At 62.2% G+C, this 114328-nt stretch carries 102 protein-coding genes, 1 tRNA gene and 11 pseudogenes (2 of these 114 cut by a window edge); 59 read left to right on the top strand and 55 right to left on the bottom strand.

Going from position 1 to position 114328, the window contains the following annotated elements; translation table 11 throughout:
• The 9 genes and pseudogenes from IPG65_RS12645 to IPG65_RS12605 all read right to left on the bottom strand — a co-directional run.
• Positions 1–416 carry the 5' portion of a DUF932 domain-containing protein gene (locus tag IPG65_RS12645; RefSeq protein WP_293189894.1) on the bottom strand. It extends 445 nt beyond the left edge of the window, so only the first 416 of its 861 coding nucleotides appear in the window; it begins with the start codon at positions 414–416; its stop codon lies off the left edge, out of view.
• A 78-nt stretch (positions 417–494) separates the two neighbouring features.
• Positions 495–947, bottom strand: coding sequence for a single-stranded DNA-binding protein (locus IPG65_RS12640; protein WP_251710923.1), 453 nt, complete (start codon positions 945–947; stop codon positions 495–497).
• Between the two features lie 699 nt (positions 948–1646).
• Entirely contained in the window at positions 1647–2183 is a 537-nt protein-coding gene (locus IPG65_RS12635) for a JAB domain-containing protein (RefSeq protein ID WP_293189888.1), read from the bottom strand.
• Positions 2184–2568: 385 nt separating this feature from the next.
• Positions 2569–3873 (bottom strand): hypothetical protein, encoded by a 1305-nt coding sequence (locus tag IPG65_RS12630; RefSeq protein WP_293189886.1) that lies wholly within the window; start codon positions 3871–3873, stop codon positions 2569–2571.
• A 177-nt stretch (positions 3874–4050) separates the two neighbouring features.
• A complete protein-coding gene (locus IPG65_RS12625) occupies positions 4051–5055 on the bottom strand; it encodes a tyrosine-type recombinase/integrase (protein ID WP_293187607.1) in 1005 nt (334 codons plus the stop codon).
• On the bottom strand, positions 5052–5963 hold the full coding sequence (locus tag IPG65_RS12620; protein ID WP_293189884.1) for a tyrosine-type recombinase/integrase: 912 nt from the start codon (positions 5961–5963) through the stop codon (positions 5052–5054). The genes IPG65_RS12625 and IPG65_RS12620 overlap by 4 nt, the downstream gene beginning before the upstream one ends.
• Entirely contained in the window at positions 5957–7504 is a 1548-nt protein-coding gene (locus tag IPG65_RS12615; protein ID WP_293187605.1) for a site-specific integrase, read from the bottom strand. The genes IPG65_RS12620 and IPG65_RS12615 overlap by 7 nt, the downstream gene beginning before the upstream one ends.
• A gap of 145 nt (positions 7505–7649) precedes the next feature.
• Positions 7650–8300, bottom strand: a pseudogene (locus IPG65_RS12610) (ParB/RepB/Spo0J family partition protein); the annotation flags it as partial.
• Between the two features lie 438 nt (positions 8301–8738).
• Complete coding sequence (locus IPG65_RS12605; RefSeq protein WP_293189882.1) at positions 8739–9131, bottom strand: ATPase; 393 nt, start codon at positions 9129–9131, stop codon at positions 8739–8741.
• A gap of 398 nt (positions 9132–9529) precedes the next feature.
• Between IPG65_RS12605 and IPG65_RS12600 the strand changes: the two genes are divergently transcribed.
• Positions 9530–10759, top strand: coding sequence for a hypothetical protein (locus IPG65_RS12600; RefSeq protein ID WP_293189880.1), 1230 nt, complete (start codon positions 9530–9532; stop codon positions 10757–10759).
• 207 nt (positions 10760–10966) lie between these two features.
• Here the strand turns inward: IPG65_RS12600 and IPG65_RS12595 are convergent, their stop codons facing one another.
• Genes IPG65_RS12595 through IPG65_RS12585 form a run of 3 tightly spaced genes read right to left on the bottom strand, consistent with a single transcriptional unit; the run spans position 10967 to position 14221 of the window.
• Complete coding sequence (locus IPG65_RS12595; RefSeq protein WP_293189878.1) at positions 10967–11980, bottom strand: tyrosine-type recombinase/integrase; 1014 nt, start codon at positions 11978–11980, stop codon at positions 10967–10969.
• The gene (locus IPG65_RS12590; RefSeq protein ID WP_293189877.1) at positions 11973–12974 is read right to left on the bottom strand and encodes a tyrosine-type recombinase/integrase; all 1002 of its coding nucleotides are present in this window, start codon (positions 12972–12974) and stop codon (positions 11973–11975) included. Before IPG65_RS12590 ends, IPG65_RS12595 begins: the two co-directional genes overlap by 8 nt.
• Positions 12971–14221: a site-specific integrase gene (locus IPG65_RS12585; RefSeq protein WP_293189876.1), complete on the bottom strand. Its 1251-nt coding sequence runs from the start codon at positions 14219–14221 to the stop codon at positions 12971–12973. Before IPG65_RS12585 ends, IPG65_RS12590 begins: the two co-directional genes overlap by 4 nt.
• Before the next feature lie 518 nt (positions 14222–14739).
• Here IPG65_RS12585 and IPG65_RS12580 point away from each other — a divergent pair.
• Complete coding sequence (locus IPG65_RS12580; protein WP_293189874.1) at positions 14740–15309, top strand: hypothetical protein; 570 nt, start codon at positions 14740–14742, stop codon at positions 15307–15309.
• Positions 15310–15875: 566 nt separating this feature from the next.
• Here IPG65_RS12580 and IPG65_RS12575 read toward each other — a convergent pair.
• On the bottom strand, positions 15876–16979 hold the full coding sequence (locus IPG65_RS12575) for an AraC family transcriptional regulator (protein WP_293189872.1): 1104 nt from the start codon (positions 16977–16979) through the stop codon (positions 15876–15878).
• Between the two features lie 207 nt (positions 16980–17186).
• Between IPG65_RS12575 and IPG65_RS12570 the strand changes: the two genes are divergently transcribed.
• The 13 genes and pseudogenes from IPG65_RS12570 to IPG65_RS12510 all read left to right on the top strand — a co-directional run bounded on the left by IPG65_RS12570 (position 17187) and on the right by IPG65_RS12510 (position 31976).
• Positions 17187–18818 (top strand): AMP-binding protein, encoded by a 1632-nt coding sequence (locus IPG65_RS12570; RefSeq protein ID WP_293189870.1) that lies wholly within the window; start codon positions 17187–17189, stop codon positions 18816–18818.
• Positions 18819–18840: 22 nt separating this feature from the next.
• Positions 18841–19710, top strand: coding sequence for a poly(3-hydroxyalkanoate) depolymerase (gene phaZ, locus IPG65_RS12565; protein ID WP_293189868.1), 870 nt, complete (start codon positions 18841–18843; stop codon positions 19708–19710).
• A 21-nt stretch (positions 19711–19731) separates the two neighbouring features.
• A complete protein-coding gene (locus IPG65_RS12560) occupies positions 19732–20199 on the top strand; it encodes a MaoC family dehydratase (RefSeq protein WP_293189866.1) in 468 nt (155 codons plus the stop codon).
• A 16-nt stretch (positions 20200–20215) separates the two neighbouring features.
• On the top strand, positions 20216–22087 hold the full coding sequence (locus tag IPG65_RS12555; protein WP_293189864.1) for an alpha/beta fold hydrolase: 1872 nt from the start codon (positions 20216–20218) through the stop codon (positions 22085–22087).
• A gap of 36 nt (positions 22088–22123) precedes the next feature.
• Positions 22124–23818, top strand: a pseudogene (locus tag IPG65_RS12550) (acyl-CoA dehydrogenase); the annotation flags it as partial.
• 100 nt (positions 23819–23918) lie between these two features.
• Complete coding sequence (locus IPG65_RS12545) at positions 23919–24668, top strand: electron transfer flavoprotein subunit beta/FixA family protein (protein ID WP_293189862.1); 750 nt, start codon at positions 23919–23921, stop codon at positions 24666–24668.
• A gap of 22 nt (positions 24669–24690) precedes the next feature.
• Positions 24691–26362 (top strand): annotated as a pseudogene (locus IPG65_RS12540) (electron transfer flavoprotein-ubiquinone oxidoreductase).
• A gap of 43 nt (positions 26363–26405) precedes the next feature.
• Positions 26406–27344 carry an FAD-binding protein gene (locus tag IPG65_RS12535; protein ID WP_293189860.1) on the top strand — a complete coding sequence of 313 codons (939 nt, stop codon included), beginning with the start codon at positions 26406–26408 and terminating at the stop codon, positions 27342–27344.
• Between the two features lie 15 nt (positions 27345–27359).
• The gene (locus tag IPG65_RS12530; RefSeq protein ID WP_293189858.1) at positions 27360–28022 is read left to right on the top strand and encodes a helix-turn-helix transcriptional regulator; all 663 of its coding nucleotides are present in this window, start codon (positions 27360–27362) and stop codon (positions 28020–28022) included.
• Positions 27994–28554: a phasin family protein gene (locus IPG65_RS12525; protein WP_293189856.1), complete on the top strand. Its 561-nt coding sequence runs from the start codon at positions 27994–27996 to the stop codon at positions 28552–28554. Before IPG65_RS12530 ends, IPG65_RS12525 begins: the two co-directional genes overlap by 29 nt.
• 284 nt (positions 28555–28838) lie before the next feature.
• Entirely contained in the window at positions 28839–30212 is a 1374-nt protein-coding gene (locus IPG65_RS12520) for an IS1380 family transposase (RefSeq protein WP_293189854.1), read from the top strand.
• Between the two features lie 223 nt (positions 30213–30435).
• Positions 30436–30837, top strand: a complete 402-nt coding sequence (locus tag IPG65_RS12515) for an NAD(P)H-dependent oxidoreductase (RefSeq protein WP_293189852.1) — start codon at positions 30436–30438, stop codon at positions 30835–30837.
• A 327-nt stretch (positions 30838–31164) separates the two neighbouring features.
• Positions 31165–31976 (top strand): IS5 family transposase gene (locus IPG65_RS12510; protein WP_145980487.1). Its coding sequence is split into 2 segments (ribosomal slippage): positions 31165–31498 and positions 31498–31976, totalling 813 coding nucleotides; the frame shifts between segments, so codons are not numbered across the junction.
• 44 nt (positions 31977–32020) lie between these two features.
• Here the strand turns inward: IPG65_RS12510 and argS are convergent.
• The 8 genes from argS to msrB (IPG65_RS12470) all read right to left on the bottom strand — a co-directional run bounded on the left by argS (position 32021) and on the right by msrB (IPG65_RS12470) (position 39114).
• Positions 32021–33706, bottom strand: a complete 1686-nt coding sequence (gene argS / locus IPG65_RS12505; protein WP_060853441.1) for an arginine--tRNA ligase — start codon at positions 33704–33706, stop codon at positions 32021–32023.
• Between the two features lie 214 nt (positions 33707–33920).
• The gene (locus IPG65_RS12500; RefSeq protein WP_145980486.1) at positions 33921–34415 is read right to left on the bottom strand and encodes a peptide-methionine (S)-S-oxide reductase; all 495 of its coding nucleotides are present in this window, start codon (positions 34413–34415) and stop codon (positions 33921–33923) included.
• 212 nt (positions 34416–34627) lie between these two features.
• Complete coding sequence (locus IPG65_RS12495) at positions 34628–35596, bottom strand: magnesium and cobalt transport protein CorA (protein ID WP_293189845.1); 969 nt, start codon at positions 35594–35596, stop codon at positions 34628–34630.
• Positions 35593–36294, bottom strand: coding sequence for a glutathione S-transferase N-terminal domain-containing protein (locus tag IPG65_RS12490; protein WP_060853439.1), 702 nt, complete (start codon positions 36292–36294; stop codon positions 35593–35595). The genes IPG65_RS12495 and IPG65_RS12490 overlap by 4 nt, the downstream gene beginning before the upstream one ends.
• 270 nt (positions 36295–36564) lie before the next feature.
• Entirely contained in the window at positions 36565–37584 is a 1020-nt protein-coding gene (locus tag IPG65_RS12485; protein ID WP_066115006.1) for a zinc-binding alcohol dehydrogenase family protein, read from the bottom strand.
• Between the two features lie 28 nt (positions 37585–37612).
• Positions 37613–38032: a heme-binding protein gene (locus tag IPG65_RS12480; protein ID WP_066115009.1), complete on the bottom strand. Its 420-nt coding sequence runs from the start codon at positions 38030–38032 to the stop codon at positions 37613–37615.
• A 123-nt stretch (positions 38033–38155) separates the two neighbouring features.
• The gene (gene msrA, locus IPG65_RS12475) at positions 38156–38671 is read right to left on the bottom strand and encodes a peptide-methionine (S)-S-oxide reductase MsrA (RefSeq protein ID WP_180883368.1); all 516 of its coding nucleotides are present in this window, start codon (positions 38669–38671) and stop codon (positions 38156–38158) included.
• Positions 38671–39114, bottom strand: coding sequence for a peptide-methionine (R)-S-oxide reductase MsrB (msrB, locus tag IPG65_RS12470; RefSeq protein ID WP_293189836.1), 444 nt, complete (start codon positions 39112–39114; stop codon positions 38671–38673). The genes msrA (IPG65_RS12475) and msrB (IPG65_RS12470) overlap by 1 nt, the downstream gene beginning before the upstream one ends.
• A gap of 540 nt (positions 39115–39654) precedes the next feature.
• Here msrB (IPG65_RS12470) and IPG65_RS12465 point away from each other — a divergent pair.
• Positions 39655–40611 carry a helix-turn-helix domain-containing protein gene (locus IPG65_RS12465; protein ID WP_066122851.1) on the top strand — a complete coding sequence of 319 codons (957 nt, stop codon included), beginning with the start codon at positions 39655–39657 and terminating at the stop codon, positions 40609–40611.
• On the opposite strand, the gene IPG65_RS12460 is transcribed toward IPG65_RS12465, so the two are convergent.
• On the bottom strand, positions 40608–41135 hold the full coding sequence (locus IPG65_RS12460) for an OsmC family protein (RefSeq protein WP_198149467.1): 528 nt from the start codon (positions 41133–41135) through the stop codon (positions 40608–40610). The two genes, IPG65_RS12465 and IPG65_RS12460, sit on opposite strands and share 4 nt — an antisense overlap.
• A 496-nt stretch (positions 41136–41631) precedes the next feature.
• On the opposite strand from IPG65_RS12460, the gene gshB reads away from it, so the two are divergent.
• A complete protein-coding gene (gshB, locus tag IPG65_RS12455) occupies positions 41632–42585 on the top strand; it encodes a glutathione synthase (protein WP_066122852.1) in 954 nt (317 codons plus the stop codon).
• A 70-nt stretch (positions 42586–42655) separates the two neighbouring features.
• Positions 42656–43108 carry a thioredoxin TrxC gene (trxC, locus tag IPG65_RS12450; RefSeq protein ID WP_083955519.1) on the top strand — a complete coding sequence of 151 codons (453 nt, stop codon included), beginning with the start codon at positions 42656–42658 and terminating at the stop codon, positions 43106–43108.
• Positions 43109–43441: 333 nt separating this feature from the next.
• On the opposite strand, the gene IPG65_RS12445 is transcribed toward trxC, so the two are convergent.
• From IPG65_RS12445 to IPG65_RS12430, 4 genes are all read right to left on the bottom strand, one after another.
• Positions 43442–43681: a DUF1840 family protein gene (locus IPG65_RS12445; protein WP_293189829.1), complete on the bottom strand. Its 240-nt coding sequence runs from the start codon at positions 43679–43681 to the stop codon at positions 43442–43444.
• 255 nt (positions 43682–43936) lie between these two features.
• On the bottom strand, positions 43937–45475 hold the full coding sequence (locus tag IPG65_RS12440; protein WP_066122845.1) for a DASS family sodium-coupled anion symporter: 1539 nt from the start codon (positions 45473–45475) through the stop codon (positions 43937–43939).
• Between the two features lie 76 nt (positions 45476–45551).
• Positions 45552–45842 carry a hypothetical protein gene (locus IPG65_RS12435; RefSeq protein WP_066122844.1) on the bottom strand — a complete coding sequence of 97 codons (291 nt, stop codon included), beginning with the start codon at positions 45840–45842 and terminating at the stop codon, positions 45552–45554.
• A 2-nt stretch (positions 45843–45844) separates the two neighbouring features.
• Positions 45845–46789, bottom strand: coding sequence for a DnaJ C-terminal domain-containing protein (locus IPG65_RS12430; protein WP_293189826.1), 945 nt, complete (start codon positions 46787–46789; stop codon positions 45845–45847).
• 988 nt (positions 46790–47777) lie between these two features.
• Between IPG65_RS12430 and IPG65_RS12425 the strand changes: the two genes are divergently transcribed.
• The gene (locus IPG65_RS12425; protein ID WP_066122840.1) at positions 47778–48380 is read left to right on the top strand and encodes a uracil-DNA glycosylase family protein; all 603 of its coding nucleotides are present in this window, start codon (positions 47778–47780) and stop codon (positions 48378–48380) included.
• A gap of 182 nt (positions 48381–48562) precedes the next feature.
• On the opposite strand, the gene egtB is transcribed toward IPG65_RS12425, so the two are convergent.
• Positions 48563–49831 carry an ergothioneine biosynthesis protein EgtB gene (gene egtB, locus IPG65_RS12420; RefSeq protein ID WP_293190094.1) on the bottom strand — a complete coding sequence of 423 codons (1269 nt, stop codon included), beginning with the start codon at positions 49829–49831 and terminating at the stop codon, positions 48563–48565.
• Between the two features lie 232 nt (positions 49832–50063).
• Positions 50064–51065, bottom strand: a complete 1002-nt coding sequence (egtD, locus tag IPG65_RS12415; protein WP_066122838.1) for an L-histidine N(alpha)-methyltransferase — start codon at positions 51063–51065, stop codon at positions 50064–50066.
• Positions 51066–51902: 837 nt separating this feature from the next.
• Here egtD and IPG65_RS12410 point away from each other — a divergent pair.
• The gene (locus tag IPG65_RS12410) at positions 51903–52184 is read left to right on the top strand and encodes a DUF427 domain-containing protein (protein WP_066122837.1); all 282 of its coding nucleotides are present in this window, start codon (positions 51903–51905) and stop codon (positions 52182–52184) included.
• A gap of 400 nt (positions 52185–52584) precedes the next feature.
• Here the strand turns inward: IPG65_RS12410 and IPG65_RS12405 are convergent, their stop codons facing one another.
• The gene (locus IPG65_RS12405) at positions 52585–52992 is read right to left on the bottom strand and encodes a RidA family protein (RefSeq protein WP_066122834.1); all 408 of its coding nucleotides are present in this window, start codon (positions 52990–52992) and stop codon (positions 52585–52587) included.
• 123 nt (positions 52993–53115) lie between these two features.
• Here IPG65_RS12405 and IPG65_RS12400 point away from each other — a divergent pair.
• From IPG65_RS12400 to IPG65_RS12390, 3 genes and pseudogenes are all read left to right on the top strand, one after another.
• Positions 53116–53610 (top strand): annotated as a pseudogene (locus IPG65_RS12400) (LysR family transcriptional regulator); the annotation flags it as partial.
• A gap of 94 nt (positions 53611–53704) precedes the next feature.
• Positions 53705–54655 carry an IS481 family transposase gene (locus IPG65_RS12395; RefSeq protein ID WP_066122833.1) on the top strand — a complete coding sequence of 317 codons (951 nt, stop codon included), beginning with the start codon at positions 53705–53707 and terminating at the stop codon, positions 54653–54655.
• A pseudogene (locus IPG65_RS12390) lies at positions 54652–55167 on the top strand (LysR substrate-binding domain-containing protein); the annotation flags it as partial. The gene IPG65_RS12395 and the pseudogene IPG65_RS12390, both read left to right, overlap by 4 nt.
• Positions 55168–55667: 500 nt before the next feature.
• On the opposite strand, the gene IPG65_RS12385 reads toward IPG65_RS12390, so the two are convergent.
• Positions 55668–56699 carry a helix-turn-helix transcriptional regulator gene (locus tag IPG65_RS12385; RefSeq protein WP_083955516.1) on the bottom strand — a complete coding sequence of 344 codons (1032 nt, stop codon included), beginning with the start codon at positions 56697–56699 and terminating at the stop codon, positions 55668–55670.
• 787 nt (positions 56700–57486) lie between these two features.
• On the opposite strand from IPG65_RS12385, the gene IPG65_RS12380 reads away from it, so the two are divergent.
• Together IPG65_RS12380 and IPG65_RS12375 are read left to right on the top strand one after the other, a co-directional pair.
• Positions 57487–58767: an MFS transporter gene (locus IPG65_RS12380; protein WP_219627210.1), complete on the top strand. Its 1281-nt coding sequence runs from the start codon at positions 57487–57489 to the stop codon at positions 58765–58767.
• A gap of 246 nt (positions 58768–59013) precedes the next feature.
• The gene (locus IPG65_RS12375; protein ID WP_293189817.1) at positions 59014–59775 is read left to right on the top strand and encodes a trypsin-like peptidase domain-containing protein; all 762 of its coding nucleotides are present in this window, start codon (positions 59014–59016) and stop codon (positions 59773–59775) included.
• A 208-nt stretch (positions 59776–59983) separates the two neighbouring features.
• Here the strand turns inward: IPG65_RS12375 and IPG65_RS12370 are convergent, their stop codons facing one another.
• The 6 genes and pseudogenes from IPG65_RS12370 to IPG65_RS12345 all read right to left on the bottom strand — a co-directional run bounded on the left by IPG65_RS12370 (position 59984) and on the right by IPG65_RS12345 (position 64504).
• Complete coding sequence (locus tag IPG65_RS12370) at positions 59984–60433, bottom strand: hypothetical protein (protein WP_083954854.1); 450 nt, start codon at positions 60431–60433, stop codon at positions 59984–59986.
• A gap of 87 nt (positions 60434–60520) precedes the next feature.
• The gene (locus IPG65_RS12365; protein ID WP_293189811.1) at positions 60521–61093 is read right to left on the bottom strand and encodes a hypothetical protein; all 573 of its coding nucleotides are present in this window, start codon (positions 61091–61093) and stop codon (positions 60521–60523) included.
• 94 nt (positions 61094–61187) lie between these two features.
• Positions 61188–62156, bottom strand: a complete 969-nt coding sequence (locus IPG65_RS12360) for a magnesium and cobalt transport protein CorA (protein WP_293189809.1) — start codon at positions 62154–62156, stop codon at positions 61188–61190.
• Positions 62157–62366: 210 nt separating this feature from the next.
• Positions 62367–62882, bottom strand: coding sequence for a peptide-methionine (S)-S-oxide reductase MsrA (gene msrA, locus IPG65_RS12355; RefSeq protein WP_293189807.1), 516 nt, complete (start codon positions 62880–62882; stop codon positions 62367–62369).
• Positions 62882–63035: pseudogene (locus IPG65_RS12350) on the bottom strand (peptide-methionine (R)-S-oxide reductase); the annotation flags it as partial. The gene msrA (IPG65_RS12355) and the pseudogene IPG65_RS12350, both read right to left, overlap by 1 nt.
• A 236-nt stretch (positions 63036–63271) precedes the next feature.
• A complete protein-coding gene (locus IPG65_RS12345) occupies positions 63272–64504 on the bottom strand; it encodes an alpha/beta fold hydrolase (RefSeq protein WP_180883360.1) in 1233 nt (410 codons plus the stop codon).
• A 173-nt stretch (positions 64505–64677) separates the two neighbouring features.
• On the opposite strand from IPG65_RS12345, the gene glnS reads away from it, so the two are divergent.
• Positions 64678–66483, top strand: a complete 1806-nt coding sequence (glnS, locus tag IPG65_RS12340; protein WP_293189803.1) for a glutamine--tRNA ligase — start codon at positions 64678–64680, stop codon at positions 66481–66483.
• A 119-nt stretch (positions 66484–66602) separates the two neighbouring features.
• Here the strand turns inward: glnS and IPG65_RS12335 are convergent, their stop codons facing one another.
• A complete protein-coding gene (locus IPG65_RS12335) occupies positions 66603–67391 on the bottom strand; it encodes an FAD-binding oxidoreductase (protein ID WP_066123064.1) in 789 nt (262 codons plus the stop codon).
• Entirely contained in the window at positions 67391–67999 is a 609-nt protein-coding gene (locus tag IPG65_RS12330; protein WP_066123066.1) for a sulfite oxidase-like oxidoreductase, read from the bottom strand. The genes IPG65_RS12335 and IPG65_RS12330 overlap by 1 nt, the downstream gene beginning before the upstream one ends.
• Before the next feature lie 842 nt (positions 68000–68841).
• On the opposite strand from IPG65_RS12330, the gene IPG65_RS12325 reads away from it, so the two are divergent.
• The 17 genes from IPG65_RS12325 to IPG65_RS12245 all read left to right on the top strand — a co-directional run bounded on the left by IPG65_RS12325 (position 68842) and on the right by IPG65_RS12245 (position 83927).
• Positions 68842–69333 (top strand): thiol-disulfide isomerase, encoded by a 492-nt coding sequence (locus IPG65_RS12325; RefSeq protein WP_066123068.1) that lies wholly within the window; start codon positions 68842–68844, stop codon positions 69331–69333.
• A gap of 38 nt (positions 69334–69371) precedes the next feature.
• Complete coding sequence (locus tag IPG65_RS12320; protein WP_293189798.1) at positions 69372–70904, top strand: YdiU family protein; 1533 nt, start codon at positions 69372–69374, stop codon at positions 70902–70904.
• A 601-nt stretch (positions 70905–71505) separates the two neighbouring features.
• Positions 71506–71925, top strand: coding sequence for a peptide-methionine (R)-S-oxide reductase MsrB (msrB, locus tag IPG65_RS12315; protein WP_232312522.1), 420 nt, complete (start codon positions 71506–71508; stop codon positions 71923–71925).
• Positions 71925–73319: a mercuric reductase gene (locus IPG65_RS12310; RefSeq protein WP_060853413.1), complete on the top strand. Its 1395-nt coding sequence runs from the start codon at positions 71925–71927 to the stop codon at positions 73317–73319. The genes msrB (IPG65_RS12315) and IPG65_RS12310 overlap by 1 nt, the downstream gene beginning before the upstream one ends.
• 15 nt (positions 73320–73334) lie before the next feature.
• Complete coding sequence (locus tag IPG65_RS12305; RefSeq protein WP_026437589.1) at positions 73335–73943, top strand: sulfite oxidase-like oxidoreductase; 609 nt, start codon at positions 73335–73337, stop codon at positions 73941–73943.
• A 247-nt stretch (positions 73944–74190) separates the two neighbouring features.
• On the top strand, positions 74191–74463 hold the full coding sequence (gene grxC / locus IPG65_RS12300) for a glutaredoxin 3 (RefSeq protein WP_079758984.1): 273 nt from the start codon (positions 74191–74193) through the stop codon (positions 74461–74463).
• Between the two features lie 398 nt (positions 74464–74861).
• Positions 74862–75161: a hypothetical protein gene (locus IPG65_RS12295; RefSeq protein WP_060853412.1), complete on the top strand. Its 300-nt coding sequence runs from the start codon at positions 74862–74864 to the stop codon at positions 75159–75161.
• A gap of 221 nt (positions 75162–75382) precedes the next feature.
• On the top strand, positions 75383–75763 hold the full coding sequence (locus IPG65_RS12290; RefSeq protein WP_060853411.1) for an RAQPRD family integrative conjugative element protein: 381 nt from the start codon (positions 75383–75385) through the stop codon (positions 75761–75763).
• The gene (locus IPG65_RS12285) at positions 75760–75993 is read left to right on the top strand and encodes a TIGR03758 family integrating conjugative element protein (protein ID WP_060853410.1); all 234 of its coding nucleotides are present in this window, start codon (positions 75760–75762) and stop codon (positions 75991–75993) included. Before IPG65_RS12290 ends, IPG65_RS12285 begins: the two co-directional genes overlap by 4 nt.
• Before the next feature lie 25 nt (positions 75994–76018).
• Entirely contained in the window at positions 76019–76378 is a 360-nt protein-coding gene (locus IPG65_RS12280) for a TIGR03745 family integrating conjugative element membrane protein (RefSeq protein ID WP_060853409.1), read from the top strand.
• A gap of 11 nt (positions 76379–76389) precedes the next feature.
• A complete protein-coding gene (locus IPG65_RS12275) occupies positions 76390–76788 on the top strand; it encodes a TIGR03750 family conjugal transfer protein (protein WP_060853408.1) in 399 nt (132 codons plus the stop codon).
• Entirely contained in the window at positions 76785–77477 is a 693-nt protein-coding gene (locus tag IPG65_RS12270; RefSeq protein WP_293189790.1) for a PFL_4703 family integrating conjugative element protein, read from the top strand. Before IPG65_RS12275 ends, IPG65_RS12270 begins: the two co-directional genes overlap by 4 nt.
• 5 nt (positions 77478–77482) lie before the next feature.
• Positions 77483–78397 carry a TIGR03749 family integrating conjugative element protein gene (locus tag IPG65_RS12265; RefSeq protein WP_293190089.1) on the top strand — a complete coding sequence of 305 codons (915 nt, stop codon included), beginning with the start codon at positions 77483–77485 and terminating at the stop codon, positions 78395–78397.
• Entirely contained in the window at positions 78387–79808 is a 1422-nt protein-coding gene (locus IPG65_RS12260) for a TIGR03752 family integrating conjugative element protein (protein ID WP_293189788.1), read from the top strand. Before IPG65_RS12265 ends, IPG65_RS12260 begins: the two co-directional genes overlap by 11 nt.
• Positions 79789–80229: a TIGR03751 family conjugal transfer lipoprotein gene (locus tag IPG65_RS12255; RefSeq protein ID WP_293189786.1), complete on the top strand. Its 441-nt coding sequence runs from the start codon at positions 79789–79791 to the stop codon at positions 80227–80229. Before IPG65_RS12260 ends, IPG65_RS12255 begins: the two co-directional genes overlap by 20 nt.
• Positions 80229–83120 (top strand): conjugative transfer ATPase, encoded by a 2892-nt coding sequence (locus IPG65_RS12250; RefSeq protein ID WP_293189784.1) that lies wholly within the window; start codon positions 80229–80231, stop codon positions 83118–83120. The genes IPG65_RS12255 and IPG65_RS12250 overlap by 1 nt, the downstream gene beginning before the upstream one ends.
• Positions 83121–83135: 15 nt before the next feature.
• Complete coding sequence (locus IPG65_RS12245; protein WP_060853403.1) at positions 83136–83927, top strand: thioredoxin domain-containing protein; 792 nt, start codon at positions 83136–83138, stop codon at positions 83925–83927.
• Positions 83928–83956: 29 nt separating this feature from the next.
• Here IPG65_RS12245 and IPG65_RS12240 read toward each other — a convergent pair whose 3' ends face one another.
• Together IPG65_RS12240 and IPG65_RS12235 are read right to left on the bottom strand one after the other, a co-directional pair.
• The gene (locus IPG65_RS12240) at positions 83957–84439 is read right to left on the bottom strand and encodes a helix-turn-helix transcriptional regulator (RefSeq protein ID WP_060853402.1); all 483 of its coding nucleotides are present in this window, start codon (positions 84437–84439) and stop codon (positions 83957–83959) included.
• A 60-nt stretch (positions 84440–84499) separates the two neighbouring features.
• The gene (locus IPG65_RS12235; protein WP_060853401.1) at positions 84500–84811 is read right to left on the bottom strand and encodes an HU family DNA-binding protein; all 312 of its coding nucleotides are present in this window, start codon (positions 84809–84811) and stop codon (positions 84500–84502) included.
• A gap of 212 nt (positions 84812–85023) precedes the next feature.
• On the opposite strand from IPG65_RS12235, the gene IPG65_RS12230 reads away from it, so the two are divergent.
• From IPG65_RS12230 to IPG65_RS12210, 5 genes are read left to right on the top strand one after another with little or no spacing between them, the layout of a single operon-like run.
• A complete protein-coding gene (locus tag IPG65_RS12230; protein WP_060853400.1) occupies positions 85024–85461 on the top strand; it encodes a TIGR03757 family integrating conjugative element protein in 438 nt (145 codons plus the stop codon).
• Positions 85461–86408 carry a TIGR03756 family integrating conjugative element protein gene (locus IPG65_RS12225; RefSeq protein WP_060853399.1) on the top strand — a complete coding sequence of 316 codons (948 nt, stop codon included), beginning with the start codon at positions 85461–85463 and terminating at the stop codon, positions 86406–86408. The genes IPG65_RS12230 and IPG65_RS12225 overlap by 1 nt, the downstream gene beginning before the upstream one ends.
• Before the next feature lie 10 nt (positions 86409–86418).
• Complete coding sequence (locus IPG65_RS12220) at positions 86419–87801, top strand: integrating conjugative element protein (RefSeq protein ID WP_293189781.1); 1383 nt, start codon at positions 86419–86421, stop codon at positions 87799–87801.
• Positions 87798–88166: a hypothetical protein gene (locus tag IPG65_RS12215; RefSeq protein WP_293189779.1), complete on the top strand. Its 369-nt coding sequence runs from the start codon at positions 87798–87800 to the stop codon at positions 88164–88166. The genes IPG65_RS12220 and IPG65_RS12215 overlap by 4 nt, the downstream gene beginning before the upstream one ends.
• Positions 88167–88181: 15 nt before the next feature.
• On the top strand, positions 88182–89702 hold the full coding sequence (locus IPG65_RS12210; protein ID WP_066116405.1) for a conjugal transfer protein TraG N-terminal domain-containing protein: 1521 nt from the start codon (positions 88182–88184) through the stop codon (positions 89700–89702).
• Between the two features lie 17 nt (positions 89703–89719).
• Here IPG65_RS12210 and IPG65_RS12205 read toward each other — a convergent pair whose 3' ends face one another.
• Genes IPG65_RS12205 through IPG65_RS12195 form a run of 3 tightly spaced genes read right to left on the bottom strand, consistent with a single transcriptional unit; the run spans position 89720 to position 90896 of the window.
• Complete coding sequence (locus IPG65_RS12205; RefSeq protein ID WP_060853396.1) at positions 89720–90094, bottom strand: DUF3742 family protein; 375 nt, start codon at positions 90092–90094, stop codon at positions 89720–89722.
• Positions 90095–90120: 26 nt separating this feature from the next.
• On the bottom strand, positions 90121–90579 hold the full coding sequence (locus IPG65_RS12200; RefSeq protein WP_293189775.1) for a type II toxin-antitoxin system YhaV family toxin: 459 nt from the start codon (positions 90577–90579) through the stop codon (positions 90121–90123).
• Entirely contained in the window at positions 90579–90896 is a 318-nt protein-coding gene (locus IPG65_RS12195; RefSeq protein WP_060853394.1) for a type II toxin-antitoxin system PrlF family antitoxin, read from the bottom strand. Before IPG65_RS12195 ends, IPG65_RS12200 begins: the two co-directional genes overlap by 1 nt.
• Positions 90897–91209: 313 nt before the next feature.
• Between IPG65_RS12195 and mobH the strand changes: the two genes are divergently transcribed.
• The gene (gene mobH, locus IPG65_RS12190; RefSeq protein WP_060853393.1) at positions 91210–93078 is read left to right on the top strand and encodes a MobH family relaxase; all 1869 of its coding nucleotides are present in this window, start codon (positions 91210–91212) and stop codon (positions 93076–93078) included.
• Positions 93079–93086: 8 nt separating this feature from the next.
• Here mobH and IPG65_RS12185 read toward each other — a convergent pair.
• Positions 93087–94309, bottom strand: a protein-coding gene (locus tag IPG65_RS12185) for an IS3 family transposase (RefSeq protein WP_219627208.1) whose coding sequence is annotated in 2 segments (ribosomal slippage) — positions 93087–94018 and positions 94018–94309 — 1224 coding nt in all. Because the reading frame shifts where the segments join, the coding sequence is not laid out codon by codon here.
• 489 nt (positions 94310–94798) lie between these two features.
• Here IPG65_RS12185 and IPG65_RS12180 point away from each other — a divergent pair.
• Positions 94799–95689, top strand: coding sequence for a LysR substrate-binding domain-containing protein (locus IPG65_RS12180; RefSeq protein WP_060853390.1), 891 nt, complete (start codon positions 94799–94801; stop codon positions 95687–95689).
• Positions 95690–95712: 23 nt separating this feature from the next.
• Here IPG65_RS12180 and IPG65_RS12175 read toward each other — a convergent pair.
• Positions 95713–95998 (bottom strand): annotated as a pseudogene (locus tag IPG65_RS12175) (helix-turn-helix domain-containing protein).
• A 102-nt stretch (positions 95999–96100) separates the two neighbouring features.
• On the opposite strand from IPG65_RS12175, the pseudogene IPG65_RS12170 reads away from it, so the two are divergent.
• Positions 96101–96738, top strand: a pseudogene (locus IPG65_RS12170) (substrate-binding domain-containing protein).
• 42 nt (positions 96739–96780) lie between these two features.
• Here IPG65_RS12170 and IPG65_RS12165 read toward each other — a convergent pair.
• A pseudogene (locus IPG65_RS12165) lies at positions 96781–98358 on the bottom strand (site-specific integrase); the annotation flags it as partial.
• A 73-nt stretch (positions 98359–98431) separates the two neighbouring features.
• Between IPG65_RS12165 and IPG65_RS12160 the strand changes: the two are divergent.
• On the top strand, positions 98432–99124 hold the full coding sequence (locus IPG65_RS12160) for an IS6 family transposase (protein ID WP_009520510.1): 693 nt from the start codon (positions 98432–98434) through the stop codon (positions 99122–99124).
• Between the two features lie 59 nt (positions 99125–99183).
• On the opposite strand, the gene IPG65_RS12155 is transcribed toward IPG65_RS12160, so the two are convergent.
• A complete protein-coding gene (locus IPG65_RS12155) occupies positions 99184–100152 on the bottom strand; it encodes an IS5 family transposase (RefSeq protein ID WP_293189768.1) in 969 nt (322 codons plus the stop codon).
• Between the two features lie 209 nt (positions 100153–100361).
• On the opposite strand from IPG65_RS12155, the gene pcaH reads away from it, so the two are divergent.
• From pcaH to IPG65_RS12130, 5 genes and pseudogenes are all read left to right on the top strand, one after another.
• Complete coding sequence (gene pcaH / locus IPG65_RS12150; RefSeq protein WP_009516387.1) at positions 100362–101087, top strand: protocatechuate 3,4-dioxygenase subunit beta; 726 nt, start codon at positions 100362–100364, stop codon at positions 101085–101087.
• 1 nt (position 101088) lies between these two features.
• A complete protein-coding gene (pcaG, locus tag IPG65_RS12145) occupies positions 101089–101676 on the top strand; it encodes a protocatechuate 3,4-dioxygenase subunit alpha (protein WP_084462991.1) in 588 nt (195 codons plus the stop codon).
• A gap of 567 nt (positions 101677–102243) precedes the next feature.
• Positions 102244–102363, top strand: a pseudogene (locus tag IPG65_RS12140) (IS6 family transposase); the annotation flags it as partial.
• Positions 102364–102432: 69 nt separating this feature from the next.
• Positions 102433–103125: an IS6 family transposase gene (locus IPG65_RS12135; protein ID WP_009520510.1), complete on the top strand. Its 693-nt coding sequence runs from the start codon at positions 102433–102435 to the stop codon at positions 103123–103125.
• 59 nt (positions 103126–103184) lie between these two features.
• Positions 103185–103541, top strand: a pseudogene (locus IPG65_RS12130) (LysR substrate-binding domain-containing protein); the annotation flags it as partial.
• A gap of 31 nt (positions 103542–103572) precedes the next feature.
• Here the strand turns inward: IPG65_RS12130 and IPG65_RS12125 are convergent.
• Complete coding sequence (locus IPG65_RS12125) at positions 103573–103866, bottom strand: helix-turn-helix transcriptional regulator (protein ID WP_035624306.1); 294 nt, start codon at positions 103864–103866, stop codon at positions 103573–103575.
• A 119-nt stretch (positions 103867–103985) separates the two neighbouring features.
• Here IPG65_RS12125 and IPG65_RS12120 point away from each other — a divergent pair, with 119 nt between their 5' ends.
• Entirely contained in the window at positions 103986–104621 is a 636-nt protein-coding gene (locus tag IPG65_RS12120; protein ID WP_035624309.1) for a LysR substrate-binding domain-containing protein, read from the top strand.
• Between the two features lie 24 nt (positions 104622–104645).
• Here the strand turns inward: IPG65_RS12120 and IPG65_RS12115 are convergent, their stop codons facing one another.
• Complete coding sequence (locus tag IPG65_RS12115) at positions 104646–105635, bottom strand: helix-turn-helix domain-containing protein (RefSeq protein WP_293189750.1); 990 nt, start codon at positions 105633–105635, stop codon at positions 104646–104648.
• 147 nt (positions 105636–105782) lie between these two features.
• Between IPG65_RS12115 and IPG65_RS12110 the strand changes: the two genes are divergently transcribed.
• The gene (locus IPG65_RS12110) at positions 105783–106376 is read left to right on the top strand and encodes a cysteine hydrolase family protein (protein ID WP_293189748.1); all 594 of its coding nucleotides are present in this window, start codon (positions 105783–105785) and stop codon (positions 106374–106376) included.
• A 63-nt stretch (positions 106377–106439) separates the two neighbouring features.
• Here the strand turns inward: IPG65_RS12110 and IPG65_RS12105 are convergent, their stop codons facing one another.
• The 6 genes from IPG65_RS12105 to tig form a co-directional block, all read right to left on the bottom strand.
• Positions 106440–108383, bottom strand: coding sequence for an integrase arm-type DNA-binding domain-containing protein (locus IPG65_RS12105; RefSeq protein WP_293189746.1), 1944 nt, complete (start codon positions 108381–108383; stop codon positions 106440–106442).
• Positions 108384–108611: 228 nt separating this feature from the next.
• Positions 108612–108687 (bottom strand) — tRNA-Gly (locus tag IPG65_RS12100).
• A gap of 88 nt (positions 108688–108775) precedes the next feature.
• Positions 108776–111205 (bottom strand): endopeptidase La, encoded by a 2430-nt coding sequence (gene lon, locus IPG65_RS12095; protein ID WP_293189744.1) that lies wholly within the window; start codon positions 111203–111205, stop codon positions 108776–108778.
• 186 nt (positions 111206–111391) lie between these two features.
• Complete coding sequence (clpX, locus tag IPG65_RS12090; RefSeq protein ID WP_293189742.1) at positions 111392–112657, bottom strand: ATP-dependent Clp protease ATP-binding subunit ClpX; 1266 nt, start codon at positions 112655–112657, stop codon at positions 111392–111394.
• 96 nt (positions 112658–112753) lie between these two features.
• Complete coding sequence (gene clpP, locus IPG65_RS12085; protein ID WP_293189740.1) at positions 112754–113365, bottom strand: ATP-dependent Clp endopeptidase proteolytic subunit ClpP; 612 nt, start codon at positions 113363–113365, stop codon at positions 112754–112756.
• A gap of 169 nt (positions 113366–113534) precedes the next feature.
• Positions 113535–114328, bottom strand: the 3' portion of a protein-coding gene (tig, locus tag IPG65_RS12080; RefSeq protein WP_293189738.1) for a trigger factor. It continues 520 nt past the right edge of the window; only the last 794 of its 1314 coding nucleotides appear in the window; its start codon lies off the right edge, out of view; its stop codon occupies positions 113535–113537.

The following is a 114328-nucleotide window of genomic DNA, read 5'->3' as shown; positions in this document are numbered from 1 at the left end:
CCCACCACCAGACCGTTGCAGCAGACAAAGCGGAACACGCCTGCGAGCATCTGGTAGCTGCTGGCGCCGTCGTGGCTGTTGATCAGGATGATCTCGTTGGCCTCGGGCCGGGTGTTCACCTGACCGGCGTGGCGCATGCGGATCATGTGCTTGGTGAACTCGGTCTTGCCTTCGATGCGGCTCTTGCTCTGGGCCACCATGAAGGGCTCGAACCCTTCATGCCGCAGACCTCTCAGCACGTCGATGGTGGGGATGTAGGTGTAGCGCTCGGAACGGCTGCCGTGTTTGCCCTCAGCAAATATGGACGGCGCGGCCCGGCGCATCTGGTCTTCGGCCAGCGGTGTCTCGCTTCGGATGACGAAGGTGTTCTGGCCAAAGCGGGTGGCCAGGGGGCGGGAAGCTTGGACGGTGTTCATGGTGATGCTCCAGAAATCAGACTTGAAATGGGTTGGGATGGGAAAGCCGGGCGGCTGGACACCGCCCGGTGTGCTGCGTCAGGCGTGCGCCGGTTGGCGCTCGTTGCGGGCCTTGCGGCTGGGGGTGGGTGCGCTAGGAGCGGCTGCGGGTGGATCGCCTGCACCTTCACGCGCGCGGCGGGCCTCGCCTTCGGCCTTGCTGTCGAGGTAGTCGATCTCGTCCACGGTGAACGCCAGCCCGTAGACCTCGGCCCCGTCGCTGTCCTGGTAGTGGTTGTTGCGCACCCGGCCGACGATGTTCACGTGCGAGCCTTTGCCCAGGTACTCGGCCGCGTGTTCGGCCTGCTTGGCCCACAGCGTCCACTGGATCGCGGTGGCTTCTTCGGACCGCTCGTCGCCGCTGCCCCGGCGGCTGTTGCTGATGGCGGTCAGCACCGCCTTGGCGACCTTGCCTTCGCGCCCGTTGACGAATTCGAGCTTGACGGCGGATGCCAGGTGCGCGTGACGCTGGATGACTTGAACGTTGGCCATGGTGGAACTCCTTGCATAAGCGAATCAGCCGGACCCCGACCCGGGTTCCTCAAAGCTGATCCTCTCGCTCGGACTCCCTCGCTCCCGCCCACGGGCGGGCGGGGGGTGGGCAAGGCCCCTTCCCTCGGGAAGGGGTGGGAGATGGGGAAACCTTGCAGCACGAAACAGTGAGCCAGTCACCTGGCCCACCGCTGAAAGATCCCCCCACAAGTCCCCCTCACCTGTGGATGGGGGCGCCGTGGGGGGATTGCGGTGGGCACAATGTCGCACGTGCTGCCCAAACCTCTTCGGGCGACCAGCAAAGCGCAGGCGCCCAGGTGACTTGAGCAGCGGCGACCCTGCGGACGGCGTGACACCAAGCGCAGCGACTGGCGCGGCGTTCGAGCCGATGCGATCACTTCAGGGGTTCGCTGTCTCGGGTATCTCCAGCGGCCCGGCTTCGGGTACGGCGGGTGACCGGGGGGACGATCTGGCGGGCGGGACGGGATCACAGCGCAGCGGCGGGAGCGGACCGAACGTCAGTTCGTCCAGCGGGCTCGTTCCCGCGCAGCGGGAAGGAAACCAGACCGCGATCCCCGGGCACGGGACAGGGCTGCTGCGACCTGTGCTGCCGGTGAACACCGGCCATGCTCCGCCTCCCCTGTGCCCGCGCACAGCGCGCTGATCAACAAAAAAAATTGGGGCCGAAGGCCCCAGGGTTTAGACCATTCCCAATTCGGCCATCGAATTCACGGAGTCGCCCGCCACGATGAAGTGGTCGAGCACCCGCACATCGACCAGCGCCGCCGCCTGCTTGAGCGTCTGCGTCAGGACTTCGTCGGCCCGCGAAGGACGGGCAGCACCGCTGGGATGGTTGTGCACCAGGACCAGAGCACAGCTATTCCTCAGGAGCGCATCGCGCACCACCTCGCGCGGGTACACCGACGTTTGGCTCACCGTGCCCCGGAACATCTCGACGTAGTCCAGCACGCGGTTCTGCGCATCCAGATGCACCACGGCAAAGACCTCATGCGGCAGATGGCCCAGACGCGAGCGCAAGAAGTCCTTGACCACAGCGGGTGAGTCCATCAGGTCGCTGCCACGCACCTGGGCAGCCAGCAGCCGCTGCGCCGCCAGCAGCACCTCGTCGGCCTCAGCCGGACGGTACTGACCGGCCACGTCGCGAATGAGCAAACCGCCCGAACCAGCGGGCACCGACAGGAAGGAATCGAGGGAAGAAAACAGATCGTGCTGCATGACCAACTCCAGTGATCGGGCGGGATTGCCCGAGACCGGAACCGGCACGCCGCAGCGCAGCGGTCACAGGTTCGAAGACGGCCGAACGGCCGCCAGCGCCCACAGGGCGCGCAGACCTTGACAGCGAGAACGGTGTGCAAGGATGAAGGGATCAGCAAGCCAGCCCCACCACACAAGCAGGCGTGAGGATGGCAAGCGCAGCGCGCAGGCCGGGACGGCCGGAGGCGTCAGCGATCGGCGCCCGACAGGGTCGAGACGCCTGGACACCTGTGGCCTAGTGGCTCGATGCGCAGCACCAGAGCGCGGTCCGGCTGTGCCGGAGACGCACAAAAAATCCCGGCCGAAGCCGGGATGAAATGGTGCGGTTCAGACGCTTGTCGCTGTTTCAAGCGGCCTCATGATCTTCCGGCTCATGCTCGTTCAGCGCTTTGCTGGCCTGCACTGACTCGGTCAGCATTGGTGGCAACCAACCCGAACCAGCGGCCAGCCGCTCGGCTTCGCTGGCGATCTGCGCCTTCTTGAGCTTCGCCAGCCTTTGCACCTCACCCGGTGCGAAGACCTGGACGGCCTCCAGCGCCCTCGCCTTGGACACATGGTCGAAGTAACCTACCGCCGTGGGCGTCCACCAGTTGTGCATGTCCAGCCCCACCGCCTGCGCCAACAGCGCGGCAGGGGCCTCGTTTTCGCGCTGAGCGATGGCAGAAACCGTCAGGCCCACACACAAAGCCAGCAGCGACAGCAGTTGTTCATGCTCCAACGCCAGCAGTTCGGCAAACAGGGCTTTCGGGTCCTCCGGCAATCGCGAATCCCAAGCCTCTCGCACAGCTCGCAGACCCTGCGCAGCCGGTGCCTCCGCAACGTCTGGAGCATGCTGTTCCAGGCGGTCTTGCGGTGTGGCGCTGATGTTGACCGGCCCTGCACCGTAGCCACTCAGGATCACCCGCTGTGCCAACTGGTGCACCAGAGCCACCAGGGCGATACGGGGATGGCGAGCCAATTCGGCTTGCAGGGCTGCTGTGCGGTGCGCGCTCAGGCGCCGCACCAGCTTCTCGGAAAGCCCGCCTCGGCTGGTTGGAGTTTCTGCTGGCTGCCCCTCGCCTCCTGCGTGAGCGTCCGGCGTTGGCCGCTCCTGCGCCCGCAGCGCCTTGACCTGTTCCTCTCGCAGCAGCCCACGATGCACCACCACAGCCCCCATGGGGTCCACCGAGACCACCGCCCCGGCCATGGCGACGATGTCGGGGTCGTAGACCACCAGGGTCTGTTCAATGGCGTCCAGTTGATCGCCCAGCCGGTCCAGTTCCTCGTGCAGGGCTTGCGCACCGTCATCGCTCAGATCGTCGTCCTCGTCGTCGAGCTTGTCCTGGAGCCGCGCCTGCTCCGCTTCCAGCTTCTCGATGCGTTTGGCCTCGGCTTTGGTGGGTTCCCGGCGCGAGCGCCGTGCCCGCTGGAAGGTGTGCAATTCCGCCGACGACACGCGCGGCGTGACTTCCACCCAACCCCAACCCTCGGCCCGCACCGATTCGGCCGCATCGGCCAGCCGGTCGCGTGCCAGCTTTTCCAGCAAACCGGCATCGGTGAGGAACACGCCTTTCTGCTCGTCCGCGAACAGGTCGCGCCGGATGCCACCGCCCGCAGCCTCGTAGGCCTCCAAGCCCACGAAGCGCGCCAGCGCGTCGCGGCTGGCGTCCAACTCGTCGCGGGTCAGGTGGTCCCGCAGGGATTCCGGGTGACGCTGCCACTGTGGCACCTCGTAGAACGCGGCTTATGTGGAGCAGAAGATTATGCCGAGCATGGTCTCCAAGACGTTGATCCACGGGGGCAACCTCTGGATCTGCTCGGCATAACCGTGGTGCCGTAATACCTCTGCCTATGTCGCGTTGCGGACCTCGGAAAGCATGGCGATGAGGGTGTCGGATGGTGGCCGGAACTTCCCTGGTTTGACTGACGGGGGCATGTGAGCAGCCAGTACTGCAAGCTTCTCCGCCGGATCGGCGCGCAGGTAGGTTTCGGTTGTCGTGATGTTGGCGTGTCCGAGCCACAACGCGACCTTGCGGATGTCGCCGGTGGCCGCGAGCGTGTGCATGGCGCAGCTATGCCGCAGAACGTGAGGCGTGATGCGCTTGTGCAGCAACGAGGTTTGTTTCTGAGCGGCAACTGAAACGTGCTGGGCGAGTCGATGGGCGAAGCCGTCGCGGGTCATGGGTTCACCGTTGCGGTTGAGGAACAACTCCGGTGCCAGTACTTTGGGGCGAACAGCGAGCCAAGCCCGCAGCGCCATCTGCGTCTCGCGCCACAGCGGCAGGACACGCTCCCGGCGACCCTTGCCAACAATCCGGACCGTCGCCAGTAAGTTGCTAGGAAAGCTGTCCAGGCGCAGCGCCAGCAGTTCGGCCACCCGCAGACCTGCAGCGTAGGTCAGGTGCATCATGGCTCGATCACGCATGCCGTTGGTCGTGTGGGTGCTTGGGGCGGCCAACAGCGCCTGAATCTCCTCGCGCGTCAGGTAGTCGATCAGGGCGGTGTCGGTGCGCTTCTGCGGCAGCGCACGAATGCGAGCGGCCTGGTCAAGGCAAGCCGGAACCTGGTATTCAAGGTAGCGGAAGAAGGCTCGAATAGCCGCAAGCCTGGCATTGCGTGTGCGAGCACAATTGCCGCGGCCAGCTTCTATGTCGTCGAGGAACTTGAGCACCAGGTCCGGACTGAGGTCTTCGACGCAAAGGTCGCAGGGTCTGCGGCTGAGCCTCTTGGCGGCGAACCGGATCAACAGAGAAAAGCAGTGGGCATAGGTCGCGACGGTATGAGGACTGGCGTTGCGGTCGCGCGGCAGATGCTCTCGCAGGAACGCAGTCAGATGCGGGGCAAGATCTGTCATGCCATCTCTCCCCGGAAGAGTTGCTCACCCGCCAGGGCGATGTCGCGCATCAAGACCGGCGTCGCTTCGAGATACCAGTACGTCTTCGTGACGTCTACATGCCCGAGATAGGTGCTGAGCGCCAGCATGTGGTTGGCGACCACTTGCCGATCGTGGGAGCAGGACTCCAGTGAGCGCACAGCGAAGGTGTGCCGCAGGTCGTGCAGCCGCGGGCCTGGTATTGAACCCGACGCACGCAATCCCAGTTGCCGCAGGAGCTGAGTGAATACTTGTTGTGCGCAGCGCTGATTCGGAGCATGGCCAGTGGTCACCACGAACAGGTCATCGCCATGGGAACCAAGCTTCGCGCGGACCGCGAGGTAGCGGTCCAGCGCCTGCCGCGTGGTCGGATGAAGCGGCAAGAGCCGACTCTTGCCGAACTTGGCATTGCGGATGATGAGTCCGTCCTCGGTGAGATCTCCGCGCTTGAGCGCCAAAGCCTCGGATATGCGCAGGCCAGCCGCGGCCAGCAGGCCGAAGAGATGATGGTACGTATGCGGCCTGATCGACCCTTCGGGTCCCAACTTGAGCGCGGCGTCCATGATGGAGCGGACGTGGTGAGGGTCCAGTAGATGCGGCGTCGGCCGTGGCAACTGCCGCCCAAAGGCTCCGGCTGGCGGCAGCTCGTGGCGTACATCCTCCGCATGGAGAAAGACACAGAAGAGTCTGATGGCGTTGTAGAAGGTTCGTGCCCGGTTCGGCGTGGAAGCCTTGCGGCACCACTCGAAGATGCGGTGAGACAGAAGGTGCTGATCTCCACGCTCCTCTGCATAGCGGGCGAACTGCCGCAAGATGCGCTCTGGCGCGTCGAACTGGAGTCCGAAACCACGCCGCATTGCGACATAGCGGATGACGTCGTCGCTCAGCATGGTGCACCTCCCGGCCAGGGCTGGGCGACACGGGCCAGCATGGTCACGTCGACCTTGGCATAGATGGCCGTCGTCTCAGGCGATTGGTGACGAAGGATGGCACCAACGGCTTCCAGGCTGGCACCGGCCCTAACCATCGAGGTCGCCAGCGAATGGCGGAACACATGCGATCCTGTTGGTCCACCCTCAATACCGGCGCGAGCGCGGGCCTTTGCGACGAGGCAAGCGATGGCCGACGACTTCAAAGGTCCCTGCGGTGCCTGAAGGCGCAGAAAGACGTGGTCTTCCCGTACGCTCGGGCGAGCTTGCTCGATATAGGCCAACAACGCATCCCCGGCATCTTGCGGCAATGGCAACTGCATCGCCCTTCGGCTCTTGCCAGCTACGCGCAACCGCGCAGTCGTCCAGTCAATGTCTGACAGCCCAAGCTGGCAGATGTCGCCGGCCCGCATCCCGAGCCGGGCCAGCAGCAGGATGATCGCTCGATCACGCAGTCCTGCTGGTGTACTGGCGTCACATGATGCAATGATCTGCTCGATCGTTGCCGGGCTCAGAAACCGTGGCAAACCGGCGTTGCGAGGACCTCGAGCGAAGGGGACGGCGTGTATGAGTTCGGGACGGCACGCATCGTTGGCCGCGAGATACCTGAGATAGGACCGCAGCACGATCGCGGTCAGTTGCACGGACTTGTGGGATCGGTTCGCGGGCTGGTCCAGCACGACATTGCGAATCGTGATGGCGTCATACGTACCCGGGTCAGCATCCAGCGACGGTAGCCAGCGCGTGGCCTCGGCAAGATAACGCACGACCGTCTGCTTGGTGACTCCGCATCGATGGACAAGCCACGCCCGGAAATCGGTCAGGCGCGGGTCCTCCGCTGTGACACTAAGCGGAGGCACCAGGCCACCGTCACGCAGGAATTGAAGCAATGCGGACGCTCCGCGCCGCCGTTCAGCCACACCCCAAGCGGTCACGGTCCCATGCTTGCGACAAAGAAAGCACCTGCAATCGTGTTGCGCAAAGCGTTCGACATCACGACCATCCACATCCTGCGCTTGAATGCGAGACAAACGAAGCCAGTGGACGAAGTGCTCGGCAGCGGAAGAAAGCATGCTCCGGGTCCCTCTGCTGTATCCCCGCAGGATGAGATGGTTGCCGTAGGCCGGAAGTTGAGCTGCAACTGGCGCATGATCTTCGGGAACAGGTATGGCGCCGCGATCTTCGAGGTAGGCAACGAACCGCCGGACATTGGTGATGTAGCCCGGCCGCTGCGCCTCTTGCGGGCTGTAGCCCTGTCCGTGAAAGCCCTGGCATCGGCATTGATGGCGTGCAAAGCGCTCGACGACAGTGGCCCCTACCTGAGCAATGGAAATGCGCCGCGACCGCAGCCAGTACAGGAAATGACGGGCCGCGCTGGCACGGGTCGCAAAGGAAGGAAAGCCGCGCTGGGTGTCGAGGTACTCGGCAAGCAAGGCGTCGGCCTGGGCTGCCTTGCTATGCCTGGATGACGTATGAAACGTCGGGTTCGGACTGGCGATCATGTTGATCCTTCTTCTGGTTGGGAAGAAAGGATCATGGTTATGCCGAGCGACTCCAGAGGTTGCCCCCGTGGATCAACGTCTTGGAGACCATGCTCGGCATAATCTTCTGCTCCACATAAAGCGCTTTATGTCGTTATCGGGATAACGCGGCCTCCTGCGCACCATGGTCGTCGGTGATCGCCAGGGCCATCAACTGCTCCAGTGACACCGCGCCTTGCTGGTAGTCCGCCAGCAAGCGGGGCGAGACATTCGCCAGCCGCAGCCGCCGCTTGACCACCAGCGGCGTGACGCCGAAGTCGGCGGCAATGTCTTCCAGCGACCGGCCTTCGGCCACCAGCGCCTTCCAGGCGAACAGTTCATCCACCGGGGTCATGGGCTCCCGTTGCACGTTCTCGCTCAGGCTCACGGTGCGGGCCGAGGTATCGGGCACCAGCAGACAAGGCACCAGGTGGTCCTTCGCCAGTTTGTGGCGCTTGACCAGCAGCTTCAAGGCGGCCAGCCGCCGACGCCCGGCCACCACCTCGAACCACTGTTCGTCAGGCGAGGTGATGACGGTCAGGTTCTGCAGCAAACCCACGCGGGCGATGGACGCAGCGAGTTCGGGAATGGCCGTGCCGCCGCTCTGGCGCACGTTGCGGCTGGAAGGCCGCAGCCGCGACAAGGGCATCAGGTGCAGCTCGTAGGGAGCCACTTCCGGCACGGTGACGGAGTCACCGGTCATGGCCGCAGAGCTGACGGCTGCCGCAGCAGCCACGGCGCTCAAGGCCAGGGTTTCGGATTGGGTAACGGTGTTCATGTGAAATCTCCTGTCCCACACGGGACCTTGTTCAAACAATGGAAGACATTGAGAAAAAGTTGAAAAGTCAGTCGTTGCTGTGCATGGGCGCTCTCCTTGGGTGTTGGGCTCCGCAGGGGCCGCGAAGCCCTTCGCGGCCATGGGCAGCAGCTGGGGCCGGCGCGGGTGCGCCGTCAAGGGAGGAAGCGAAGGCGCCGGCGCGGCCCGCAGGCGCAGCCGAGGACACGGGCGCCGCAGCGGCCCTTGACGGGGGGAGCGCCCGCAAAGGCCAGGCAAGCCGGTGAAACCGGCGCGCAGGGGGTGCGAATCGCGCAGCACTGCCGGAGAGAAAGGGGTCGGCCCATTGGGTTGAGGGTCAACCCCAACAGCGCAGCACAGCAACAGAAAAGCGCCGCTCCCGCGATGTACGGGGCGGCGCCACAAGGCCTCAACGCAGCGTCAATCTGTCGCTGGCACCATCGCCTGCAGTTGTTCGATCACGCCGGGCTCGACGAAGACACAGGGCTGCTCAGCCGCGACCGGGACGTTGAACACCCGGGCGAAGGCATCCCGCTTCAGATGCGCCAGCCGCCCGGTCCGGTACGCCTGATCAGGCTTCACCAGGCCCGAACCCGACGGCCTTCCGCTGCGCTGCGGATCGCATTCGACCAAGGCCACGAAGCCCTCCGAAAACAGGCGCTGGTGCTCGGGACACAGCCCCCAGCCCGTCGTCGTGTGGTGCTTCATGCTCGCGCGCAGGCGCCGGTCGAGCAAGATGTTGCCGGTATCAAAAGCAGTGCCGCACACCAGACAAAGCTGCTGCTCCAGCGAAACGTGTGATTTGTCGTCCATGACCGACTCCAGTGATCGGGCGGGATTGCCCGAGACCGGAACCGGCACGCCGCAGCGCAGCGGTCACAGGTTCGAAGACGGCCGAACGGCCGCCAGCGCCCAATGGGCGCGCAGACCTTGACGGCGAGAACGGTGTGCAAGGATGAAGGGATCAGCAAGCCAGCCCCACCACACCTGCAGGCGCGAGACAGGCAAGCGGAGCGCGCAGGCCGGGGGCCTACAGTCGGCCGGAGGCGTCAGGGATCGGAGCCGCATGGCCGCGACCCGGTACGGGGCGCGGGGCGCAGCCCGCAGAGCCCGACGGCGGTACGCCGGGACGCTATATCAAAATCGGCACTCTTCAACTGCGGCACCCGACAGCGCCGAACACGAGTCACCCAGACCTATTTGCATACCCCATGACCACCGCCGCCAGAGCCAACACCACATCTTGGACCTTCCGTACCCGGTTTCGCCGGGGCGCGTTTGGCTGGAAAGGCACTCAGTTGGCCATCGGCCGCATCAACGAAGCCCTGACCGAGATCCGCGCCGTCGCCCGCCACGACCCCGCCCGTGCGGCCGAAGGTGCCGTGCTGCTGCTGGAAAAGCTCTCCCCTGCCCTGTGCCAGATCGACAGTTCGTCGGGCGCCCTGGGCAACGCCACCTTCGCCACGGTCCAGGAGCTGGCGCCCCTGATCAGCCAAGCACCTGTCAGCACCAAGGTGCGCCAGCAATGGCTCGATCGCCTGTTCGAGGCCATCCAGGAAGATGATCCCCCCTACATCGAATCCCTCGGTGATCACTGGGGCGATCTGTGCGCCACAAGGGAACTGGCCTGTGCCTGGGCCGACCAGCTCCTGCCAACCCTGAAGAATGTCTTGCGAGAACGAAAGCGCGGCACCCACGCTTTCTTCTCTGGCACCACCCTCTGCTACAGCGCCCTGTTCAAGGCCGACCGCCACGATCAGATCCTGGAGCTGCTGAACATGGACCCGCACCCGATCTGGCCCTACCTGGTCTGGGGAGCCAAGGTGCTGGCACACCGAGGACAGATCGACGAAGCCATCGCCTACCTTCGCGAACGCGCAGGCAGCACCACCAGCGAAACATCCATCGCTCGCTTCGCTGAAGAAGAACTGCTCAAGGCCGGACGCCGCGCCGAAGCGTTCAACCAGTACGCGCTGCTCGCCAATCAGGCCAACACCCATATCGCCACCTTTCGGGGCCTCGCCAAAAAGTACCCCGAGCTGGCCAAGGACAGGCTCTTGGACCACCTGATCGCATCCACACCCGGTGAACCCGGCAAGTGGTTTGCCACCGCCAAGACGCTGAAACTCTTCGACCAGGCGACCCGCCTGGCTTGGGCCTCCCCGTGCGACCCCAAGACCCTGAACCGCGCCGCACGCGACTATCTCAAGACCCAGCCAGACTTCGCGATGCAATGTGCGCTCGCCTCTTTGCACTGGATGTCGATGGGCCACGGTTTCGAACTGACCGGCCTGGACGTGCTGGAGGCCCACCGATTCGCCATCGAGGCAGCAGCGGTGACTCAGCAAACTCAACAAGCCCGAACGTCCATCGAACAAGTGCTCGCATCCGATGGACCCATGGTTGCCTGGATGCAACGATCGCTGGGTACCGTGCGGTAGCCTGCTCAGCAAGGGACGGTTGGCTTCCCATCAAGTAGCTTTCCAAGCAGGTGAGCGTTTCCATCCGAGCGGGAACACTCGCCATTTCACTACCATTGACCGTTCAAGGCTGTTATGCACAGGTCCCAGTTATGAACAGTTCGGCCCCGCATGGCCGCGACGCTCCCTCGAACGAGAGGAGTCGTCGCGTCCACGGGCTGTACATAGTCACAAGGTCTTGAGGAAGTCCAAGAGCGAGTCATCGGCCCGGAAGCGGCGTGCGACGATGCCGGGGTCCTGCAGCCGGGACAGCGCCTTCTCCTTCATCGCGAGGTCGGCTTCGATGTACTGATGGGTTGTCGTCGGACTCTCGTGGCCGAGCCACAGCGCGATCACGCTGATATCCACGCCGGACTGCAGCAGATGCATTGCCGTCGAGTGACGCAAAGTGTGCGGAGAGATTCGGCGACCGGCCAGGCTGGGCTGTGTGCGCGTGGCTGCCTGCACGGCCAACGCCAGCCGCTGCGTCACGTTGGATCGTGTCATCGCCTCACCTTCCCGGTTTGGCAGCAAGGCCGACGCCGGGCCCAGGTCGGGGTTCAGTCGCAGCCATGCGCGGAGCAACCTCACCGTCGAGCGCCACAGCGGCACGGAGCGCTGTTTGCGCCCCTTGCCGTGCAGGTGCACGCAGGCGGCGGGCGCGAGTACAACATCGGCCACCTTCACGCCGATCACCTCCGACACCCGAGCGCCGGTGTTGTACATGAGGGCCAGCAGCAAGACGTCGCGTTGACTGACCCAGCCCACGCCGGGCGTTCCGATCACCGCCAGCATCTCTTCGCGCGTCAGGAACCCCAGCATGGGCCGCTCGAAGCGTTTCATTGGTACGCCCAGGGCCTGCTCGACGATATGCAGCGACGCCACATCCTTGTGTGCCACGAACTTCAGGAACGTGCGCAGCGCGGCCAACCTCGCATTGCGACTGCGAACCGAGTTGTGCCGGTCGGCCTCCAGATGGTCAAGGAAGGCCATGATGAGAGCGGGCGTCAGGTCCGAGAACTGCATTGCTGTGGGAGCCTTGTGCAGTCGAGTCTGGGCAAACTCCAGGAACAACAAGAACGCATCTCGATAGGCTGCCACGGTACGTGTACTCAGCCCACGCTGCTGGGGAAGATAGTCCGCAAAGAACGATTGCACCAACGCACCGAAGCTCGGTGGCTTGTGTTGATTGGACCTATTCATAGTCGCACGCCCCGAGGTCGGCATAGTGTTCGAACCGGGCACCGACCAAGGCCATCAGCTCCGGCACCCCGCTCAGGTACCAGTACGTGTTGGAGATCTTGACGTGGCCCATGTACGTGGACAGCGCCAACATCCGCTGATCAAGGTCCGCCCCTTGTTCATGCCACAAGATCAAGCGCCTCACGGCAAAGCTGTGGCGAATGTCGTGGATCCGAGGCTGTCCATGCCCGCCGCGATCCACCCAGCCCAGTTGCCTTCGCAACTGCTCAAACATTCGGTGGGCCTGCCTGTCGCCCAGCGGCTCACCCCGATTCACGCCGCGCGAACTGACGAAGAACGTAGTGTTCAGGCTCGAACGTACATGCTGCCGGCGCAACGCCCGGTAGGTCGCCAGCGGTCCGATTGCGCTGGGATGCAGGCTCACTTGGCGAGACTTGCCGAACTTGGTCTGTCGTATGGTCAGGAGCGCGGCGTCCAGGTCCACGTCAGCGTCATGCAGGTTGAGCGCTTCGGAGATCCGCAACCCGGTCGAGGCAAGCAACCCGAACAACGTCGTATAGGTGGCGGCACGAAGGCCATCGGACGGACCGAGCTGGCGGGCAGCGTCGAGCAGCGCGACCATCTCTGCTTCGCAGTAGATGTGCGGGGCAACACGGCCCGGGAGAGCCCCGACGCTGGAGTCATCTGGGACTTCGGTAGCTGGCTCGAATTGTCGTAGCCAGCGCATGAATGGCCGTAGCACCACCAGCCGGCGCGCGACCGTGCCACGGTCGGCTTGACCGTCCACCATGTGCCTGGCATGAACCTGGCTGGCCCATTGCACCATCAGGTCTATCGTCAGAGGTCCGGTGTGATCGGCGTTGGCAACGAAACGCTCAAATGCAGGCAGCATCCGCAATGCTGCCTGCAGCTTGAATCCCAGTCGACGTCGCTCATCAAGGAATTGCTGCACCCTGGAGGCAAGGTTACTGCTGGGGCCTTCCGGGGCATTCATGCTGCGCTCCCGGGCCAAGGCAAGGCCACCTCGGCCAATGCGTGCCTGTCGAGCTTTGCATAGATCAATGAGGTGTTCATAGACCTATGCCGAAGCACGTCGGCAACCTCCTTGATTGAGCTGCCGTGGTTCACCAGGCCGCAAGCTAGGGTGTGGCGCAACGAGTGGCAACTGCGATCAATGCCGGCGTGTCGCAGGGCACGCCTGATGGCGCGGCTCACCGCGTCTACGCCGATGGGCCTGTCGTGCGGTGCCATCCGCCGCACGAACAGGGTTGGCAGCGCGGTCGCCGGCCGCTCATGCATCACGTACGCGGCTAGCGCTTCTCCGGTCGCTGCTGGCAGTGGCAGAACATCCTGACGCAGTGACTTCGTGCCTTTCAAGGTCACGGTTCCAGCCCGCCAGTCGAAGTCGTTCATCTCCAGTCGGGCGATCTCGCCCACGCGCAGACCGAGGTCCAGTGCCAAATGCACCATTGCCAGCATACGCAGCGGTGTCGACCGGGCCTCGGCGCAACTCGCCAGAAGCACCTGAACCTGCTCGTCCGTGAGCGCACGCGGCAGTGATGCCAGGCTCCACCGCGCCGGTGAGGAGATGACGCCTAGCAAGGCATGCAAGGCATCGCCGCAGGTGGCGCGATAGCGGAAGTAGGCTCGCAGTGCAGCAGTCAGCGCGCTGGCGTGCGACACGCTGTTCACTCGCATCAATTCAGTGGCAATGAAGCCGCGAACGTCTTCTGGCTGCAACTCTCCAATCGCGATGGCGGTACCGGCGAATTTGCATTGCAACAGCCTGCCTACGATCGCCAGGCGACCTTTGCGCGTGCCGACACCAAGACCACGGGCGTCGCGCATATGCACGTTGTAGCGGTGCAATTCCTCCGCGATGGGGCCGCTGGGACCGGGGAGCTCCACGATGACATGCTGCTCACGCAGTAGCGCCAACAAGTGTGCGAGGCTGGCACGCAAGTCGTCATGGCTACGCAACGCCGTGGCATGGCAATCGCATCTCGGCACGTGCGAATCCAGGAACAACTCGACGAGCGACTCGTCAATCTGATCGGCAGAAAGCCGACACCGTGTCATCCAATGCGCGAAGTGCGCCAACGCGCGAAGGTCCGTCGACACGGTGCCCTCGGCGTACCGGCCTCGTTCCATCAACGCCTCGAACCTCTCGACATATGGCGACAGCGGGCCATCGAGCAACCAGGCCCTGGCCATCGGGTGCAGCGAACGAATCGAATCCATGGTGATCTCCAGTTGTGAGATCACCAGTCTTGTGTCGGCCCCTGGCTTATGTCCAGATCACGAAGACCGCCGCTGTCAGTGGCATAGGCGAACCCAAGCACTCAGCTCGATCGCCTTCGGCAACTGTTCATAACTGGGACCTGTGCATAACAGCCTTTATGTAGAGCTCTACATAAAGGCTGCCTGCTGTCGTTCCTGTGTGAGGCTTGAACGTCAGCGATGATGCCTCTACCGGTCGATCACAAAGCAAGGTACCTGGCCAGCTGACACACGCCCACGTCAGTCCTTCGGCGGCGACTCATGACTTTGACGGCTTACTTTGTTTCTTGGTTGGAGCTGGCGTTGCCTTTTGGTCGGTCGCCTCACGTTTTTCCACCAGAAAGTCGATCAATGCCCGTACCTTGGCTGGCATCTTGTCCCGTGTCGGCGCGTAGAGGTACAGGCCTGGAAACGGTTTGCACCAGGGCTGCAGTGACCAAGCCACAATTGGGGCAAGAGAAGGATGAGGAGAAAGAACCGTGAGCGATTGGGATTTTCTGTACGAGATGAACGACCGTGGCTACAGCGCCGAGGACATCGCTGGCGCGGCCGCCTGCGGCTATGCCCCTTGGGAAGAGAAGTACATCGACAGGCAGTGGGCCGAAGAGCAACTTGAGGGCGAGCCAGAAGAGGACGCCCGCTCAGTTCAGCCCGTTCGGAGCAGAGAGGGGTTTCCGTTCAGCATCCTGGAGCAGACGGAAATCTTCCAGAACTTGGTCGACTGCGCCGAGCGGCATTTCGAGAATACCGGCCGCTACCTTCAGGTCTGGGGCGAACTGGGAGAAATCTACGCAGAGATCAAGTTTGGTCTGCGCCGCCATGCGACCCACGCGCCTGGCTCGGACGGCACGATTAACGGCAAGCGCGTTGAGGTCAAGACTATCTCGCCCGAAAAGACCAGCGACCAAGTTCTGGTTAAGAGCCAAGGCGACTTCGAAAAGCTGCTGATCGTCCGCATTGATCGGGACTTCCAATTCCAAGGCAAAATCATCGATCGCAGCGAGTTGAGCGGCGGCGCGGGCAAGTACCTCAAAGGTCGGCTTCCCTGACACACACGCTCCTACGACTTTGGGGTTCCATTGGCATCGCGATCCTTGCGGCTGTCGCTAGCCGATTAGGACATCCTACCGCTCGCGAAATCGGCGAGCGCGCGGACGGTCGGAGCCTCGTGAAGTGCAGCGCGGAGTGTATTGCGGTTGCAGGCCGCATTGACCTGCCTTCCAGTTGCCAATGCCTCGTAAAGGCTGGGTGCGGTCATCCGAATTCGACGACTGAGTCCTGCCGCGGCGCCGCAACCGGTCCTTCACCGGCCCTGATCTCAAATGACCGCTCGACCACCTGGACCTGTCGTTCGATGGGGCCACGGGCAGAAGACTCCTCTATGTCCGCTCACACCGTGGACGAACTGGTGCTCTCGACCCGTCAGCGACATCCGATGACCCCGTTTCGTCGCCACAAAGCCGCCGGTCGGACGCCTCACAGCCCATTCGAAACGCAACTCCAGTTGGAGAAACACGGAAGAATCGATTGGTGCCGGCTCGTGTGCCACGGGTAGCTCTCGCTGCATGAACACTCTCGTTGCGACAAGGTCAGTACCGCGAAGTGCCCGTCGGTCTCAGCGTGTGCTTGGGGTTGCTACCGCTTGGCCGGCGCCGGCCCGATACTCGGTGAGGGTGCGGCCTGTCCAGCGCTTGAAGGCGTGCCGAAAGCTCGTCGCGTCGCTGAAACCCAGTGCAGCGGCGATGTCATCCACTGTCAGCAGAGTCGTCGACAAGTAGTCCACGGCCAATGCCTGGCGAACACTTGTCAGCAGATCGATGTAGGAGGTGCCTTCCTCGTCGAGCCGGCGTCGCAGCGTCCTCGCGTCCATGCACAGCGTGCCGGCGACCTCTCGCATGCTGGGAAACCGGCCGGGCGTGCGTGTCAGTTCGGCGTAGACCCTGCGGCTCAGCCCGAGACTCCACTTGTGCTCCTCCAGCAGCTTCGCGCAAGTGGCGGAGACCTGGGTCGCGGTTATCGGGTTCGCGAACTGGGGCGTGCGATCCAGCCATTCGACGGGATAGTGCAGTTCGGTCCGAATCTGATCGAACACGACCGGACACTCAAAGACTTCCTCCAGCACATTCGCATGCTGGGGCCGCTCGAGGGCGAAGGTGACCCTCGCGGGTACGCACCAAGCGCCCATCACATGGCGCGTTAGCGCGACATGGATGCCGATCTGCATCTCGAGCAGCGCCCGGAACAGACGGTCGTCGACATCCGGCAGGTGAGCTTCGTCCAAAGGAGGAAAGGTCCAGCAAGCCGTGGTCTGGTCTTCGAACAGTTCGATGGGCACAACGGGCGTGGCGAGAATGTGGTAGCGCATCGCCAATTCGCATGCGGCCCGCAGGGAGCCCGCGCACGCCAGGACGAAACCGTACATGCCGTAATCGATGAGATGCATCTGCGACCCGACGCGTACGGCCCACTGAGGATCGGGTGACAGCTTGGCCGCGTTCGCGCACACCGTCAGGAACTGGAACACCGATGTCCGGCAGTGCGCACTGGCAACATCGCTCGGCGAGAGCCCGGAGCCCAGCAGCAGCGGCTTCGCCTCGACGCCGAGTCCGGCAAGTGTGCGGACAACGGCGAAGATCTTCAGCGGCGGATGGAGTTTCTCGCGCAGCGCAAACGCCCGACTGGATCGGGGTGTCGTTCTGGATCGGGGTGTCGTTCGCATGACGGTTCGTCGTCGGCCAAGGCCGCATTGTCGCCTGACTTGTCTCGTACGGCACCCCAGGGAATCTCCTCGGTCCGCTGTCCTCGGCGATACGCGCTCTGTCCTTTCGCGTCATTGACATCGCGGCAGCGCGGCCCGACAGTCTAGCTAGCAGCGCTAAGCACCGAGCCGGGAACAGTGCGCTGAGGCCGAAACCAGGAGAAACGCATGGGCACGCGACATTGGCTCAACTCGTATGGCAGTATCCCGTCCGACATCGACGCCGACCGCTACCCGTCGATGCTCGAGCTTCTGAACGCCGCGCTGAAGCGCCATGCCGGCCGACCCGCGTTCAAGGCCTTCGGCCAGACGCTGACCTACGCCGACGTCGATCGGCAGGCGCAGACGTTCGCAGCCTATCTGCAGAACAAGCTGGGCGTCGGACGAGGCGACCGTGTCGCGGTGATGATGCCCAACCTCCTGGCGTTTCCAGTCACGCTGCTGGGGATCATGCGCGCTGGTGCGATCCAGGTAAACGTGAACCCGCTGTACACGGCGCGCGAACTGGAGCACCAGCTCAACGACGCCGGGGTCGAGACGATAGTCATCTTCAACGGCTCGACGCCAACGCTGGCCGAAGTCCGGGCCAACACCCGCTTGAAGACGGTGATCACGGTCGGGGTGGGCGATGCCAGCGGCGCCAACCTGCCGAGTCCGCCGGTGGATGCTCGCCTCGGTGGCTCGGTCTCCTTCGCCGAGGCGCTCGACCAGGGCAGTGGGCTAGCGCTGCGGCCGGTTGCGCTGACCGGCGATGACCTGCTGTTCCTTCAATACACCGGCGGCACTACCGGGCTGTCGAAGGGTGCTGCTCTGTCGCACCGCAACCTCGTGGCCAACACCGAGCAGTTCAAAGCGTTCATGCCCGTTGCGCTGAAAGAGGGCGAAGAAGTGCTGGTGACGGCAATTCCGCTGTACCACATCTTCGCGCTGATGGTGTCGCTCACCTACCTTTCGGTCGGCGCGGAGAACTGGCTCGTCGCCAACCCGCGCGATATGGACGGCTTCGTCGCGGTACTGGCGCAGGCCCGACCGACCGTGTTCATGGGGGTCAATACGCTGTACGGCGGGCTGGTGCAGCACCCGAAGCTCGCCGAGGTGGAGTGGTCGCAGCTGAAGCTCGCGATCGGGGGCGGTGCGGCGGTGGTGGGTGCGGTGTCGGACCGCTGGAAGACGATCACCGGGCACTTCATCCGCGAGGGCTACGGTCTGTCGGAAACCTCGCCGGTGGTCTCGTTCAACCCGGCATACATCAACGAGTTCACCGGAACGACCGGCCTGCCGATGCCGTCGACCGACATCAAGCTGCTCGACGACACGGACCAGGAAGTAGACCCGGGGCAAGCAGGTGAGATCTGCGTCAAGGGGCCGCAGGTGATGCGCGGCTACTGGGAGAAGCCCGACGCCAACGCCACATCGTTCACCGACGACGGCTACTTCCGCACCGGCGACGTCGGTGTCTTCGACGACAAGGGGTTCCTGAAAATCGTCGATCGCAAGAAGGACATGATCATCGTCTCGGGCTTCAACGTCTATCCGAATGAAGTCGAGGCTGTGGTGGCCAACTGCCCCGGCGTGGCCGAGGCGGCATGCGTCGGCGTGCCTCACCCGAAGACGGGCGAGGCTGTGAAGCTGTTCGTCGTCAAGCTGCCGGGTGCGAACCTGACCGAGGCCGAGGTAGTCGTGCATTGCCGTGCCAGCTTGACCGGCTACAAGGTGCCGCACGTCGTGCACTTTGTCGAAGCGTTGCCGAAGTCCAGCGTCGGCAAGATTCTTCGCCGCGAACTGCGCAACGTCGGTTGAGCTGATGGCGAGCAGCGTTGTCATGGAAGCCGCCTCCCGCCGGGGGGTGAGCGAACACCATCCTGCCAAATTCGCGAACCGGCCCGGCGATCCCACATTCGCGATCCAGATGCTGAACGTGCGCGGCCAGTTGTTGCGTGTCGGCCGGCAGCCAGGGTCAGGGAGCGGGGTCCCGTTGCTGATGTTCAACGGTATCGGCGGCAGCATCGAGTTGCTCGAACCACTCGCGCGCAGCATGCCCGCACGCGAGGTCATCGTGTTCGACGTCCCGGGCGTCGGCCATTCGCCGATGCCGCGTCGCCCCTACCGGCTGCGAACGCTGGCGCGCTGGGCCGAGGGTGTTCTCGATCAGTACGGGCATGCCCAGGCGGACGTGCTGGGCGTCTCTTGGGGGGGCGCGGCGGCGCAGGAGTTTGCGCGCAGCGCGAGCGCACGCTGCCGGCGACTGATTCTGTGCGCAACGGCGACGGGAATGCTCATGGTGCCAGGGCATCCGAAGGCGCTTGCGAAGATGGTCACGCCTCGCCGATACATGAGCAAGGACCACGCCATCAAGATCAGCGGCGACATCTATGGCGGCGACTTCCGGCGCCGGCCTGAACTGGCCGCCGACTTCATGAAGCACGTCAAGTGGCAGTCGCGCTGGGGCTACTACCTGCAGATCGCCGCTGCGACGGGGTGGACGAGCGTGCACTGGTTGAGCCGACTCAAACAGCCCACGCTCGTGATGGCGGGTCGCGACGACCCGTTGATCCATACGTTCAACGCCAAGCTGATGCGCTTGCTGATCCCAAACAGCGAGTTGAAGGTGTTTGACTGCGGCCACCTTTTCTTGATGACGCGCCCGGATGAATCGGTGCGTGCCATCAACAAGTTTCTCGACAAGCCCTGAAGACGAACCGGTAGACCCAACATGACCAACTCCGCAACCATGAGCCCCGGCGAGCTGCAAGACAAGGCTGGTCAGGAACTCGGCCTCTCATCGTGGATCGAGGTCGGCCAGACCCGAATCAATGAATTCGCGCACTGCACCGAAGACCGGCAGTGGATCCACGTCGACGTCGAACGCGCGGCCAAGGAGAGTCCGGCCGGCGGCACGATCGCGCACGGCTACCTGACGCTCGCGCTGTTGGCGCCAAGCGGCATGGAGATCCTGGTGCCACGCATCCGTGCCAAGCAGATCCTCAACTACGGGCTCGACAAGGTTCGCTTCCTGGCGCCGGTGCTGGCCGGCAAGCGTGTGCGCAATCGCATCAAGCTCGTGGGGGTCGAGGCCAAGGGCGGCGGCCGATGGTTGTTGTCGCTTGAGAATACGGTCGAGATCGAAGGCGGCGACAAGCCGGCGCTGATTGCCATCACGCTGGCGATGGCGTTCGGCTGAACGTTGAGGGCAGACCATGGTCACCAAGACTTCCAGAGTTCGTACCCGCACGACGGTCGCAGCGAGCGCCAAGCGCGCTGCAGACAAGACCGCGGCCACCGCGACCCAGGTCGCCGGCAAGGCTCGACAGGCGGCCGGTACCGCGGCTTCGCTGACCGACAAGGCGACCCATGCCGGCCTCTCAGCGCTTGGTGCTGCCGGCGACATCACCGGGCTCGTCGCCGAGGCCAGCCGCAACACCTTGGCCGTCAACCCTCTGATCGGGTTGAACCGGCGCGACGTAGCGAGCGCTGCTGCCGCGCTGCTGAAAGCCGTCGCACGAACGCCGCGGCGGGCGACCACGCACGTCGGCCGCTACGTGAAAGAGCTTGGGCAGGTCGTGAAGGGCGGCTCAGCGCTCGCACCCGATCCGAAGGACCGCCGCTTTGCCGATGCGGCGTGGAAGAACAACGCGCTGTACGCCCGCCTGATGCAGGCGTACCTGGCGACGCAGAAGGAGCTGGCGCACTTCATCGACAAGTCCGAGCTGAACAAGATCGAGAAGGGGCGGGCCCATTTCTTCGCCTCGCTGATCACCGACGCGCTGGCGCCGAGCAACTGGGTGCTCGGCAACCCGGCGGCGGTGCGCAAGATCGTCGACACCGGCGGCGACAACCTCGTCAAGGGGCTGAAGAACCTGATCCATGACGTACGGCACAACCACATGATGCCGTCGATGGTCGACGCCACGTCGTTCAAGGTCGGCGAGACCATCGCCACGTCGCCCGGCCAGGTGGTGCTGCGCCACGAGATGTTCGAGTTGCTGCAGTTCACTCCCACGACGCCCCAGGTGCATGCACGGCCGCTGGTCATGTCGCCTCCTCAGGTGAACAAGTACTACGCAGTCGACTTGACGCCGGAGAAAAGCCTCATCAAGTGGGCCACCGACTCGGGCATCCAGTTGTTCGTCGTCAGCTGGCGCAACCCGACAATTGAGCACCGGCATTGGAGTCTGGACGACTACGTCCAGGCTCTCGATGCGGCTGTTGATGTGACGCGCCAGATCACAGGCAGCCCGGACGTCAACATGTGGGGCACGTGTTCTGGCGGCATGACGCTGGCCGCCTATCTGGCGTGGCTCGCCGCCACCGGCAAGCCCAAGGTCGCCAACACCACCTGGGCGGTGTGCGTCCTGAACACCGAGGCCGCGATCGAGGACTCTACGCTGGGGCTGTTCAATTCCCCGGCGACGATCCGTGCTGCCAAGGCCAGGTCGCGCCGCAAGGGCTTTGTTGACGGCGCGGAGATGGCGTCGATGTTCGCTTGGCTGCGCCCGAACGACCTCATCTGGAACTACTGGGTCAACAACTACCTGCTCGGCAACAGCCCGCCCGCCTACGACATACTGGCCTGGAACGCCGACACCACCCGGCTGGCCGGCCAGTTTCACTGTGATCTGCTCGACCTTGTCGAGAAGAACCCGTACGTCAATGCAGGCAGACTCGAGGTGCTTGGCGTGCCGATCGACATGTCGCAGATCAAGCTCGGTGCCTACGTGATCGCCGGCATCACCGACCACATCACGCCGTGGCGCGCCTGCTACGGCACCGCGCGGCTTTTCGGCCCCAAGACCATGTTCGTGCTGGTCAACGCCGGCCACCTGCAAAGCATGATCAATCCTCCGGGTTCGCCGAAGGCCTTCTATTTCGCCAGCCCGGCCGCCACGGACGATCCGATGACCTGGGCGGAGGGGGCTCAGCCGACCCGGCAGGAGGGCAGCTGGTGGCCGCACTGGCGGGAGTGGATCCAGAGCAAGTCGGGTGAGCTGAAGACCGCGCCGACCAAGCTCGGATCGCGCAAGCACCGGCCGCTGGCATCGGCACCCGGCACGTACGTGATGGAGCGCTGAAGGCGGCGACGAAACACCCACTCGAGGAGAACCACCATGACCACCTACACCGCGCCCCTGAAGGACATGCAGTTCGTGCTGCACGAACTCGCGGGCCTGGATGCGATCGCCCGGCTGCCCGGGTACGAGGAGGTATCGCCCGACCTCGTCGACTCGGTGCTCGAAGGCGCTGCCACCTTCGCCAGCGAGATCTGGGGGCCGTTGAATCAGGTTGGCGACCAGGAAGGCTTGAAGCACCACGACGATGGCCGGGTCACGACACCCAAGGGCTTCATCGAGGCCTACGCCAAGTTCGTCGAATCGGGCTGGAACGGCCTGCGCTTCGACCCGGACTTCGGCGGCCAAGGCCTGCCCAAGCTCGTCGACACCGCGGTGATGGAGATGTGGAACGCATCGAACATGGCCTTCTCGATGGCGCCGCTGCTGACGCAGGGTGCGATCGAAGCGCTGTTCCTGCGCGGCAGCGACGACCAGAAGCAGCGCTTCCTGCACAAGATGGTGTCGGGCGAGTGGACCGGCACGATGAACCTCACTGAGCCCCAGGCCGGTTCGGACTTGGGCCTGATCCGCAGCAAGGCCACGCCCCGCGGCGACCACTACCTGATCCAGGGTCAGAAGATCTTTATCAGCTTCGGCGAGCACGATCTCACCGACAACATCGTTCATCTGGTGCTGGCGCGCACGCCCACGGCTCCCGAGGGCGTGAAGGGCATCTCGCTGTTCGTCGTGCCGAAATTCCTCGTCAATGAAGACGGCTCGCTGGGCGAGCGCAACGACGTGCGCTGTGTCTCGATCGAACACAAGATGGGCATCCATGCCAGCCCGACCGCGGTGCTTGCCTTCGGCGATGGCGGTGGCGCCATCGGCTACCTCGTCGGTGAGGAGAACCGCGGCCTCGAGTACATGTTCATCATGATGAACGAGGCCCGCTTCGGCGTCGGCGTGCAGGGTCTGGCCGTGGCCGACCGCGCCTACCAGCTCGCGCTGGCCTGGGCGAAGGATCGCGTGCAGGGCAAGGACGCCACCGCGCCGAAGGGACCGAGCGTGCCGATCATCCGCCACCCTGATGTGCGGCGCATGTTGATGTCGATGAAGTCGCGCGTCGAGGCCATGCGCGCGCTCGCCTATGTCGTGGCCGCCATGATCGACCAGGCGCATCGTGCGCCGGACGAAGCGGCGCGCGCTTCGGCGCACGCGGGCGTCGACCTGCTGATTCCGATCCTGAAGGCTTGGTGCACGGAGACCGGCATCGAGGTCGCGTCGACAGGCATCCAGGTTCACGGCGGCATGGGCTTCATCGAGGAAACGGGCGCTTCGCAGCACCTGCGCGACGCGCGCATCACCTCGATCTACGAGGGCACCACGGGCATCCAGGCGAACGATCTGGTCGGGCGCAAGGTGCTGCGCGACGGCGGGCGCTCCATGGCGGCCTTGATCGGACAGATCGCTGACGTCTGCGATGAGCTCGAGCGCAGCGGCGACGCCCAGTTGAAGGCGATCGGCCAGCGCCTGCGCGATGGTTCCAGGTGCATGGCCGACGCCGTCGAGTGGATCATGGCAACGGGATCTCGCGATCTCAACGTCGTGCTGGCCGGTGCGGTGCCGTTCCTGCACCTGTGCGGCGTCGTGTGCGGCGGCTGGCAGATGGCGCGCGCGGCGCTGACCGCGCAGCGCAAGCTCGCGGCGGGTGACGGGGACCTGCCCTTCTATCGCGCCAAGATCGCGACCGCACGCTTCTTCGCAGACCAGGATCTCACGCGCGCCGCCGGCCTGCGAGATGCAGCCATTCACGCCGCGCCGGCACGATGGCACTCTCCGAGGAGCAGTTCTGATGAAGATCCTCGTCGCCGTCAAACGAGTGGTCGACTACAACGTGAAGGTGCGCGTCAAGGCCGACGGCGCGGGCGTGGACATCGCCAACGTCAAGATGAGCATGAACCCCTTCGACGAAATCGCCGTCGAGGAGGCGGTGCGGCTGAAGGAAAAGGGGATGGCGACCGAGGTGGTGGCCGTCTCGTGTGGCGTCGCGCAGTGCCAGGAGACGCTGCGCACCGCCATGGCCATCGGCGCCGACCGCGGCATCCTGGTCGAGACGAGCGAGGAGCTGCAGCCCCTGGCCGTGGCCAAGCTGCTGCAACGCCTGGTCGAGCGGGAGAAGCCTGACATCGTGATCCTCGGCAAGCAGGCGATCGACGATGACTGCAACCAGACCGGCCAGATGCTCGCCGCGCTGCTGGGTCGGCCGCAGGGGACGTTCGCGAGCAAGGTCGAGGTCGAAGGCGGCCGCGTGCGCGTCACGCGCGAAGTCGATGGAGGACTGGAGACCGTCAGCCTGGCGACGCCGGCTGTGGTGACCACCGACCTGCGGCTGAACGAACCGCGATACGTGACCTTGCCCAACATCATGAAGGCAAAGAAGAAGCCTCTCGAAGTGCTGAAGCCCGCGGAACTGGGCGTCGACGTGGCACCGCGGCTCGAGACGGTCTCGGTGCGCGAGCCATCGACGCGCAAGGCTGGGGTCAAGGTGGCCGACGTCGCAGGGCTGGTTGAGAAGCTGAAGAACGAGGCCAAGGTCATCTGAGCATGCTCAGCGCCGAACGGGCATGAATACACAGGAACTCATAACGACCTACGGGCCACGCGAGTCGATGGCCTACGACGTGGTCGTCGTCGGCGCCGGCCCGGCCGGCCTCGCCACCGCCATCCGGCTCAAGCAGCTGCGACCCGAGGCCGCGGTGGTCGTGCTCGAGAAGGGCAGCGAGCCCGGCGCGCACACTCTGTCCGGCGCGGTGATGGACCCTCGTGCGATGAACGAGCTCTTCCCCGACTGGAAGGAGCGTGGCGCGCCGCTGAACCAGCCGGTGACCGGCGACGATGTGCTGACCCTCACCGAAACCGGCGCCAGGCGCATCCCCGACTGGCTGGTGCCGCGAAACTTCCACAATCACGGCAACTATGTTGTTGCGCTGGGCCATGTGGTGAAGTGGCTGGCGGAACAGGCGGAAGCGCTCGAGTCGAGATCTTTCCCGGCTTCTCCGCCGCCGAAGTGCTGTACGACGAGCAAGGCCGCGTCAAGGGCGTGGCCACCGGCAACCAAGGCATCGGCAAGGACGGCGAGCCGACCGCCGCCTTCCAGCTTGGCATGGAGCTGCACGGCAAGTACACCGTGTTCGCCGAAGGCGCGCGCGGCATCTCGGCAAGCAGCTGCTCGCGAAGTACGCCTTGAGCGAAGGCAAGGATCCGCAGAGCTGGGCCATCGGCGTCAAGGAGTTGTGGGAGGTCGCGCCGGAGAAGGCCAAGCCCGGTCTCGTCGTGCACACAGCCGGCTGGCCGATGGACAGATCCGCCTTCGGCGGCGGCTTCCTCTACCACCTGGAAGGCAACAAGGTCACGCTCGGCTTCGTCGTCGGGCTCGACTATGCGAACCCCTACCTGAGCCCGTTCGAGGAGATGCAGCGCTGGAAGACGCACCCGGCTGTCTCCGCCCACCTCGAAGGCGGCAAGCGCCTCTCCTATGGCGCCCGCGCCATCAACAACGGCAGCCCGCAAGCCTTGCCGAAGACAGTGTTTCCCGGCGGCGCCCTGGTCGGCTGCGACGCCGGTTATATGAACGCGGCGCGCATCAAGGGCAGCCATGCCGCGATCAAGAGCGGCATGTTGTGTGCCGAAGCGCTGGCCGGGGCGCTGGGCAGCGGCCGCGCGCACGACGAACTGACTGCCTACCCGGAAGCGTTCGACAAGAGTTGGCTCGCCGACGAGTTGCAGCAGACACGCAACTTCAAGCTCTGGTTCAAGAAGGGCGCGCTGATGGGCCAGCTGATGACCGGCATCGAGCAGTGGCTGCTGCCCAAGATCGGCATCAAGAGCCCGCCGTGGACCCTGCACCGATCCAAACCCGACCACGAGTACCTGAAGCCCGCCGCCGACTGCCAGCCCATCGTCTACCCCAAGCCCGACGGCCGGCTGACCTTCGACCGCCTGTCGAGTGTTTTCGTCAGCAACACGAATCACGAAGAGAACCAGCCCGCGCACCTGACGCTGAAGGACGCGAGCGTGCCGGTCACCGTGAACCTCGCCACCTACGCCGGCCCGGAGAGCCGCTACTGCCCGGCCGGCGTCTACGAGTTCGTGGACGACGCGGGCGGCGGCCAGCGGCTGCAGATCAACGCCCAGAACTGCGTGCACTGCAAGACCTGCGACATCAAGGACCCGACGCAGAACATCGTCTGGGTCACGCCCGAAGGCGGCGGCGGGCCCAACTACGCCGGCATGTGAGGCGCAGGGCGCCAACCTCAACCAACCCAGGAGAAAGCTTGCCATGGCTGTCCTCGTCATTGCGGAACACGACAACCGGTCCCTGAAGCCGGCAACGCTCAACTCCATCACGGCCGCCGCCGCGTTCGGCGTTTCGGTGGACGTGCTGGTGGCCGGGCACCAGGCCGCTGCGGTGGCCCAGGCGGCTGCCGCCGTGCCGGGCGTGGTGCGCGTGTTGCACGCCGATGCGACGGCGCTCGCCGGCCAGCTGGCCGAGAACGTCGCTGCACAGGTGGTCGCGGTGGCCGGTGAATACGACACCATCGTCTTTCCGGCGACCGCCCACGGCAAGAACGTGGCGCCGCGCGTTGCCGCCCAGCTCGACGTGGCGCAGATCAGCGACGTGACTCGCGTCGTGTCGATGAACACGTTCGAGCGTCCGATCTACGCGGGCAATGCCATCGCCACCGTGCGAAGCAAGGACCGCATCAAGGTCCTCACGGTGCGCACGACCGCCTTCGACGCAGCACCCGCGAGCGGCGGCAATGCGCGCCTTGCGCTGACGGCGGCGGTGGAGGATGCGGGGACGTCGGCCTTCGTGGGCGCCGAGATCGCCAAGCTCGACCGCCCGGAGCTCACCGCCGCCAGGATCATCGTCAGCGGCGGCCGTGGCCTTGGATCTGCGGAGAAGTTCGGCGAGGTGCTCACGCCGCTGGCCGACGCGCTCGGCGCCGCGCTCGGCGCGAGCCGCGCCGCCGTCGACGCAGGCTATGCGCCCAACGACTGGCAGGTCGGCCAGACCGGCAAGATCGTCGCGCCGCAGATGTACGTGGCCTGCGGCATCAGCGGCGCAATCCAGCACCTGGCGGGCATGAAGGACAGCAAAGTCATCGTCGCGATCAACAAGGATCCGGAGGCGCCGATCTTCAGCGTCGCCGACTATGGTCTCGAGGCCGACCTGTTCGCGGCGGTTCCCGAACTGACCGCCGCACTGCGGCACTGAGCTGGAAAGCCCGACATGCCGAGCAAGACCGTCGCTGTGCCTGCAAGCAGGAAACGCGCGAGTGGCGCCAAGTCGGCTGGGTCGCCCGACCTGCCACTGTTTGCGCTGGCGCGTCAGGTGCGGTCATGGGCCGACACCTTGCTGAGCGTGACCGGCAACGCCGCGGATATCGGCCTCAGCCTGGCGCAGGCGCGTGTCAAGGACCCCAAGAAGAAGCAGGCGGTCGCCAAGGCCGGCACCCAGTTGCGGCGCTGGCGCGAGGCGGCCGGGTTGACGGCGCGGGAACTGAGCGAGGCCGTCGGCCTCGGCGACGCGAAGCTGCTCGAGGAGGCCGAGGGCGGCGTGGCGGCGCTGCCGTTCGACGTCGTCTTGCGCCTGGCCGGAGTCCTGGGTCGAAACGATCCGATCCCGGTGGCCATGGCGCTGACACGCCAGTACAACCCCGAACTGTGGACGACCCTGGAGTCGCTGGGCATCGGCAAGCTCGCGGTACAGGGTGCGCGCGAGCGCGAGCTCGCCAACATCTACCGCGGCAACGATGCCGCGCGCAAGCTGCGCGATGAGGAGTTCGAACAGGTGTTGGCGTTCACACGCCAGGCGTTCGACATGGCGGTGGGCTTTCGTGGCGCAAAGCACGAGGGCGGCCCCCATGAGCCGCGGAAAGCCGGTCATCGATGAACCCGCGCGCACCAAGCAGCGCACATCAAGCGGGGCGAAGGCACGCTCATCGAAGCAGGGGGTGCCACGCACCGCCGCCGCGAAGGTCTCGCCCTCAAGAAAACGCAGCCAGCGCGAGCCAGCGCCGAGCGCACCCGCGCCGGAGCCCGGGTCGATGAAGCTCGCGAAGGTTGCCACCGCCGTGGCCACATCGCGGCGCGAGAACGCGCGCGCGATGCTCGAAGCTGGGCGCATGTCCGTCGCCGGCGTGAGGGCGCTGCTCGAACGCCGCGTCGAAACACTGCGCGAAACCCTGGCCGAGCTGCGTCTGGTCGGCAAACTCATGCACCATGCGGGCGCGCGCGAGAGCGTGGCGCATGTCGACGAACTGGCGCGGGGCGTTCTGCAACTGGCACTCTCCGGTGAGCGCGAGCTCAAGGGGATGGCAACATCGACGCAAGGAGAGGCACTCGGCATCCTTGCCCGGCGTCTGCAAGCCGATCTCGCAGAGTTCAGACGACTCAGTCGTACCTCCTTTCGGCAGTACAGATGATGCGAGAAATCGCTGCCGTGAACCATCTCGGCAGCATCCATAGCTGCCGCTCGTAAAGGGTAGGTATTGGCCGGCAGCGCCAGTTCGCGGCCCTCTTCGGCAGCTGACCTTGGTCGGCACTGGCTAGTGCATCGGAAGTCAGCTTCCTGGCAAGCCCTTGTGCTCTCACTGCGTGATACTTCCCCTGAATCCGTGACCTCGCTCCTGGGTTTAGGGTAAATCCCCATAGAAATCAAGCACTTGGGCCACATCTTGAGTTCACCCAGCAGGTGAAGGAAGCGCAAATGGCTGAACCGGTGGAATTTGTTGTCAAGAAGTTGCCCTACGATTTGAGCAGCCATGGCGGTTTGGCCTTGGTTGGGCGCCTGTTCAAGCGCATCAACCTGCCCGCCATGATCGATCCCCAGTACCCCGTGCGCGGCGGCATCGCCAACAGCGACATCATCAAGTGCTACCTGGCCCTGCTCACCCTGGGCAAGAACGACTTCGAGGCTGTTGAGGGCTTTCGCTCCCAGCGCTTTGCCCACCAGGCACTGGGCCTGCGTGCCGTGCCGTCCAGCGCCACACTGCGCCAGCGCTTTGACGCCATGGGCACCCAGTGGAGCGAGCTGGCCGATCAGATCAACCGCGCCGTGCTGGGCCTGCACATCAACGGCGCGCCCATCGACTTCGGCGCCCTGCCCACCGGCCACCTGCCGCTGGACATCGACACCTTCGTCATGGACCAGAGCGACACGGCCAAGGAAGGCGTGTCCTGGACCTACGCCGGGGTCGACGGCTACTGCCCCATCGCGCTGTACCTGGGCACGCGCGGCTACTGCCTGGAGCTGGACTTGCGTGCGGGCAGCCAGCACAGTGCCTGCGAGAGCGAATACAACATCGAGCGCGCGCTGGGCACGGCCTGCGCGGTGAGTAGCGCACCCTTGCTGCTGCGCGCGGACTCGGGCTTTTGCTCGCGGCACTTGATCACGCAGACGCTGGCGCAAGCGGCCCGGCTGGGCCGCCAGGTCGATCTGCTGATCAAGTGGAACCCGCGCAGTGCGCCGGTGGAGGCGATTGCCGCGCAGCGCTGCGCCGACACGAGCACCGCGTGGATGCAGCTTCGAGTGGGCAAGCGCGAATGCCTGTGGAGCGAAGCGCTGGATGGCGGTGAGCTCAAAGCCGGATGCAACCGCGCGCTGCGACGCGTCTACCGCCTCACCGAGCGCACCATCGACAAAAAGGGCAACGCCTTGCTGCTGCCCGAGTACGTGCTCGAGGGCTGGACCACCACGCTGGGCCCAGAGGTCAGCGCAGAACAGGTGATTGCGCTGTACCGCGATCACGCCACACATGAGCAGTTCCATGCTGAGTTCAAGACCGACATGGACTTGAACCGTCTGCCCTCGGGCAAGTTCGCCACCAATCATCTGGTGTGTGCGCTGGCGGCGGTGGCGATGAATCTGCTGCGCATCGTGGGTCAGCACACGCTGCACGAGAGCGACAGCCCGCTCAGAAAGGCGGCGCTGCGCCGTCGCATCAAGACGGTGATGCAGGAGTTGATGTACAAGGCCGCGCGCATCATCAGCCACGCCAGGCGCTGGGTGCTGGGGATATCGGGCAGCGACTCGGGTTTTGCGATGTTCGAGCGCGCCTTTGGGCGTATGAAGGCGGCGTAGCGCCCAAGGCTGGCCAAAGGCGCGCTGGCAAGTTCACGGATCTCACAAAACGCAGGGTGCTGCGGAGGTAGGTGTTGGCCAGTGGTGGCCACTGGGCAACAAAACCCTGAACCTGCGGCTGCGAACGTGTGCTCGCGCACGAGAAATCGCCCATCGGTTACCCCATCAGGTCGAAATCTACAGTGAATCCCTGATTGCCGCTTCAATTGCTGGTGCATTGGGGGTGAACTCAAATCGAGGTCACGGATTCAGGCACCTTGTCATCTCGACACCGGTCTACAACTACAACGTCCCGGCCTCGCTCAAGGCGTGGGTGGATCACATCGTACGCAAGGGCATGACGCTCGGCTTTGACGGGCGGGGCCTTGTCAAAGGCAAGAAGGCGACCTTGTTGATTGCTTCTGGCGGCGTGTATAGCGAGGGATCGCCGATAAAGGATCGCGACATCGCGACGCAATACCTTCGGCTCATCCTCGGGGTTATCGGCATCGATGACGTAAGTGTGGTGGCGGGCGGCGGGGCGAAAGCCGTTGACCTGCGTGAGCAGACGATGGATGGATTCCTTGACGCGCTGCAGCCGCAGATCGATCGCGCTGCAGGAGTTGCAATCACCCGAAAATCTTGAGCCTGGCCTAGTGGCAGGACTTCGCAGGCGTTCTGGGCGTCGCTGCTCTGGTGATCGCGTATGGGCAAGCGACTTGGCCGTCCATCCGATAGCCCACCTCGCGCACCTTGTAGCTTGCATCGCGTTGCAAGGTCCGAAACGACCATCGATGGCGTGCCCAAAGATCAATGCGGTAGCCGTCACCGAGAACGGTGATCCTTCGAAGGCACGGATGGTTGCAACCATGAAAGGGGGGTCGGGCCGGATCACGCGTTTGTGCTCGACGGCACTTAGAGCGGCTAACAATACCGAGTCATCGGCTGACCTGCGTTCTGCGTTTGGCAGCGCATGGGAAGAAACAAGAACAAGGAAATCAGCACGGAGCTGTACAAGAAGCTGGCGCCATTGCTGCCGGTGGTGACGCCGTCGACCAAGGGCGGACGGCCCCGCCTGAGCGACGAGCAGGCGCTCAACGGCATCGTCTTCGTACTGCGTACGGGCATCCCGTGGGAGGATCTGCCGCAAGAGCTGGGCTTTGGCAGCGGCATGACCTGCTGGCGGCGGCTGCGCGATTGGCAAGCGGCAGGTGTGTGGCACGGTCTGCACCTGGCGTTGCTCGGTGAACTGCGCCATGCTGACAAGCTGGACTTCAGTCGATTCATCATGGACGGGGCGAGCGTACCGAACCCCCGGGGGGCTCGTACACAGGCCCCAACCCCACGGACAGGGGCAAGCTGGGCAGCAAACGCCACCTCATCACGGACCGCCAAGGCATCCCGATGATGTTTTGCGTTACCGGTGCCAATCGGCATGATTCGGTGGTGTTCGACGAACTGATCGACGCCTTGCCTGCGGTCGCGGGCAAGCGTGGCAGGCCGCGCCGCTGGCCGGGCAAGATGCATGCGGACAAGGGTTACGACTACGCGCGATGCCGCGCGCATCTCAAGCGCCGTGGCATCAAGGACCGCATCGCCCGCAAAGGCATCGAGAGCAACGACCGACTTGGCCGCCATCGCTGGGTGGTCGAGCGCACGCACGCCTGGTTGGCAGCTTTCGGCAAGCTGCGCACTCGCTTCGAGCGTCGCATCGACATTCATGTCGCCTTGCTCTCGCTGGCCTGTTGCGTCATCTGCCTGCGGTCCATCCCGTCGTTTTGTTAGCCGCTCTTAGGGCGCGCAGCGCTGCGTACGTTTCATGGTTGCACTCACATCTTGCTCGGCGCCCTGACGCCGAGAATCGCGAGACCATTGCGCAGCACATGCGCGGTAGCAGCGATAAGCGCCAAACGTGCCTTCTTGACACTCTCGTCGTCGACAAGAATTCGCTCGGCGTCGTAGTAGCTGTGGTAACTAGCGGCCAGCTCGCGTAAGTAGAACGTGACATCATGCGGCGAGAAATCCTTCGCTGCCGCGCTCAGCATTTCGGGGTATCTGGCGAGTAGCAGCATGAGAGCCTGCGCGGCCGGGCTTTCAAGTGCCAACAGTTCAACATCGTGCAGCGATGCCACGTCGCCGCCCCAACTCGCTAACACCGAGCAGATGCGCGCATGCGCGTACTGCACGTAATACACCGGGTTGTCGTTGTTCTTCGTCACGGCAAGGTCAACGTCGAACGTGTATTCGGTGTCGGGCTTACGGCTCAGCAGAAAGAAGCGGACCGCGTCGGTACTGGTCCATTCGATCAAGTCGCGCAGCGTGACATAGCTGCCTGCGCGCTTGCTTATCTTGACCTCTTCGCCACCCTTCATGACGCGCACCATTGTGTGCAGCACATAGTCCGGGTAATCGGCCGGAATGCTTTCGTCCACGCCCTGCAGGCCGGCGCGAACGCGTGCGATGGTGCCATGGTGGTCGGTACCCTGGATGTTGACGACCGTGTGGAAGCCCCGCTCCCACTTGGCAATGTGGTACGCCACGTCGGGCACGAAGTAGGTGTACGTGCCGTCGCCCTTCTTCATGACGCGGTCCTTATCGTCGCCGTAGTCAGTTGACTTCAGCCAGAGCGCGCCGTCCTGCTCGTACGTCTTGCCGGCGGCCACCAGCTTGACCACCGTCGACTCGACACGTCCGCTGGAGTACAGGCTCGACTCAAGGTAGTAATTGTCGAAGCGCACGCGGAACGCCTGCAGATCGCTGTCTTGCTCCCGCCGCAGGTAAGCAACGGCGAACTCACGGATCGAATCGATGTCATCGACGTCGCCGCTCGCGGTGAACGCGCGGTCGTCCGATTTCACGGTCTTCTTCGCCATGAAGTCCTTGGCGATGTCGGCAATGTAGTCACCGTTGTAAGCCGCTGCCTTTTCGCCACTTGGCCAGGCGGCGTCGCCTGGCTTCAGGCCCCTGGCGCGCATCTGCACGCTGCTGGCGAGCGTCTGAATCTGCACGCCGGCGTCGTTGTAATAGAACTCACGGTACACCGCATCGCCCTGCGAGGCGCGCAGGTTGCAAATGGCATCTCCCAATGCCGCTTGGCGGCCGTGGCCCACGTGCAGCGGGCCGGTCGGGTTGGCCGAGACAAACTCCACCAGCACCTTTTCGCCGGTAGCTGGCTGCCGACCGTACGCATCGCCGGCGGCGAGCACTTCGCGCACGACCTGCTGCTTGGCGGCCGTCCTCAAGTGGATGTTCAAGAAGCCAGGGCCGGCGATCTCGACCGCCTGTACCCACTGCCCGAATGAGGGTGTGGCCAGTAGCATGGCCCTCACTTCTTCAGCGAGTTCGCGAGGCTTGCGGTCAAGCGGCTTGGCGAGTTGCATGGCGGCCGTGCTGACGAAATCGCCGTGCGCCGCCACCTTGGGCGACTCAAACGCGGCTTTGGCTCCAGCGCCGGGCGAGAAGGATTCAAGCGTGTTCGCGAGCGTCGCGAGCAGTTCTTGTTTAACCAATAACATCTGTGAATCTTACCGAGGGAAAATCCTGAACCCGCCGGGCCGGTCGTCCGCCAGAGTGGCCTTCTCACCTCCGAACCCTGCAAGGACGAGTACGCAATGAGATAGCGCTTTCTCTGATCGCGCTCGGCGCATGCGTACAGATTGTCCGACGCGCTTGGCGTGTCGTAAACGACCTAACCCAAGCACAAACTTCCTTGGAGACGAGCCTTCACGTCTAGGTCTGCACTTCAGGGAGCGCGACCTCTGAGAAGTGAAGTCTGATGAGATCAAGCTTAGGATCAATATATCGGCGGCAGAAAGGCCTACTCGGGTTGGTTCGATAGTAGTTCCGGTAACGCTCGTCCGACGCCTTGAAACTTCTAAAGGGAAGAACGACGGTATGCACCGCATCGCCAGACTCGTGGGCGAAGCCTGCTATCGCCAGCTCGGCCTCATGCCGTTGGCGATCTTCGAAAATGTAAATCGCACTGCGGTATTTGCTGCGAGGTGAACGGGCCCTGGTAGCAGAATGAGTTCTGAGATGCACCTCGGAGAGCGTGGCTAACTGAATCACCGAGGGGTCGAAGGTGACGATCACTCCTTCTGCCCACGTATCTGCCGGCGCGTCCGATTGCACAAAGCCCTGGTCGACCTTCTCGACACCACGCAACGCTTGGAATACCCCTTCTGTGCACCAATGGCATCCACCTCCAAAAGCGAGCTTCTCCACATTCACCTCCCGCGCATAAGCGCAATTTCTGACGCAGGCTTGCCCAGTTGAACGCCAGGAATGAAAGGAGCGAATCGCACCGCAACTTGGTCCACGACCTCAGCATCAAGGCAACGACTCGCGCTTTCAACAAACACGGTTTCACCATTCTGGCCCTCTGAGATTATTGGAGGTTGTCGCCTTCACCTCGAAACGATCACGACATGCGGCATTCATAGCCACTTTGCCTTCTTGAAGCGCACGAACAGGAACAGGCAGATCGCCGTCATCACCCCGAGCACGACGAGGTATCCATAGGTTGTCTCCAGCCCCGGCATGTTCTTGAAGTTCATGCCGTAAATTCCAGCGATCGCCGCCGGAACTGTCAGTATTGCCGCCCAAGACGTAAACTGGCGAGTGATCACACCCGTCCTTTGCGCCTCCAGCAGGCTGCTGAATTCAAAGACCGTCCTCAGGACCTGAAGGAGACCATTGACCATGGACTGCACACGATCTACGTGGTCAGCAACATCGTCGAAGTACGGTCTCACTTCAGCACTGATGCAGGGATAATGTCCACGGACCAGCTTTCTGACCAGTTCGGCCATAGCGCCAAGCGTGCGTTGGAAGCGCGTGAGTTCGCCTCTCAGGCTGAATATCCGGGCGACTTCTTCTCGCCCAAGAAAGTCGCCTACCGATCTTCTCTCCATCTCCAGAACGTCATCCTCGATCATTTCAAAGATGGGCAAATACTGGTCCACGATACGGTGCAAGATCGCGTGCAGCACGTAGTCGACACCCTTTCCCAGGAGCGTTGGCGAAGCCTCAAGCTGCCCCCGCAGGTTGCCTAGCGCTCCACCGTTGCCATGCCGCGCGGTGATGAGGTGATTGTGACCGGTGAAGATCGCCGTCTTGCCATAGCTGATCTTGTCGCCGACCAGCTCAGCTGTTTGAGCGACGATGTACAGCTCATCGTTGTAGACCTCGAGCTTTGGCGGGCAAAGCGGGTGCATCGCGTTATCGACTGCCAACGGATGGAGGTGATACGCCGTCTGGAGCGTGTGAAGTTCGTCGGCGCTGGGCTCGCGAAGCGCGATCCAGCAGAAGCCCGAGCGCGCCTCATCCTGCTCGAAGCGCTCGTCGAGCGCAATTTCCCGGATTCGCTTGCCTTTGTTGTAATAGTAGGCGGCGATGACGCTCATGCAGACCTCGCAGGGATGCGCTGGCCACGCTGCACTGCTGGTCGAGCCAGCCGGCGTCCGAGCCATGCTTGGTTGTTTGAGTAATTGCTGAGTCCAAGTATCTCGTCAGCATCATACGATTCAACCAGCGCATTCACCGTGCCGAGCGTAGCAATGCCCGCAATCGAATATTCGTCGATCCAGTTGCGTCCTTCCAGCTGGCGGCCCAAGACTCCCAGAAGGCGCTTGGATCCTTCGGTAAATCGCTTTCGAGGCCGCTTGTCTTCGTAGTCCTTGCCGCCAAATCGCACGAAGAATCCGAGTTGACCGAAAATCGGCCCGATGGCCGACATGTGGAAGAACACCCAGGTCAGAGTTTCGTAACGTTTGGTGGGTGCACTCGGGATTAGCTGGCCCGTCTTGTAGGCTAGGTAGAGAAGGATCGCGCCGGATTCCCATACGGCAATAGGTCTGCCGTCAGGGCCCGCCGGATCGATGATCGCCGGTATGCGGCCGTTTGGGTTCAACGATACGAACGCCGGGTCCTTCGACTCGTTCTTTGAGATGTCAACGAGGTGAGGCTCGTACGCCAAGCCGATTTCCTCCAGCAGGATCGAGACCTTGACTCCATTTGGCGTGGGTGCTGCGTAAAGTTGTAGGCAATCGGGATGAGCTGCTGGCCAGCGCCTCGTGATCGGAAAGGATGAGAGGTCTGACATGGCTTTTATCCTAGGGCTTCGACGGCGACGAACTTGTATTAACCAACCCATCAAGGCCGGGGTTCAGTGACTGCATCGGTAGACCCGCAGTCACGAAGACTGCTAACGGGCCATCGCGACTGCAACGGCAGTGAAGCCTTCTCCGTTGCAGTCTTGGCTGCGTGCTGCGCAGCGCCAATGATCTGACGCTTCGGAAGCACCCAACCTCTACGGGGGAGGTGACAGGTATAGCCGTTCAGTAACTTCGAATATGACCCGCCCTTTTCTCGATCAAGCAAAGCCTTCAAGCACGACCTTACCAATGGTCGTTCCACTTTCGAGTTGCGCATGCGCCTTCTTGAGGTTTTCGGCGTTGATTGAACCGAGGTTCTGCGTGGCAGTTGAGCGGATCTTTCCATCATCGACTGCGCTAGACATCGCATCGAGGATTCGCCCCTGTTCGTCCATATCCGGAGTCTGGAAGATGGACCTCGTAAACATGAGTTCGTGATGGATCGATACCGCCTTGCGCTTGAACTTCATGATGTCGAAGCCCGATGGATCGTCAATCAGGCATAGACGCCCCTGCGGTGCGATCAATTCGGCGATGTCGTCGACATGCTTAGCGGTTTGCGTCGTTGAGAATACAAAGGCGGGGGCGCCGATGCCCAATGCTGCAACCTGGTCAGCGAGCGGCTTCGAGTGATCGACCACGTGGTGCGCACCAAGCGACGCGACGAAATCCCTGGTCTCAGGACGCGAAGCCGTCGCAATAACGGTGAGGCTAGTGAACTGACGTGCGATCTGAACGGCGATTGATCCCACCCCTCCAGCACCGCCGACGATCAGGATGGCGGCAGCGGCGCCGGGAACCGGCTTCTTCACATCCAGGCGGTCAAAGAAGGCCTCCCATGCGGTCAACGATGTCAGCGGGAGCGCCGCGGCGTCGGCCCAGCCGATCTTTGACGGCTTTTTACCAACGATACGCTCATCGACGAGATGGAACTCGGCGTTTGCCCCCGACCGGGTGATGGAGCCTGCATACCAGACCTCTTCTCCCACCTTGAAACCTGTCACATCGGGGCCGACCGCCGCGACGATTCCCGCAACGTCCCAGCCCAGCACCTTCCATTCAGCGCCATCAGCTGGCGGCGTGCTACCACGGACCTTGTAATCGACCGGATTGACCGAAATGGCCTTTACTTCGACGAGAATGTCACGGTCTTTTGGCTGTGGCTTGGGCAACTCGATGTCGACGAAGGCATCCGCGGCCGAGATTGGCGATGGAGTCCTGTATCCGATGGCTTTCATGCGTGTTTCCTTTAGGATTGTGTCGACGTCACTTGGAAAAATTGCGAAGGGCTTCTTCGCCAGCTTCCTGGTCCTGCGCCCAGCTTCCCCCGGAAATGCCGATCCCGCCAATAATCGCGCCGTCCTCCATGATCGGAAACCCGCCAGCGGCGGCCATGACGCGGGGAACGTGGCGTAGGTTCGAAGCGCCGCGATCTTCCAAAAGGTCGACCCACTGGGCTGTCGACAGGCCAAAGGATGCCGCAGTGTAGGCCTTGTCGATGGCAATGTTGACGGCAAGATAGGAACTGCGATCGCTGCGTTCAAACGCCTTCAGGTTGCCAGCCACATCGACGATCGCGACGACCGGTTCGAATCCGATGCGCTGAGCGGCGGTGATGGTCTGGGCGATGAGGCGGGCGGCGGCCTCTCGAGTGACGGAGCGGGAGGTGAAGCTGTTATCGGACATGAGGATCCTTTTCAATGGTCAAGATTCTGAAGGGCCTTGTCGCATCCGGCGGCCCAAACATCATCAGTGGATGACGCAGCAGCACGGCATTGAAGCCTGTTCCGATGCAGTCCCGGCTGCTACCTACTTTTCGTCAGCGTTTTTGCGCTTTGGAAGGATCCAGTCTGCACGTGGGAAGTGGCATGTATAGCCTCCCGGGAGCTTCTCCAGATAGTCTTGGTGCTCCGGCTCGGCCTGCCAGAAATCACCGGCCGGCTCGACCTCGGTGACCACTTTGCCTCCCCACAGTCCGGACGCATCCACATCGGCGATCGTCTCTTCGGCAACGTGCTTCTGCTCCACGCCGAGGTAGTAGATGGCAGACCGGTAGGAGAGCCCACGGTCATTGCCCTGACGGTTCTTCGTCGTCGGGTCGTGAATTTGGAAGAAGAACTCCAGAATTTTCCGGTAACTCGTCAGCTCGGGGTCAAAGATGATCTCGATCCCTTCGGCATGCGTGCCGTGATTGCGATACGTGGCGTTCGGAACATCGCCGCCGGTGTAACCCACGCGAGTCGAGATGATGCCGGGCTGCTTGCGGATGAGATCCTGCATTCCCCAGAAACAACCGCCGGCCAGGATGGCTTTTTCGTGATTCATCAAACGTTCTCCACTTGGTCGAGATAGGCGCCGTAACCCTCGGCAGCCATCTCTTCTCGAGGGATGAAGCGCAAGGACGCCGAGTTGATGCAATAACGCAGGCCGCCACGGTCCTTGGGGCCGTCGGGGAATACGTGGCCAAGGTGGCTGTCGCCATGCGTCGAACGCACTTCGGTTCGCGACATACCATGCGCGGTGTCGCGCAATTCGTTCACGTTCGCCGGAACGATCGGCTTGGTGAAGCTTGGCCAGCCAGTACGCGAATCGAACTTGTCAGCCGAGGCGAACAGCGGCTCTCCCGACACTACGTCGACATAGATGCCAGGCTCCTTGTTGTCGTTGTACTCTCCCGTGAAAGGTCTTTCGGTTCCCGACTTCTGAGTAACCCGGCGTTGCTCGGGGGTCAGGCGGTCAAGTGCTGCCTGTGTCTTTTCAAACTTCATGAAGTTCTCCTGTGCTTACTTAAAGGGCTAGCTAGGCAGATGCGCTCAGCGAGTTCTGCTGGTCATCTGATGTGTCCTCCTCAATGGCCAAACACGGTCAGTGCTCATCTGAAAATAGGCGTAGACTGCCAAAACGGCTAGAAAACAGGGGTTGAGGGGGCCACCAAGGACTACCGCAGTAGAACTTGCCCCTTCGCACTAACCACGAACTTAGGACACTCTGAACAAGTCCAGCGTTCATGCCGTCACTCGTGTTAATTGACGCAACGGAGCTTGCGGGATGAGCCAGATCAGTTTTAAGGGCGCAGAACAAAGTGTGCACTCGCAGTGTCTCCGGATCATTGTTTCTTGGGCACCCTCAAGGGTCAACAGGCCAATGTGTTCCATCGTCCGGCAAAAGAGGCCAGAGAACCTGAAGTGATCTGCCAGCGTGAGACAGGCAGGTCAGTGCGTAACAGCCCGTCGCGGGAGCGCTGACGTTTGCGTACTATCGGGATTTCGAGGCGCCGCTTCGACCTGAATTCACATGGAGACAGCACCTTGAACGACCGACCGCTACTACGCATTTCGCCAGGCGATCTCGAGGGTTTGCTTGGTACTCTCGATGTCAGTTTCGTTGCCCTTTCGGAATGCTTAGTGAGCATGGGATACAGCCTGGAACTGGGCGGTATGAACGCGCCCGGCATCCACTACAACATCGTTGGTACTGGCCGGGCCTTGATTGGCAATCGCGACCCCATACCGTTAATGCCCCACACGTTGATTGTTGTGCCGCCAAATTCGCCGTTTCGAATTGAGGTAGAGGGCAGCACGGGATTCACAGGCCTGCGTTCCGTCAAGAAGCAGCCGCAGATGATCTCGTCGAGCACCATACGCAGATTCTCGGCGGGCGATGGTGAACCTTCTTTGATACTGGTGTGTGGGTACTTTCATGCCACCTACGGCGCCTGCGCCGAACTCTTTGGTAGCTTGACCGAGCCCATCTTCGAACAGTTCGACGTCGACGATCACGTCGACACTAAGCTGCAGACAGCGCTCAGCGAGCTCGTCGCACAGGAGGTTGGCAGCGGTGCGATGAGTGCGGCTTTGCTGAAGCAAGTCATCGTGTTGCTTTTGCGCCGGTCGCTCGTCTCCATGAACGCCTGGGTAGAACGCTTTTCGGTACTCAGCGATCCGCTAGTCGCAAGAGCCTTTGCCGCAATGGCCATGCGTCCTAGCGATGATCACTCACTTCAAAGCCTCGCCCACACGGCCTGCCTCAGCCGTTCTGCTTTCGCCGCTCGATTTACCGAGGCCATAGGAAAGTCTCCGATGCAGGTGCTTCGTGAGCTCCGACTGCGGCAAGCGATGTTCCAGCTAAAAGCCAGTGGCCTCGCCGTCGAGCTCGTCGCCCGCAACGCCGGATATGCCAGCCGGAGCAGTTTCACAAAGGCATTCCGAAGGACCTACGGAATAGAGCCGTCCGCAGTCCGTCGCAGCGTTGCAGCTGAGGCCTAGCCTGACTCAGACGTAGCGTCCTGTGCCTCCGCCTGATCACAGGCCTGCTCCATGCCGCGCATGTGCTCACAAAGAGAAACAGCCTCGTCCACCAGACTCCCCGAGAAAACCAAAGTCGTCAAGACTTCCGAGCCGCGCTCAATCGTCTTGTACACAGGGCAGTTTGAGACGATTTCGAGAAGTTTCTGTTGCTGCTCGTCGCTTAAGCTCCCCTGAAGCTGTATTTCTCGGCTGAAGGTGTCCGCCGCGTCCAACCCATTTCGGAGATGCGTCACCTTCACCCGAATCCGCTCCAGTGGCCACTTCTTGCGCGACGCATACAAACGCATCGTCATCACCGAGCAGGTCCCAAGGGCCGCACTCAACAAGTCGTATGGGTTGGGACCGGACCCGAGCCCCCCTATGCCTATCGGTTCATCCGCGATAAATGTAGCGGAGCCAGTCCTCACCTTCAGCTGAAATGGGCCATTCTTGGTCTCGTCGATGACGATGGTTTCCCCAACCGCATCGACTCGCTGATTCATAACCATATGAAATACCCCTCCAGGCGCCTGGAGCCTCCACTGGGTAACGAACCAGAGACTGCCGGGCACGGATACCAGATGGGCGGGCCTTTTCTTGCCCCCCCACGACGTGGGCGACACACCTGTGGTGCACTCGAACCAGCAATTAGAAATATACCGCCACCAAGACGTCTCGGAGTCCGGAAGAAGCGTCCAGCGTGCAGCGCCCGGAGTCCCCTCATGTACACCGTCTGAGTCGAGTGCCTCCCTCCATGCACAGCATGACAAGAAGTGAGTGTTTAGAACAGCGGGGAGCCAGTCTTTCTACCAGCTTGAAGTCCGAAAGAAGTGGTCCCTCGTCGTGGAGTCCACGCCCTGGCTCGGATGGTCGATGCTCCTGGCCAACATCCATGCAGAATCGACTCCCCGTTCCCGCTCAGGTAAGCGCGAAGGGAAGGCCGATGGCGTGAAGAAATCCGTATCCCGAGTTCGTTCGATGCTGCAAGAGGAACGTCAGATGAAGAAGCTTTTGTTTGTCGTCGATCCGCTGGATGAGTTCAAGGTCCACAAGGACACCACTTTCTCAATAATGCGCGAGGCCCAGCTGCGTGGTCTCCATATAGCAGCATGTCTGCCGCGTGACATTCAGTGGAAGTCAGGCAGTTTTGTCACAGCCACAGTGCAGCAAATTAGCCTGACCGGATCCTACCCAAGCTGGTACCGCGTCCACGACACAAAGCAAATGGACTTGAAAGACTTTGACGCTGTCCTCATGCGCAAGGATCCACCATTCAACGCCGAGTACATCTACGCCACTCACCTGCTGGAACAAGTTGAACGAGAGGGTGGCAACGTAGTGAACAGACCGCGGTCACTTCGCGACCATCCAGAGAAACTCGCAATCATGGAGTTCTCTCACCTCGTACCGCCGACGCTGGTTACGCGCAACGCGGCGTCCGTGCGGGACTTCCACGCGGAGCATGGCGATATCATTCTTAAGCCGCTTGATGGAATGGGTGGAAAAGGCATTTTCCGAGTCGGACAGGGCGCGCTGAATCTAGGCGTCATCATCGAGACGTTAAACAAGGGTGGTGCCGAAACCATCATGGTCCAGCGCTTTGTGTCGCAGATCGTAGACGGCGACAAGCGCATCCTCATAATCAACGGCGAGCCCGTGCCTTTTGTCCTGGCACGTATTCCGCAGGGTACCGAAGTGCGTGGAAACTTGGCGGTTGGGGGCAAAGGGGTGGCGCAGCCTTTGACGCCGCGCAACCGTGAGATAGCAGAATTTATCGGCCGAGCACTTGCACCACGCGGACTTTTACTCATTGGGCTTGATGTGATCGGTGATTCTGTTACTGAGATCAATGTCACCAGTCCTACCGGCTTTCAAGAAATCACTGACCAAACCGGCTTCAACGTTCCGGCGCTTTTTGTCGACGCGTTGGAACGGACTACACGCGCAACGTAGGACGAACCCCCGCGGCGCCCGCTGTGGTTTACGGCGCACAGCAATTGCCCTTTACCTTTGGGAGCGAAAAATGTTCGAAAAGCTGCACGTAGTTTGTCCAAACTGCCAGATCACAAACCGGATAGCGAGCGAACACCTCACGAGAGAACCAAACTGCGGTAGCTGTCATCGACCTCTATTCAACGCGAGCTCATCCAACTTGGACGAGGCCTCCTTCGACAAGCATGTGTCGCGAAACGAGATTCCGGTTCTGGTGGACTTCTGGGCGCCATGGTGCGGGCCGTGCCACCAGATGGCACCCGCATTCGAACACGCTGCGTCGCAACTTGAACCCGATTTCCGGTTGGCAAAGGTCGATACGCAAGCTGTCCACTCGCTGGCAGAGCGCTTCAACATTCGCAGCATCCCGACACTGGCTCTATTTCAAGGAGGACGTGAGGTTGCCAGACAAACAGGTGCCATGAGTGCACCGGACATCGTCAGATGGGTCCAGGCCCAAGCCCTAGCACGGAACCTGGGATAGATGGCATAAGCACTGTTGTGTCCTGCTCTTCGAGCCAGGATTTTGCCCGACGGCCAAGGCCTTTGGGCTATCAACGTACGAATTCACTCTGGCAAGCACTCCTGCTCCACGAGTTCATTCTGAGAAATGTTCATCGTGTCTGGCAGTTGGTGAACGCATGCCCGTGGGGAAAGCATAGCTATGTGTAATGCGTTTACCACTTTATCATCCAGCTACTGCCATTCCTCGTGCTGAGTTGTCTCGGTACCCTCGTCGCCACCGACTTATGAGACATCGATAAACAGATGTCGCCCCCTCGGGCGACAGCGCGAAGCGCTGCGTGGGGCGCTTCCTTCACACCCCCCAGACGATATCGACCCCGGCTTTTTCGCAGCGCTGCAGCATCTCGATCAAGGGGCTGCTGCGCACGCGCAGGCTCACCGTGTCGGAGGAGGACGATGCATCGTCCGTGTCGTCCTCTTCCTTGGGCTTCTGGCGCGCCTCGTCGGCCGCCACGGCAGCGCGGATGGCCTTCACGGCCCCGCTCATCTCGGCGGGCTGGATGACGCCCGGACCCGATGGGTCCTTGCCCATGATCTCCAGCAAAGTTGGCCGTGCTGCTTGAGCATCACGAGGTCGCCCGTTTCACGAGATTTGAATCGATACGTAGACATGAGATGCCTCCTGTGGTGAGGTGCCAGACAATTCTTGCGCCGATGCGCCTCCGAGACCAAGCGGCCTCGTGAACAAGATGGTCTGGGCGGGGCCCGTTGCCTTATGTCGGCTACGGGTTTGGTGCTTCGCGTGCATCACTTCCTTGTCAGTTTTACCGGAAATGACATGGCGCCTTCAAGCTGTCTTCGTCATGTACCCCATCCAGGGCCAATAGGTCAACGCGAAGACGACCAGAAGCGCCATGGCTACCAATGTGATGACGAAGCCGGTGCGAACGAAATCTCGTGCGTCGAATGTGCCTGTGCCGTAGGCAATCATGTTCTGCGGCGCGTTCACCGGAAGGATGAATCCAAAGCTCACGACGAACTGCAAAAGCATCGTCATTCCGATGACGTTGATGGCCGGCGTCTGAACGGCCAGCAGAACGCTCATGATGATGGGAATCATCGTCGAGGCGAGAGCTGTAGCGCTCGCAAAGCCGAGGTGGATGACGATCAAAAACAGAGACAGCAGCATCAGGACAACGAAGGCGCTGGCGTGTTGAAGACCAAGGTTCTGCACAATCAGGTTTGCGAGCCAGCCGGCCGCATTGGTCCTCAGCAAGGCCGTTCCCACACTGATGCCGACCGCGAACAGCACGACCGTTCCCCAGGGAAAGCCGTGCTGCGACTCTTTCCAATCCATCACGCCCAGGCGAGGCAGCAGCATCAAGGCGATCGCGGCGATAGTTGTCGACGACGTGTCGAAGTCGTGCAGCACTTTCTCGGTCGCCCAAAAGCCCAGCAGTACCAACACTATCGCCAGGAGTTTCCACTCTCTCGTAGTTGTCTTCCCGATCGCATCCAGCTGCTTTCGAATAGTCACCCGGCCGCCCTCGATCTCCTTCATTTCCGGTTTCATCATGCGGGTCATGATGAAGTAGACCGCGACGCTCATCAGTGCTGAGAACGGCGCCCCGGCAATGAACCACTCCATCCATGTGATCGTGGCCTGGAACTGCCTTTCGATGAAGCCGATGGCCACCAAGTTCTGCGCCGCCGCGGTCTTGATGCCGATGTTCCAGACGCTGGCAGTCTGTGCCGCTGCGATCACCAGCAGGCCCGCGAATCGACTGCGCTTGTCCACCTTGAAGGCAAGAATGAAGCCCATCATGATGGGCACCAGGCAAGCCACCCTTGCCGTTGTGCTGGGCACGATGAACGACAGCAGGAAGCCCACGACCATGGCGCCAATAACGATTTGATTGGTGCGCGCATCTACTTTGGAAAGCACGAGCAGCGCGATGCGCCGGTCAAGCCCCGTGGCCGTCATAGCGGCGGCGATAAAACAAGCTGCCGCGACTAATGCGACAGCACTGTTTGAAAAGCCCGACAGTGCCAGGCTCAGCGCCGCACCGGTCCCAATGTCACCGCTCTCCGGCTTTGCGACATCGGGGGTCGCAGCCAGAAGGAAGATCATCAGTGCGCCGACTACTACAGCACTCACGGCATAGTCGAGAGCCTCGGTCATCCAGACGATCACGGCGAAGGCAAGTACAGCCAGCATCACCTGGCCAGCCGGCGGCAGCCCCGGCGCAGCCGGCATCCACAGCACGGCCAACAACGCAGCAACCGCGAGGACGAGGCCCGTGGTCTTGATGAAGTGCCGATTCGATGAGGGCGGCACGGAAGGCAACTGTGTCGCGAGAGGAGTGGCCTTCAATAGCTGATTCATGAGATTCTTTCCTTGGCTGCTCTGGTGGTGAGCGATTACCCCAGAAGATCGGCGACCCTCGGCACCATGGCGACGTTCAGCGCAATTCCAATTGCCTACGCAGACGTGCCACTTCTTCAATCAAGTCCGCCGTGAGGGCCGCCAGCTGTGGATCCGCATCAAAGCAGGTCTCCAGGTGCGCAACCCGCCGTGCGCGCACCAGTGTGAAACAGTCGAAGCGCCATCCTTCAGACCCCACGTGGACATGCAGCACGCCTGCGTCAACGCGTTTCTCAAGCCAAAGCACGTCTACGCCGCAGGCCCGCGCCGCCTCCTCAACTGAGAACACCGCGCCTATCAGCACTTCTGCATCGAGTATGGGTTTCATGTTCACGTTCCTGCGACTGTCCGCGCGTCAAATCCGGGAAATGCGTGCGCCAAGGCCGAATACGCGTCGCGCTGTCCGTCGGTGGCAGCGGCCGGCAAGACGACTTCCAGCACCAGGTAAAGGTCGCCGGGTTCGGATGCGGGGATTCCACGACCCTTCAGCCGCAGCTTTTTGCCAGGCGTCCAGCCGCCAGGGACTGTTACCTCCACAGCGTCGTCCGCTGGCAGTCGCACCGTCACTGACGCTCCAAGCGCGGCTTCCCAAGGAGACAGCGATAGGCGACCGTGTACGTCCTTACCGTCGGCACGCCACTTGGTATTTGCGCGGATCGCCACTTCCAACAGTAGGTCGCCGGGTGGGCCGCCGTTGACGCCTGGACTACCCTGCCCTGCCAACCGGATGTGCTGACCCTCCCGTACTCCCTTCGGTATCCGAACTTCCAGTTGGCGTTTCTCGCGCCTGGGTTGGCCTTGATCGTCAATACGCACTGCGTCTAGCTCCAGCATGCGCACCGCGCCAAGATAGGTATCCAGTAGTTCGAGCTCGATGCGTGTGTGTCTAGCCTCACCCGGAATCGGTCCTTCAGGGTGACGCGCCCCGCCCCGGCGCGTGCGGGTGGCGCGCCCGAACAACTCCTCAAAGAAGTCGCTGTGCTGCGCGTTTCCGCCAACAGATGTGAAGTCGAAGCCTTGTTGCCAGTCTGGTGGAGACCGGAACTCGCGAGCGCTTTGTGGCTGCGCTAACAGCTGATCGTATTCGGCGCGCTTTTCGGGATCTGACAGAACTCCATTGGCCTCGTTCACCTCCGCCATCCGTGCAGACGCGTCCGGTACCTTGCTGACGTCGGGGTGGAACTTGCGCGCGAGCTTACGAAACGCTTTCTTTATCTCCTCTGCCGTGGCCGTCTTCTCCACGCCGAGCGTCTTGTAGTAGTCCTTGAACTCCATGCTTGGCTACCCGGTCACCGTCGGAACTCAGCGGGAATCGGATCCCCGCTCAACTTCAAACTGGTGTCGCGCTCCACCGCCCCGACTCGCTCCGCACTGAGCGCACGCTCAATTGCCAACGTAGGTGGACGCTTGCCGAAAAAACCTTGGCTGCTACGTCTATACCGACAAAGCTTCACCATCAGAAAATGGCTTTTCAAGCGAAGTCTCATTGAATGCCTGCCCCCCGAGATGCCGGCGGCGTGCAAAGAAGGACGCGATGCAACTTGACTGCCCCGACAGGTGCCAAAATGGCCTCCGACGCTACCCGGCCCAATAACAGAATTCGCATATGGAGTCCCCATTCAACTTGCCGCCGACACGATGGCCCTCGGAGGGCGCTTAGCCTCATTGCGCTTGGCGAGCAAGAGAAGAGAGAACTCGCCGCTCCGGCAGGAAGCGTTTTCCGCACCACTCCGAAATAGGGTTCGGGAGCGAGCGCTGGGGCACTGTACGGCGCTCGGCGTGTCTGATAGTCCGGAATACATCTCCTATCGTCGCCGCGAGGGATGTGGCCCGCGCAGTTCCCCAGCGAAAAGCCTTCCAAGCGCACTAGGGATTGATCAGCACAGTGATGCGGAACCGACCGTCGCTGGGTTGCTGTGGCTGAATTGGTCCGGTACTCCGAGGCTTTCTCCAAATGACAGGCCCTCAACGACTTCAAAGGTCAAGCTCTTCAAACTTGGAGGGACCGGGGTAACGTTTCACGTAAACGCAGCATGGAAGTGGCCCCGGCGCCGCTTGATTCCATTCACGCGCGCACCCAATTCATTCTTTGCAAAACAACTATCCAGAAGCTGACGCCAAAGGGTTGAGCACGTCTGCGCGATGGCGTGTAAGCTGGCCACCACCGGCACTGCGCTGCGCTGCGCTGCGACAGGAATCCTTTCGCAATCAGACCGTCATGCCTACTCAACGTATCTTTGCGAACGACTCTCACTTGCCTTCGATGCCGCTGCACCGCTCTGCTGCTGGTCGCCTTGACGCGCTTCTGAGTGAGATTCAGGCTTGCCGCGTCTGCGAGGCGCATCTCCCGCTGGGTCCTCGACCTATTGTGAGAATCTCGCCGTCCGCTCGCATCTTGATGGTCGGTCAAGCACCAGGCCTTAAGGTTCACGAAAGTGGGATTCCGTGGCACGATGCAAGCGGGAAACGGTTGAGGGAGTGGTTGGGGGTCGAGGAATCGGTGTTCTATGACGCGCGCCGGTTCGCGATCGTGCCGATGGGCCTGTGCTATCCCGGTCGAGGTCGCAGCGGAGACTTGCCACCACGTCCCGAGTGCGCGCCTCTTTGGCATGAACGCATCCTCTCCTCGCTGCCACACATTCGACTGACTATCTTCATCGGGCAGTACGCTCAGGCGAAGTACCTCGGTGAACGCAGGCGGGCGACCCTCACTGAGACAGTCGCCGCATGGAAGTCGTATGCGCCGCAGTTCATCACCCTGCCCCACCCGTCGCCGCGCAACCAGAACTGGCTGAAGCAGAATCCGTGGTTCGACAGGGACATTGTTCCGATGCTTCGCAACCACGTGGCAGATGCGCTGGCATAGCCCGATTCCGGCTGCTATCGGTCTTAGCGCCTGGACTTACCACCAGTTTGCGCATCGGCCCTCAGTTCCTCCGCCTGCAAGGACTGAGGCGACCCTGCCCGAGTCATTCAGCGCTATCCCTTGTGACCAGCAGGCGGAACTCGGTGCCTCACGGCGTGCCCCGCCTCTGTTTCAGCCAGGCATCAACACTCCCTGTCCCGCGCGAGGCGCAGCCCACTGAATTGCCACCTGGTCGCGGGCGGAAAGAAATTGCGATAGGTGAGGCGCGTGTGGCCGCGTGGGGTGGCCACGCTTCCACCGCGGAGAACAACTTGGCCGACCATGAACTTCCCGTTGTACTCACCGATAGCGCCAGGCCATGGCCTGAATCCTGGATACGGGTCAAAAGAAGAGCGCGTCCACTGCCAGACATGACCTGTGAGCTGTCGAATCTCCGGCAACAGTGCCGCCGATTCCCATTCAGCCTCTGTGGGCAGTCGAGCACCGCTCCATAGAGCAAAGGCAGCAGCCTCATAGAAGCTCAGCTGGCTCACTGGGGCTCCAAGATCCATCGGCTGGACTCCGGCAAGCCCGAACACCTGCCACCCCTCGGCTGGCACGCCGGAGTCTCTTGGCGCAATCCAGTACGCGGGCATTTGCCAGCCACTGGACTGAACCACCGCCCAGCCCTCGGACAGCCACAAGGCGGGAGTTTTATAGCCACCGTCGGCGATGAAGTCGACGTACTCTGAGCAAGTGACCAAGCGGTCGGCAATTTGGAATGGCGCCAGCCAGCAACGATGTCGCGGGGTTTCGTTGTCGAACGCACAGGTTCCACCTGGATGGCCGACCTCTACCAACCCGCTCGGTCCATCCAGCCATTTAACCTGTGAAGGAGCTTGAAGGCGAAGTGGCCCTTCTCCAGAGGCTCGAAGTGCCGGGAGCATCGGATTGCACGAGAGCAGGTGTAGGGCGTCCGCGACAATGAGCTCTTGATGCTGCTGCTCATGCTGCAGACCAAGAATAATCAGCGGCCCCACAGACTCGAGGGTTTCGTTGTCGACCTCCTCAATTAGCCGAAGGACAGCGGCGTCGACGTGCTCACGATACCGATGCACTTCCCGCAGTGCTGGACGAGTGAGAAGCCCTCGCTGGGCCCTCGGATGGCGGCTACCCAGGGACTCGTAGTACGAATTGAACAGGTGCAGATAGGACGCGTTGAAGGGCTCGCATGATGTATGAGGCATCAGGACTACGGCCTCGAAGAACCACGTCGTGTGCGCAAGGTGCCACTTCGTGGGACTCACATCTGCCATTGACTGTACGCACTGGTCCTCTACGCTCAGGGGACTCGCTGCACGCAGACTGGCTGCGCGAATCTGTGCAAAATGGTTCGCAAGGGCTGCGCGATCTGTCGCGTCAGGAATGATAAGACTCGCGGGAGACAACGCGCAAAGTAAATTCCTGGTCATGAGCCCGGGTCCTTTTTTTACGAGCATGCCCGGCGCTCAGAGCAGCCACGTGATTGACAGAACATCGACAGAGAGCCAGTCGAGCGGCGCCCTCGTCCATTGTTCTGACCGCGAATTGGGCTCAGTCGTCCTGGGCAGGCCCCCTCGTGTGAGTGGCTTGCTTCGTCGTCGCTAGGAGACAGAGAGAGCGGGTTAGCCGTTGCTGATGCGCTGAACGTAGGCCGCGCACGTATCAGTCGGCGCTGTATTCTTGGTCGCTGCCGATCGGGACACGTTGCGCGGAGAGAACTGCAAAGTATCCGTCCGGGTCAGTCCAAAAGCCGGTCGTGTTCCATCCTCCCGCCCTGAGCAGCAGGCGAACATCCCGGACGGTGTACTTGTAGCTGTTCTCGGTATGAATGGTTTCGCCCTCCCGCATGGAGAAGCTGCAATCGGCTACGCGAAACTGCACGTCGTATCGCGCGCGAAGATGCATCTCTATCCGGGATAGCCCTTCATTCCACCGCACCTCGTGCTTGAAGGCAGACACCGGAATGTCGCCGACAAGTTCCCGGTTGATGCGGTGCAGTAGATTGAGGTTGAACCTGGCGGTGACGCCCTGCGGGTCGTCATATGCCGGCAGGAGGATTGCTTCGTCCTTCAGCAGGTCGATCCCCAGGAGCAGGGTGGAATCAGGACCTAGGGCGTCGCCAAACGTCCGCAGGAGGTTGACTGCGGCCGCTTCGCTCAGATTACCGAGGGTAGATCCCGGGAAAAAGCCGACGCCACCTCGCTGCAGGACCGTATGCGGCAGCTCCATCGGACGCAGAAAGTCCGCCTCCACAGGCCGCATAGGAATATGCGGGAACTGGGCCTGCAGAGACGCAATGGATTCGCGCAAGAATTCGCCGGAGATGTCGATGGCGATGTACTCCGAGAACAAGACGTGACCAAGCAGCACGGAAGTCTTGGTGGCGGAGCCCGCACCGAACTCAACGAGCACCCTGTTGTGCCCCAGGAGTAGCGCGATCTCCCGGATGTACGTCGACAGAATTGTACGCTCGCAACGGGTTGGGTAGTACTGCGGCAACCGAGTGATGTCCTCGAACAGCTTTGACCCTTTTTGGTCGTAGAACCAGCGCGGAGGAATGGCTTTGTGAAGGCTCCCCATCCCACTAAGCACATCACGCAGAAGCCCGGGATAGGAGTTGGCGACGGGCGCTACTATGGGCGCAGAGAAGGAGGGGTTTCTCATCAAACGGAAAGGAAAATACTGACGCACACCATCATCATCCAGTCGATACGTCTAAAGGTGCGGGAATGGCTTTATGGCCGGAGGAAGGGCGAAGGCTACAACTACTGTGTCGCCATAACTATTGTTCTCCGATGACCCCACACGGGTCAACATGCCAATGTGTCCGGACGTCCGACAAAATGAGCCAGGAAACCTGAAGTGGGTCGTTCATTGGCGGCGGGACTGATCAACCGTTGGCCTTTATCGTCCATACGTATGCGTCCACGGCCAGCGTCTGATAGTCCGGAAAACGTTCCCTATCGTCTGCGCAAGGCCTGTAGTTCGCGCAGTTCCCAACAAAAATCTATTCCAGGCACTACATTAGAACGACTCTTACGTAGAGAGGGGTCACTAATTCAGGCGGAGGAGTGGGACGCAATAGTAGTGGCGCGGGTCAAGCTGGCCCTGCTCTATCGGCGCGTCTGTCGCGAGCAGTCAAACGCGTGGCACTGATCGAACGTCACAGTGTGGGAGACTCTTGCGTCAATACTGGGTGTACACCTGGCAAGACGCGAATTGCTAGCATTGGTCTTGCTCACCCGCGCGCACGTGCTCGGAGTAAGCCTCGGAGGGAGTCCGCAAACAGATTGCGGCAAGGGTATTCAGCGCGTCCCGTCAATCTCGGAACTGAAGCCCGCTTGCATACGTTCAGTGACCACTCCAAGTAATTCGACCTGAGATGGTGCTCGAAGTTGATTTCATTGCCTTCAAAGAATAAGCCTGCGCGCGTGCGCCGCCACAGTCTGGCGCGCGGGGCCGATCTGAGCATCTACCTAAATTCACGCTGGAGGCATTGACATGAAAGCCACATGGAACGGCGCGTTGATTGCGCAGAGCGACGACACGGTGGTCGTTGAGGGGAAGCACTACTTTCCCGACAGTTCGCTGAACCGCGAATATGTCATCTTGAGCGACCACAAGAGCAGTTGCCCTTGGAAGGGCCTAGCCAGCTACTACTCACTCATCGTGAATGGCGAGACCAATCCGGATTCGGTCTGGTACTACCCCAACCCAAAGCCTGGGGCTGAAATGGTGAAAGATCGAGTCGCATTCTGGAAAGGCGTGAAGATCGAAGCGTAGGACAGCTGTACGAGGCCTTGTTCACTGAAGTGGGCTAGGTGCTTCAGGCGCGAGGTATGAACTTTGGCGAGGTCACGTGTTCAGTGCAGCTGTAGGGCCAGGCATCGTGTCAGTGATGGGGACGGACGCCGTTTCCCTTTCCTGCTTTCACGTGCGGCTGCAAGCTCCGCGTTGCTCGCACAAGGTATGCCCTGTTGCGATGACTCGTTGAATGCGGGCAGTAACTCACACCCCTTTTGGTAGTCCGGCTTCACCTGGTGGCGAACTCGCACCAGCACCGCCTGCAAAAACTGCGGCGCTGTCAGCTGTGGATGCAGGTCGGTAGCAACTACGAATCAAATCCTACCCCCACCGGCCAGATCACTCTGACCCTGGCTACCCTGCGCCTCGCCTGGTCGGATCACACTGCAGCACTGGCCTCGGGCAGCTTGGCAATCACCTTGATCTCGAACTGGAACCCATACAGCCAGGTCACGCCAAGAGCTGTGAGCGTGGGGTGCGGAGCATCACCCCAGTATTCCCCCACCACCTCCCAAATGGTTTCGAACTTCGACTCGGGATCGACGATGAACACGGTCACGTCGACCACGTCCTTGAACGTGCAGCCGGCGGCCGAAAGGATGGCGTCAAGGTTGTCGAACGCGAGGCGCACCTGGGCTTGCAACTCGGGTTCGGGAGAGCCATCGGGCTGGCTGCCCACTTGGCCCGAGACGAACAGAAAACCGTTAGACCGGATCGCTGGCGAGTAGCGGTTCTTTTCATAGAGCGCCTGACGGCCGGCGGGAAAAACAACATCACGTGCAGACATGAAATACCTATTTGTTGGTGGGAAAGAATTGACTCTAGGCGATCACCACCTTCGGATAAACAAGCAAGTCGCACAATGACTTTGTGCGATTTCCAAACAATAGCCCTAATGTGAGGATCTCTGATGGACAGATTCAATGCAATGCAGGCCTTTGCCCGCGTGGTGGAGGCCGGCAGTTTCACCAAGGCAGCGCAGACGCTGCACATGAGCAAGACCACCGTGACGCAACTGGTGCAGCAGCTGGAGGCGCGGCTGCGCGTGAAGCTGCTGAACCGCACAACGCGCCAGGTGAAGGTGACGGCAGATGGCGCCACCTACTACGAGCGCGTGGTGCGCCTGCTGGCCGACATGGAAGACGCAGACACCAGCCTCTCCAGCGCTGTAGCCTCGCCCCGTGGGCGCTTGCGTGTGGACGTGCCCAGCCCACTGGCCCGCATGATCCTAATGCCAGCCCTACCGGAGTTTCACGCGCGCTATCCGGAGATCCAGCTGTACATCGGCGTGAGCGACCGCATGGTGGACCTCATAGGTGACAACGTGGACTGCGTGCTGCGCGGCGGCGAGATCACCGATCCGTCACTTATCGCCCGCCACGTCGGAAACCTCGCTCTAGGTGTGAAGGTTCAATAGGTTGTTTCGGGTGTTCACCCGGAGAGGTTCTGAGAGACTGGAAATCGCCAAACCCCCAGTCAACTCAGATTTCCAAACCCGGATGAACACCCATAAGAATGCCCGATTGACCTACCTGCGTCGCCTGGAGATGGTCCGAGATCTCAAAGAACGTGGCATGAGCGCATCAGATGCAGGCGCCAAGCATGGCGTCAGTGCCGTGACGGCACGCAAATGGCTGGCACGCTACCTGGCAGACGGGGCCAATGGTCTGCTGGACAAATCTTCGCGCCCCGAGAAGTCACCGCGCGCCATCGAACCGCATGTGGCGCTGGCCATCGTGGAGCTGCGGCGCAAGCTGTGCTTGCAAGCCTACATCGCCTCGTACATGGGCGTGTCCAAGGCGACGGTCAGCCGTGTTCTACGTCGAGCCGGGCTGTCACGGCTGAGCGATCTTCGGCCCCAAGAGCCCGTGCAACGTTACGAGCGCGAGAACCCCGGTGAGCTGCTGCACATCGACATCAAGAAGCTCGGGCGCTTCGAGCAGGTCGGTCACCGCATCACCGGCGATCGCTCCCAGCGCGGGCGAAGGGTCGGCTGGGACTACGTCTTTGTGGCCGTGGACGACCACAGCCGGCTGGCCTTCACGCAGGTCTACCCCGACGAGACGAAGATCAGCGCTGAGGCATTCCTGCGGGCCGCGGTAGGCTACTTCGCCAGTCTGCGTGTACCCATCCAACGCGTGCTGACAGACAACGGCATGTCGTTCCACTCCGCGCTGTTTGGTGAGGCTTGCCTGGAGCTGGGCATCACCCAAAAGTTCACGCGGGCCTATCGCCCGCAGACCAATGGGAAGGCCGAGAGGTTCATCCAGTCTGCGCTGCGCGAGTGGGCCTATGGGCACACCTACGAGAACTCACAACAGCGCTGCGCGGCCCTGCCGATTTGGACGCATTTCTACAACTGGCACAGGCCGCACCACGGAATCGATCTTGTGCCGCCTATCTCGCGTCTCTCGATGTCTCCAAAGAACCTCTTGACACTCCACATCTAGGTGTTTATGCAGCACCGGCCTACCTGCAGCGCGCCGGCACGCCGCTGCACCCGGGTGAGCTGGAAGACTCGCACCACCACACGGTGGGCTATTTGCGCGCGCGCAGCGGCACGGTGGCGCTCATCAGCATGCAGCGCGATGCCGAGCGCATCGAGGTGCAGGGGCGCCATGTAGTGGCGTTGGATGACGGGAACGCCTACCTCGCGGCCGGTGTGGCGGGCATGGGCGTGTTGTGGCTGCCGCAGTACATGGCGAACGACCATGCGGCGCGGGGCGAACTGGTGCCGCTGTTCGACGGCTGGAGCTTCGATGCGATGCCGATGTATGTGGCGTTCCCGTCCAACCGCCATGTGAGTGCGAAACTGCGGGCCTTCATCGACTGGGTAGTGGAGCTGATGCCCGTGCACTCGCCCGTGGCTTCGAGGCCCGAAAACTCAATTCATGACAAGCACTGCGCTGATGGTACTCACCGTGACCAGCACGCGAAAATCCCACAGATTCAGTCGGTGTGATGAGCTGAACAACTTCATCCGTCGTAAGTGCATCCCAGTCGCCCGGGAACACTGCCTTGGTGACAACGAACTGGTCAGCACGCGATGCGCCCGTCTATATCGGACATTCCCGAGTCTAGTGAAGGAAGCTTAGAGCCCAGATGCCTTTCGCTAAAAACCCCCGATGCGGTGAGAAGGCCGCTCAGATCTATCCGATGGGTTTCACCAGCATTGATCTCGGCGTACACGACTGTCTGCTGCCGATCAATGAGGAAGCGCGAGGGTATCCTCACCTTCGGCGAGAGGGCGATGAGCTTTGTGGACTGAGCATACTTTTCTCCAGAGACGTTGGCACGATTAAGTTTCCGCGCACCGTTCGGAATTGCGACCCCGCAGCTTCATAGCCTGCAGCTGCATTCGAGGCGCTCCGACCTGCCTAAGGTCACATACAAGACCACGTCGAAGTAGGTCACAGCGAACTCTCTTTCTGCAGGCAACTCAGGCCGTAGAGAGCCTCCAGTTCACTTTACGAGTGCTTCGCTGGTCTCGCTCGGGTCGTTGATGTGGAATACCGCATGCGGAATAACGCAGGACGAGGGTAGCGCTTGGCCTCGGTATTCCCGAGGGTCCATGCCATATGCCTTTCGAAACGCGCGGATGAATCCGCTGTTGTTTGCGTACCCGGCGGCCTGACCAATCTGCCCAATGGGAACGCCCGTGACTCGAAGTTGCTGGGCGGCCTGGCGCATGCGCAAATCTCTGAGCACACTCATTGGCGTTCGGCCAACCAACTCAAAAAAGCGCGCCATGAAGGTTGATCGGCTCAGACACGCGGTCCTCGCCAGGCTATCCACCGTATGTTCGGCCCCAGGCCTTGCCGTCATTTCGGCGAATGCCTTAGAGATTCGATGGTCCCTCAGAATCGCGAATCGCTCGACCCAGGGGTTGGGCGAGGTCAGCGAGCGGCGCAAGAGCAACACCAATGTCTGCTTCATGAGCAGCGATGTCATGGCGACGCTGCCGGGCTCCCTCCCCTTCAGCTCGACGAGCGCGTGGGTCAACTTGGCTGGTAGGTCGTGGCCCTCGGAAAAGCGTTCCACAATTGGCGTGGATAGGCCGCCAAACATGTCAACCACGTCACCAAATGCGGCGTGGAAATGGCCACACAGGACGCGCGCGCTTCCTGCCAACATGGCCCGGTTTTCTCGGGCCGGTCGACATTGAAGATGTTCCCTGCTGACAGGCGGGACGACTACAAGGGTATGTTGAGCAATCGCGATCGACAGACCATTTGAGGTTGTGAGGGACCCAGTTCCGCACATCCCGTAGTACAGGCGAGTCATACCATCGTTCGCTGGCTCGAACCGTCGCTCCCCCTTCAATGTGCACTCTTCAAGTGTGACCTGGCGGACCTCAAGCGTGCCGACGAGGGTATCCAAATCGGCCGGTGAAATGCGCAAGATTGGTCTGTCGGCCTTGGACACGGAGAAGTCAAGTTCCCCACTCTGGGTGCTCATCAGCTCAGGCTGGGTGATGTCGTTGCTTTGCGCCACAGCATCTCCTTGCACGCGGCTCGGTCCGAACTTGTTTCTCCCTGCCTTTCGCGGCCCAAAACCAAGCTTGGGATCCTGTCCGCGGCGGCGGCTTCCCACCGGAAGGATCGCATGCGGCTCTGCTTCCCGCGGGCGTCGTACGAGAGTCTTCGAACAACCAGTCGATTCCTCCCCTCGCCATGGTTGCTGTCACGTAAATAGCGCCATCCAAAATACAGGCCTCCGTATGCAATTCCCTAACGCCCTTTATAGAAGGCGCTAGCTCTCGAGGACAGGTAAGCGCCCCCCGAATTCAAGCACTGGATGTCGCTGGCGCCAGACACTTCCGGCCGCTTCATCGGATGCTCCCAGATTCCCTATGCATCGGACATCCACGACCAAGACATAAAAGCTATGCAGCGGATGTATGGGCAAGGGGGCCAACCTACCCCGCCTTCACATACCTCACGCACATCGAACGACGTGCATCCGTGGAGCGGAATGGCGTTAAGGCACTCTGCGTCATCTGTCGGTCCAAGCGTCCTGTAAGTGTGTCCAGGCGTCCAAAACCTTGCACCCACGTCGCGCAGCCGTTCCGTTTTGATGGAGCTCCCTTAGCATGCGAGCCTTATGTACAGCTTGTCGGTCGACTATTGAACGATGGAAAAGTAGCGCGATATATGCACGCTAGACGACAGATACCGTGACCCACCACGCAATCGCACCAAGAGTCCTCATCAATCTGGCGCGAAGCATTCGAACAGTTCGTCAGTGCGGCAGAGTACCAACCGTCACACTAGGCTAGGAAATGAGCCAGGCAATCGATACCGTAAGGACAGCGTGTAGACGAGGCCTCGTTCTTGCACCAGTGGGGGCGTTGCTTCTGAGCGTCGCCGCGCTGCTGCTGGGCAATGGCTTACTGGGTACGCTCTTGATCGTGAGAGCCGGCCACGAAGGCTTCTCGAGCGGCGCGATTAGCGCGATGATGTCCTTCTATTTCGCGGGGTTCACTGCAGGCGCGCTCGTATTGCCGCGGATCATCGTTTCTGTAGGCCATGTCAGAACCTTCGCCGGATTTGCGGCTCTTGCCTCAATGACGACCCTTCTCCATGTGACGTTCGTAGAGCCGATAGCTTGGATGTCGCTTCGCCTGGCTACCGGCTTCGCCTATGCAGGCATGATCCTCGCAACGGAGAGCTGGCTCAATGCGCACGCTGTGCAATCCACGCGCGGGCAACTCCTGTCGATCTTCGGTGTGGTTTCAATGGGCTCATGGGCAGTGGGGCAAGCGCTCCTCAACATTGCGGCGCCCGCCAGCGTCACTTTGTTCATCGTCGTGTCGCTGTTGATATCCGCTGCGGTGGTTCCGATTACTTTGCTTCCAAGCCATCCACCTGCCGAGGTGGAGCAGGAATCGGTCGCGCTCAAGGACGTGGTTCTCGTATCACCGCTAGCTGCGGTTGGCGTTTTCTTGGCCGGCCTGGCTATCGGCGGTTTCTGGGGCATGGGCCCGAACTTCGCCCAGAGGATCGGACTCGATGTGAGCGGTATATCCGCCTTCATGGCTGCGGTTCTGGGAGGAACACTTGCATTGCAATGGCCACTCGGCTGGCTTTCGGACCGAGTGTCTCGAAACATTGCCATTGCCGGTGCGGCCCTGGCGTCTGCAGCAGCTGCAATCTGCGTAGCGTTAGCAGTGCAGGCGCCTCTGCCAATGCTCCTTGCGGCGGGTGCGCTCTTCGGCGGCTTTGGAATCCCGATCTATTCGTTGTGTCTGGCCGCCGCGAACGACAACCTTCCGGCCGGTCGGCGACTCGGCACCGCGCGAGGGCTTCTTCTGCTCAACGGGATCGGGACTGCCGCTGGACCCCTCATTGGGGGAGCTGCGATGAATATCATCGGCCCTGGCGGCCTATTCCTTTGTGCGGCTGCGTTGCTCGCTTCCCTAGCGGTGCTGGCCATCGCACGCGGGCAACCAAAGCGCCCGCTCGAGGTAAAGGCCACCCGTTGTCCGAGCACGCCGATGATCACGGGATCTTTCGATTCAATGATACGAATCCAAGAGGAGTCTCAGGGTGCTCGGCACTAGCGCGGCGACTGAGTCGAAGGCGGAGGCGCACTATACAACGCCACATACAACGGACCGAAGCAGCCCGTCAACTGCCCGCCCGCCAGTCCCCATCGATGCATCGCTTGAATGCCTCCATCTAGTCGGTCAGGCATGCCTCGCGACCAGAGTTTTTCGCGAGACTCCCTGCTCTGCTCAGTCGGCAAATTTCGGGCATAGAAGTCGGACGGCGTGCCGGGCACAGGGCCGTTCATATATAAGAGTCTCATGGCCGAATCTATCCTTCTAACCGCCGCCCGAGTTTCCACTTTTGACGGAGACAAGTTGCTGACCGGTGCCAGCGGATTTTTCTTCCTGCGCAACGAACGGCTTTTCTTCGTCACCAGCAGGCACGTCGTCATTGACGCGCCCACCAAGCATTTCCCAAACCGGGTCGAAATCGAGCTGCACACCGATGCCGTCAACCTGACCCAAGCGAGCGCCTTGTCGGTCTGGCTCTACGTTGACGGCAAGAGTATGTGGCGCCAGGGAAGCGACACAGGCGGCGAGATCGACGTGGCGACCATCGAGCTGGACCGCTCGGCCCTTCCGCCGTCGGTAGCGATGCAGGCTTTCACGCCGGCTCACCTGCAGAGCATGCTGGACGAGGTCGAAGTCGGCAGTGCGCTGCTGGTTGTGGGCTATCCGCTGGGCTTTCATGATGTGATTTATCACCTGCCAGTGGTACGTCACGCGGTCATCGCATCTTCCTTTGGCGTGCGATTCCAGGGCCAGGGCTACTTTCTGACGGATGCGCGTACCCACCGTGGCACGAGCGGCGCAGCCGTGGTGATGCGGGCCCCTGGCACCGACCCGGCGCTGCCCTGGAAACTGTTGGGCGTGCACTCCTCGCGTTTGGATATGAACACACGTGACCTCGCACTGGATGAGTCGCTGGGTCTCAACTGCGCTTGGTACGCCGACATCCTGCTCACGCTCACGGCTGATGTACCGGCTCCCGCTACGGTGCAACCTCAACAACTTACCTGACAAAGTTGCTCTCCGGGGGCCTTTGTGCTGCTGCGGTGCTCACCACCCTGGCGTTGCTTGCCATCGCACGTGGCAGCAAAGGAGCCTGATCGAGGATCAAGGATCACTCGTTAACGAAGAACGCCGATGAACTTGGGATCTCTCGATCCCATGATACGAATTTCGGAGGCGCCTCCGTTAGTGTCGCGTCGACGGTGGTGGATACGTTCTATGCCACGTCTTCTACAGCGAGATCCCGACCGTTGAACCGCACGGTATCCCCTGCTTGGGCACCATCGATGGCTTGGAAGATTGGCGCCATCGTGGAAATTCCCATGAGTTCATGTCCATGACAAATGAACTTGCTAGTTGACACTGAAATCACAAAGTAGCGACCAGACAGCTTTACAACAGCGCCTTCACTGACTGCCGACTTAGGCCCGAAATCGATCGTCCCGAGCTTCTCTAGTTTTTCTTCATAGTCATGAAGTGTGTCATCAAGCGCTTCCGCTAATTCGCTCGCAATTTCGGCCTGAGCGTGCTCATCGCTCTCGACGGGTTCGGTCCGATCAGTTCGAGCAGTAGAAACGTACTCTTCATAGTTAATGCGAGCGCTGCGCAAGGCTGCGGTCTCCAGCGAAAGCATAGTTTCACGGATCTGATCTTTATTCCAATGCATAACCACCTCGTTTTGTTTCGTTAATTAGGATTTTCACTAGACCGCTCCGTGACTCTTCGAGAGAGGGACCTCCTGGGCCCCGCTTCGCTATTCGTCACCGATAACGTGTTCGCCTTGGTAGGGAGTTCGAATCAGCCGAGAATCTTGGATGATGCTTGTGACCAGCCAGACATAAGACTGCTCGGCGGTATCAAAGCCCAGAATACTGAAGGCTCCGCCGAAGGGGCATGCTGGGAAGTCTGGAAAGCCCTGCCGCACAACGTAACGCTCGGGATCGCGGTCAAACTCGCTCTTGTAGACTTTGCGCAGTCCGTGCTTGCTCGGCACATCCTGGTCACCTGCCGGGACTGTTTCCCGATGCGCTACGAGGCGCTCAGAGAGGTCGCGGTGACACATTTCGTCGAATACGTCGAACGCGTCGATCAACAGGCCCTTGTGCCCTGTCGCTGGATCGATGATCGCGTAGATGTTGGAGGCGTCTTCTGCGTCACTCCCGCTTTCGAGACGTAACGCCGCGTCGATGCGAAGGGCGCAAGGGTCCAGTGTTGATCCGAGATCGAGATCGACGAGATTGCCGTCTTTGACGCGGTACTCGCGGTTGTAGCCCTTGGCGACGAAGGACTGCACTGTTTCTAGAACGTCGGTCACTTGGGATGTCACGGCTGCACCTATGCTTGGTGTCGTATTGAGCCCGCCCCGGCGTCGGGCGCGCTGTGACCGGTCGGATGACGGCGAGTTTTGCGAGACGCGGTATTCACAGCCACTTGGCCATCTTGAAGCGCACAAACAGGAAAAGGCAGGATATCGCCATCACCCCGAGTACGACGAAGTATCCGTAGGCCGTGTCCAGTTCCGGCATATGCTTGAAGTTCATGCCGTATATTCCAGCGATCGCCGTCGGGACTGCGAGTATTGCCGCCCAAGCGGCAAGCTGACGGGTGATCACCCCGATCCTTTGTGCTTCCAAAAGGCTGCTGGCCTCAAAGACTGTAGACAGGACCTGAAGGAGGCCGTCGACCATTGACTGCACCCGATCGACGTGATCCGCGACATCGTTAAAGTACGGCCTCACTTCGGCGCTGATGCAGGGGAAATGCCCGCGGACGAGTTTTCTGACCAGTTCGGCCATAGCGCCGAGCGTGCGTTGGAAGCGCGTGAGTTCGGCCCTCAGCCCGAAGATGCGGGCGACTTCTGCCCGTCCGAGAAAATCGTCTAACGACCGTTTCTCCATCGCGAGGACGTCATCCTCGATCATTTCGAAGATGGGCAGATACTGGTCGACGATACGGTGCAAGATCGCGTGCAGCACGTAGTCGACACCCTTTCCGAAGAGCGCCGGCGAAGCCTCGAGTTGCTCCCGAAGTTTGCCTAGCGCTCCGGCGTTGCCGTGCCGCACGCTGATGAGATGATTGTGACCGGTGAAGATCGCCATCTTGCCGTAGCTGATCCGGTCGCCGACCAGTTCGGCAGTCTGCGCGACGATGTATAGCTCGCCGTTGTAGACGTCGAGCCTGGGCGGGCACAGCGGGTGCATCGCGTTATCGATTGCCAACGGATGGAGGTGATACGTCGCCTGAAGCGCGTGAAGTTCGTCGGCGGTGGGATCCAGAAGAGCGATCCAGCAGAAACCCGAGCGCGCCTCATCCTGCTCGAAGCGCTCGTCGAGCGCAATTTCCCGGATTCGCTTGCCTTCCTTGTAATAGTAGGCGGCGATGACGCTCATGCAGACCTCGCAGGGATGCGCAGGCCACGCTGTACTGCTGGCCAGCGCGTGATCGGAATGGATGAGAGGTCAGGCATGGTTCTGTGATCTTGGTGATGCGGCGGCAGCGGAGTTGAGGTCTCATCCAGGCTGAATTCGGTTTGAAAATTGCGAACCGAATCAGCTTCGAAGCCATTGCAGAAAAGCTGATTCTGCAGCTCTGGCTGCAGGTTATTTACTGTCGGCGTTTTTGCGCTTTGGAAGGATCCAGTCTGCACGTGGGAAGTGGCATGTATAGCCTCCCGGGAGCTTCTCCAGATAGTCTTGGTGCTCCGGCTCGGCCTGCCAGAAATCACCGGCCGGCTCGACCTCGGTGACCACTTTGCCTCCCCACAGTCCGGACGCATCCACATCGGCGATCGTCTCTTCGGCAACGTGCTTCTGCTCCACGCCGAGGTAGTAGATGGCAGACCGGTAGGAGAGCCCACGGTCATTGCCCTGACGGTTCTTCGTCGTCGGGTCGTGAATTTGGAAGAAGAACTCCAGAATTTTCCGGTAACTCGTCAGCTCGGGGTCAAAGATGATCTCGATCCCTTCGGCATGCGTGCCGTGATTGCGATACGTGGCGTTCGGAACATCGCCGCCGGTGTAACCCACGCGAGTCGAGATGATGCCGGGCTGCTTGCGGATGAGATCCTGCATTCCCCAGAAACAACCGCCGGCCAGGATGGCTTTTTCGTGATTCATCAAACGTTCTCCACTTGGTCGAGATAGGCGCCGTAACCCTCGGCAGCCATCTCGTCTCGAGGGATGAAGCGCAAGGACGCCGAGTTGATGCAATAGCGCAGGCCCCCTCGGTCCCGCGGGGCCGTCGGGGAACACGTGGCCCAGGTGGCTGTCGCCACGCGTCTGAAGTGCATCCTAAGATAAACCGCTCAGCGTGGGCCGACTCGATTGCAACAATCGGCTGGAAAATACGTACAAACGGATTTTTCTTGTCGGATGTCGTGTGTACTGCTTGCGCGTGAGCTCGGTTCCTTTGTCGAAGACTGTCTTCACCGTCGGCACCAGCCGTGCGCAGACGCATTGCTTCACGCTTTTGTCTTCGTCTGTCCCACGGCGGAACAGCCAAGTCCCTAGGCCAAGTGCGTCTTGACCTCAATCTCGGAGGTGAGCGTGCGGTGCACAGGGCATTTGTCCGCGATCTCCAGCAAACGAGCTCGTTGCGGCGCATCGAGTGGCCCCGCGAGTTCCACCGTCCGCTCGATGCGGTCGATCTTGCCTTCCTTGGTCTCACATTCCGCGCAGTCCGCAGCGTGGATCTTGGCGTGGGTCAACGTGACCCGGACATCCTCGAGGGGCCATTTTTTATGGCGAGCATAAAGGCGCAACGTCATCGCCGTGCAAGCTCCTAGCCCACCAAGCAGAAGGTCGTATGGCCCCATGCCGAGGTCGTCACCGCCCACCTCCACTGGTTCGTCACTCACCAACGTGTGGCGCCCTGCTTCAACGTTGACGGCAAAGTTGCCAGGCAGGTCACTGATTCGTACAGCGCCAACGGGCAGCGGCCCCGCTTCGGGTGTTGACGCAACTGGGCTCGAAGGGGCTGGAGCCGGCAAGTACCGCTTCGCCCAGGCAGCGATGAGCCCGGCGGCGTATGCGGCATCGCCCTGACTATTGAGCAGATGGTCGGCATCGTCGAGCGAGACGAAGGACTTGGGGTGCAGCGCCTGTTCGAAGATTCGGCGTGCGTTGTCTACTCCAACGATCGTGTCGCCAGGCGCGTGCAGCACAAGCAGCGGCCGACGCAACGCACGGATGCGCTCGGCCTGCGGCTGGGAGGCGACGTCGTCAAGAAACTCCCGCCGCAATGTGAACTCGCGGCCTGCAAGCGTGACACGGGCCTCGCCGTCGGTCTCGATGAGAGCCAGACCCTCGCCAAAATGGTGCACAACATGTGCCGGTTCGAAGGGCGCGCCCAGCGTCACCACTGCACGAGCATCGGCAATGCGGTGTGCAGCGGCCAGAACGGCTGCGCCGCCAAGCGAATGCCCGATGAGGAGTGCTGGCGCGCCATGCTCACTTCGCAGCCAGTCGGCCGCCGAGACCAGATCGCCGACGTTTGAACTGAAATGGGTGTTTGCGAAGTCACCGCCGCTACCACCCAACCCTGTGAAATCGAAGCGAAGCACGCCGAACCCGGCCTCGACCAACGCACGCGCAATGTAGGCGGCCGCCTTCGAGTCTTTGGAGCACGTGAAGCAGTGTGCGAAGACAGCCCACGCCCTTGGCAAAGTGTTTGGTTGATCAAGCCGTGCGGCCAGCAGATGGCCGAGGCTCCCAGGGAATTCAACTTTATGGCTGATCATGTTTCACTGAAGTTAATACGCACGTTTAACCGCTATCAGGCTGGCCGCGACTTCAAGATTCCAACACGAAATCTATCCACGCGCCAGTCTTCACAATCCTGGAAATTGGGCAACGAGTCCACTTCACAAAACTGAAACGGGCCACACACCGTGGGCGTTACTAGAATGAACAGATGACTTCTCTCGTAGACAAAGATTCCACCAAGCCAAGTAATTTTCTACGCCACGTCATCGAAAACGACCTTAAGCATGGCGTCTATGCAGCGCGCAAATGGGGAGGCAGCCCCGGCGACTCGCTACACCATGCGCAAGGCATGCAAGACCCTGCCAAGGTCCGCACGCGCTTCCCGCCCGAACCCAACGGCTACCTGCACATTGGCCACGCCAAGAGCATCTGGCTCAACTTCGAGCTCGCCAAAGAATATGGCGGCGTGTGTCACCTGCGCTTCGATGACACCAACCCTGAAAAGGAAGAGCAGGAATATGTTGATGGCATCCGCGACGCGGTGAAGTGGCTAGGTTATGAGACCTACTTGGCCGACCGCCCCGACGCGCCCGGCATCGCACAGCCGCATGAATACTTCGCCAGCGATTACTTTGACTTCATGTACCGCGCCGCCGAGTACCTGATCACCGCCGGGCTCGCCTACGTGGACGAGCAGACGCCTGACCAGATGCGTGCCACGCGCGGCGACTTCAACACGCCAGGCATTGACAGCCCGTTCCGTGCCCGTAGCCCCGCCGAGAACCTCGCGTACTTCCGGCAGATGCGCGACGGTGAGATCGAAGACGGCGCCGCCACGCTGCGCGCGAAGATCGACATGGCCAACCCCAACATCAACATGCGCGACCCGGCGCTCTACCGCATACGCCGGGCCACGCACCACAACACTGGCGATATGTGGTGCATCTATCCCATGTACACCTATGCACATCCAATCGAGGACGCGTTGGAGCAGATCACCCATTCGATTGCCACGTTGGAGTTCGAAGACCAGAGACCGTTCTACGACTGGCTGCTCTACCGCTTGGCAGAAGGGGGCTTGATCGCCAGCCCGCATCCGCGTCAATATGAATTCGCACGGCTCAATGTGACGCACGTGATCACCAGCAAGCGCAAGCTGCGCCAACTGGTCGAAGACGGGCACGTCGATGGCTGGGATGACCCGCGAATGCCCACCATCGCGGGCCTCCGCCGCCGCGGCTACACACCCGAAGCGCTCAAGCTTTTCTGCGAACGCAGCGGCGTGACCAAGTCCGGCGGCTGGATTGACTACGCGAGCCTAGAAGCGGCGCTCCGCGACACGCTCGACCCCATTGCCACGCGCGCAATGGCCGTGCTCGACCCGGTGAAGCTCGTCATCACCAACTGGGCCGAGTTGATGGGCAGCGACGCTTTGCTGGACGACTGCACCGCTCCTGTGAACCCGCGCGACCCCGAAGGCGGCCTACGACGCTTCAAGATCGGCCGCGCAGTGTGGATCGAACGTACCGACTACGAGGACGTGCAACCCAAGGGCTTCTTCCGCTTGTTCCCAGGCAACAAGGTGCGCCTGAAATACGGCCACACCATCGTATGCACGGGTGCCACGCGCGACGCCGGCGGCAAGCTGGTCGAAGTGCTGGCCACGCTGGTGCCCGATACCAAGAGCGGCACGCCCGGCGCGGATGCGGTAAAGGTGAAGGGCAACATCACCTGGGTCGCGGTTGCCGATGCGGTGCCGGTCGAGGTGCGCTTGTATGAACGGCTGTTTGCCACACCACAGCCGGGCAGCGGGGAAATGCTGGACGAGCTGAACAGGGAGAGCCTGGTGACATGCGCGGCCTTCGCAGAGCCGTCATTGGCCGTAGCGAAGTTTGGCGGTGCTGCGTTCCAGTTTGAGCGGCACGGGTACTTCGTAGTGGATGCAAAAGCAGCCGACGATGGCACGCTTGTGTTCAATCGGGCTGCGGGGATGCGAGACAGCCGGGAGAAATAAGGGCAGCGCATCTTCTGATCCGCGCACGGCAATACACCCCTCCGGGCCGATCGTCGCGCGCAAGAGCACCGGGAGCGTCGAGCAAGGGCCTCGCATTGCTCGCGGACGTAGCCCGAACTTTATGCGCCGCCGTACCGCTCAGTTTTTATATGAGCTGCTGGTATGCCGGCATCAATCAGTCCGTTAGCCACGGCTTCGACGAACCGATTGGCGCCACACACGAAAACGTGACGAGGCGCGTGACCCCAGCGGCCGAGCACGCTGGCGATGGCAGCAGCATCGAGCCGTCGGCCCAGGTCGGTCGGCCGAGGTGGTGGCTCGCGCGTGGTCACTGCGATGAAGGTGAATTCGGGCCGAGCTGCTTCGAGTGCGAGCAACTCGGCACGGAAGGGTAGGTCGGCCGGGGTGCGTGCGGAGCAGACCAACAGCACGTGCATAGACATCGGCTGCAGTTCGGCCGTGGCGCCTGCCTGCGCCATTCCCGCTGTGAGGTCCGCGGCCCACGCGCGCACCATCGCCATCAACGGCGCGATGCCGGAACCGCCCGCGATCAACAACAGCGGCCCGCCATCGGCCGGCCCCCAGACGAAGTGCCCACCGAGCGGCCCACGCACTTCGATACTTTCTCCCGCCTCAGCGATGTCATGGAAAAAAGGCGACACCTCACCATCGTCGAGCTTCTCGATGATGAGCTCGACGGTATCGGCGCCAGGCACCGATGCAATGGAATAGCTGCGTTGCGCGGCATAACCATCGGGAGCAGTCAGCCGCACATTGACGTGTTGACCCGCACGGTGAGAAGCCAATGCGGGCAGTTCGAGAAATAAGCTCTTGATGCGCGGCGTGAGTTGCTCAATGCGCTCGATTTTGACGTCGCGCCACGGGCCGTTTTGCTCACCGGTCGTCATCAACGATCGCTCGAATAACGTTGCTGCCGCCAGGGGTCGCCGTACATGTGATAGCCACGTAGCTCCCAGAACCCGGCTTCGTCGCGCGCGGTGAACTTGAGCCCTTTGATCCACTTCGCGCTCTTCCAGAAGTACAGGTGCGGTACCAGCAAGCGGGCCGGACCGCCGTGCTCAGGCGCCAACGGCTCGCCTTCATAATGCGTGGCGACCATGGCGCGGCCGCTGAGCAAATCGGCAACAGGCACGTTGGTGTCGTAATCGTCTAGCGACAGCGCCAGCAGCCAGGGTGTGGGAGCCGCTAGGCCGGCGTCTGCCAGTAGGTCGTCGATGGTCACGCCTTCCCAGCGCGTGTCGAACTTGGACCACGTCGTGACGCAGTGGATGTCGCCCTGCCACACGGTGCGCGGCAGCGCCATGAACTCGTCCCAGCTCCAGCTTTTCACGGGTCGAGGACCGTTGCTCAGAGTGAACCGCCAAGCGGCCATGTCGATACGAGGCGTCGGTCCTTTCGAGAGCACAGGAAAACCATCTGTCTTGAACTGCCCTGGCGGCAGGCGGTCGGCAGTGGCTGCAGTGGGCCGTCGCCCGATGAATTTGCGTGTGACCATGTTGAAGACTCCTGCATCATGTTGTTTAGAGCAAGGCTAACGCTCTTTGCTCAAAATTGCGCGGCAAATTGGTCCGTTGTGCCACTGAGGAGCCTGCACCTTACCCGCCGCGCTGGATACCGCCTTGTTTGACCGCGCGGGAGGTAGCGGGACATGGTGAACCAAGATCGCGCAGACTCACGAGCCGGGGAAGCCGGTATCTACACGATCATCGATGGATCCATTCGCCATGGCATGCGTTGATCATCAACTGTAGGGGTGCTGGCGCTACCGATAGTCCGACATTTAGCGCCTATCGTCCTGAGCTTCGGGGCGCTCTGCGTGGCCGAACCCGTCGCCCTGAGTCACACACCTTGCTTAGCCACTAATGGACGAGCAGCGCCCGCGTTCATAGCGGGTTGGTCGCGAAGCAGCCCTCAAGCCCGGGTTGCTCCAGCTTCAGCATGGCAACGAAGAAAAAATCAGACGCACGGAGTATTTATCAAGACGCACCGGCGTCTTGTCGCGCCGGCCTTCGGTTCAAATGAGCGAGATCCAAAGGATACTGCCTGTGCAACGCCATTGCGTCGCCTGCAGCGGCACGGGTTGGATAACCCAGTCCGGCGTGCGAATTCGATTGCATGGTCTGGGCCACAAGGAGTCGCAACATAAGCTCGACAGAAACTGCCATCCTCGCCCGAAGTTGCTTCTAAGGCCTGCAGGACGTGGTGCACAGGGTTCGAGTACACCTGTCACTTCCCGCGCCCGCAGTGAAAGCTGGTCAAGCGCGTGGCCAAAGGCGCTTGAGCGCTCGCCCCGTTCATCCAGTGCGATCAGGGACCGTACTCTCACTCAAGGAATCCATGACGAACGACCAAGTCCACCTCAACACCCCGCAGTTGCGAGTGCCGCAGTGGATCGACGCGCATGGCAACCCGAGCCGGCCACTCGAGTTGGCCGATCTCGGAGACGACTTCAAGGTGATCTTTTGCTTCCAGCACGGGTGTCCGGGTGGTCACAGCCACGGATTTCCGACCCTCAAGGCGATGGTTGAAGGACTGTCCGGTCAGGGCTTCGGCTTCGCGGCCGTGCAAACCGTGTTCACGGCTGCCGAAATAAACACTTTCGATCGTTTGCGCGAGACGCAGCGGCGCTACGGGTTGGCCATCCCGTTCGGTCACGACCCAGCCGTGGACCGCTATCCGAGCTTGATGGCGGATTTCGAGACGCGCGGCACACCATGGTTCATCGTTTTCGACCCACTGGGGGAGGTCCTTCACAGCGACTTCCGCCTCGATGACGAGCTCCTGTTGCGGGACTTCGGCCGCGCCGGCGAAGTGTCTCAGGCCGAGTGATGCCGCCTGCCAATTACACCTTGAACCTGGAGACTGAATTGCAAACCACCGCGACTGGCCCGAACGATCAGCCCTCCGACCCGGCATCGCCAGCAGCGTTGCACATGCCGTTCGACAACAGCTACGCGCGTGAACTTGAGGGCCTGTATGCGAGATCGAATCCGGCAGGCTCGCCAGCGCCTCGGCTACTGCGGCTGAACCGCGAACTGGCTGACGAGCTCGGACTGGACGCAGATGAAATGTCCTCGGCCGCCGGCCTCGCCGTGCTCGCCGGCAATGCCGTTCCCGCGCAGGCGCAACCGCTGGCACAGGCCTATGCTGGGCACCAGTTCGGCAGCTTCTCGCGGCAACTCGGTGATGGCCGCGCCCTGCTGCTGGGCGAACTCATCGACCGCTGCGGCCGACGCCGTGACATTGCCCTGAAGGGATCGGGCCGAACCCCATTCTCGCGTCGCGGTGACGGCAAGGCCGCACTCGGACCCGTGCTGCGCGAGTACCTGATGGGCGAGGCCATGCACGCCCTGGGCATCCCGACCACGCGCGCACTGGCCGCGGTGGCCACCGGCGCGACCGTACAGCGCGAGCAGCTCCTGCCTGGCGCCATCCTGACGCGCGTGGCCGCAAGCCACTTGCGTGTAGGCACTTTCGAGTACATCGCGGCCAGAGACGACCAGGCCCTGCTGCGCCGGCTGGCCGACTACGCCATTGCGCGTCACGATGCAGCTCTGGCCGGCACCCCCGACCCCTACCTGGGCCTGCTGCAGGCGGTGGCCGAGCGCCAAGCGTCTTTGGTCGCGCGCTGGATGGGCGTGGGCTTCATTCACGGCGTCATGAACACCGACAACATGACAATCTCCGGCGAGACGATCGATTATGGCCCTTGCGCTTTCATGGAGCACTTCGACCCCGAGGCCGTATTCAGCTCGATCGACACTTCGGGCCGCTATGCCTATGGGAATCAACCGGCGATTGCGCAGTGGAACTTGGCGCGCTTGGCCGAGGCACTGCTGACGCTGATCGACGCTGATGGCGAGCCTGCCGAACAACGCGCCGGCGCGGTTGTACAGGCGTTTGCCGAACACTTTGACTTTCATTGGACGACCGTCCTGCGGCTCAAGCTGGGCCTGGACGACGCCAGTGGGGGCGACCGCGCGCTGGCCGACGACTACCTGACGCTGCTGCGCCGGCACCGCATCGACTTCACGCTCGCGTTTGCCCGCCTGGCCGACGCTGCGCAAGGCAATAACACGCCGCTGAGAACGCTGTTCGGAGGGGCGGCCGCAGCGCTGGAACTTTGGCTGAAGCGCTGGCGGGAGCGCACTCTGGCGATCGGCAAGAGCCCGGACGAACTCGCGGCGGCCCTGCGGAGCGCCAACCCGATCTATATCCCGCGCAACCACCACGTCGAATCGGCGCTGGCGGCGGCCGTGGAGCGCGATGACCTGGCACCTTTCGAGCGCCTGCTGCGGGTGCTGCAACACCCCTTCGACGAGCATGCGGCAGACAGCGCGTTGGCCGAGCCCGCGCCTGCAGAGCAGACGGAAAACTACCGTACCTTCTGCGGCACCTGAACGGCGGATTCCCGAGCGCAACCACTCAACCCAACCCGGAGGAACAACCATGCAAGACGACAGCGTGCAAGCAGGCATCATGGGGGAGCCCGCGCCCGAACTGGGCGTGACGCAATGGATCGACGCCGCCGGCCAGCCGCTCGCCGACTACGGGCTGGACAAGATGCGCGGCGCCTTCAAGCTGATCTTCTGTTTCCAGGATGCCTGCCCAGGCTGCCACCTGACCGGATTCCCCTCGCTGATCCGTGTGGTCGAGGCCTTTCGCGGCTCGCCCTTCGTCAGCTTCGCGGCGGTGCAGACGGTGTTCGAGGACTTTGAGTCCAACACCTTCGATCAGGTAGCGGTCAACCAGCGCAAATACGCACTACCGATACCGTTCGGCCACGATGCCGGCGCCGGTCGCGTGGGTGACGGCTCGGTGCTGATGCAGCGCTACCGCAACGGCGGCACGCCCTGGTTCATCCTCGTCGATCCCAGTGGCTCGGTTGTTTACAACCACTTCCGCATCGACGCCGACAAACTCATTGCCGAGCTCAAACGCGCCGAGTCGGCGCCGCCTTTGCCCACGCCGGATGCAGGAACCATCACCTGGCTAGATGTCATCCAGCACGCGAAAGGCAACAATCCACCTCCGCCACGGCGGTTCGAGCTCGACGATGTCGAATGGCGCCAGCGCCTGACGCCCGAGCAGTACCGCATCACGCGGCAAAAGGGAACCGAACCTGCGCACAGCTCGACCATGTGTGCCTTGTTCGAACCCGGTCTTTACGGATGCGTGTGCTGCGGCACCGAGTTGTTCGACGCTTCGAGCAAATTCCGAAGCAAGAGTGGTTGGCCCAGCTTCAGGCAGGCGCTTGCGCCCGGGCTGATCGCGCATCACTACGATTCGAGCCATGGCATGACGCGCATCGAGACCACCTGCAATGTGTGCGACGCACACCTGGGCCATGTTTTCCCCGATGGGCCCGAACCCAGTGGCCTGCGCTACTGCATGAACGCCGCGGCGTTGGTCAAGTCCTGATGAACTTCGATACCATCGTCATCGGTGCAGGGCAAGCCGGGCCGTTTCTGGCGGCCAAGCTCGTAGAGCGCGGCCGCAATGTCGCGCTGGTGGAGGCCCGCGACCTTGGCGGCACTTGCGTCAACCGAGGCTGTACACCCACCAAGACTTTGCGCAAGTCGGCGCGAGTGGCCTACCTGGCCCGTCGCGCTGCCGAGTTCGGAGTGAATGTGGGCACGGTGAACGTCGACTTCGCCGTCGCCATGCAACGCATGCAAGATAGGGTCGACCAAGCGCGATCCGGACTCGAGAGCTGGCTCGGCGGGTTGCAGGGCCTGCGCATCATTAAGGCCCACGGCCGGCTAACGGGTCGCGATGGTGGCGAGTTCCTGGTGCGGGCGGGCGAACACATTTTGCGCGCGCCTCAAATCATCCTGAACACGGGTACGCGCCCCTCCGTGCCGCCAATTCCGGGTCTGGCAGAAAACCCGTACCTTGATAGCGAGGGACTGTTGGCGTTGCGCGAGCTGCCCCGCAAGTTGGTGATCATCGGAGGCGGGTACATAAGCCTTGAGATGGCGCAGATCTTTCGCCGCCTCGGCAGCGAGGTCGCCATCATCGAGACGGGGCCGCGCTTGACTGGACGGGAAGACGCCGACGTGTCCGCTGCAGTCACCGAGATGCTGCAGGCCGAGGACATCGACGTTTACATCGGCGTGTCTATTGCGGCAGTCAAACCGGGGGAAACCGAGGGCGGCACCTGTGTTCAACTGGCCGACGGTCGCATCATTGGCGGCAGCCACCTGCTGGTGGCTACCGGCCGCGCGCCCAACACCGACGATCTGGGGCTGGATAGCGTGGGGTTGAGGGCCAACATGCGTGGCTACATCGCCACCAACGATCGGCTCGAGACCGACGTACCAGGCATCTGGGCGCTGGGGGACATCAACCAGCGCGGGGCCTTCACCCACACCAGCTACCACGATCAGGAGGTTCTGGCCGAGAACCTCGCGGGCGGGCAACGTAGCGCCGACGCGCGCAACAGCATTTATGCCATGTTCACCGATCCACCACTGGCACACGTGGGGCTGTACGAAGCCGAGGCCAAGCGCCTAGTGGAAAAAGAGGGTCGACGTATTTCGCAGGCCGTGCACGCGATGAAGGACGTGAGCCGGGCGAAGGAAGAGAGTGAAACCGTGGGCGTGATCAAGCTGCTGATCGATGAAGACAGTGGCCTGTTCCTGGGCGCCACGATGCTGGGCATCCAGGCCGACGAGATCATTCAATCCATTGGCCTAGTGATGGCTAGCCAGGGCACCTGGCGCACGGTGCGTGAGGCGCTGCCCGTACACCCCACCGTCACTGAATTCCTGCCTACCATCATCGACCGCCGCAAGCTCTTGGTGGTGAATTAAATAGAGGGAGCGAAGATGCCGATCAATCGATCTTTTCTTGGCCGAAACCGCGGCGTCGACAACCACGGGGGTCGCTTGCCGCCGGGACAGTCTCTGACTGAAGGTTTCCCAGTCCTCACCCATGGGCCTTCACCGCGCCCGCGCAGCGATGACGAATGGGTGCTGACCATGAAAGTCGGCCCGCGACTGGTGGCCCAATGGACTCTGGCCGAATTCAAGGCTCTGCCGCAGAGCGAGCAGGTGGTCGACATTCACTGCGTGACCACCTGGTCCAAGTTCGACACGCGATGGCGTGGCGTCACAGTGGACGACCTTCTCGCCGCAGCCGGCGTGCAAGCACCCACCCCCTGGGTGCTTGCACACTCGCAGGACGGCTACAGCACCAACCTGCCGCTGGCGGACTTGACGCAAGGGCGCGCCATGGTCGCCACCCACTTCGACGACAAACCCCTGACGCACGAGCACGGCGGACCTGCACGCCTGTTGGTGCCGCACTTGTATTTCTGGAAATCAGCCAAGTGGCTGAGTAGCCTTGAGTTCACGACTGAGGAAGAAGCGGGGTTCTGGGAGCTGCACGGCTACCACATGCGCGGTGACCCGTTCAGGGAAGAGCGCTATGGCTGAGCTTGCCAGTCACGCAAGCGGGCGGTTGATCTGGTAGGACGCGCAATTGCCCTGGGCTACGCCGCGCAAAGCTTGGAACACCCCTTTTGTGCACCGATGGCATCCATCTACAGTACCGAGCATTTTAAATTCACTGCCACGCGGGTATGAGAGTGATGGATTCGATGCCGCCGCTAAAGCGTTCACCTTCTCCTTGGGCTGAGGTGCGAAAAGCTCACTCTTAAGCATTGATTATCGGAGATGCAATGTGAAACCTGATGTACTGCTTTACACAACGGGTTGGTGCCCGTACTGCCGACGGGCCAAGACGCTCCTAAAGGAAAAAGGAGTGCAATGGAAGGAACTTGATATTGATGCAAACCCAGCTCACCGGCAGGCCATGACGGAAGCGTCTGGCCGAGACACCGTGCCGCAGATATTCATCAATGGTACGCATGTCGGGGGCTCCGACGACCTTGCCGAACTCGAAGCCAACGGAGAGCTTGACAAACTTCTCGCGACCAATCCTCCTTCGAGTTGAGCGGTTATGGCTCGGGCACGACGGCCCGCGCACCAAGTGCTCGTTGATCGGACGCCTTGGGTCCGGCCCTTTCGAAGAACCGCTTCATCGTTTCGACCATCAGCATCGCCTAGGGTGTTGTAGTGAAAGCAGTGCGCGGCGGGGCACAGTTAGAAGTCATCAAGCCGTACATCCAGCCCCAATACAGGCCACACTGACAGAGGGAGTTGGGGATGCTGGTGTTGCGCGAACCCTTGGGCCGGTGGCGCCTGGCTGGATGGCTTCTGCTGACGGTTGGCGTCGTACTACTCGGCGCATCCTGATGCAAGGGCGGCCTGCGGCCATGCGGGGCAACCGAGGGGTGGACGGCGCCGACCCACAGCAGGAGCGCATCCTTCCGCGCGCAGCGCGCACGAGACATGTTCCGCGATGGCTCCAAGGACCCGGTATGGAGCTGGCTGGTCATCGTGCTGTTTGCCGTGGGAACGGTCTCGGCGTTCACAGGTGCGGAGGCGGGCATCTGGCGCAGGCGTTTCTCCGGCCGCTACTGCGAAGCGCACCATGCTTCGTCACGATTCGGTTGCTTCAAGACGCAAGGCGCGTTCACCAGAATCTCCATGCAGGCGATGGTGCTTGATCGCGCATCGTCAACGGCTGCGTCTCCGGGGTGGATGCCCGCCCATTGCGGCGGGACGCGTCCTACTTCCGAGATGGAATGAAAGTGGTCAACCGGCCTTGACCAGTTTCGAATACCTTCTAGGGCAACTTCTGCGACGTCGAGACGGGGGATTCATCCGTAAATACTTATAACGTCCCCTGCCGCTGCCAGAGCGAGCACGCAAGACCATCAATCGGCCACCTGCAAGTTCCTATTGTTTGCGGTCTGAAGTCGTGCTGACCTCCACGATCGAGCCATTGCTGATCACACAGGAATGGCGCGATGGTGGTTTCAACCTGGCTGCACGCCGCGCATCGCGGCGTGCCCACTTTTCTCGTGGCGGCCCTCCTGATGGGTCAGTCCCCGATGGCCTTGGCCGAGTCCCCGGCGCAGCGCCAGGAGCTGGTCGCCGCACTGCGCCAGCTCGACGCGCTGGAGCACGCCGTCGTCCACAGCGCCGCGCATACCTCCGTCATTCCGGGCGAGCGCTACCACTTCGATTACCCGCGGCTGCTGGCTGACCTGGCGCGCGTGCGCGCTGGCATCCAGGCCCATCTCACACCGTCGCGCGCCCAGCCGCGCGAGCCCCCCGAACTGGCCGGCGACTACCGCACCGAACGGGCTACTGAGCCATTGCCGACGACTGCGGGGGGCAAGCCATGAACGGCGCCCAGGTCTCGGCATTTCAAGCCAACAGCGGCATCGCGCCTTCCACGATGGCGACCGTCCTGGTCGGCGTCGTGTTCGCGGTCCTGCTCGTCTGGGGCGTCTGGGCCATCCGAACGGCCTACGTGGGGTGGTCCGAGAGCCGCCTCAACCAGCGCCAGTTCCTCGGGGTCTGCATCCGCTTCGTCGCGATGTACCTCGTCCTGAGTTTCTTCCTTCTCTCTTGATCTTCCTGACCTGAAAGGCCTGACCATGCAAAGCCGCATCCTCACTTCCCGTCTTGCCCAGCGCGCCGCCGTGGCCCTGGGCGCCACCGCGCTGCCCGCGCTGTCGTTCGCACAAGGCCTGCCCCAGTTGGAGAACCCTACGCGCGGCGCCGGCAACGGCATCATGGAAACGATCCGCAACTACGGCTACGACATCATCATGCTCGTGGCCCTGCTCGTGGTGGCGTCCATGTTCATCGGCGTCTGCTACCACGCCTACGGGACCTACGCGGAAATCCACACCGGCCGCAAGACCTGGGGCCAGTTTGGCCTCACGGTCGCCATTGGCGCCGTCCTGCTCGTGATCGGCATCTGGCTGCTCACCGAAGCCACCGGCATCCTGTAAGCGAGGTCGGTATGTCCGAGCAGCAGCACGTCCGTGCGGACGGGACGGTCACGTTCCTTCCGCACCGGCTCAACCGCCATCCCGTTGTCGTGCGCGGCCTCACCGCCGACGAGCTGTGGATCTGCTGCGGCCTGTCCGGCGCCGCCGGCCTGCTGGTCGGCGCGCCGCTGTCCTGGGTGTTCCGCACGATCGCCATTGCGCCGACGTTCGTCGTCCTGGGCGTGGCCCTCGGCGTGTTCATCGGGGGCGGCATCCTGCGTCGGCTCAAGCGCGGCCGTCCCGACACATGGCTGTACCGGCAGCTTCAGTGGCGCATCGCGACACGCCATCCGCTCGCGGCCGGCTGGGTAGGTGGCCACGTGCTGATTTCGCGCTCGGGCTTCTGGACCACACGCAGGAGCGCTCGATGAGCCGATTCAAGAACGAGATCATCCACCTGCAGGCGCACATCAAGACGCTGAGGCTGGGCGCGGGCGCATTGGTCATCATCGCCCTGGTCATGGGTGGCGGCTGGTGGAGTGCTCCGCGCGACCTGACCATCCACGTCCCGCCTGATCTGCGCTCCGGCAGTACCCGCAAGTGGTGGGAAGTGCCGCCCGAATCGGTCTATGCGTTCACGTTCTACGTGTTTCAGACCCTCAACCGCTGGCCGACGAATGGCGAAGAGGACTACGCGCGTAATCTCCACACGCTCTCGCCGTACCTCACCCCATCCTGCCAGGCCTTCCTGCGGGCGGACTACGACTACCGCCGCTCCACGGGCGAGCTGCGTCAGCGCGTGCGCGGCATCTATGAGATCCCCGGCCGCGGCTATGGCGACGACCCCACGGCCCGCGTGCGCGTCGTCTCCGACCGCGACTGGGTGGTGACGCTCGACATCACCGCCGACGAGTACTACGGCGCCGAGCAGGTCAAGCGCGCCCTGGTGCGCTACCCGGTCAAGGTCACGCGGGTGGACGTCGATCCCTCCCGCAACCCGTTCGGCCTGGCGCTCGACTGCTACGACGGCGCGCCCCAGCGCATCAACACCCCGGAGCCGACGCGCCCGGCCTCTGGCGGCCTGTCTCCGCCAGCGCCCCAAGGAGGACCCACCCCATGAAGCCCATGAAGCACCCTGTACTCACGCTGCTGGGACTGCTGGTCGTGGTCGCAGCACCCGCCCATGCGTTGGAGATCCTGCGCTGGGAACGCATGCCGCTGGCGGTGCCGTTGCGTGTCGGCCAGGAACGCATCGTGTTCATCGACCGGAACGTCCGCGTGGGCGTGCCGGCCGGCGTGGGCGAACGCCTGCGCGTGCAGAGCGCGGGCGGCGCGGTGTACCTGCGCGCCAGTGAGCCGATCGAACCCACGCGGCTGCAACTGCAAGACGCCGACACGGGCGCCTTGATCCTGCTGGACATCGCTGCCGAGCCGGCCAAGGACGGCGAAGCCGAACTGGAGCCGGTGCGCATCGTCGAGGGCCACAGCACTCCGGCGCGCTATGGCGATCAGCCGCAGGGTGCCGACGCGCCCCCGACGCTCGCCCAGGATCAGGCAGGCGCGCGGACGGCGCGGCGCGAAACCCCTGTCCCGGTCGTGCTGACGCGCTTCGCCGCGCAGAACCTCTATGCGCCGCTGCGCACGGTCGAGCCGCTGCCGGGCGTGATGCGGGTGAACCTGCGCCGCGACCTGGACCTGGGCACGCTGATGCCGTCGCTGCCGGTGCGCGCGGTCGCGCTCGCGTCCTGGCGCCTGGAAGACCAGTGGGTCACCGCCGCGCGCCTGATCAACGGCAGCAGCGGCTGGGTCACCCTCGACCCGCGCGTTCTGCAAGGCGATTTCCTCACGGCCACCTTCCAGCACGAGACACTCGGCCCGCGCGGAACGCCCGAGGACACGACCGTCCTGTACCTGGTGACGCGCGGGCGCGGCCTGGCGCAGTCGCTGCTGCCGGCGATCCACCGCTTCGACCCCGCCGCAAATCTGCCGCATCCGGAAGCCGAAGCCACCGACAACAAGGAGGCTCGCCATGCGCAGTAACGGACTCCTGAAATGGCTGATGATTCCCGTGGCGCTCCTGGTGCTGTTCATCGGCATCCGGCTGTTCTCGGGCGGCGAGGCCTCGGCCCCCTCCCCGACGGAAACGGGAAGCCGGCTCACGCCCGAAGAGATGAAGGCGCTGGGCATCGAGGGCGATACCCCGCGCGATACCGTCGCCACGCTGGTCGCGCAGGTCAAGCAACTGCGCACCGAGCTTCAGACCGCGCTGTCCGACAACAAGTCCCAGCGCGAAGAGAACCAGCGGCTGCGCCAGCGCGAGAACTCCATCGACCAACGCATCAATTCCGCCCTCGAATCCGAGCGCTCCAACCTGCGCCGCGACCAGCAGCAGGCGGCGAGCGAGCGTCAGCAGACCGAGGGCCTGCTCGCGGACTTGCAGCGGCGCCTGGACAGCATCGGTGGTCGCGGCGGCGGCCACGCCGACCTGCCAGTGGGCCTGGGGCTGCGTGACGGCGATGGCGACGGCGAAGTGGCCGGGATGGAAGGCGGTGTGCGGTGGGTGGAACCGGACGACGCGAAGAAGGCCGAGGGCCGCGCCTCGTCCAGTGGTGCCATGAGCTTCCCCACGAGCTTCGGCCCGGCGCAGAGCACGCTCGAAACCACGGCGGAAACCGTGGCGAACGCGGGCGCGCGCGCCGCCGGGGTCAAGACCGCCAAGGCTGTTTATACGGTTCCGACGAACTCCACCCTCATGGGGTCGGTGGCGATGACGGCCCTGATCGGCCGTGTGCCGATCGACGGCACGGTGAACGACCCGTACCCCTTCAAGGTGTTGGTCGGACCGGACAACCTCACGGCCAACGGCATCGACATTCCCGATGTGGCGGGTGCCGTGTTCAGCGGCACCGCCTCGGGCGACTGGACGCTGTCGTGCGTGCGCGGCCAGGTGCGCAGCATCACCTTTGTCTTTCATGACGGAACCATCCGCACCATTCCCGAGGATCGCGAGGGCAACCAGCAGAACAACCAGCAACGCGATGGCCTGGGCTGGATCAGCGATCCCTATGGCATTCCCTGCGTCAGTGGGGAGCGGCGCAGCAACGCCCAGCAGTACCTCGGTTCGCAGGCCCTGATCACCGCGGCCGGTGCCGGCGTGGCCTCGCTCATCGAAAGCGACAGCGGCCAGATGTCCTACGTCGGCTCGGACGGCTCCATCGGCACTGTGGGCATCAGTGGTCAGGAGGCCGTGGGCCGGATTCTCGCCGGTGGCGTCCAGGAAATGTCGAACTGGGTCAACAAGCTCTACGGGCAGGCCTTCGCCGCCGTCTACGTGCAGCCCGGCGCCAAGGTCGCTATCCACCTCGAAAAACCGCTCGCCATCGACTTCGATCCCGAAGGCCGCAAGGTCGATCACCGCGCAGGAGAAAGCCATGCTCTCGAACTTGAATAAGGGTCTGGCGCTGGCCCTCGCCGTCGCTGTGCTCGGCGGCTGCGCCACCAGCAAGGAAGAACTGCTGACCCATAGCGACCGCACCATGATGGACATCTGGCAGCGGGAAACGGGTAGCGGCGGCGGTGGCACCGGTCAGGTCGCACGCAGGCAGTTTCTGGATGCGCGCCAGAGCCTGCGCCGTCCGCTGACCGAAGCGGACGTGCAGGCCGCGCCCGCCGAACAGATGCGCTACACGCGCACCGCGCGCAATGAGGTCCGTCGCCAGTTCCAGCGTCTGCCGAATCCCGATCTCGTGATGTATGTGTACCCGCACCTTACAGGCACGGACCCCGTCCCCGTGCCGGGCTATACGACGGTTTTCCCGCTGTATCAGCGCATCCAGTACGCCATGCCGGGCGAGCGCGTGGAGGATTATTGATGCGCTGGAAACTCCCCTGGCCGAAGCTGACCGCATCCGGCGCTGGCGGTGAAGAGCAGCCGGACGGCTGGCAGCGCCATGTCGAGGCCTTGCGTCAGGCCGGCATCCCCGAACCCGGGTCGGCGGTCCAGGGCCGCCGGCCGGCGACCGTGGCGAACGAACAGGCGCTGTACGACGTCGCGCCTTCGTTCGTGGAACTGCTGCCTTGGGTGGAGTTCCTGCCCGAGTCGAAGGCCATGCTGCTGGAGGACGGGCAATCGGTCGCGGCCTTCTACGAGTTGGTGCCGCTGGGCACCGAGGGCCGGGAACCCGGCTGGCTCGCACATGCCCGGGATGCCCTGGAGAATGCGCTGCAAGACAGCTTCGATGAACTGGACGAGCACCCCTGGGTGCTGCAGCTCTATGCGCAGGACGAACCCAGCTTCGACCAGTACATGGAGAACCTGCGCGACTACGTGCAGCCGCGCGCCCGCGGCACGGCCTTCACCGAGTTCTACCTTCGCTTCTTCGGCCACCACCTGCGCGCGGTAGCCAAGCCGGGTGGCCTGTTCGAGGACACGGTGGTCACGCGGCTGCGTTGGCGCGGCCAGACGCGGCGCGTGCGCATGGTGGTCTATCGCCGCGTGACCGGGCATGGACAGGGCCAGACAAGCCGCCGTGGCCAGACGCCGGAGCAGATGCTGGGCATCGTCTGCGACCGCCTGAGCGGTGGCTTGGCGAACGCCGGCATTCAGGCCCGGCGCATGGCCGCGGCCGACGTCCACGACTGGCTGCTGCGGTGGTTCAACCCGCGCCCCACACTGCTCGGGCCTAGGGCCGAGGACCGGGAGCGCTTCTATGCGCTGGCGCGCTATCCAGACGAGACCGAAGACGGCGAGATTGAATTGGTGAGCGGGCGAGATTTCAGCCAGCGGCTGTTCTTTGGCCAGCCGCGCTCCGACGTGGCGCATGGCACCTGGTATTTCGACGGCATGCCGCACCGCGTGCTGATCACCGATCGACTGCGCATGCCGCCCGGCACGGGGCACCTAACCGGCGAGATCCGCAAAGGGGATGCCATCAACACGCTGTTCGACCAGATGCCTGAAGACACCCTGATGTGTCTGACGATGGTCGCCACACCGCAGGATGTCCTCGAATCGGACCTCAACCACCTGGCGAGAAAGGCCGTCGGCGAGACGTTGGCGTCGGAGCAGACGCTCAAGGACGTGCACGAGGCCCGCTCCCTCATCGGCAGCGCGCACAAGCTCTACCGGGGAACGCTGGCGTTCTATTTGCGCGGACGCGACGAAGCAGAGCTGGACCGGCGCGGACTGGATCTGGCGAATGTGATGCTCAACGCCGGCCTGCAGCCCGTGCGCGAGGACGACGAGGTGGCACCGCTCAACAGCTACCTGCGCTGGCTGCCGTGTTGCTACAACCCCAGCCAGGATCGCAAGAAGTGGTACACGCAACTGATGTTCGCGCAGCACGCGGCGAACCTGTCGCCGGTGTGGGGCCGCGCCCAGGGCACGGGGCACCCCGGCATCACGATGTTCAACCGCGGCGGCGGCCCGATCACTTTCGACCCGCTCAACCGCCTGGACCGACAGATGAATGCCCATCTGTTCCTGTTCGGCCCAACCGGCTCGGGCAAAAGCGCCACGCTCAACAACCTGCTGAACCAGGTCACGGCCATCTACCGGCCGCGGCTCTTCATCGTGGAGGCTGGCAACAGTTTCGGCTTGTTCAGTGACTTCGCCAGGCGCCTGGGTCTGACGGTCAACCGCGTGAAACTGGCACCCGGCTCGGGCGTGACCCTGGCACCATTCGCCGATGCACGCCGGCTGATCGAAACGCCCAGCGACGTGCAGACGCTCGATGCCGATGCGCTGGACGAAGACCTGCCACCCGATGCCTCGACCATGGAGCCGGACGAGCAGCGCGATGTGCTGGGCGAGTTGGAGATCACCGCGCGGCTGATGATCACGGGTGGCGAAGACAAGGAAGAAGCCCGAATGACCCGGGCCGATCGCTCGCTGATCCGCCAGTGCATTCTGGATGCTGCCGAGCGCTGCCACGGCGAGAGTGCTGAGAAGCGCACGGTGCTCACGCGCGACGTGCGCGATGCGCTGCGCGCGCGGGGCAACGACAGCACGCTGCCCGAGATGCGGCGCGTGCGGCTGCTGGAAATGGCGGATGCGATGGACATGTTCTGCCAAGGTACGGACGGCGAGATGTTCGACCGCGACGGGACGCCTTGGCCCGAGGCCGACATCACCCTGGTGGATCTCGCGACCTATGCGCGCGAAGGCTACAACGCGCAGCTCTCCATCGCCTACATCAGTCTGATCAGCACGGTGAACAACATTGCCGAGCGCGATCAGTACCTGGGCCGCCCGATCATCAACGTCACCGATGAGGGGCACATCATCACCAAGAACCCGCTGCTCGCGCCCTACGTCGTGAAGATCACGAAGATGTGGCGCAAGCTCGGCGCGTGGTTCTGGCTCGCGACGCAGAACATCGACGATCTGCCCCGCGCCGCAGAACCCATGCTCAACATGATCGAGTGGTGGGTGTGCCTGTCGATGCCGCCGGACGAGGTGGAGAAGATCGCGCGCTTCCGCGAACTCTCGCCCGCACAGAAAGCGCTGATGCTCTCCTCCAGGAAGGAGGCCGGCAAGTTCACCGAGGGCGTCATCCTTTCCAAGAGCATGGAAGTGCTGTTCCGCGCCGTGCCGCCGAGCCTCTATCTCGCGCTCGCGCAAACCGAACCCGAAGAGAAGGCCGAGCGCTACCAGCTCATGCAGCAGTACGGCATCAGCGAACTGGAAGCAGCGTTCAAGGTGGCCGAGAAGATCGACCAGGCGCGCGGCATCGAATCGCCAGCGCTGGACCTGCCGCAGTGATCGCCGGAGCGTGCCATGAAGCAGAAACGTCCTTCCATTCCAGTCCAGGTGCAAGCCTTCCGCAGGCGCCCGCGCCGGTGGCATCGCTGGCATCGCTGGCATTGGGCCCTGATCGCCGGGCTGGTCGCGGCGCCGCTGATCTGGCTCATGTTCAGGGCGCCCGGCGAGCCCGCACCGCAGCCTTCGCCCCAGGCCAGCATCACGCAGGAGGCCGATCCTCCCTGGCGGTTGGGCAGTCCGGAGGCGCGTTTCAACATCATCTTCTACGCCGATCTGGAATGCCCGTACTGCAAGGCGTACGCACCGCAGCTTCGGCAGTGGATCAATGCACACCGGGACGTGAGCCTGCAGTGGCACCACATGCCGCTGTCCATCCATGAACCCGCCGCGAGCCAGGAGGCGCGCCTGGTCGAATGCGCCGGCCAGGCCACAGGACACGAGGCGTTCTGGACGGCGGTCCAGTGGGTCTATGCCAACACGCGCGGCAACGGCCAGGGCGTGGCGGACCTGGAGGCGTTTCCCGGCATGTCCGAGGATCTGAAGGCGTGCATGCGCAGCGAGCATTCCGCGCGGGCCGTGCAGGCACAGGCAGGGGAAGCCACTGCGTCGGGCATCACGGCGACGCCTTCGCTGCGACTGGTCGATCGCACGAGCGGCAGGAGCCTGGTGCTGCCTGGCCCGGTGCCGGGCGATTCACTGCTGTCGGCGATCGACATGCTCGTCACCCGCGATCCCGGCGAAGCCAAGCCCACGGATTCCGTGGACCCACCAGCCCACGCCGACGGCGATGGCGACATGCCGCGATAGCCAACCTGTCGGAAGGCGATCCGCGGCCTTCACTCCGGAATCTGCCTGCGGGCTTCGCGCACGCCCATCTGGAGCACTTCGCGCACGCGCACGAGTTGCGCCTCGCGAGGCGTGACCCGACCGGTTTCCCATTTGTAGACGCTCAGCGACGACACGCCGAGCAGCTGCGCCATCTCTTTCTGGGTCATGTGAAACGCCTGCCGCTTGGCGACCAGCGCCTCATGGCTGAAGACGAACGCGCGGCCTCTTCGGTTCGCAGCCGCCGGCGTCCCTGCGGACGAATCCGGGGACTGCCGCCGGGGTTGTTGGCGCTCGGCCGCTGTCAGGGATTTTTGCAATGCCTTGGCCAAGCTGCGCACCTGCCCTGCCAAGTCCTTGAGGTCGCGCTTGAGCGTCGCGATCTCTGCGCGCTGGTTCGTTGCCGTCTTGCGCAGGGAGCTCATCTCCCCCTTGTTCTCTTTGCGCGCAATGCGCGCAACTTCCGATCGGAACGATTCAGAGAACGCAGTCATGGTCGATAGCACCGTCGCCGGTGGATTGGGTGGAGATCAATCGGAGTATCCATGGCGGGCTTACTTGCCAGCCTTCTCGGCCTTGCGCTTGGCGGCCTTAGGATCGACTACGGCTTTGAACTTGGCGCCCGCAACGAATTTCGGCACGGTCGCAGCCGGGATCTTCAGGGCGGCTCCGGTGGACGGGTTCTTGCCGCTGCGCGCCGCGCGCTTGGCGGACTTGAAGGTGCCAAAGCCAACGAGTTGAACGGCGTCGCCTTTCTTCACGGCCGTCTGAACGGTGTCGATCAAGGTCTCGAGAACCGCATTGGCAGCAGCCTTGGACAGGTCGTTCTTGGCAGCGAGGATTTCAACGAGTTGGACGCGATTCATATCGAAGGTATGGTTTGAAGGTTGCGGTCCTCGGTTTATATCCGATCGCAAACTGCGCCTTTCCTTCCAACAGCGCCTGCAGCAGCTCTGCGGTCAAGCCGCATGTGTTGTCACCAGGACCAATAGGGGCACGCCGCGCTGCGCATTGTTCATGGCCTGCAACAGCGCTTTGATTTGGACTACCGGGGTCATCCATCTTTTGGAACCCCGCCATGCTCCCCTTCGCGTCCACGCATCCACGTACGTCCAGACCCGCGTTGGTCTTCGCGGCGACTCTACTGTGGTCGGGCGCTTCCGTCGCCCAGGAAATCTGGGCCATCACCGAGTCCGGAGCGCCGCTGCAGGGTACGCACTCACCCACGCGCGTGATCGAGCTGGATGCAGCCCGACGCATCGAGGCGGAACTGGCGGCGGGCTTGCCCAATGATCTGCAACAGGCCGAGTCCATCCTGCGCCGTCGCCTGAAGGCAGGAGGTCCGTCCCTTCAACGCCGTCTGCAAACTGCCTATCAGGGCGTCGCCGATGCCTGGAGCCTTGGCATCACAACCCTCCCGGCGGTCGTGGTGGACCAACGCTACGTGGTCTATGGCGAGGCCAACCTGGACCAGGCGCTGGCACGCATCGCCCGATACCGCAAGGAGCACCCGTGATGCATCGTCCATTCGACCTTCCCCGCCGCTTGCGCGTCGCCGTGGCCTCGTTGCTGCTGGCCAGCGCGACGGGCAGCTACGCCTTGAACACCGCCACCATCGTCTCGTCCGTCATGTCGCCGGACTGCCTGGAGTACCGGGTGGTGGGCATCTGCTACTGGCTCTACTGCACCTGGACAGGCTGCACGGTGCGCACGTCCGTCAAGGTGCGCCATTACGTGCCCGATGCGGTCGTCTCCAGCTACAGCAACACTGGAGAGAACCCGTGGACGGAGGTGCGCTCGATGAGTCCGCCGAACGCTTCCGCCGAGGCTGGGGGCGACGGCACGACCAACGAAGATCACGAAAACAATCTCGCCAAATTCAAGAACGCGGACGTCATCGGCCATCCGGGCGGACAGGTGATCAGTGAGTTCGCTTCGTCGTCGGGTTACTTCTGCGAAGGCGCAGGCACGGCCTTCATGCCGTATCTGCTCAGCACCCTGGACACACTGGCCTGGCGCTACAACGTGCCCGAGATGGCCTACCCGGAAGCGCTGGTCCCGGGCATGCGCGAGATCGGCGCGCGCTCGACCTTGAACCTCTGGGGCAATGTCTATCCACGCGGCGGTTTCCTGCACCAGACGGACGACCACAAGGCCGGTGCCGTGGTGGCCCAGCGTGCGGGCGATGTCGTCACGCGCCGCGGGCAGTTGCACGTGTACCAGCCGCTGCTCGCGAACTCGCGGCCCGGCTACTGGCCGGCTGGCGAACTGGTCGAAGGCGACGCCTCGACGGGCAAGTGGCAGGAACTCACACCCGTCCTGTCCTCGTCCTGCACGGTCTTCCCGCGCAGCGGCACCCTGACGCAGGCCCAGCAAGGTGATTACGCCTGGGCGCTCTGGCGGCCCTATGCCTGCTGCGAACGCCGGGGCCAAGTGTTCCTCGGCAGCGTCGATTTCCAATGAGGGGACGGCGATGAAGCGTCCTGAACTGACGAACCTCTCCACCAAGGTGCGCCGCCTGCTGGCTGGTGCGCTCGCCCTGTGCTGCGGCCTGGCGTTGGCGCAGCCTGTCGGTTTCCAGGCCAGCGGCCCCGTCATCGGCGATGACGTCATGTACTCGATCGGCGGCGGCAGCGCGGTCTCCATGGGCCGTGCGGCCGGCATGCGCTCGATCGGGGTCGGCGTGGGCTGGAACAGCAACCTGATCTGCGGCGACATGAGCATTCAGACCACGCTGCGCAATCAGCTCAACGGCATCACGAATGGATTTCAGCAGATCATGGGCAACGTGATCCAGAGCGCCACGAGCGCCGTGGCATCCCTGCCTGCGCTGATCATCCAGCGCGCCGATCCGGGCCTGTACAACCTGCTCACCAATGGCGTGCTGCAGGCGCGGCTGGATTTCGACCGCAGCAAGCTGACGTGCCGTGCCATGGCCGAGAAGATGGCCGACACGGCTGGCGGCCAGTTGGGCTGGAGCCAGATGGCCGAAGGCATGGCGCTGCGTGATGCGGTTGCGAGCACGGACGCCGTGTCGGCCATCGAGCAGGCCGAAACGCGCCGCGGCAACGACGGCGTGCCCTGGGTGGGCGGCAGCAATGCCGGCGGCGCGGGCCAACCTGCCGTCCGGGTGGTCGGCGACGTTACCCGCGCGGGTTACAACCTCGTCAACGGCCGCGGCGTGACCGACACGTCGTCCATCTCAGCAGCCAGTTGCGCGAGCCTGTCGTGCCAGACCTGGACCTCGCCGCAGCAGGCGATCGAATGGGCGACGCGGGTTCTCGGGGAACAGGTGCAGCGCACGTGCGACTCCTGCACCAAGACCGAGACTGTGCCCGGCGTCGGACTGACGCCGCTGATCCAGGAGGAGTACGAGGCGAAGCTGGAAACCTTGCAGGCGCTGATCTCGGGGACGCGCAACACGACGTTCGAGAACCTGCGCACGGCCGGCAGCAGCTCGCTGCCCATCACGCGCGGCGTGATCGAAGCCCTGCGCGACGAGCCGGACCAGGATCTGCTGGCACGGCGCCTGGCATCGGAAGTGGCGCTGTCCTCGGTGCTGGAGAAGGCCCTGTTGCTCCAGCGGACCCTGCTGACCGGCAAGAAGGAGCCCAACGTGGCAGCCAACCAGTTGGCCGTCGAGGCGGTGAACCACGAGAGCAACACGCTCGATCAGGAGGTCCGCAACCTCAAGACCGAACTGGAGCTGCGCCGCGAGCTGGCCAACAACTCGCCGATGGCAATCATCCAGCGCCATGGCACGCGCGCGGCAGGCTCGCGCGGCATCTATGAGGGCGATCCGGTGCCCGACCGCCTCGACCAGTTGCAGAAGGGCAATCCGGGAGGCCGGCCATGAGCCCGATGCGTGCGACCTGGCTGCACCCACGCTGGCTGTTCAGCCGGCGTGCGGCGAAGGCGTTGCTGTGGACGGTGGTGCTTGTCGCGGCTGCCGTGGGGGCCAACGTCGTCGGCATCTATCTCGTCGGCAGCGTTGCCGGCTGGGAGCAGTGGCTGACCGCAACCGCGGGCTACTTCCTGGTGTGGCGGCTGTGCCTGTACGGCGCGACGGCCTCCGGATGGATCTGGATGCGCCGCCGGCTGCTCGCGCGCGAGGACCAGAACGGCGCAGACAGGCAGGCGCGGCGCCGCCTGGTGCGCAGCGAGATCGCCGGTGTCGTCGCCATCATGGTGCTGGAAGCCAGTCTGCTGATGCAGGGCTGAGGGGAGATTCAGGCCATGACGCTTTTGACGACCGACTACCTGGAGTACTACCTCACCCTCGTGTCCTGGATCGTCCATAACGGGATCTGGGCCGTGCTGGTGTCCAGCGGGGTGTTTGCGCTGCCTTTCGTCGCGATCATCGTGCAGGAATGGCTCAAGGCCCGCTCCGAAGGCGCGGACGAAGGCAACAAGGGCGTGCTGTCGGCTGCGCGCATCGAGAACCGGGTGTTCGTCGCCATCGTGGTGGTGATGTTCGCCGGCATCCCTTTCATCGACGTCGATCTGAACACCATCCGGTACGACAGCTCACGCTCGGCGCAGTGCCAGGTCAGCGTGCCGCAGCCGACCGACACAGGCTGGTCGCAGTCCTTCTCGACGCTCAACAACCAAAGCGCCAAGCTGCCGGTGTGGTGGGCCTTCATGCACGCGCTCTCGCGTGCGGTCACGGGTGCTTCCGTGGCGGCGATCCCTTGCGGCACTGATTTACGGCAGATGAGGATGGAGATCGACGCCACGCGCATCGACGACCCCGTGCTGGCTCAGGAGGTCGCTGATTTCACGCACGACTGCTACGGACCGGCACGCGCCAAGCTGTTCATGCAGCGCCCGCAACTCGACGAGGCGCAGATGCATGATGTCACCTGGATCGGCTCACGCTTCTTCACGGACACAGCCGGCTTCTACGACAACTATCGGTCGAGCACGCCGCGCGATGACTGGCCTTATGACAGCAACCGTGATGCTGGGCTGGCTCAGATATCCAGCGGCGGTGGCTATCCGACCTGCAGGCAATGGTGGGCCGACGGTAGCAACGGCCTGCGCGCACGACTGCTGGGCCAAGTGGACCCGAGCCTGCTCACGCGGCTGGCGGGCTGGGCCGGGTTCCTGAGCCGCGCCGAGGTGGACGACTCCGTGATCCGCACCATCGCGTCGCCGAGGCAACAGAAGTTGAACCAGGGTAGCGTCTATACGGACTACGGGGGCCAGATCGACAAGACCTTGCCGAACGTCATCACGCGCGCGGCCGGCGACGTAGGCATGGCGATGGGATCGATGGGCTTTTTCCCGGCTATGGACGTGGTGCGTCAAGCCCTTCCAATGGCCCTATCACTGCTCAAGATGGCCTTAGTCATCTGCATTCCATTGGTGTTGGTCATCGGGACCTACGAGCTGAAGGCAGTCATCACAATCAGCGTCGTTCAGTTTTCCTTGTTCTTCGTCGATTTCTGGTTCCAACTCGCACGCTGGATCGACAGCACCATCCTCGATGCGCTTTATGGTTGGGGCTTCGGGTGGAACCGCCCGCACTCAAACTTCGACCCTGTAATGGGGTTGAACAATGCCTTTGGAGACATGCTGCTCAATTTCGTGATGGCGACGATGTTCCTGGTACTTCCTACGTTCTGGATCGGTGCGCTCACCTGGGTGGGCGTCCGTGCTGGCGCGATCGCCAATACCTTCGCCACTGCAACAAAAGATGCAGGCAGCGCGGGAGGTAAAGGAGCTGGAACCATCTCAGGCGGCAAGCTCAGGTAATCAATGCACCTTCGGTATCAGTCGTCTTGGTACATCTCGTGGGATGTATCGTTGTGTAGGTTGGGATCGTAGCCTGGTGCAGCCCGCAATTCCTCGATGGTCGGGTACTGCAACTCGTAGTCATATTCAGCGGGATGTTGCTGATCCATTGCCCACCCCGCCGCCGCCACCCCCAGCAACACGACTGCGAACCAGAAGGCGACGTAGAGCAGCAGTCCCAGCGCAGCCAGCTTGACTATCCATAGCAGCGCGGTAGCACCAGCCACCGGCATGCCCTTGGAGACCAGCCATCTCGGCACTCGGCGCTCACCGCGCGCATAGGCACGCCATCCACGGCCGAAGCTACGGCCAAGCCGTTCCGCGGTGCTGATGCGTGTTGTCGTCGTGCTCATGGTCGTCTCCTGCTACATGGGGATAGCTATTCCAGTTTGCTCCAGTTCTGCTTGCTTGCCCGCACCAGTGCGTTCCAATCGTCTGGCGGATTTCCGCGCCCGAGCATTTTCTCAAAAACGGCGTAGGGGTCTGACTTGCTGCCCGACGACCGCAATGTCTGCTCATCGTTGACCCAGGCGTAAACGATGATCTTCGCCTTGGAGTCGTACCGGAAGAACAGCCGGAACCGCCTTCCGATCTTGGCCCGTCGCCAGTGGCGGTGGGCCGGCCCCAAGGTATTGCCCTGGCGGTATTCGTCGCGCGCCGGATCACCGGGCACCACATCCATCATCAACTGGCTCAAGGCCCGAAAGAGCTTGACGTTGGCGTTGGACTCGAATCCCTTCGGGTCGTTCTCCTGCGCTCGTCGTGCGGCCGCATGCAGCTTCTGCAACTGCTCGATCACGCAGTCGTGAAACAGCAGCGCCCAGCCATGCCGTTGCATCAGAGTTCCACTGCCCCGTCGATCTCCTCACCCAGGTTCACATCGTGACCTGCATGCTCCAGCATGGCGCGAGCCAGATCCTCGGGCAGGCCCTGGATGTTCCGACCCGCTTCGATGTCGCGCGCCAGCAGGCTGAGGAACGCGCCGATGGCAGGGTCCTCGTGCTCGGCATCGACACGGGTAACGACGACTTCGCTGCCCCGCAGGTCGAACGCGAGCTTGCCGCCGACATCGACACCGAGCGCCTGACGGATGGGCTTGGGCAGCGTGATCTGGCCTTTGGAGGTGAGCGTGGCGATTTCGTGGATGGCAGGCATGGCGACTCTCCTGATTACGATGTCTGAATCGTAAGGAAAATTCCTTACGTTGTCAATGTGGGGCCTCATGGCGTCCTCCCGGGTCCAAGAATCGGCCCATCGTAGGGTGGGAACAGCCCGCCTTCACGCATCAATCCGACCGCCTGCACCCCACATTGACGATGGACGATCGATGCGCCGCACCCTATACCCAAATGGTTAAAGGCCAAAGGGCCAAAGGGCCGAAAGGACAAGGGAATGGGGCGCAAGAGGAAAGGCTCTACCTCGAAAAGGCAAAAAGGCCTCCCGGTCGGCCCGCCAACAGAGGACATACATGCTCTCACTGTTCCAGCGAAAACGGGCCTCGGTCGCCGCCGCTCCACCGCCAACCCCCGTCACCAATCCCCCGAAAGGGCTGCTGCGACCAGAACCGGCCGCATCTCTGCTGGCGACGCCACGCCGACAGAAGCTGCTGGAACACATCTGGCAGCGCACGTCGCTGTCGCGCACGCAATTCACCACCTTGTACCGCGCGCCCCTGGAGCGCTACGCCGAACTGGTCCAGCAATTCCCCGCGTCGGAGAGCCACCACCATGCCTACCCGGGCGGCATGCTGGACCACGGCCTGGAGATCGTCGCCTACAGCCTAAAGCTGCGGCAGTCCCATCTGCTGCCCATCGGCGCCAGCCCCGAAGATCAAGCGGTGCAGTCCGAGGCCTGGACCGCCGCTGTCGCCTATGCCGCTCTGCTGCACGACATCGGCAAGATCGCCGTCGATCTGCACGTCAAGCTGGTCGACGGCAGCACCTGGCACCCGTGGCATGGTCCACTGCACCAGCCGTACCGATTCCGCTACCGTGACGATCGCGAGTACCGACTACACAGTGCCGCGACGGGACTGCTCTACCACCAACTGCTAGATGCCCATCTCCTGGACTGGCTCAGTGGCTATCCCGCCCTATGGGGGCCGCTGCTGTACGTACTGGCCGGCCAGTACGAACACGCCGGGATACTGGGCGAACTTGTCGTGCAGGCCGACCGCGCTTCGGTCGCCCAGGAACTGGGTGGTGATCCGGCCCGCGCCACGGCCGCGCCCAAGCATGCGCTGCAACGCAAGCTGCTTGATGGGCTGCGCTACCTACTCAAGGAAGAGTTGAAGCTGAACCAGCCCGAGGCCTCCGATGGCTGGCTCACCGAGGACGCGCTATGGCTGGTGAGCAAGACGGTCTCCGACAAGCTACGCGCGCACCTGCTATCCCAGGGCATCGATGGCATCCCTGCGAACAACACCGCCGTGTTCAACGTGCTGCAGGATCACGGCATGCTGCAGCCTACATCGGACGGCAAAGCGGTCTGGCGCGCAACCGTGACCAGCACGACCGGCTGGACCCACTCGTTCTCCCTGCTGCGTCTCACTCCCGCGCTGATCTGGGACTCTGGCGAACGGCCAGTGCCCTTTGCAGGTTCGGTCGAGATCGGCGCGGCCTCCGCGGAAAGCGATGCCGGCACGCCAGCCATCCCACCTACTGCCGTGGCGAAACCGGCTCAGGAAAGTCAAGAGCCTCCGCCTTGGGCAGGCAGTAGTACCGCCACCGTTTCGTCGCCTGCGGCCCAGCCCGTGCTCAACGTCATGGAGGACATGCTGGCGATGGTGGGCTTGGGCGACGCTTCCGGCGCCGGCCAAGATGCGGAGGAGATCCCGGGGCAGGTTTTCGACGCTCCCATGCCAGTGACCACAACAATATCTCTTCAGCCACCTGTACACATGCCTGCGTCAGCTTCGTCGGCAGTGAAGCCATCCGGGGAGCATTTCGTGGCGTGGCTGAAATACGGGATCGCCGCGCGGCAGCTCATCATCAATGATGCAAAGGCACTCGTGCATACGGTGAGTGGCACTGCGTACTTGGTCAGCCCTGGTGTGTTCCAACGCTATGCGCAAGAACATCCGAAAGTGAGCTTGCTAGCTAGGCACGCGGGCCAACAGGATTGGCAGTGGGTACAAAAGCGCTTCGAGAAACTTCAGTTGCATAGGAAGCAGCCGAGCGGCTTGAACATCTGGACCTGCGAGGTTACCGGTCCGCGTAAGGTTCGGAGGCTGCACGGCTATCTTCTGGAGGATGCAGGTGGGCTCTTTCATGACGTGCCACCAAACAATCCATATCTTGTCCTGAGTGAGGTTGCCCCTGAAAACCGGAGTGCGTAGCCCGATCATCAAGCGGCAGATTTGCGCTGCGCCGCCAACCAGCGTTGTTCGAACTGCATCGGACTGAGGTAGCCCAGTGCTGAATGTAGCCGCGAGTGGTTGTAGAAGGCGATCCAGTCCATGACGGCCTGCCTTGCCTGCATGCGAGTGGCAAACCGCTGGCCGTGCACGCAGGCCGTCTTCAACCGTCCCCACAGGCTCTCTGTGGGAGCGTTGTCCCACCAATTGCCCTTGCGTGACATCGAACTGCGTATGCCCCGGGCGCCCAGAGTGTCCTGAAAATCCTGGCTGCAGTACTGGCTGCCCCTGTCGCTGTGAAAGATCAGGCCTGCGGCAGGTCGACGGCGAAAGCAAGCCATCAGCAACGCATCCTTGACCAGCGAGGTCTGCATGTACGCCTGCAGGCTCCAGCCCACCACCTGGCGGCTGTGCAGGTCCAGCACGGCCGCCAGGTACAGCCATCCCTCGTCGGTAGCGATGTACGTGATGTCGCCGCTCCACACCACTTTGGGCGCTGCCGGCGTGAAGCGGCGCTGCACCAGGTCCGGGGCGACTGGCAAGCGGTGCGCGCTGTCGGTGGTCACCACGAACTTGCGCCTACCCTTGGCCCGGATGCCGTGGCGCTGCATCAACCGGCGCACCCGCTCTTTGCCCACGCGCAGGCCGCGGGCCAGCAGTTCGCGATGCATGCGCGGCCAGCCATATTCACCGCGCAACTGCTCGTGGATGGCCCGGATGTGAGCCAACAAGGCCTCATCGCTGTGCAGCCTGCGCCCTGCGTGCTTGGTATCGCGCCTCGACGCATCCCAGCGGAAATATCCGCTGGCGCTGACCTGCAGAACCTCGCACATCAATGTGATCGGCCAGCGCCCCTTCATCCAGAAAATCCAGGCGTACCTTGCAGCACGTCCTGCGCAAAGTACGCCGCGGCTTTTTTTGCGATGTCGCGCTCCATCGTCAGCCGCGCTACCTGCGCCTTCAACCGCGCAATCTCCGCCTGCTCGGGCGTGACCGTCAGTGTTGTGGCCTTGCCTTCGGACCTCACCTCCAACTGGCCCTTCGCATCGGCCCGCACCCAGTTCGTCAGGCTCGCCTTGGGCATGCCCAGCGTCGTGGCCACGGCCGACGCAGCACGCCCGGCCTTGACCTGCCGCACTGCCTCCTGCTTGAACTCCAGCGTGTACTTCGCTCTCGTTTGCTTCTCGTTCAATTCATGCTCCCCTCCCGGCATTCTCCGGGCTGGGGCTTATGCACTCCAAAGGTGCGACAGACAAGCACCGTCACTTACTGGTACTGGTCACGACGGACACACCCACTAATCCGAACTCAAAACGGAACGGCTGTGCGACGCGGGTTCAAGGTTTTGGACGCCTGGACACACTTACAGGACGCTTGGAACGACAGATGACGCAGAGTGCCTTAAGGCCATTCCGCTCCACGGATGCACGTCGTTCGATGTGCGTGAGGTATGTGAAGGCGGGGTAGGTTAGCCCCCTTGCCCATACATCCGCTGCATAGCTTTTATGTCTTGGTCGTGGATGTTCGACGCATAGGGAATCTGGGAGCATCCGATGAAGCGGCCGGAGGCTAACTGGTAGTTGCTCAGCCTAATCTCATTGGAGGCCATTACCCCGCCCCTACCAAAGAAGGACGCTTTGGGTCGATGGAAAGCGCCTCTTCCAGCCTGGCGAAGGCGATTACCTTACCAAGGAAAGTTGAAGTGGAATTGAGACACCTTCGCTATTTTGCCGTCTTGGCAGAGGAACTTCACTTCAGCCACGCGGCTGAGCGCCTACATATCGAACAACCGCCATTGTCCCGAGCGATCAAAGAACTGGAGGAGGATCTGGGGGTTGTTCTCTTCGATCGAGACCGCAGAGGGACGAAGCTGACTGCAGCTGGATCCGCCTTCCTGCAAGATACCCGCCGGCTGTTCACCGTTCTCGAACAGGCGCGAGAGAATGCTAAGGCCGTCGCAGCAGGTGCGCGTGGCAGCCTGCGTATCGCGGTCTCCGATGGTGCGACCGATCCTCGGTTCTCGGAGTTCTTGGCCCGTTGCCGAGCCGAGGAACCGGAAATCGAAGTACGCCTGTCCGAAGTTCCGTTGGCGGACCAGTTGCGCGGCCTACGCTCTGGCGACTTCATGATCGGCTTCGCGCACACAGCAGATGTCGGCGAGGGCATCATTGCCGAGCCGATTTGGCGAGATCCCCTGGTAATAGCCGTGCCGGCCCGGCACGAACTGCTCGCTCATAAGGAAGTGCCCCTCCATGAGCTCGATGGCCATCCGCTCGTCTTGTGCGACCCACGGGTCTGCGAGGGCTACTGCCGCGTATTGGCACGACTCCTTGGACCTCTGGAACACCGGCAAAACGTCGTTGAACGTGCGACCTCACTGGAGATGATGCTCACGCTGGTCGGTGCCGGTTATGGTGTCGGCTTCATGGCAGCAAGTAAAGTACCAGTCAGCCAGCGGCCCGATGTCGTAGTCCGCCCCTTGGCCGTGGAATCGGCGGTCATTACGACCTATTTACTCCGATCCGACAGCGGCGATGTGACAGCCTCACTGGAACGATTTATTTTTCGCCTGCGCGAAGGTTTGGGCACTTAATTCGCGGAAACCAGCCCTAAGACTCAGCAGCGGAGCTGCATGTTGTGCTCGGTCGCGGCCATCAGTTCGGTGCCGCTTATCTTGAGCACGGCTGCAATTTTCAGTACCAAGGCCAACGCGGGTAAGTGTTCCCCCCGCCCAATCTTGCCCATATGCCAACGCTCAACTCCGGCTAGTGCGGCCAGTTCTTCCTGAGCAACACTCAGTTCCAAGCGAAAGGCGCGCACAGCGTTGCCGAACGCCAAGGCTGGCTCGGCTTCATATCTGGTTGTGCTTGGGGCGACCCCATTGAACTGCACGCTTCTGCATTAGCAGAATGCGTTGAACAGTCACTGAAATTTAACCACGTTAAATTTAACCCATGCGTATCACATTGGCTTGTTTTGACCAACTTTCTCCTTGGGTGCTCTCATGCACGACGCCACCAATTCTTCCCCCGGTTTCAGGCTTGCGGTAGCGCCGGGCGTACCTTCATCACAACTATCAGCGCTTTTGGCGCGGCAACGCGCGGAAGAGCCAGACGTCACTCTCACTTTCTTCGAGGTTTCAAGTGACGTTTTGCTTCAGGGCCTTCATGAAGGCCGCTACGACGCAGGGATGTCGCTTCAGGGGATCAGCGACCGGCCCTCAGCACGCAACCCGTGTGGGCCGAGAACATGGCCGTAGCCATGCCGCCGCGGTTTTTCTTTCTTGACCAGGAGAAACTCACCATCGCCGATCTCCAAGCGTACCCCGTCTATCGTTGGCAGGCGGAGGCTTGCCCCCTGCTGGATGAGAGGCAGGCCTCCCTCATGCCGGTGGATCAGAACAACATACAGTGGGTGACTTCGTTCGAGATGGCGGCACTGTGGGTTGCCGGCGGATACAGCGTTGGGCTATCTGCGCAACCGCGCATCGCGCGTGCTCACGGGTTGGGAATCCGCATGCGACCGCTCGTTGGTGGCCCCTACCCGGTCGTGACGTACCTGCAACGAGCCTACGCGCGTGCTGATCCCGTTGCTGAGCGGTACGAGCGCAGAGCGCTGCAAATTGGTTCGCGTAGTGGGTGACCCCCGGGCGCCTCACCCCGACCATGGGTTGAAGCGCAAGGGTTAGGCCCCTTCAAAGACCACTGTGCTATCCACCAGCCGACGGGCGCTCTGCCCCACATCCTCAGGGATGGGCCGCGGAGCAACAGTCTCGGGCGCATCCGCATGGTGCCGGTAGTCGCCCATGATGACCCGGACAATCGCGGGCACGTTGGTCATCGTGACCGCATCAATGGCCGCGCGATCACCCAGGTCCGGGTGCGGCTGGGTCAGCATGCGGTACAGGTCCCACGAATCCGCGTGCGGGCGTTGGTTCATGAGCACCTGCGCCAGCTTGTGCTTGAGCGGCACCAGTTGCCAGTCGGGAACGCGCTGCCCGCGGTTGCCCAAACTGATGGATAGCAGCTTGCCGGCCTTCAACTCGCGGTTGATCTGATCCTTGGACTTCCCAGCCAGCTTGCCGAACAGGGGGACCGGCAGGCTGCTCGGTGACTCGTACATAGCAAGCATTTCCTCGCGCTCGCGCTGAATTGCGGACACTTCCGGTTCCGGCGCCCGCGTGGGCGCCGGAGGCACCTGCGACAGTCGCTGGAACGTGCTTCCGGCGTCGTTCGGAGTCACGACGATGGGAGCAGCCACTACAGGCGGCACAGAGCCTTCAGGGAACACAGCGGCGGCGGCAACAGGCTCGTCTTCTGCCATCGCCGGCACCCCTTCGATACGAATGGTGAGGTGAGCACTGGCGGCTTCCACCTGACCCTGCTCGAGCAGGTCGAGGCGATCGGCCCAGTCCTGCATCATCCGACGTCGCGGTTCTACGTACTTGGCGTGGTTATAGGCCGAACTCACCTTGTTCGGGTCGGAGTGCGAGAGCTGAGCGTCCACCCAAATCTTGGGATAACCGATCTCGTTGAGCGCCGTCGAGATGGTCCCGCGGATGCCGTGGCCGGTCAGTTGGTCCTCGTAGCCCATCCGCTTCAGGGCGGCATTGAGGGTGTTCTCGCTGACGCGCTTCTTAAGTTCGCTGCGGTGTGTGAGCAGATGAACCTGGGCGGGCCGCATCACCCCCAAGAGGTAGCGCACGATCTCGATGGCCTGAAGGGACAGCGGCACGATGTAGGGCGGCACGTCCTGGGGGCGCTTGCCGGCCTTGCGCATCTCATCCTGAAGCTGCTTGACGATCTGGGGCGGGATGATCCAGAGGCCGCGGTCCAGGTCGAACTGATCCGGGGTTGCCAGCCGCAACTCACCGGTGCGCACACCGGTCAGGAACAGTAGCCGGATGCCGAGCTGGGTTTGCCAGCCACGCGGGTTGTAGCGCCGGAGCTTCTGGAGGAAGTTTGGCAGCTCGGGCAGATGCAGGTACGGGTTGTGGCTCACCGGGGGCTTGGGCTCCGCCACCACATCCAGGTCGGAGGCCGGATTGGCTTCCAGCCCCTCGACGATCACGAGGGCATAGCGGAACAACTGACTCAACCAGGTGCGGACCTTTTCTGCCGTGGTGAAAGCCTTGCGTTCCTCGATTCTTGCCAGGACGCCCAGAAGCTGGGGCCGGCGAATGTCGTAGATCGACATCTTGCCAAGGGTGGGCAGCACGTCCTTGCCGAAAATCCGCAGGATCTGCGAGAGGGTGCTTTGGCGGGTTTTGTCGCGTTGACGGTCAAGCAACTTGCTCGTCTATGCTGAGCACTTTGACTGAAAAGGTTTGAACGAGATGCTGGCGACCAAAGGAATGCGCTTCCCAATCGACGTCATTCTGGTGTGCATTCGCTGGTATGCAGCGTATCCGTTGAGCTACCGCCACCTGGAGGAAATGATGCAGGAACGAGGTGTGTTTGTCGACCATTCCTCTATCAACCGCTGGGCGATCCGGTTTCTTCCATTGCTTGAAAAAGTCTTTCGCAAACACAAGCGCCCGGTGGGCGGCAGCTGGCGCATGGACGAAACCTATATCAAGGTCAAAGGCGTCTGGAAATACCTCTACCGCGCAGTGGACAAGGAGGGAAAGACGGTCGACTTTCTGCTGACGGCCCAGCGCGACAAGGCCGCAGCCGTGCGCTTCTTTGACAAGGCCATGAAGGCCAGCGGTGTTCCCGAGAAGGTCACCCTGGACAAGAGCAGCGCCAACAAGGCAGCCATGGATGAGATCAATGCCCGAGGCGAAATGCCGATCATCGTGCGGCAAATCAAATACCTGAACAACATCGTGGAGCAGGACCATCGGGCCATCAAACGGGTCACCAAACCAATGCTCAACTTCAAGTCATTTCGAGCCGCCAAAAATGTCCTGGCCGGCATCGAGCTGATGCACATGATCCGCAAAGGTCAGCTCCTGCTGGAAGGCGGTATCAAGCTGTCTTTTGCCGACCAGTTTTATGTATTGTCAGGACAAATCCGTCCCGTTTGAAGAACTGGCATCCGTTCCTACCCCAAACTCGTTTATCAACTGGCAACGCGACAGAACCCTCATCCCCCCAGCGCCTGCACCTTCTGCCTCACCATCCACAGGTTGGACAGTGCAAACAGCGTCTTCAACTGCGCCGTGTTCTTCTTCAACCCCCGGTAGCGCACCTTCACGTGTCCGAACTGGCGCTTGATCACCCGAAACGGATGCTCCACCTTCGCGCGCACTCCCGCCTTGAGCCGCTCGATCTTGTCGAGCAGCGCATCGGCCGGGCTGTTCTCCGGGTCCAGTGCCCGGCGCTTGCCGGGACGCATCGCCACGTGCCAGGTCACACCCGGCGTGGCGTCAGGGCGCTTGTCCGCACCTTGATAACCCGCATCGGTGAACACCACCGTCTCCTCGCCGTGCAGCAAGCTGTTGGCCTGCACCACGTCATTGACGTTGCCAGCCGTGCCTTGCACCGTGTGCACCAGACCCGACTCGGCATCCACCCCGATGTGCGCCTTCATGCCGAAGTACCACTGCTGCCCCTTCTTGCTCTGGTGCATCTCGGGATCTCGCCCGCCATCACGGTTCTTTGTCGAACTGGGTGCAGCGATCAGCGTGGCGTCCACCACCGTGCCGGACTTGAGCAGCAACCCCTTGGCACTGAGCAACCCATTGACCGTGGCCAGGATCTGCTCGGCCAGCTTGTGGCGCTCCAGCAGGTGGCGAAAGCGCAGGATGCTGGATTCGCTGGGCAACGCGTCAGCCCAGTTGGTCAGGCCTGCGAAGTCGCGGAACACGGGCACGTCGTGCAAGGCTTCTTCCATCGCCGGATCCGAAAGGTTGAACCACTGCTGCATGAAGTGGATGCGCAGCATGGCCTCCACAGCGAAGGGCTGCTGGCCGCGGCGGCCAGACTCCGGTGCGTACGGCTCGATCAGTGAGACCAGATCACCCCAGGGGACCACGCGTTCCATCGATTCCAGGAACTCGCGCTTGCGCGTACGCTTGGAGGAGTTTGGCAGGCACAGGCTGGTTTGCTTCATGGTTCGTATCGTCGGGGCTCATACAGACTCAGGCAACCACGGGTTCGGGGGATTCGTGCAGAGGTTCCTCAGGAACTTGCCCGAATGTCACCCGTCAGCGGAGGGGCCGTTGCCACGGCACTGCCCAGCTAGGGCAAATACCTAGTTGACGCTCCTTAATCTTGCGGTTACTATAGGAAAACATCGTTCACAATGAAGGAACATACAGCATGATAACGGACACACCTAATCCGCTAGAGATCTCTACAGATTACCCCCTAGAAAGCACTCGGGCACATCCTCCGATGCTTACTCCAAGCTACGTTTTCACCCGCAAGCGCGCGCCGCATCGTCCTCTTCGGGTGATCCCTCATACTCTCACAGAGTTGTCCGGTCCAATCTACGGGCATGATTCTGTGCAGCCCCTTGACAATGACTTGACTAAGCAGGGCGAAGGCGAGCCGATCGGTGAGCGTATCTTCGTGCATGGACAGGTTATGGACGAGGACGGCCGCGCAATTCCGAACACTCTGATTGAAATCTGGCAGGCCAATGCTGCTGGCCGCTACATTCATGCTCTGGACTCTCACCCGGCACCACTTGATCCGAACTTTTACGGCGCGGGACGTACGGTAACGGCAGACGACGGCACTTACACGTTCACCACCATCAAGCCGGGCCCTTATCCAATCATGGGGCTAAATAATTACTGGCGACCTGCACACATTCATTTGTCGTTGTTTGGCCCATCATTCCTGACGCGACTGGTTACACAGCTCTATTTCGAGGGTGACCCACTTATTCAGCATGACATGATTTACAGTACCGCGCCGGAATCATCTCGGGAAGCAATGATTGCCAAATTCGATATGAGTGCAACAAAGTCAGAGTGGGCGCTCGCTTACCGTTTTGACATCGTGCTGCGCGGTCAAAAAAACACACACATCGAGGCATAAAATGGTCACAAATAAGCCTAAGACAATTACGCCGTCTCAAACAGTCGGTCCGTTCTATGCATACTGCCTTAGCCCGGTTAATTACAAGTTTCGCATGTTGGCATCAAATTCGCTGGTGACGAAAGATGTCGAGGGAAAGCATATTACATTGCGTGGCACCGTTCTTGATGGTGATGGACTTCCAGTTCCAGACGCGCTGATAGAAATCTGGCAACCGGATGGACTCGGTCGGTTTTCAGGCCATCATCCCTTACTCAAGACCGCCGAGTTCAAAGGTTTTGGTCGCGCGATGTGCGATGCTTTAGGCCTATTTTCTTTCGAAACGGTGAAACCAGGTGGAGCCCCGATGCGGGATGGAGTTATTCAGGCGCCGCACGTTGCTGTTTCGATTTTCGGCAAAGGATTGAATCGCCACCTGTACACGCGGGTGTATTTCGATGATGAGGAGGCGAACAAGAGCGATCCAGTTCTGAATTCCATTCCAGAAGATCTCCGGTCGAAACTGATTGCCAAGGAAATCGAACCAGATTGCTATGAAATTTCAATCAGACTTCAAGGCGAAGGCGAAAGCGTATTTTTCGACGTGTAAACAAGCTACGTTGATCGTTACTGGTCATTGAGTAAATGAATTTCTTCAATCTATAAAGACTCTTGGCCGGTAACATCGATAAAAATAATAAATAGCTCGCTATATTTGCAAGATGAGTTCTGATGCTGCATAGGTCAATAAATATTATTAAAACTTATTTCATTTGAAATAGTATTAATATTTTACCAAGTGCACAAAAAATACTGACCACCGAGTTGATATGCTCCTAATAAGAGCAAGACGCACTAGGTGCACGTTGTAGAGCGATCCATGGCCAGTTCTATCTATAGAGATCAATGCAATTCTCTTTAGAAAGCAGACAACGAACTTTGCATAAACAACAAACAGAATCCAGCACTCAAGGCAGCGGGGCTGAATGGTTGAAGTGCCCCGGCGCTGATATATCGACAGAGGAGACAACATTGACTCAATTGAATGCTTTGAATTTAGTAGCTGAATACACAGTCACAGCAAGAGCTGAGGCCGGATTTTTCGGTTTTGTCGCGTTGACGGTCAAGCAACTTGCTCGTCTATGCTGAGCACTTTGACTGAAAAGGTTTGAACGAGATGCTGGCGACCAAAGGAATGCGCTTCCCAATCGACGTCATTCTGGTGTGCATTCGCTGGTATGCAGCGTATCCGTTGAGCTACCGCCACCTGGAGGAAATGATGCAGGAACGAGGGGTTTTGTCGCGTTGACGGTCAAGCAACTTGCTCGTCTATGCTGAGCACTTTGACTGAAAAGGTTTGAACGAGATGCTGGCGACCAAAGGAATGCGCTTCCCAATCGACGTCATTCTGGTGTGCATTCGCTGGTATGCAGCGTATCCGTTGAGCTACCGCCACCTGGAGGAAATGATGCAGGAACGAGGTGTGTTTGTCGACCATTCCTCTATCAACCGCTGGGCGATCCGGTTTCTTCCATTGCTTGAAAAAGTCTTTCGCAAACACAAGCGCCCGGTGGGCGGCAGCTGGCGCATGGACGAAACCTATATCAAGGTCAAAGGCGTCTGGAAATACCTCTACCGCGCAGTGGACAAGGAGGGAAAGACGGTCGACTTTCTGCTGACGGCCCAGCGCGACAAGGCCGCAGCCGTGCGCTTCTTTGACAAGGCCATGAAGGCCAGCGGTGTTCCCGAGAAGGTCACCCTGGACAAGAGCAGCGCCAACAAGGCAGCCATGGATGAGATCAATGCCCGAGGCGAAATGCCGATCATCGTGCGGCAAATCAAATACCTGAACAACATCGTGGAGCAGGACCATCGGGCCATCAAACGGGTCACCAAACCAATGCTCAACTTCAAGTCATTTCGAGCCGCCAAAAATGTCCTGGCCGGCATCGAGCTGATGCACATGATCCGCAAAGGTCAGCTCCTGCTGGAAGGCGGTATCAAGCTGTCTTTTGCCGACCAGTTTTATGTATTGTCAGGACAAATCCGTCCCGTTTGAAGAACTGGCATCCGTTCCTACCCCAAACTCGTTTATCAACTGGCAACGCGACAGAACCCAAGAAGATTCCCCTGCACGAACTCGCCTGCCATCCTCTGGTGCTGTGCAACCCACAGGTATGCGAAGGCTACTGCCGTGAACTGGCCCGGCTCTTGCGGCCGCTGGAACGTGAACCCAACGTCGCTGAGCAGGTGTCTTCGCTCGACATGATGCTCACCTTGGTTGGCGCAGGCTATGGTGTCGGCTTCACAACCGCGGCCAGGATCGCAGTCAGCCAGCGTCCTGATGTCGTAGTCCGTCCCCTGGCCGTTGATTCGGCGGTGATCACCACCTATCTGCTTCGGCCCGATAGCGACGACTTGCCGGAGGCGCTGGAGCGATTTATCGTGCGCCTGCGCGAACACTCGGGTGACTGAGGGAAGGTGCTGCCCTTCGGAACGCTCGATCTCAGGCCTCGGTTGGATTGCGAAGATTGCTTTCCGTTGCCGCGATCAATTCGGCCGCACTGATCTTGAGCGCCATGGAAATTTTAAGTATGAGGGGGAGCGTGGGTACATGCTCGCCACGCTCGATCTTGCCCATGTGCGAGCGCGAAATGCCTGCCAGGGCTGCGAACTCGTCTTGAGCGATTGCTTGAGCGACACGCGCTGCGCGTACGGCCTGCCCAAACGCCATTGCTGGAGCGGACTCATACGTAGATGTGCCAGCGGGACGACCTGGCTGAATAGTGGGCTTCTGCATCAGCAGAAGCGTCGAATAATCCGCAAAAATTAACCACGTTAAAGTTATAGACGTTAAACTTCACTCTATTAATTCATGTTGGCTGAACCTGATCTGCTTTTTCGCTTTTATAGGCTCACATGCCCACCGTCATCAGCCAACCTCCCCATCTCAGGCTTGCGATAGCGCCAGGCGTAACGTCATCGAGGCTTTCGGACCTGCTTGCGCTCCAACGCGCCGAAGAGCCAGAGGTCACCATAGCGCTCCTTGAGGTCAGAGGTGACGAGATTCTTGCGGGACTGAAGGATGGCCATTACGACGCAGCGATGTCGCTTCAAGGAGCGACCGATTCGGCTCTCCATACACAACCCTTGTGGATCGAGCACATGGCAGTTGCTATGCCGTTGCGATCCTCCTTGATGGATCACGCCAAGCTCGCGATCGCCGATTTGCTGGATCACCCTGTCTTCCGCTGGCAGGCAGAGAGTTGCCCTTTGCTGGATCAGCGGTTGTCTTCACTTCCTGCGGTGAGGCAGCAGAGCACGCAGTACGTGGCTTCCTTCGAGATGCTGGCGCTCAAGGTCGCCGCAGGCTATGGCGTGGGAATCTCTACGCAATCGCGCATCGAGCGCGCTCACGGATGGGGACTCAGTATGCGATCGCTCGCCGACGGCCCCTACGAGGTCGTGACGTACCTCCAGCGGCCCTACGTACAAGCCACTCCGGCGACCGAGCGGTTCGAGCGCAGAGCGCTGCAGGTTGCAGTTACGATCTGATAGTGACAGGCGAGGCGGGCGCGATCAGCACACTGTCCTGAACCGGCTGCGGTACTCGGCCGGCGTGGTGCCCAGGGTCCTGCGGAATGCGCGGTTGAGCGCGTCAGTGGTATTGAAGCCGCAGGTTGTGGCAATCCGTTCAAGCGGTTCGTCGGTGGTTTCCAACCGATTGCGCGCCATCTCCACGCGCACCGATTCAATGTAAGCGGCCGGCGTCATGTTCAATTCCGTCTTGAAGATGCGGGTCAGTTGCCGATCGCTTACATGTGCCTGTTCGGCCAGTTCCGCGATGCTCATGGGCTTACCGATGCAGCGCATGATGTAGTGGCGCAGCGCATCCATGCGCCGGGTCTTGGACGCCTGTTCCAGCGAGGCACTGAATTGGCTTTGCCCACTCGGGCGCTTTAGGAACATCACCAGTTGGCGCGCCACGCGCAGCGCCAACCGCTCGCCGAAGTCATCGGCGACCAAAGCCAAGGCCAGGTCCAGACAGGCGGTCAGGCCGGCGCCGGTCCAGACATCACGGTCGCGGATGAAGATCGGGTCGGCATCCACCTTGACCTCCGGGTGCTCGTCAGCGAGTTGTTGCGCGGTGGACCAATGTGTGGTGACACGACGGCCTTCGAGCAGGCCTGCCGCAGCCAGGACATGCGCGCCCACGCACACGGACGCGAGGCGTCGGGTATGGCCTGCAAGCGCCCTCACAGATACCACCACCGAAGGCGCTACGACGGCGCGCACGCGTCGCTGCGCATCGACCTCGACCGCGCCCGGCACCACGAGGGTGTCGATCCTACGGGGGGCGAGGTCGGCGAATGTCGTATCGGGCAGTACACGCACACCGGCCGAAGTCATGACGGGCGCAAGCGTCGCAGCCGCCAACACCACCTCGTAGCCCGTCGGCTCGTCCATCTCGCGCTGAAGAAGTGAGAACACCTCGGCCGGACCGGTCACGTCCAGCAGATAGACGTGCTCGAACAGCACCATGACGATGAGGCGCTTGATGTTTGCCATGCTGCAAGCTCCGTGGGTGCCCGCGCACCGCAATGTCTGAATCTACATGTTAGATGACATTGCCGACATTCCGCTGCGCTTCTAGCATGACGAGGCGGTCATTTCTGATGGCCGGATCCTCCATTTCCCATTCAAGGAAGTACAACCATGAACTCCTCGACCACGCTGCGCCAGCTCAACGGACTGGACCCCACACCGGCCACGTTAGACGGTGCCACCTTGATCCTCGTGGACTACCAGAACACCTACACGCGCGGCGTCATGGAACTGGCCGGCTGGCAGCCGGCGCTGGCTTCGGCATCTGAACTGTTGACCCGGGCGCGCGCCGCCGGCACCAACAGCATCCATGTCGTTCACGACGGTGGAGAGGGCTCGCCCTACGACCTCGCCGCCGAGATCGGTCAGATTCATCCCGCCGTCGCGCCGCTGCCCAACGAGCCCGTGGTCGTCAAGACGGCGCCCAATGCATTCGTCGGCACCGATTTGGGCGAGCGCGTTGAGGCGGCCGGTAACAAACAGGTCATCGTCATGGGATTCATGACCCACATGTGCGTGACGTTCACCGCCGAGGGTGCATTTCTACGCGGCAACCAGCCCACCGTGGTGGCCGATGCATGCGCGACGCGGCCCATCCGAAGGGGCGTGGTGAATGTGTCGGCCGAGGTGCTGCATGAGGGCGCGTTGGCGACGATTGCCGATCTGTACGCCGTCGTGGTGCGCTCGGGCACATCGTTGCAATAAGGCGAAATGCAGTGGTCAGCGACAGGAATGGTGCCGCTGGCCACGGTACCGTCGAACCTCGGATTACGCCGTCTCAAGCATCGCAGCGCTGTCCACCAGCCGACGAACGCTCTGCTGGACGTCCTCGGGGATGAGCCTCGGCGGCAAGCCAGCCTCAGACGCACCTGTCTGCTGGTGGGTGGCCGCGATGACCCGGACGACCATGCCCAGATTGCTTGGCGTCACGATGTCGATGGCGGCACGATCACCCAGGTCCGGATGTGGCCGGGTGAGCATGCGATACAGATCCCACGAGTCCGCCCGCGGACATTGATTCATGAGCACCTGAGCCAGCTTGTGCTTGAGCGGCACCAGTTGCCAGTCGGGAACCCGCTGCCCCCGATTGCCCAGGCTGATGGACAGTAGCTTGCCGGCTTTCAGCTCCCGGTTGATCTGGTCCTTGGACTTTCCGGCCAGCTTGCCGAACAGCGGCACCGGCAGATTGTTCGGCGACTCGTACATGGCCAGCATTTCCTCGCGCTCCCGCTGGATTGCGGAGACTTCCGGCTCCGGAGCATGCGTCGGCGGTGGCGGCACCTGCGACAGCCGCTGGAACGTGATCTCGCCACTGTTCGGGGTCACGACGATGGGCGTGGCCACCATCGGCGGGACGCCAGGGGAAGCGGGCTCGGCCACCATGGGGACCGCGTCCACCACGTCCTCAGTTTCCGCCATCGCCGGCACCCCGTCGATACGCATCGTCAGATGCGCGCTGGCCGCTTCCACTTGGCCCTGTTCGAGCAGGTCGAGGCGATCCGCCCAGTCCTGCATCATCCGGCGGCGCGGCTCAACGTACTTGGCATGGTTGTAAGCCGAACTCACCTTGTTCGGGTCGGAGTGCGAGAGCTGCGCGTCCACCCAAATCTTGGGGTAGCCGATCTCGTTGAGCGCCGTCGAGATGGTTCCGCGGATGCCGTGACCGGTCAGTTGATCCTTGTAGCCCATTCGTTTCAAGGCCGCGTTGAGGGTGTTCTCGCTGATGCGCTTCTTGAGTTCGCTGCGGTGCGCCAGCAGGTGGCGCTGGGCCGGCCGTATCACCCCCAGAAGGTAGCTCACGATCTCGATGGCCTGCACGGACAGCGGCACGATGTAGGGCGGAACGTCCTGCGGGCGCTTGCCGGCCTTGCGCATCTCGTCCTGGAGTTGCTTGACGATCTGCGGCGGGATGATCCACAGGCCACGGTCGAGATCGAACTGGTCCGGGGTCGCCAGCCGCAGCTCGCCGGTACGCACGCCGGTCAGGAACAGCAGCCGGATGCCGAGTTGGGTCTGCCAACCACGAGGGTTGTAGAGCCTGAGCTTGTGCAGGAACTCGGGAAGCTCCGGAAGATGCAGGTAGGGGTTGTGGTTCACCGGGGGCTTGGGCTCGGCCACCACGTCCAGGTCGGAGGCCGGATTGGCTTCCAGCCCCTCCACGATGACGAGGGCATAGCGGAACAACTGCCCCAGCCAGGTGCGGACCTTCTCGGCAGTGGTGAACGCCTTGCGCTCCTCGATCCTCGCCAGGACGCCCAGGAGTTGGGGCCGGCGAATGTCGTAGATCGACATCTGCTTGAGGCTAGGCAGCACGTCCTTGTTGAAGATCCGCAGGATCTGCGACAGCGTGCTGTTCCTGCCCTCCTTGATTTCCTTGCGGCGATGCTCGACCCACGCATCGAAGACGGCCTTGAAGGTGTAGTCGGCCGCAAGCTTGACCGCGTGTCGCTTCTGTTTCCGATCGGTATGGGGGTTGACGCCCTTTGCCAGAAGCGCCCGGGCTTCGTCGCGCAAGGTGCGCGCTTCGCGCAAACCGATCTCGGGGTAGTTCCCCAGGGAGATGCGCTTTTGCTTGCCGAGCCAGTAATAGCGCAAATGCCACGACTTGCCGCCGGTAGGGGCGACCACCAGGCCGAGGCCATCGGTGTCGGGGAGGCTGTAGGTTTTGTCAGCGGCCTTGGCTTGCCGCACAGTCAGATCAGAGAGTGCCATCATCGAAGCTCCTAAGTCTTGGACTTAGGCCCGATGCTGCTTGTCATCCCGATCCAACCCCAGCAACAACCCGGAACCGGCACGACCCGCATTCTTTGGCCTTGTTTTTGGCCTCAAAAATGGTGGCTGTCAGTGGACTTCCGTGGCTTTCGCTGGAATGAAAAAAGGAGCCGAAGCTCCTCTTTTCAATGACTTACAGACGTCAGTGGAAGTCTGTAGATCATAAATTGGAGCGGGAAACGAGGCTCGAACTCGCGACCTCAACCTTGGCAAGGTTGCGCTCTACCAACTGAGCTACTCCCGCGTTGCAAGCCTTGCATTCTAGCCTGAATTTCCGGGGTTTCCGGCATGCGCTCAAAAATTTTTACCTCGCGCCGTGCCTTGACCCGGGTTCAGTGCTTGACCGCGCCGCCCCGCCGCTCCGTGGCTTTCTTCTCGGGCGTCGGCGTGCCGGCGGTCGCCACATCGTCGTCGGTGAGCGGCACGGGCTGGCGTTCCAGCGCGATCTCCAGCACCTTGTCGATCCACTTCACCGGGGCGATCTTGAGGCCCTCCTTCACGTTGGCCGGGATCTCCTGCAGATCCTTCACGTTCTCCTCGGGGATGATGACGGTCTTGATGCCACCGCGCAGCGCCGCCAGCAGCTTCTCCTTCAGGCCGCCGATGGCGGTGACCTCGCCGCGCAGCGTGATCTCGCCGGTCATCGCCACGTCGCCGCGCACCGGGATGCCGGTCAGCGCCGACACCATGGCGGTGGTCATGGCGGCGCCGGCGCTAGGGCCGTCCTTGGGTGTGGCGCCGTCGGGCACGTGGATGTGGATGTCGCGCTTCTCGAACATCTCGTCCTTCAGCCCCAGGCCCCGTGCGCGCGAGCGCACCACGGTGCGCGCGGCCTCGACGGATTCCTTCATCACCTCGCCCAATTGGCCGGTGCGCTGGATGGTGCCCTTGCCGGGCATGGTGGCGGCCTCGATGGTGAGCAGGTCGCCCCCCACCTCGGTCCACGCCAGGCCCACCACCTGGCCGACCTGGTTCTGCTGTTCGGCGCGGCCGTAGGTGAACTTGCGCACCCCGAGGAACTCGTTGAGGTTGTCGGACGTGACATCGACCTGCGGCGTCATTTGCTTGAGCTGCAGCCCCTTGACGACCTTGCGGCAGATCTTGGACAGCTCGCGCTCCAGCGAGCGCACGCCCGCCTCGCGCGTGTAGTGGCGCACGATGTCGCGCACGGCGTACTCGGAGACCGACAGCTCGCCGTCCTTCAGGCCGTTGTTCTTCATCTGCTTGGGCAGCAGGTACTTGATGGCGATGTGGGTCTTCTCGTCCTCGGTATAACCCGACAGACGAATCACCTCCATGCGATCGAGCAGCGCCGGCGGGATGTTCATCGAGTTGCTGGTGGCCACGAACATCACGTCCGACAGATCGAAATCGACTTCGACATAGTGGTCGCTGAAGGTATGGTTCTGCTCCGGGTCCAACACTTCCAGCAGCGCGCTGGAAGGGTCGCCGCGGAAGTCCATGCCCAGCTTGTCGATCTCGTCGAGCAGGAACAGCGGGTTGCGCGTGCCCACCTTGGACAGCGACTGCAGCACCTTGCCCGGCATGGAGCCGATGTAGGTGCGCCGATGGCCGCGGATCTCCGCCTCGTCGCGCATGCCGCCCAGGGCCATGCGAACGAACTTGCGCCCGGTGGCCCGCGCCACCGATTGACCCAGCGAGGTCTTGCCCACCCCGGGCGGCCCCACCAGGCACAGGATCGGCGCCTTGAGCTTGTCCACGCGCTGCTGCACCGCGAGGTATTCGAGGATGCGGTCCTTGACCTTCTCCAGCCCGTAGTGGTCTTCGTTCAGCACGGTCTCGGCGTTGGTCAGGTCGTGCTTGATCTTGGTCTTCTTGCTCCAGGGCAGGCCGACCAGCACGTCGATGTAGTTGCGCACCACAGTGGCCTCGGCCGACATGGGCGACATGAGCTTGAGCTTCTTCAGCTCGCCCTCGGCCTTCTTGCGTGCCTCCTTGGGCATGCGCGCGGCCTTGATCTTCTTCTCGATCTCGTCGATGTCCGCGCCCTCCTCGCCCTCGCCCAGCTCCTTCTGGATCGCCTTGACCTGCTCGTTGAGGTAGAAGTCGCGCTGATTCTTCTCCATCTGGCGCTTGACGCGGCCGCGGATGCGCTTGTCGACGTTGAGGATGTCCACCTCGCGCTCGAGCTGCTCGAACAGGTTCTCCAGCCGGTCCTTCACGCTGGTCAGGTCCAGCACTGTCTGCTTGTTCTCCAGCTTCAGCGGCAGGTGCGCGGCGATGGTGTCGGCCAGGCGGCCCGGCTCGTCGATGCTGGCGATCGAGGTCAGGATCTCGGGCGGGATCTTCTTGTTCAGCTTGACGTACTGGTCGAATTGCTGCATCACCGCACGGCGCAGCGCCTCGATCTCGGCGTTGTTCTTGTCGGCGTCCGACGCCTCCAGCGGCGTGACGGTGGCGATGAAGTGCGCCTCGCCGTCCTCGATGTGCGTGACGGTGGCGCGCTGCTGGCCCTCGACCAGCACCTTCACCGTGCCGTCGGGCAGCTTGAGCATCTGCAGGATGGTGGAGACGCAGCCGACCTCGAACATGTCGCTCACCGCGGGCTCGTCCTTGGCGGCCGTCTTCTGCGCCACCAGCATGATGCGGCGGTCAGCGGCCATGGCCGTCTCCAGCGCCTTGATGCTCTTGGGCCGGCCCACGAACAGCGGGATGACCATGTGGGGGAACACCACCACATCGCGCAACGGCAGCAGCGGCAGGTCGATCGGGGTGGCGGGCAGGGGCGCGGTTCCGGACATGAAGAATCCTTTGGGGTGATCAGGCCAGATATGGCCGCTCAGGGCACATTTTCAACCCGGCGCCCGGTTCGTGCGCGCGGCCAGTGGAAATCCGGCGCATCGGCGCGGGCGGCACGCCGGGTTGCTCTGTTATTGATAGCTTCTCGCGCAGAAGGGGCGCGGGATGGAGACCGATTTGACCTGAAATCAGGCCTTCTTGGCGGCTTCGCGGTAGACCAGCAGCGGTGACTGGCCTTCCTCGATGGTGCTCTCGTCCACCACCACCTTGGCCACGCCCGCGGTGTGGGGCAGCTCGTACATGGTGTCGACCAGCACCTGCTCCAGGATCGAGCGCAGGCCGCGCGCGCCGGTCTTGCGCGCCAGCGCCCGGCGCGCGATGGCCTTGAGCGCCGAGGGGCGAATCTCCAGCTCGACCCCCTCCATCTGCAGCAGGCGGGCGAACTGCTTGGCCAGCGCGTTCTTGGGCTCGGTGAGGATCTGAACCAGCGCGTCCTCGGTCAGCTCGGCCAGCGTGGCCACCACGGGCATGCGGCCGACCAGCTCGGGGATGATGCCGAACTTGATCAGGTCCTCCGGCTCCACCTCGCGGAACACCTCGGAGATCGAGCGCTGCTGCTTGCTGCGCACGGTGGCGCCGAAGCCGATGCCGCTGGCCTCGGTGCGCGCCTCGATCACCTTCTCCAGCCCCGCGAAGGCGCCGCCGCAGATGAAGAGGATGTTGGTGGTGTCGATCTGCAGGAAGTCCTGGTTCGGGTGCTTGCGCCCGCCCTGCGGCGGGATGCTGGCCATGGTGCCCTCGATCAGCTTGAGCAGCGCCTGCTGCACGCCCTCGCCCGAGACGTCGCGCGTGATGCTGGGGTTGTCGGCCTTGCGGCTGATCTTGTCGATCTCGTCGATGTAGACGATGCCGCGCTGCGCGCGCTCGACGTCGTAGTTGCAGCTTTGCAGCAGCTTGCTGATGATGTTTTCGACGTCCTCGCCCACGTAGCCGGCCTCGGTCAGCGTGGTGGCGTCGGCCATGACGAAAGGCACGTCGAGCTGGCGCGCCAGCGTCTGCGCCAGCAGCGTCTTGCCCGAGCCGGTGGGGCCGATCAGCAGGATGTTGCTCTTGGCCAGCTCCACCTCGCCGCCCTTGGCGTCGCCCTTGTGCTTCAGGCGCTTGTAGTGGTTGTAGACCGCCACGGCGAGTGTGCGCTTGGCCTTCTCCTGGCCGATGACGTAGTTGTCGAGGTTGGTCTTGATGTCGGCCGGCGTGGGCAGGTCGGACCGGGCCTCGCCTTCCGCTGCGGCGGCGGGCACCTCCTCGCGGATGATGTCGTTGCACAGGTCGATGCACTCGTCGCAGATGAACACCGAGGGGCCGGCGATCAGCTTCTTGACCTCGTGCTGGCTCTTGCCGCAGAACGAGCAGTAAAGCGTTTTCTCGCTGGAAGAGCCTTTTTTATCGGCCATTGAAAGACAGTCTGGTGGTGGATCGGGCCATGATAACCAAAACGGGCAACGGCGCCGGGCGGCGCCGTTGCCCGCATGCCACTGGCGGCGGGAAGGTCAGGGACGAGCGGCCAGCACCTGATCGACGATGCCGTAGGCATTGGCCTCGTCGGCGGTCATGTAGTAGTCGCGCTCGGTGTCGTGCACCACTTTCTCGTAGGGCTGGCCGGTGCGGTCGGCCAGGATGCGGTTCATCTGCTCCTTGGTGCGCAGGATGTCACGCGCCTGGATCTCGATGTCGGTGGCTTGGCCGCGCGCGCCGCCCAGCACCTGGTGGATCATGACCTTGCTGTTGGGCAGCGAGTAGCGCTTGCCCTTGGCGCCGGCCGCAAGCAGAAAGGCGCCCATGCTGGCCGCGAAGCCCAGGCACATGGTGGACACGTCGGGCTTGACGAACTGCATGGTGTCGTAGATCGACATGCCGGCGCTCACGCTGCCGCCCGGCGAGTTGATGTACAGCGAGATGTCCTTGTCGGGGTTCTCGCTTTCCAGGAACAGCAGTTGCGCCACCACCAGGTTGGCGGTCTGGTCGTTGACCTCGCCCACGAGGAAGATCACGCGCTCCTTCAGCAGGCGCGAGTAAATGTCGAACGACCGCTCGCCGCGGCCGGACTGCTCGACCACCATCGGGATCAGTCCGAGGTTCTGGGGGGTGTCGAAAGCGCTCATGAAAGCTCCGAAGGGGGATGAACAAGCAAATGGGGCCGGAACCCGCAGATTCCAAGCCCCATTGTCGCCGCTGGCCCGCAGGCTGCGGGACAGGTGCCGATTTCAGATTAAAATCGGCCTCTACCCGCGTGAATATTGCGTCAGCAGCTATTCAACCAATAGCAATCGATCAACCCTGCTGACCCATCAGTTCGTCGAAGCCCAGCGCCTTCTCGGTGACCTTGGCCTGGCCCAGCACGTGCTCGGTCACGTTGTTCTCGATCACCATGGCCTCGACGTCGGCCAGGCGGCGGTTGTCGGCATAGTAGTAGCGCACCACTTCGTCGGGCTTCTCGTAGCTGGCGGCCAGCTCCTCGACCTGGGCCTTGATCTGCTCGGGCTTGGCCTGCAAGCTGGCGGCGCGCACCAACTCGGCCACCGTCAGCCCCAGGCGCACGCGCCGCTCGGCCTGCGGGCGGAACACGTCGTCGGGGATGGGCGCCTTGTCGGCGTCCTTGATGCCGCGCGCCTTCAGGTCGGCGCGGGCGCTCTCGATCATGCGGTCGATCTCGGCCTGCACGCTGGATTTGGGAATGTCCAGCTCGGCCTGTGCCAGCAGCGCGTCCATCACGGCCTGCTTGTTGCGGGCCACGAGGCGGAACTTGATCTCGCGCTCCAGGTTCTTGCGGATGTCGGCGCGCAGGCCCTCGACGGTGCCTTCCTGCACGCCCAGCGACTTGGCAAGCTGGTCGTTGACCTCGGGCAGGTGCGCGGCCTCGATCTTCTGGACGGTGACCATGAAGTCGGCCGTCTTGCCCGCCACGTCCTTGCCGTGGTAGTCGGCCGGGAAGGCCAGCGGGAAGGTCTTGCTCTCACCCACCTTCATGCCGCGCACGGCGTCCTCGAACTCCTTGAGCATCTGGCCCTCGGCGACGACGAACTGAAAGTCCTCGGCCTTGCCACCCTCGAACGGCTCGCCGTCGA

It is taken from the genome of Ottowia sp. (genome assembly GCF_016703145.1).
Classification (GTDB): Bacteria; Pseudomonadota; Gammaproteobacteria; order Burkholderiales; family Burkholderiaceae_C; genus Ottowia.
The sequence above is the reverse complement of the archived record's forward strand: the minus strand, read 5'-3'. Positions and strand labels throughout refer to the sequence as shown.

Excerpts from the sequence above, each read along its gene's own strand:
- IPG65_RS12595 (WP_293189878.1), bottom strand. The coding sequence starts at position 11,980 with ATGAATAGGTCCAATCAACACAAGCCACCGAGCTTCGGTGCGTTGGTG.
- IPG65_RS12260 (WP_293189788.1), top strand. The coding sequence starts at position 78,387 with ATGCGCAGTAACGGACTCCTGAAATGGCTGATGATTCCCGTGGCGCTC.
- IPG65_RS12535 (WP_293189860.1), top strand. The coding sequence starts at position 26,406 with ATGGCTGTCCTCGTCATTGCGGAACACGACAACCGGTCCCTGAAGCCG.
- IPG65_RS12335 (WP_066123064.1), bottom strand. The coding sequence starts at position 67,391 with ATGACGACCGGTGAGCAAAACGGCCCGTGGCGCGACGTCAAAATCGAG.
- IPG65_RS12235 (WP_060853401.1), bottom strand. The coding sequence starts at position 84,811 with ATGAATCGCGTCCAACTCGTTGAAATCCTCGCTGCCAAGAACGACCTG.
- clpP (WP_293189740.1), bottom strand. The coding sequence starts at position 113,365 with ATGAGCGCTTTCGACACCCCCCAGAACCTCGGACTGATCCCGATGGTG.
- IPG65_RS12585 (WP_293189876.1), bottom strand. The coding sequence starts at position 14,221 with ATGGATTCGATTCGTTCGCTGCACCCGATGGCCAGGGCCTGGTTGCTC.
- egtB (WP_293190094.1), bottom strand. The coding sequence starts at position 49,831 with ATGACCAGGAATTTACTTTGCGCGTTGTCTCCCGCGAGTCTTATCATT.
- IPG65_RS12545 (WP_293189862.1), top strand. The coding sequence starts at position 23,919 with ATGAAGATCCTCGTCGCCGTCAAACGAGTGGTCGACTACAACGTGAAG.
- IPG65_RS12305 (WP_026437589.1), top strand. The coding sequence starts at position 73,335 with ATGCCGATCAATCGATCTTTTCTTGGCCGAAACCGCGGCGTCGACAAC.
- IPG65_RS12370 (WP_083954854.1), bottom strand. The coding sequence starts at position 60,433 with ATGCATTGGAATAAAGATCAGATCCGTGAAACTATGCTTTCGCTGGAG.
- IPG65_RS12495 (WP_293189845.1), bottom strand. The coding sequence starts at position 35,596 with ATGAGCGTCATCGCCGCCTACTATTACAACAAAGGCAAGCGAATCCGG.
- IPG65_RS12520 (WP_293189854.1), top strand. The coding sequence starts at position 28,839 with ATGGCTGAACCGGTGGAATTTGTTGTCAAGAAGTTGCCCTACGATTTG.
- IPG65_RS12325 (WP_066123068.1), top strand. The coding sequence starts at position 68,842 with ATGACGAACGACCAAGTCCACCTCAACACCCCGCAGTTGCGAGTGCCG.
- IPG65_RS12395 (WP_066122833.1), top strand. The coding sequence starts at position 53,705 with ATGAACACCCATAAGAATGCCCGATTGACCTACCTGCGTCGCCTGGAG.
- IPG65_RS12555 (WP_293189864.1), top strand. The coding sequence starts at position 20,216 with ATGGTCACCAAGACTTCCAGAGTTCGTACCCGCACGACGGTCGCAGCG.
- msrA (WP_180883368.1), bottom strand. The coding sequence starts at position 38,671 with ATGAATCACGAAAAAGCCATCCTGGCCGGCGGTTGTTTCTGGGGAATG.
- IPG65_RS12220 (WP_293189781.1), top strand. The coding sequence starts at position 86,419 with ATGAAGCGTCCTGAACTGACGAACCTCTCCACCAAGGTGCGCCGCCTG.
- IPG65_RS12110 (WP_293189748.1), top strand. The coding sequence starts at position 105,783 with ATGAACTCCTCGACCACGCTGCGCCAGCTCAACGGACTGGACCCCACA.
- IPG65_RS12230 (WP_060853400.1), top strand. The coding sequence starts at position 85,024 with ATGCTCCCCTTCGCGTCCACGCATCCACGTACGTCCAGACCCGCGTTG.
- msrA (WP_293189807.1), bottom strand. The coding sequence starts at position 62,882 with ATGAATCACGAAAAAGCCATCCTGGCCGGCGGTTGTTTCTGGGGAATG.
- IPG65_RS12295 (WP_060853412.1), top strand. The coding sequence starts at position 74,862 with ATGTTCCGCGATGGCTCCAAGGACCCGGTATGGAGCTGGCTGGTCATC.
- IPG65_RS12380 (WP_219627210.1), top strand. The coding sequence starts at position 57,487 with ATGAGCCAGGCAATCGATACCGTAAGGACAGCGTGTAGACGAGGCCTC.
- IPG65_RS12120 (WP_035624309.1), top strand. The coding sequence starts at position 103,986 with ATGCCCACCGTCATCAGCCAACCTCCCCATCTCAGGCTTGCGATAGCG.
- IPG65_RS12225 (WP_060853399.1), top strand. The coding sequence starts at position 85,461 with ATGCATCGTCCATTCGACCTTCCCCGCCGCTTGCGCGTCGCCGTGGCC.
- IPG65_RS12620 (WP_293189884.1), bottom strand. The coding sequence starts at position 5,963 with ATGCTGAGCGACGACGTCATCCGCTATGTCGCAATGCGGCGTGGTTTC.
- egtD (WP_066122838.1), bottom strand. The coding sequence starts at position 51,065 with ATGAGAAACCCCTCCTTCTCTGCGCCCATAGTAGCGCCCGTCGCCAAC.
- IPG65_RS12405 (WP_066122834.1), bottom strand. The coding sequence starts at position 52,992 with ATGTCTGCACGTGATGTTGTTTTTCCCGCCGGCCGTCAGGCGCTCTAT.
- IPG65_RS12640 (WP_251710923.1), bottom strand. The coding sequence starts at position 947 with ATGGCCAACGTTCAAGTCATCCAGCGTCACGCGCACCTGGCATCCGCC.
- IPG65_RS12275 (WP_060853408.1), top strand. The coding sequence starts at position 76,390 with ATGTCCGAGCAGCAGCACGTCCGTGCGGACGGGACGGTCACGTTCCTT.
- IPG65_RS12125 (WP_035624306.1), bottom strand. The coding sequence starts at position 103,866 with ATGCAGAAGCCCACTATTCAGCCAGGTCGTCCCGCTGGCACATCTACG.
- IPG65_RS12195 (WP_060853394.1), bottom strand. The coding sequence starts at position 90,896 with ATGCCTGCCATCCACGAAATCGCCACGCTCACCTCCAAAGGCCAGATC.
- argS (WP_060853441.1), bottom strand. The coding sequence starts at position 33,706 with ATGTTATTGGTTAAACAAGAACTGCTCGCGACGCTCGCGAACACGCTT.
- IPG65_RS12480 (WP_066115009.1), bottom strand. The coding sequence starts at position 38,032 with ATGTCCGATAACAGCTTCACCTCCCGCTCCGTCACTCGAGAGGCCGCC.
- IPG65_RS12135 (WP_009520510.1), top strand. The coding sequence starts at position 102,433 with ATGCTGGCGACCAAAGGAATGCGCTTCCCAATCGACGTCATTCTGGTG.
- IPG65_RS12560 (WP_293189866.1), top strand. The coding sequence starts at position 19,732 with ATGACCAACTCCGCAACCATGAGCCCCGGCGAGCTGCAAGACAAGGCT.
- IPG65_RS12155 (WP_293189768.1), bottom strand. The coding sequence starts at position 100,152 with ATGAAGCAAACCAGCCTGTGCCTGCCAAACTCCTCCAAGCGTACGCGC.
- glnS (WP_293189803.1), top strand. The coding sequence starts at position 64,678 with ATGACTTCTCTCGTAGACAAAGATTCCACCAAGCCAAGTAATTTTCTA.
- IPG65_RS12245 (WP_060853403.1), top strand. The coding sequence starts at position 83,136 with ATGAAGCAGAAACGTCCTTCCATTCCAGTCCAGGTGCAAGCCTTCCGC.
- IPG65_RS12530 (WP_293189858.1), top strand. The coding sequence starts at position 27,360 with ATGCCGAGCAAGACCGTCGCTGTGCCTGCAAGCAGGAAACGCGCGAGT.
- IPG65_RS12375 (WP_293189817.1), top strand. The coding sequence starts at position 59,014 with ATGGCCGAATCTATCCTTCTAACCGCCGCCCGAGTTTCCACTTTTGAC.
- lon (WP_293189744.1), bottom strand. The coding sequence starts at position 111,205 with ATGTCCGGAACCGCGCCCCTGCCCGCCACCCCGATCGACCTGCCGCTG.
- IPG65_RS12600 (WP_293189880.1), top strand. The coding sequence starts at position 9,530 with ATGACCACCGCCGCCAGAGCCAACACCACATCTTGGACCTTCCGTACC.
- IPG65_RS12445 (WP_293189829.1), bottom strand. The coding sequence starts at position 43,681 with ATGGGCAAGGACCCATCGGGTCCGGGCGTCATCCAGCCCGCCGAGATG.
- IPG65_RS12485 (WP_066115006.1), bottom strand. The coding sequence starts at position 37,584 with ATGAAAGCCATCGGATACAGGACTCCATCGCCAATCTCGGCCGCGGAT.
- IPG65_RS12345 (WP_180883360.1), bottom strand. The coding sequence starts at position 64,504 with ATGATCAGCCATAAAGTTGAATTCCCTGGGAGCCTCGGCCATCTGCTG.
- IPG65_RS12490 (WP_060853439.1), bottom strand. The coding sequence starts at position 36,294 with ATGTCAGACCTCTCATCCTTTCCGATCACGAGGCGCTGGCCAGCAGCT.
- IPG65_RS12605 (WP_293189882.1), bottom strand. The coding sequence starts at position 9,131 with ATGGACGACAAATCACACGTTTCGCTGGAGCAGCAGCTTTGTCTGGTG.
- IPG65_RS12575 (WP_293189872.1), bottom strand. The coding sequence starts at position 16,979 with ATGCGAACGACACCCCGATCCAGAACGACACCCCGATCCAGTCGGGCG.
- msrB (WP_293189836.1), bottom strand. The coding sequence starts at position 39,114 with ATGAAGTTTGAAAAGACACAGGCAGCACTTGACCGCCTGACCCCCGAG.
- IPG65_RS12635 (WP_293189888.1), bottom strand. The coding sequence starts at position 2,183 with ATGCAGCACGATCTGTTTTCTTCCCTCGATTCCTTCCTGTCGGTGCCC.
- IPG65_RS12105 (WP_293189746.1), bottom strand. The coding sequence starts at position 108,383 with ATGGCACTCTCTGATCTGACTGTGCGGCAAGCCAAGGCCGCTGACAAA.
- IPG65_RS12310 (WP_060853413.1), top strand. The coding sequence starts at position 71,925 with ATGAACTTCGATACCATCGTCATCGGTGCAGGGCAAGCCGGGCCGTTT.
- gshB (WP_066122852.1), top strand. The coding sequence starts at position 41,632 with ATGAAGAAGCTTTTGTTTGTCGTCGATCCGCTGGATGAGTTCAAGGTC.
- IPG65_RS12410 (WP_066122837.1), top strand. The coding sequence starts at position 51,903 with ATGAAAGCCACATGGAACGGCGCGTTGATTGCGCAGAGCGACGACACG.
- IPG65_RS12330 (WP_066123066.1), bottom strand. The coding sequence starts at position 67,999 with ATGGTCACACGCAAATTCATCGGGCGACGGCCCACTGCAGCCACTGCC.
- IPG65_RS12240 (WP_060853402.1), bottom strand. The coding sequence starts at position 84,439 with ATGACTGCGTTCTCTGAATCGTTCCGATCGGAAGTTGCGCGCATTGCG.
- IPG65_RS12290 (WP_060853411.1), top strand. The coding sequence starts at position 75,383 with ATGGTGGTTTCAACCTGGCTGCACGCCGCGCATCGCGGCGTGCCCACT.
- IPG65_RS12440 (WP_066122845.1), bottom strand. The coding sequence starts at position 45,475 with ATGAATCAGCTATTGAAGGCCACTCCTCTCGCGACACAGTTGCCTTCC.
- IPG65_RS12425 (WP_066122840.1), top strand. The coding sequence starts at position 47,778 with ATGCCGCTGCACCGCTCTGCTGCTGGTCGCCTTGACGCGCTTCTGAGT.
- IPG65_RS12615 (WP_293187605.1), bottom strand. The coding sequence starts at position 7,504 with ATGATCGCCAGTCCGAACCCGACGTTTCATACGTCATCCAGGCATAGC.
- IPG65_RS12115 (WP_293189750.1), bottom strand. The coding sequence starts at position 105,635 with ATGGCAAACATCAAGCGCCTCATCGTCATGGTGCTGTTCGAGCACGTC.
- phaZ (WP_293189868.1), top strand. The coding sequence starts at position 18,841 with ATGGAAGCCGCCTCCCGCCGGGGGGTGAGCGAACACCATCCTGCCAAA.
- clpX (WP_293189742.1), bottom strand. The coding sequence starts at position 112,657 with ATGGCCGATAAAAAAGGCTCTTCCAGCGAGAAAACGCTTTACTGCTCG.
- IPG65_RS12625 (WP_293187607.1), bottom strand. The coding sequence starts at position 5,055 with ATGACAGATCTTGCCCCGCATCTGACTGCGTTCCTGCGAGAGCATCTG.
- IPG65_RS12255 (WP_293189786.1), top strand. The coding sequence starts at position 79,789 with ATGCTCTCGAACTTGAATAAGGGTCTGGCGCTGGCCCTCGCCGTCGCT.
- IPG65_RS12250 (WP_293189784.1), top strand. The coding sequence starts at position 80,229 with ATGCGCTGGAAACTCCCCTGGCCGAAGCTGACCGCATCCGGCGCTGGC.
- IPG65_RS12570 (WP_293189870.1), top strand. The coding sequence starts at position 17,187 with ATGGGCACGCGACATTGGCTCAACTCGTATGGCAGTATCCCGTCCGAC.
- IPG65_RS12210 (WP_066116405.1), top strand. The coding sequence starts at position 88,182 with ATGACGCTTTTGACGACCGACTACCTGGAGTACTACCTCACCCTCGTG.
- mobH (WP_060853393.1), top strand. The coding sequence starts at position 91,210 with ATGCTCTCACTGTTCCAGCGAAAACGGGCCTCGGTCGCCGCCGCTCCA.
- IPG65_RS12200 (WP_293189775.1), bottom strand. The coding sequence starts at position 90,579 with ATGCAACGGCATGGCTGGGCGCTGCTGTTTCACGACTGCGTGATCGAG.
- pcaH (WP_009516387.1), top strand. The coding sequence starts at position 100,362 with ATGATAACGGACACACCTAATCCGCTAGAGATCTCTACAGATTACCCC.
- IPG65_RS12280 (WP_060853409.1), top strand. The coding sequence starts at position 76,019 with ATGCAAAGCCGCATCCTCACTTCCCGTCTTGCCCAGCGCGCCGCCGTG.
- IPG65_RS12285 (WP_060853410.1), top strand. The coding sequence starts at position 75,760 with ATGAACGGCGCCCAGGTCTCGGCATTTCAAGCCAACAGCGGCATCGCG.
- IPG65_RS12435 (WP_066122844.1), bottom strand. The coding sequence starts at position 45,842 with ATGAAACCCATACTCGATGCAGAAGTGCTGATAGGCGCGGTGTTCTCA.
- IPG65_RS12205 (WP_060853396.1), bottom strand. The coding sequence starts at position 90,094 with ATGAGCACGACGACAACACGCATCAGCACCGCGGAACGGCTTGGCCGT.
- IPG65_RS12215 (WP_293189779.1), top strand. The coding sequence starts at position 87,798 with ATGAGCCCGATGCGTGCGACCTGGCTGCACCCACGCTGGCTGTTCAGC.
- IPG65_RS12270 (WP_293189790.1), top strand. The coding sequence starts at position 76,785 with ATGAGCCGATTCAAGAACGAGATCATCCACCTGCAGGCGCACATCAAG.
- trxC (WP_083955519.1), top strand. The coding sequence starts at position 42,656 with ATGTTCGAAAAGCTGCACGTAGTTTGTCCAAACTGCCAGATCACAAAC.
- IPG65_RS12460 (WP_198149467.1), bottom strand. The coding sequence starts at position 41,135 with ATGAATCAGCGAGTCGATGCGGTTGGGGAAACCATCGTCATCGACGAG.
- IPG65_RS12430 (WP_293189826.1), bottom strand. The coding sequence starts at position 46,789 with ATGGAGTTCAAGGACTACTACAAGACGCTCGGCGTGGAGAAGACGGCC.
- IPG65_RS12160 (WP_009520510.1), top strand. The coding sequence starts at position 98,432 with ATGCTGGCGACCAAAGGAATGCGCTTCCCAATCGACGTCATTCTGGTG.
- IPG65_RS12265 (WP_293190089.1), top strand. The coding sequence starts at position 77,483 with ATGAAGCACCCTGTACTCACGCTGCTGGGACTGCTGGTCGTGGTCGCA.
- pcaG (WP_084462991.1), top strand. The coding sequence starts at position 101,089 with ATGGTCACAAATAAGCCTAAGACAATTACGCCGTCTCAAACAGTCGGT.
- IPG65_RS12590 (WP_293189877.1), bottom strand. The coding sequence starts at position 12,974 with ATGAATGCCCCGGAAGGCCCCAGCAGTAACCTTGCCTCCAGGGTGCAG.
- IPG65_RS12525 (WP_293189856.1), top strand. The coding sequence starts at position 27,994 with ATGAGCCGCGGAAAGCCGGTCATCGATGAACCCGCGCGCACCAAGCAG.
- IPG65_RS12360 (WP_293189809.1), bottom strand. The coding sequence starts at position 62,156 with ATGAGCGTCATCGCCGCCTACTATTACAAGGAAGGCAAGCGAATCCGG.